79 protein-coding genes, 2 tRNA genes and 1 pseudogene (1 of these 82 cut by a window edge) are annotated in these 97126 nt (G+C 71.5%); 34 read left to right on the top strand and 48 right to left on the bottom strand.

Going from position 1 to position 97126, the window contains the following annotated elements; translation table 11 throughout:
* The 11 genes and pseudogenes from ACFYOB_RS18450 to ACFYOB_RS18400 all read right to left on the bottom strand — a co-directional run.
* Window positions 1-836 (bottom strand): annotated as a pseudogene (locus tag ACFYOB_RS18450) (hypothetical protein); the annotation flags it as partial.
* Window positions 837-932: 96 nt separating this feature from the next.
* Window positions 933-2858: a TIGR03960 family B12-binding radical SAM protein gene (locus tag ACFYOB_RS18445; protein WP_388560894.1), complete on the bottom strand. Its 1926-nt coding sequence runs from the start codon at window positions 2856-2858 to the stop codon at window positions 933-935.
* Window positions 2859-2931: 73 nt separating this feature from the next.
* Window positions 2932-4455 carry a CHAD domain-containing protein gene (locus ACFYOB_RS18440; RefSeq protein ID WP_388560893.1) on the bottom strand — a complete coding sequence of 508 codons (1524 nt, stop codon included), beginning with the start codon at window positions 4453-4455 and terminating at the stop codon, window positions 2932-2934.
* A 49-nt stretch (window positions 4456-4504) separates the two neighbouring features.
* Complete coding sequence (gene rodA, locus ACFYOB_RS18435; RefSeq protein WP_388560892.1) at window positions 4505-5704, bottom strand: rod shape-determining protein RodA; 1200 nt, start codon at window positions 5702-5704, stop codon at window positions 4505-4507.
* Between the two features lie 14 nt (window positions 5705-5718).
* A complete protein-coding gene (gene mrdA, locus ACFYOB_RS18430; RefSeq protein WP_388560891.1) occupies window positions 5719-7890 on the bottom strand; it encodes a penicillin-binding protein 2 in 2172 nt (723 codons plus the stop codon).
* A gap of 13 nt (window positions 7891-7903) precedes the next feature.
* Window positions 7904-8611, bottom strand: coding sequence for a rod shape-determining protein MreD (gene mreD / locus ACFYOB_RS18425; RefSeq protein ID WP_388560890.1), 708 nt, complete (start codon window positions 8609-8611; stop codon window positions 7904-7906).
* A 13-nt stretch (window positions 8612-8624) separates the two neighbouring features.
* Entirely contained in the window at window positions 8625-9572 is a 948-nt protein-coding gene (gene mreC, locus ACFYOB_RS18420) for a rod shape-determining protein MreC (protein WP_388560889.1), read from the bottom strand.
* 135 nt (window positions 9573-9707) lie between these two features.
* Complete coding sequence (locus tag ACFYOB_RS18415; protein ID WP_008738981.1) at window positions 9708-10727, bottom strand: rod shape-determining protein; 1020 nt, start codon at window positions 10725-10727, stop codon at window positions 9708-9710.
* Window positions 10728-11046: 319 nt separating this feature from the next.
* Entirely contained in the window at window positions 11047-11457 is a 411-nt protein-coding gene (ndk, locus tag ACFYOB_RS18410; protein ID WP_388560888.1) for a nucleoside-diphosphate kinase, read from the bottom strand.
* A 64-nt stretch (window positions 11458-11521) separates the two neighbouring features.
* Window positions 11522-11890 (bottom strand): DUF4233 domain-containing protein, encoded by a 369-nt coding sequence (locus ACFYOB_RS18405; protein ID WP_388560887.1) that lies wholly within the window; start codon window positions 11888-11890, stop codon window positions 11522-11524.
* A gap of 2 nt (window positions 11891-11892) precedes the next feature.
* Window positions 11893-13425 (bottom strand): bifunctional folylpolyglutamate synthase/dihydrofolate synthase, encoded by a 1533-nt coding sequence (locus ACFYOB_RS18400; RefSeq protein WP_388560886.1) that lies wholly within the window; start codon window positions 13423-13425, stop codon window positions 11893-11895.
* 118 nt (window positions 13426-13543) lie between these two features.
* Here ACFYOB_RS18400 and ACFYOB_RS18395 point away from each other — a divergent pair, with 118 nt between their 5' ends.
* Window positions 13544-14542 (top strand): rod shape-determining protein, encoded by a 999-nt coding sequence (locus tag ACFYOB_RS18395; protein WP_388560885.1) that lies wholly within the window; start codon window positions 13544-13546, stop codon window positions 14540-14542.
* Between the two features lie 13 nt (window positions 14543-14555).
* Here the strand turns inward: ACFYOB_RS18395 and ACFYOB_RS18390 are convergent, their stop codons facing one another.
* A complete protein-coding gene (locus ACFYOB_RS18390; RefSeq protein WP_388560884.1) occupies window positions 14556-15704 on the bottom strand; it encodes a sensor histidine kinase in 1149 nt (382 codons plus the stop codon).
* A gap of 181 nt (window positions 15705-15885) precedes the next feature.
* Window positions 15886-18507 carry a valine--tRNA ligase gene (locus tag ACFYOB_RS18385; RefSeq protein ID WP_388560883.1) on the bottom strand — a complete coding sequence of 874 codons (2622 nt, stop codon included), beginning with the start codon at window positions 18505-18507 and terminating at the stop codon, window positions 15886-15888.
* Between the two features lie 98 nt (window positions 18508-18605).
* On the opposite strand from ACFYOB_RS18385, the gene ACFYOB_RS18380 reads away from it, so the two are divergent.
* Window positions 18606-19280, top strand: coding sequence for a hypothetical protein (locus ACFYOB_RS18380; protein WP_388560882.1), 675 nt, complete (start codon window positions 18606-18608; stop codon window positions 19278-19280).
* Between the two features lie 106 nt (window positions 19281-19386).
* A complete protein-coding gene (locus ACFYOB_RS18375) occupies window positions 19387-20304 on the top strand; it encodes a hypothetical protein (protein WP_388560881.1) in 918 nt (305 codons plus the stop codon).
* Between the two features lie 61 nt (window positions 20305-20365).
* Here the strand turns inward: ACFYOB_RS18375 and ACFYOB_RS18370 are convergent, their stop codons facing one another.
* The 6 genes from ACFYOB_RS18370 to ACFYOB_RS18345 all read right to left on the bottom strand — a co-directional run bounded on the left by ACFYOB_RS18370 (window position 20366) and on the right by ACFYOB_RS18345 (window position 25535).
* Entirely contained in the window at window positions 20366-20635 is a 270-nt protein-coding gene (locus tag ACFYOB_RS18370; protein WP_388560880.1) for a hypothetical protein, read from the bottom strand.
* 173 nt (window positions 20636-20808) lie between these two features.
* Window positions 20809-22095 carry an ATP-dependent Clp protease ATP-binding subunit ClpX gene (gene clpX / locus ACFYOB_RS18365; RefSeq protein WP_365172109.1) on the bottom strand — a complete coding sequence of 429 codons (1287 nt, stop codon included), beginning with the start codon at window positions 22093-22095 and terminating at the stop codon, window positions 20809-20811.
* A 153-nt stretch (window positions 22096-22248) separates the two neighbouring features.
* Entirely contained in the window at window positions 22249-22920 is a 672-nt protein-coding gene (locus tag ACFYOB_RS18360) for an ATP-dependent Clp protease proteolytic subunit (protein WP_388560879.1), read from the bottom strand.
* Between the two features lie 67 nt (window positions 22921-22987).
* The gene (locus ACFYOB_RS18355; protein WP_388560878.1) at window positions 22988-23605 is read right to left on the bottom strand and encodes an ATP-dependent Clp protease proteolytic subunit; all 618 of its coding nucleotides are present in this window, start codon (window positions 23603-23605) and stop codon (window positions 22988-22990) included.
* A 276-nt stretch (window positions 23606-23881) separates the two neighbouring features.
* Window positions 23882-25270 carry a trigger factor gene (gene tig / locus ACFYOB_RS18350; RefSeq protein ID WP_388560877.1) on the bottom strand — a complete coding sequence of 463 codons (1389 nt, stop codon included), beginning with the start codon at window positions 25268-25270 and terminating at the stop codon, window positions 23882-23884.
* A 188-nt stretch (window positions 25271-25458) separates the two neighbouring features.
* Window positions 25459-25535, bottom strand: a tRNA-Pro gene (locus ACFYOB_RS18345).
* 168 nt (window positions 25536-25703) lie between these two features.
* Between ACFYOB_RS18345 and ACFYOB_RS18340 the strand changes: the two genes are divergently transcribed.
* Window positions 25704-25774, top strand: a tRNA-Gly gene (locus tag ACFYOB_RS18340).
* A 107-nt stretch (window positions 25775-25881) separates the two neighbouring features.
* On the opposite strand, the gene ACFYOB_RS18335 is transcribed toward ACFYOB_RS18340, so the two are convergent.
* Window positions 25882-25986 (bottom strand): integrase, encoded by a 105-nt coding sequence (locus tag ACFYOB_RS18335; protein ID WP_388560876.1) that lies wholly within the window; start codon window positions 25984-25986, stop codon window positions 25882-25884.
* A gap of 386 nt (window positions 25987-26372) precedes the next feature.
* Window positions 26373-26672, bottom strand: coding sequence for a hypothetical protein (locus tag ACFYOB_RS18330; RefSeq protein ID WP_388560875.1), 300 nt, complete (start codon window positions 26670-26672; stop codon window positions 26373-26375).
* An 869-nt stretch (window positions 26673-27541) separates the two neighbouring features.
* On the opposite strand from ACFYOB_RS18330, the gene ACFYOB_RS18325 reads away from it, so the two are divergent.
* A complete protein-coding gene (locus ACFYOB_RS18325; protein ID WP_388560997.1) occupies window positions 27542-28042 on the top strand; it encodes a DUF4231 domain-containing protein in 501 nt (166 codons plus the stop codon).
* On the opposite strand, the gene ACFYOB_RS18320 is transcribed toward ACFYOB_RS18325, so the two are convergent.
* The 5 genes from ACFYOB_RS18320 to ACFYOB_RS18300 all read right to left on the bottom strand — a co-directional run bounded on the left by ACFYOB_RS18320 (window position 28039) and on the right by ACFYOB_RS18300 (window position 32524).
* Window positions 28039-28233, bottom strand: coding sequence for a hypothetical protein (locus ACFYOB_RS18320; protein WP_150519620.1), 195 nt, complete (start codon window positions 28231-28233; stop codon window positions 28039-28041). The two genes, ACFYOB_RS18325 and ACFYOB_RS18320, sit on opposite strands and share 4 nt — an antisense overlap.
* A 176-nt stretch (window positions 28234-28409) precedes the next feature.
* Window positions 28410-28865, bottom strand: a complete 456-nt coding sequence (locus ACFYOB_RS18315) for an HD domain-containing protein (protein WP_388560874.1) — start codon at window positions 28863-28865, stop codon at window positions 28410-28412.
* Window positions 28862-30250 (bottom strand): pyridoxal phosphate-dependent decarboxylase family protein, encoded by a 1389-nt coding sequence (locus ACFYOB_RS18310; RefSeq protein WP_388560873.1) that lies wholly within the window; start codon window positions 30248-30250, stop codon window positions 28862-28864. The genes ACFYOB_RS18315 and ACFYOB_RS18310 overlap by 4 nt, the downstream gene beginning before the upstream one ends.
* Window positions 30251-30442: 192 nt before the next feature.
* The gene (locus ACFYOB_RS18305; RefSeq protein WP_388560872.1) at window positions 30443-31267 is read right to left on the bottom strand and encodes an ABC transporter ATP-binding protein; all 825 of its coding nucleotides are present in this window, start codon (window positions 31265-31267) and stop codon (window positions 30443-30445) included.
* 114 nt (window positions 31268-31381) lie between these two features.
* Entirely contained in the window at window positions 31382-32524 is a 1143-nt protein-coding gene (locus ACFYOB_RS18300) for a PP2C family protein-serine/threonine phosphatase (RefSeq protein ID WP_388560871.1), read from the bottom strand.
* A 117-nt stretch (window positions 32525-32641) separates the two neighbouring features.
* On the opposite strand from ACFYOB_RS18300, the gene ACFYOB_RS18295 reads away from it, so the two are divergent.
* A complete protein-coding gene (locus tag ACFYOB_RS18295) occupies window positions 32642-33877 on the top strand; it encodes a GNAT family N-acetyltransferase (protein ID WP_388560870.1) in 1236 nt (411 codons plus the stop codon).
* Here the strand turns inward: ACFYOB_RS18295 and ACFYOB_RS18290 are convergent.
* Complete coding sequence (locus ACFYOB_RS18290; RefSeq protein ID WP_388560869.1) at window positions 33874-34680, bottom strand: Fpg/Nei family DNA glycosylase; 807 nt, start codon at window positions 34678-34680, stop codon at window positions 33874-33876. The two genes, ACFYOB_RS18295 and ACFYOB_RS18290, sit on opposite strands and share 4 nt — an antisense overlap.
* A 67-nt stretch (window positions 34681-34747) precedes the next feature.
* Entirely contained in the window at window positions 34748-35233 is a 486-nt protein-coding gene (locus ACFYOB_RS18285; RefSeq protein WP_328925736.1) for a ribose-5-phosphate isomerase, read from the bottom strand.
* A 246-nt stretch (window positions 35234-35479) separates the two neighbouring features.
* Here ACFYOB_RS18285 and ACFYOB_RS18280 point away from each other — a divergent pair, with 246 nt between their 5' ends.
* A complete protein-coding gene (locus ACFYOB_RS18280) occupies window positions 35480-36916 on the top strand; it encodes an amino acid permease (protein ID WP_388560868.1) in 1437 nt (478 codons plus the stop codon).
* An 89-nt stretch (window positions 36917-37005) separates the two neighbouring features.
* Here the strand turns inward: ACFYOB_RS18280 and ACFYOB_RS18275 are convergent, their stop codons facing one another.
* On the bottom strand, window positions 37006-37590 hold the full coding sequence (locus ACFYOB_RS18275) for a biotin transporter BioY (RefSeq protein ID WP_388560867.1): 585 nt from the start codon (window positions 37588-37590) through the stop codon (window positions 37006-37008).
* A gap of 284 nt (window positions 37591-37874) precedes the next feature.
* On the opposite strand from ACFYOB_RS18275, the gene ACFYOB_RS18270 reads away from it, so the two are divergent.
* Window positions 37875-39272 (top strand): amino acid permease, encoded by a 1398-nt coding sequence (locus ACFYOB_RS18270; RefSeq protein WP_388560866.1) that lies wholly within the window; start codon window positions 37875-37877, stop codon window positions 39270-39272.
* A 69-nt stretch (window positions 39273-39341) separates the two neighbouring features.
* Here the strand turns inward: ACFYOB_RS18270 and ACFYOB_RS18265 are convergent, their stop codons facing one another.
* The gene (locus tag ACFYOB_RS18265; RefSeq protein WP_388560865.1) at window positions 39342-40124 is read right to left on the bottom strand and encodes an SDR family NAD(P)-dependent oxidoreductase; all 783 of its coding nucleotides are present in this window, start codon (window positions 40122-40124) and stop codon (window positions 39342-39344) included.
* 171 nt (window positions 40125-40295) lie between these two features.
* Here ACFYOB_RS18265 and ACFYOB_RS18260 point away from each other — a divergent pair, with 171 nt between their 5' ends.
* Entirely contained in the window at window positions 40296-41702 is a 1407-nt protein-coding gene (locus ACFYOB_RS18260; RefSeq protein WP_388560864.1) for an amino acid permease, read from the top strand.
* Window positions 41703-41862: 160 nt separating this feature from the next.
* Window positions 41863-42519, top strand: coding sequence for a superoxide dismutase (locus tag ACFYOB_RS18255; RefSeq protein ID WP_388560863.1), 657 nt, complete (start codon window positions 41863-41865; stop codon window positions 42517-42519).
* A 123-nt stretch (window positions 42520-42642) separates the two neighbouring features.
* On the opposite strand, the gene ACFYOB_RS18250 is transcribed toward ACFYOB_RS18255, so the two are convergent.
* The gene (locus ACFYOB_RS18250) at window positions 42643-43290 is read right to left on the bottom strand and encodes a DsbA family protein (protein WP_388560862.1); all 648 of its coding nucleotides are present in this window, start codon (window positions 43288-43290) and stop codon (window positions 42643-42645) included.
* 140 nt (window positions 43291-43430) lie between these two features.
* On the opposite strand from ACFYOB_RS18250, the gene pepN (ACFYOB_RS18245) reads away from it, so the two are divergent.
* Window positions 43431-45989 (top strand): aminopeptidase N, encoded by a 2559-nt coding sequence (pepN, locus tag ACFYOB_RS18245; RefSeq protein WP_388560861.1) that lies wholly within the window; start codon window positions 43431-43433, stop codon window positions 45987-45989.
* Window positions 45990-46164: 175 nt separating this feature from the next.
* Window positions 46165-47124 (top strand): hypothetical protein, encoded by a 960-nt coding sequence (locus ACFYOB_RS18240; RefSeq protein ID WP_388560860.1) that lies wholly within the window; start codon window positions 46165-46167, stop codon window positions 47122-47124.
* On the opposite strand, the gene ACFYOB_RS18235 is transcribed toward ACFYOB_RS18240, so the two are convergent.
* Window positions 47100-48008 carry a pyridoxamine 5'-phosphate oxidase family protein gene (locus tag ACFYOB_RS18235; protein ID WP_388560859.1) on the bottom strand — a complete coding sequence of 303 codons (909 nt, stop codon included), beginning with the start codon at window positions 48006-48008 and terminating at the stop codon, window positions 47100-47102. The two genes, ACFYOB_RS18240 and ACFYOB_RS18235, sit on opposite strands and share 25 nt — an antisense overlap.
* Window positions 48008-48466: a VOC family protein gene (locus tag ACFYOB_RS18230; RefSeq protein ID WP_388560858.1), complete on the bottom strand. Its 459-nt coding sequence runs from the start codon at window positions 48464-48466 to the stop codon at window positions 48008-48010. The genes ACFYOB_RS18235 and ACFYOB_RS18230 overlap by 1 nt, the downstream gene beginning before the upstream one ends.
* Before the next feature lie 134 nt (window positions 48467-48600).
* On the opposite strand from ACFYOB_RS18230, the gene ACFYOB_RS18225 reads away from it, so the two are divergent.
* The 3 genes from ACFYOB_RS18225 (at window position 48601) to ACFYOB_RS18215 (ending at window position 54032) form a co-directional block, all read left to right on the top strand.
* Entirely contained in the window at window positions 48601-49158 is a 558-nt protein-coding gene (locus tag ACFYOB_RS18225) for a CGNR zinc finger domain-containing protein (protein WP_388560857.1), read from the top strand.
* Between the two features lie 273 nt (window positions 49159-49431).
* A complete protein-coding gene (locus tag ACFYOB_RS18220) occupies window positions 49432-52755 on the top strand; it encodes a S8 family serine peptidase (protein ID WP_388560856.1) in 3324 nt (1107 codons plus the stop codon).
* 248 nt (window positions 52756-53003) lie between these two features.
* Complete coding sequence (locus ACFYOB_RS18215; protein WP_388560855.1) at window positions 53004-54032, top strand: aspartate-semialdehyde dehydrogenase; 1029 nt, start codon at window positions 53004-53006, stop codon at window positions 54030-54032.
* A 58-nt stretch (window positions 54033-54090) separates the two neighbouring features.
* Here the strand turns inward: ACFYOB_RS18215 and ACFYOB_RS18210 are convergent, their stop codons facing one another.
* On the bottom strand, window positions 54091-54591 hold the full coding sequence (locus ACFYOB_RS18210) for a DUF1203 domain-containing protein (RefSeq protein WP_388560854.1): 501 nt from the start codon (window positions 54589-54591) through the stop codon (window positions 54091-54093).
* A gap of 138 nt (window positions 54592-54729) precedes the next feature.
* Here ACFYOB_RS18210 and pepN (ACFYOB_RS18205) point away from each other — a divergent pair, with 138 nt between their 5' ends.
* Entirely contained in the window at window positions 54730-57309 is a 2580-nt protein-coding gene (pepN, locus tag ACFYOB_RS18205) for an aminopeptidase N (protein WP_388560853.1), read from the top strand.
* A 217-nt stretch (window positions 57310-57526) separates the two neighbouring features.
* Here the strand turns inward: pepN (ACFYOB_RS18205) and ACFYOB_RS18200 are convergent, their stop codons facing one another.
* The 4 genes from ACFYOB_RS18200 to ACFYOB_RS18185 are packed head-to-tail and all read right to left on the bottom strand — an operon-like array spanning window position 57527 to window position 61673.
* Window positions 57527-58429, bottom strand: coding sequence for a LysR family transcriptional regulator (locus ACFYOB_RS18200; protein WP_388560852.1), 903 nt, complete (start codon window positions 58427-58429; stop codon window positions 57527-57529).
* A gap of 10 nt (window positions 58430-58439) precedes the next feature.
* On the bottom strand, window positions 58440-59357 hold the full coding sequence (locus ACFYOB_RS18195; protein WP_388560851.1) for a DMT family transporter: 918 nt from the start codon (window positions 59355-59357) through the stop codon (window positions 58440-58442).
* Window positions 59358-59407: 50 nt separating this feature from the next.
* The gene (locus ACFYOB_RS18190; RefSeq protein ID WP_388560996.1) at window positions 59408-60355 is read right to left on the bottom strand and encodes an EamA family transporter; all 948 of its coding nucleotides are present in this window, start codon (window positions 60353-60355) and stop codon (window positions 59408-59410) included.
* A 46-nt stretch (window positions 60356-60401) separates the two neighbouring features.
* Window positions 60402-61673 (bottom strand): MFS transporter, encoded by a 1272-nt coding sequence (locus ACFYOB_RS18185; protein WP_388560850.1) that lies wholly within the window; start codon window positions 61671-61673, stop codon window positions 60402-60404.
* Between the two features lie 106 nt (window positions 61674-61779).
* Between ACFYOB_RS18185 and ACFYOB_RS18180 the strand changes: the two genes are divergently transcribed.
* Window positions 61780-62280, top strand: a complete 501-nt coding sequence (locus ACFYOB_RS18180) for a MarR family winged helix-turn-helix transcriptional regulator (protein ID WP_388560849.1) — start codon at window positions 61780-61782, stop codon at window positions 62278-62280.
* Between the two features lie 105 nt (window positions 62281-62385).
* Here the strand turns inward: ACFYOB_RS18180 and ACFYOB_RS18175 are convergent, their stop codons facing one another.
* Window positions 62386-62622 (bottom strand): hypothetical protein, encoded by a 237-nt coding sequence (locus tag ACFYOB_RS18175; protein WP_388560848.1) that lies wholly within the window; start codon window positions 62620-62622, stop codon window positions 62386-62388.
* 118 nt (window positions 62623-62740) lie between these two features.
* Window positions 62741-64771, bottom strand: a complete 2031-nt coding sequence (locus tag ACFYOB_RS18170) for a 4-alpha-glucanotransferase (protein ID WP_388560847.1) — start codon at window positions 64769-64771, stop codon at window positions 62741-62743.
* A gap of 262 nt (window positions 64772-65033) precedes the next feature.
* Between ACFYOB_RS18170 and ACFYOB_RS18165 the strand changes: the two genes are divergently transcribed.
* Window positions 65034-68030 carry a beta-N-acetylglucosaminidase domain-containing protein gene (locus ACFYOB_RS18165; protein WP_388560846.1) on the top strand — a complete coding sequence of 999 codons (2997 nt, stop codon included), beginning with the start codon at window positions 65034-65036 and terminating at the stop codon, window positions 68028-68030.
* 57 nt (window positions 68031-68087) lie between these two features.
* On the opposite strand, the gene ACFYOB_RS18160 is transcribed toward ACFYOB_RS18165, so the two are convergent.
* The gene (locus ACFYOB_RS18160; protein ID WP_388560845.1) at window positions 68088-68624 is read right to left on the bottom strand and encodes an HNH endonuclease; all 537 of its coding nucleotides are present in this window, start codon (window positions 68622-68624) and stop codon (window positions 68088-68090) included.
* Between the two features lie 298 nt (window positions 68625-68922).
* Between ACFYOB_RS18160 and ACFYOB_RS18155 the strand changes: the two genes are divergently transcribed.
* From ACFYOB_RS18155 to ACFYOB_RS18090, 14 genes are all read left to right on the top strand, one after another.
* Window positions 68923-70002, top strand: coding sequence for a mechanosensitive ion channel family protein (locus tag ACFYOB_RS18155; RefSeq protein ID WP_388560844.1), 1080 nt, complete (start codon window positions 68923-68925; stop codon window positions 70000-70002).
* A gap of 134 nt (window positions 70003-70136) precedes the next feature.
* On the top strand, window positions 70137-71354 hold the full coding sequence (locus ACFYOB_RS18150) for an ROK family protein (protein WP_388560843.1): 1218 nt from the start codon (window positions 70137-70139) through the stop codon (window positions 71352-71354).
* An 86-nt stretch (window positions 71355-71440) separates the two neighbouring features.
* Window positions 71441-72775 (top strand): ABC transporter substrate-binding protein, encoded by a 1335-nt coding sequence (locus tag ACFYOB_RS18145; protein WP_388560842.1) that lies wholly within the window; start codon window positions 71441-71443, stop codon window positions 72773-72775.
* 5 nt (window positions 72776-72780) lie between these two features.
* On the top strand, window positions 72781-73731 hold the full coding sequence (locus ACFYOB_RS18140; protein ID WP_388560841.1) for a carbohydrate ABC transporter permease: 951 nt from the start codon (window positions 72781-72783) through the stop codon (window positions 73729-73731).
* Entirely contained in the window at window positions 73728-74567 is an 840-nt protein-coding gene (locus ACFYOB_RS18135; protein ID WP_388560840.1) for a carbohydrate ABC transporter permease, read from the top strand. The genes ACFYOB_RS18140 and ACFYOB_RS18135 overlap by 4 nt, the downstream gene beginning before the upstream one ends.
* Window positions 74568-74572: 5 nt before the next feature.
* Entirely contained in the window at window positions 74573-75838 is a 1266-nt protein-coding gene (locus tag ACFYOB_RS18130; RefSeq protein WP_388560839.1) for a 6-phospho-beta-glucosidase, read from the top strand.
* Window positions 75829-76827, top strand: a complete 999-nt coding sequence (locus ACFYOB_RS18125; RefSeq protein WP_388560838.1) for an N-acetylglucosamine kinase — start codon at window positions 75829-75831, stop codon at window positions 76825-76827. The genes ACFYOB_RS18130 and ACFYOB_RS18125 overlap by 10 nt, the downstream gene beginning before the upstream one ends.
* Before the next feature lie 196 nt (window positions 76828-77023).
* Window positions 77024-78427: a hypothetical protein gene (locus ACFYOB_RS18120; protein ID WP_388560837.1), complete on the top strand. Its 1404-nt coding sequence runs from the start codon at window positions 77024-77026 to the stop codon at window positions 78425-78427.
* A 152-nt stretch (window positions 78428-78579) separates the two neighbouring features.
* Window positions 78580-79533, top strand: a complete 954-nt coding sequence (locus ACFYOB_RS18115) for a glutamate ABC transporter substrate-binding protein (RefSeq protein WP_388560995.1) — start codon at window positions 78580-78582, stop codon at window positions 79531-79533.
* A gap of 104 nt (window positions 79534-79637) precedes the next feature.
* Window positions 79638-80885 carry a hypothetical protein gene (locus ACFYOB_RS18110; RefSeq protein WP_388560994.1) on the top strand — a complete coding sequence of 416 codons (1248 nt, stop codon included), beginning with the start codon at window positions 79638-79640 and terminating at the stop codon, window positions 80883-80885.
* 5 nt (window positions 80886-80890) lie between these two features.
* Window positions 80891-83701 (top strand): tetratricopeptide repeat protein, encoded by a 2811-nt coding sequence (locus ACFYOB_RS18105; RefSeq protein ID WP_388560993.1) that lies wholly within the window; start codon window positions 80891-80893, stop codon window positions 83699-83701.
* 3 nt (window positions 83702-83704) lie between these two features.
* Window positions 83705-85279 carry a protein phosphatase 2C domain-containing protein gene (locus ACFYOB_RS18100; RefSeq protein ID WP_388560836.1) on the top strand — a complete coding sequence of 525 codons (1575 nt, stop codon included), beginning with the start codon at window positions 83705-83707 and terminating at the stop codon, window positions 85277-85279.
* A 45-nt stretch (window positions 85280-85324) separates the two neighbouring features.
* On the top strand, window positions 85325-86650 hold the full coding sequence (locus ACFYOB_RS18095) for a VWA domain-containing protein (protein WP_388560835.1): 1326 nt from the start codon (window positions 85325-85327) through the stop codon (window positions 86648-86650).
* 47 nt (window positions 86651-86697) lie between these two features.
* The gene (locus ACFYOB_RS18090; protein ID WP_388560992.1) at window positions 86698-87753 is read left to right on the top strand and encodes an FHA domain-containing protein; all 1056 of its coding nucleotides are present in this window, start codon (window positions 86698-86700) and stop codon (window positions 87751-87753) included.
* A gap of 15 nt (window positions 87754-87768) precedes the next feature.
* Here ACFYOB_RS18090 and ACFYOB_RS18085 read toward each other — a convergent pair whose 3' ends face one another.
* Complete coding sequence (locus ACFYOB_RS18085) at window positions 87769-88758, bottom strand: methyltransferase domain-containing protein (RefSeq protein WP_388560834.1); 990 nt, start codon at window positions 88756-88758, stop codon at window positions 87769-87771.
* A 117-nt stretch (window positions 88759-88875) separates the two neighbouring features.
* Between ACFYOB_RS18085 and ACFYOB_RS18080 the strand changes: the two genes are divergently transcribed.
* Complete coding sequence (locus ACFYOB_RS18080; protein ID WP_362391801.1) at window positions 88876-89280, top strand: globin; 405 nt, start codon at window positions 88876-88878, stop codon at window positions 89278-89280.
* A gap of 44 nt (window positions 89281-89324) precedes the next feature.
* Here ACFYOB_RS18080 and ACFYOB_RS18075 read toward each other — a convergent pair whose 3' ends face one another.
* From ACFYOB_RS18075 to ACFYOB_RS18060, 4 genes are all read right to left on the bottom strand, one after another.
* Window positions 89325-90053 (bottom strand): hypothetical protein, encoded by a 729-nt coding sequence (locus ACFYOB_RS18075; protein WP_388560833.1) that lies wholly within the window; start codon window positions 90051-90053, stop codon window positions 89325-89327.
* Window positions 90050-90505: an acyl-CoA thioesterase gene (locus tag ACFYOB_RS18070; protein ID WP_388560832.1), complete on the bottom strand. Its 456-nt coding sequence runs from the start codon at window positions 90503-90505 to the stop codon at window positions 90050-90052. Before ACFYOB_RS18070 ends, ACFYOB_RS18075 begins: the two co-directional genes overlap by 4 nt.
* 10 nt (window positions 90506-90515) lie before the next feature.
* Window positions 90516-92180: an energy-dependent translational throttle protein EttA gene (ettA, locus tag ACFYOB_RS18065; RefSeq protein ID WP_388560831.1), complete on the bottom strand. Its 1665-nt coding sequence runs from the start codon at window positions 92178-92180 to the stop codon at window positions 90516-90518.
* A 332-nt stretch (window positions 92181-92512) separates the two neighbouring features.
* On the bottom strand, window positions 92513-93802 hold the full coding sequence (locus ACFYOB_RS18060) for an ATP-binding protein (RefSeq protein ID WP_388560830.1): 1290 nt from the start codon (window positions 93800-93802) through the stop codon (window positions 92513-92515).
* Between the two features lie 256 nt (window positions 93803-94058).
* Here ACFYOB_RS18060 and ACFYOB_RS18055 point away from each other — a divergent pair, with 256 nt between their 5' ends.
* The gene (locus ACFYOB_RS18055) at window positions 94059-94592 is read left to right on the top strand and encodes a hypothetical protein (RefSeq protein WP_388560829.1); all 534 of its coding nucleotides are present in this window, start codon (window positions 94059-94061) and stop codon (window positions 94590-94592) included.
* A 4-nt stretch (window positions 94593-94596) separates the two neighbouring features.
* Here the strand turns inward: ACFYOB_RS18055 and ACFYOB_RS18050 are convergent, their stop codons facing one another.
* Complete coding sequence (locus ACFYOB_RS18050; protein WP_388560828.1) at window positions 94597-96072, bottom strand: bifunctional phosphatase PAP2/diacylglycerol kinase family protein; 1476 nt, start codon at window positions 96070-96072, stop codon at window positions 94597-94599.
* Between the two features lie 33 nt (window positions 96073-96105).
* A protein-coding gene (locus ACFYOB_RS18045; RefSeq protein WP_388560827.1) for a thioester domain-containing protein crosses the window boundary here: on the bottom strand, window positions 96106-97126 show its 3' portion. The gene runs 131 nt beyond the window's last position; only the last 1021 of its 1152 coding nucleotides appear in the window; its start codon lies off the right edge, out of view; its stop codon occupies window positions 96106-96108.

Genomic DNA, 97126 nt, shown 5'->3' with positions numbered 1-97126 from the left:
CGGCCCCGGGCCGGGGGCAGCAGCAGGTACCGGTACACGGCGGTGAGCGTCCAGGCGACCGCGCCACCGGCCGGCCGCAGCAGGTACCGGTACAGCGCGGCGGCACCCGGGACGACCACGTACCGCCACAGCGCCACCCACGGCCACACGAACAGGGCCTTCGCCAGCCAACCCAGCGCGGCCCCCGTGCCGCGGGCCAGCAGGACCAGGCCGTGGCCGGCCGGGACCAGGACGTACCGGTACAGCCCGCGGGCCAGCCAGGCGACGCCCCGGGCCGGGGGCAGCAGCAGGTACCGGTACACGGCGGTGAGCGTCCAGGCGACCGCGCCACCGGCCGGCCGCAGCAGGTACCGGTACAGCGCCGCGGCACCCGGGACGACCACGTACCGCCACAGCGCCACCCACGGCCACACGAACAGGGCCTTCGCCAGCCAGCCCAGCGCCTGCCCCAGGGGGACGAGGGCCCAGCGCCACAGGGCGGCGCCGACGGGTGCGAGGACGTACCGCCACAGCGCGGCCCACGGCCAGTAGAAGACGGCGAGGGCCAGCCACTTCAGGACCGTTCCCGTACCGCGGGCCAGCCAGGCCAGTGCGCGCCCGAGCGGGGTCAGGACGTACCGGCCCAGCCGGGTGAACAGCCAGGCCACCGCGTCCGCGGCCGGGCGCAGGGCGCGGCGGTGCACGCCGCGCGCCGCGAGGACCAGCAGGTCCCAGGCCATCCGCAGCGGGAGCACGATCACCACGGCCAGGATCCGCACCGGAATCCGGACGAGCGCGAAGACGCACCCCTCGCCGCCGGGTTCCGGCTCGTGCCGGCCGTGTTTCTCCAGGTCCATACCTACGACGACGCAGCGGAGGCCCGAGCCGTTGCACAGGAAATGCCCCCCACCGTTCCCGGTGAGGGGCATCTCGCGGGCTGCGTCAGCCCGAGGTCACTTCACGACCGACAGCGGCAGCAGCTTCTTGCCGGTCGGGCCGATCTGGATCTCGGTCTGCATCTGCGGGCACACGCCGCAGTCGAAGCACGGGGTCCAGCGGCAGTCGTCGACCTCGGTCTCGTCGAGGGCGTCCTGCCAGTCCTCCCAGAGCCAGTCCTTGTCGAGACCGGAGTCGAGGTGGTCCCAGGGCAGTACCTCCTCGTACGTGCGCTCACGGGTCGTGTACCAGGCCACGTCCACGCCGTACGCGGGAAGCGTCTTCTCCGCCGCTTCCATCCAGCGGTCGTACGAGAAGTGCTCGCGCCAGCCGTCGAACCGGCCGCCGGATTCGTACACGGCGCGGATGACGTCGCCGATGCGGCGGTCACCGCGCGAGAGGAGGCCCTCGACGATGCCCGGCTTGCCGTCGTGGTAGCGGAAGCCGATGGAGCGGCCGTACTTCTTGTCACCGCGGATCTTGTCGCGCAGCTTGCCCAGGCGCGCGTCCGTCTCCTCGGCCGACAGCTGCGGCGCCCACTGGAACGGGGTGTGCGGCTTCGGCACGAAACCGCCGATGGACACCGTGCAGCGGATGTCGTTCTGGCCGGAGACCTCGCGCCCCTTGGCGATGACGTTGACCGCCATGTCGCCGATCTGGAGCACGTCCTCGTCGGTCTCGGTCGGCAGGCCGCACATGAAGTACAGCTTCACCTGGCGCCAGCCGTTGCCGTACGCGGTGGCGACGGTGCGGATCAGGTCCTCTTCCGAGACCATCTTGTTGATGACCTTGCGCATGCGCTCGGACCCGCCCTCGGGGGCGAAGGTCAGACCGGAGCGGCGGCCGTTGCGGGTGAGCTCGTTGGCCAGGTCCACGTTGAACGCGTCCACACGGGTCGACGGCAGGGACAGGCCCACCTTGTCGTCCGTGTAGCGGTCGGCGAGGCCCTTGGCGATGTCCGCGATCTCGGTGTGGTCCGCGGAGGACAGCGACAGGAGGCCGACCTCCTCGAAGCCCGTGGCCTTCAGGCCGCGCTCCACCATTTCGCCGATGCCGGTGATGCTTCGCTCCCGCACGGGGCGCGTGATCATGCCGGCCTGGCAGAAACGGCAGCCGCGGGTGCAGCCGCGGAAGATCTCCACAGACATCCGCTCGTGGACGGTCTCGGCGAGCGGGACCAGCGGCTGCTTGGGGTAGGGCCACTCGTCGAGGTCCATGACGGTGTGCTTGGACACGCGCCACGGCACGCCGGAGCGGTTGGGCACCACACGGCCGATGCGGCCGTCCGGCAGGTACTCGACGTCGTAGAAACCGGGGACGTAGACGTTGCCGGTCTTGGCGAGACGGAGGAGGACTTCCTCGCGTCCGCCCGGCCGGCCCTCCGCCTTCCACGTGCGGATGATCTCGGTCATGTCGAGGACGGCCTGCTCGCCGTCGCCGATGACCGCGCAGTCGATGAACTCCGCGATCGGCTCGGGGTTGAAGGCCGCGTGGCCGCCCGCGAGGACGATCGGGTGGTCGACCGTGCGGTTCCTGGCCTCAAGCGGGATGCCCGCGAGGTCGAGCGCCGTGAGCATGTTCGTGTAGCCCAGCTCCGTGGAGAAGGACAGGCCGAACACGTCGAAGGCCGAGACCGGGCGGTGGCTGTCCACGGTGAACTGCGGCACGTTGTGCTCGCGCATCAGTTCTTCGAGGTCGGGCCACACGCTGTAGGTGCGCTCGGCGAGCACGCCCTCGCGCTCGTTGAGCACCTCGTAGAGGATCATGACGCCCTGGTTGGGCAGCCCGACTTCGTACGCGTCCGGGTACATCAGCGCCCAGCGGACGTCGCAGCTCTCCCACGGCTTCACCGTGGAGTTGAGCTCACCACCGACGTACTGGATGGGCTTCTGCACGTGCGGAAGCAGGGCCTCAAGCTGAGGGAAGACCGACTCGGTCATCACGCGACTTTCGTGAAGCGGGCAAGGGGGCAGCTCTCAAGCGTACCCCCAGGCTCAGGCGTCCCCACCCACATGATCATTCAAGTGCGGCCCTGAGCTTCGGCTCGGAGGCCTTCGCCCAGATGTCCGGAAGCTCCTGTTCGCGCCGTGTGGCCAGGGCCTCCTCGTGGGCGTAGAGCACGCCCCAGGTGAAGGCGGACTCCCCCGCGCCCGCCGCCTGCACGGCGAGGCCGTGCAGGGCGTCGCGGGCGACCACGCTGTCCTGGTGGTCACCGAGCAGGGACTGGACCTTCTTCACCGCTTTGGCCAGGCGTTTCGCCGGTTTTCCGAGCGCGGGCGTGGCCGCTTCCCCCCCGTACCGGGCGCGCTTGGCGGCCTTGCGGGCCTCGTGCAGGGCCAGGTCGCGCTCGTGGCCCTCGGCGAGGGCGAGCGCCGTGTCCACCCGGCCGGCGAGGCGCTCGAAGTCGCGCAGTACGGCCTTCGGCAGGACGCGCTCCGCCCGCCCGCGGGCGGCCTTGCGCAGCGGGGGCGCGTCCAGCAGGGCGTCGAGGGAGTCCAGCAGGGTGAGGTAGCGCGCACTGTCGAGCGCGGCCAGGGCCCGGCGGCGCGATCCGGAGCGGCGGGTGGCGTTCCACGTCCGCAGCCGGCCGCGGACCGGGCCGAGCAGCAGGGTGCGCGGCAGCTCGTCGAGGCGGGTCTGGATCCGCTCCTGCAGGACCTCCTGGTCGCGGTCGACGCCGAGTTCGGCGGCGAGCCAGCGCAGCTCCTCGCCGATCGGATCGGTGACGGTGCGGTCCAGCACCTTGCGGTACGTCTTGAAGGCACTGCGCAGGCGGCGGCAGGCGACCCGCATCTGGTGGACGGAGTCCGGGAGGTTCCGCCGCACGGCCGGGTCCTGGGCGATCAGGGCGTCGCGCTGTTCCCGCAGGTACGCCAGGACGTGCGCGCCCGCCGTACCGTCGGAGCCGTCGTCCCCGAGCCGGGGCGGCGGCGCCGTGCCGGTCTCGGCGAGCGCCCGGGCGAGCTTCGAGGGGGCGTCGCAGACCCTCAGCCCGGCCTTGCGGAACGTCTTCTCGACCGCGTCGAGCAGCCCGGGGTCGACCCCGTCGGCGAGCTCCACCTCGACCTCGGTCCAGTCGGCGGTGGCCTCGCCCCGCTCGGCCCGCACCGTGTCGGTGCTCAGTTCCGCGAGCAGGGCTCCGTCGGCGTCCAGGAGATGGCTGACCCGGCGCGAGGAGAGGAGCCTGACCTGCGGCTCCAGGGCGGCGCCGCGCACCCGGGAGCGGAGCAGGGCGGCCAGCGGGCGCGGGACGGTGTCGTCGCCGAGCGGGGCTCCGATCTCGTCGCGTACTCCCGGGGAGACGGGCAGTTTGAGGTGCCAGCCGGCGTCGGCCCCGCCCGTTCTGCGCCGCAGGGTGAGACCGTCGGCCGCGAGCCGCTGGTCGGAGGTGTCGTAGTAGACGGCGTCGAGGTCGACGGTGCCCTGGTCGGAGACGGCCGCGATCGCGGCCGTGCCCGTCAGGTCCGGCACCCCGCGCCGGGCCGACTTCGACTGAGAGAACTCGAATTTCCGCTCGATCTCGCGCTTCGTGTCCGCCATAGACCGAACTTAGTCCTGAACGGAACACGGCGGCAGGGTGAACGGAGCATCAGGCCGACAACGGCCGCTGCACCTTGATCGACTGCAGTAGTCCGACCGCGATCCACACCGCGAACATCGACGATCCTCCGTACGACACGAACGGCAGCGGAAGGCCGGCCACCGGCATGATCCCGAGGTTCATCCCGATGTTCTCGAAGGACTGGAAGGCGAACCACGCGATGATCCCGGCGCACACGATCGTCCCGTAGAGCTCGGTGGTCTCCCGGGCGATCATGCAGGCCCGCCACAGGATGATGCCGAGCAGCAGCAGGATCAGCCCGGCCCCGACGAAGCCGAGCTCCTCCCCCGCCACGGTGAAGACGAAGTCCGTCTGCTGCTCCGGCACGAACTGGCCGGTGGTCTGCGAGCCCTTGAAGAGGCCGGAGCCGGTCAGGCCGCCGGAGCCGATCGCGATGCGCGCCTGGTTGGTGTTGTAGCCGACGCCCGCGGGGTCGAGCTCGGGGTTGGCGAAGGCCGCGAAGCGGTTGATCTGGTACTCGTCCAGGACGCCGAGCTGCCATATCAGGACGGCCCCGCCCACGCCCGAGCCGATGAGGCCCAGCACCCAGCGGTTGGAGGCGCCCGAGCCCAGCAGCACGCCGAGCACGATGACGACCATGACCATGACGGATCCGAGGTCGGGCATGAGCATGACGATGCCCATCGGGGCGGCGGCCAGGCAGAGCGCCTTGACGACCGTGCGGTGGTCCGGGTGGGTGAGGTCGCCCGCGTCGACCCTGGTGGCCAGCAGGATCGCCATGACCAGGATGATCGTGATCTTCACGAACTCGGAGGGCTGGAGGGAGAATCCGCCACCGATCACGATCCACGCGTGGGCACCGTTGATGGTGGCGCCGAGCGGGGTGAGCACGGCCAGGATGAGCACGAGCGAGAGCCCGTAGAGGATCGGCACCGCTCCGCGCAGGGTGCGGTGGCCGAGCCAGACGGTGCCGATCATCAGCACCAGGCCGATGCCGGTGTTCAGGGCGTGCCGGGCCAGGAAGTAGTACGGGTCGCCCTGGTTCAGCTGGGTCCTGTTACGGGTCGCCGACCACACCAGCAGGGAGCCGATGAAGGACAGGGCGATCGCGGAAAGGAGTATCGGCCAGTCGAGCCGGCGCACCACCGAGTCGCGGGCGGTGAGTTTGGCCATCGCCCCGCGCTCGGGCGCGTACCGGGAGACGGAGAACTTGTTGGCGGTCTGCATGTCGGTTTCGGTCCTCAGTCCTGCCGCGCGGGGGGCGGCCCGGCGAGCACGGGCGGCGCCGGCTCCTCCGGGGACGGCGGCACGTACGGCCGGATCTCGGGGGAGTCGATGGAGCCGTCGGGGCGGATCTTGGGCAGTTTCACCTCGGGCTGGAGCAGCAGGGCCTTCTTCAGGTCCTGCTTGCCCTCCATGTCGAGGCCGTAGATGGCGTTGTAGAGGTTGCGGACGGCCGGGCCGCAGGCCCCGGAGCCGGTGCCGCCCTGGGAGATCGTCATGACGATCGCGAAGTCGTCGGTGTACGTCGCCAGCCACGAAGTGGTCTGCTTGCCGTACACCTGGGCGGTGCCGGTCTTGGCCCGCATCGGGATCTTGTCCAGCGGCCAGCCCCCGAACCGCCAGGCGGCGGTGCCGCCTGGCTCGACGACCATGCGCAGGCCCCTGTCGAGGTTGCCGATGGTCTCGGCGTCGACCGGCAGCCTGCCGTGGGGCTTGGGCTTGATCATATCGATGCGCTTACCGTCGGGGCTGATCACGGCCTTGCCGACCGTGGGGTTGTAGAGGGTGCCGCCGTTGCTGATGGCGGAGTAGGCGGTGGCCATCTGGATGGGGGTGACGAGGACGTCGCCCTGGCCGATGGCGAAGTTGATGCTGTCGAACGCCTTCAGCTGGTTGCCTTCGAGGCAGCTCTCGTAGGCGATCTGCTCGACGTAGGTGCCGCCCTTCTTGCCCTGCTTGCACCAGGAGTCCTTGTTGGCCGCCCAGAAGTTCTTCTTCCACCGGCGGTCGGGGATGCGGCCGGTCACCTCGTTCGGCAGGTCGATCCCGGTCTCGGAGCCGAGTCCGAATTCACGGGCGGTCCGGTAGAACCAGTCGTGGGCGTCCTTCTTGGGCTTGAGGCCGCCGTCGCGCTGCCACTCCTTGTGTCCGAGGGCGTAGAAGACGGTGTTGCAGGAGAACTTGAGGGCCTCGGCGAGGGTGATGGGACCGTGCCCCTTGGACTCGAAGTTCGCGAAGCTCCGGCCGCCCATGTTGTAGGAGGCGCTGCAGTTGTACTTGTCGTCGAAGGCGTAGCCGGCCCGGACGGCCGCGCTCGCCGAGACCACCTTGAAGATGGAGCCCGCGGGTGCCTGGCCCTGGATGGCCCGGTTGAGCAGCGGGTAGTTGGAGTTCTTGCTGGTGAGGTTGGCGTAGTCCTTGCCGGAGATGCCGCCGACCCAGGCGTTGGGGTCGTAGTCGGGCTGGGAGGCCATCGCGACGACGCGGCCGGTCTTGGTCTCCATGACGACGACGGCGCCCGAGTCGGCCTCGTACTTGCGGCCGGTGATGTTGTCGGTCTCCTGACGGACGGTCTTCATCGCCTGCTGGAGCTCGTACTCGGCGACGGACTGGACCCGTGCGTCGATGCTGGTGATGAGCGTGGATCCGGGCACGCCCGGGTCGGCCTCGGTCTGGTGCATGACCCGGCCGAGGTTGTCGACCTCGTACGAGGTGACTGCCGCCTTGCCGCGCAACTGCTTGTCATAGGTGCGTTCGATTCCGGAGCGGCCGACCTGGTCGGAGCGCAGATGCGGCGAGTCGGTGTCCTTGGCCTTCTGGATCTCCTCGTCGGTGACCGGCGAGAGGTAGCCGAGCACCTGTGAGGTACGGGCCCCGGCGGGTGCCGGGTAGCGGCGGACGGCGGTGGGCTCCGCGGTGATGCCGGGGAATTCCTCGGGGCGTTCGCGCAGCTGCAGCGCCTGCTGCGTCGTGGCTTCGAGGGTGATGGGAATCGGCTGGTACGGGGAGCCGTTCCAGCAGGGCTTCGGGGTCTGGGAGTCGCAGAGCCGGACCTTTTCCATGACCTCCTTGGCGGTCATGTCCAGGACGTCGGCCAGGCGCGTCATGACGCCCTTGCCCCGGTCCTTCATCTTCATCAGCGCCGTGCGGCTGGCGGAGACGACCAGGCGGGTCTCGTTGTCGGCGAGCGGGACGCCCCGGGCGTCGAGGACCGACCCGCGCACAGCGGGCCGGACGACCCGCTGTACGTGGTTGCTCTTCGCCTCGTGGTAGTACTCATCACCGTTGCGGATCTGGAGGTACCACAGGCGCCCGCCGAGCGTGACCAGCATCGACAGGACGAGTACCTGGATGATGACGAGCCGGATCTGCACCCGGGAGGTGCGGCCGGTCTCCGGAACGTTGGTCACGCCTGCTCCTCCCTCACAGCTTCTTGACGCTCTTCACACCCTTGAACGGCTTGACGCCCTTTATGCGGACGGCCTTGTTGGCCCGGGACCGGGCGGTCTTCAGACGCAGGCCTCCGCGCTGGCTGCCGATGCGCAGGCCGGTACCGCCGGCCAGCCAGCCGGAGGAGACGTCGGCGGCCTTGCCTGCGGGGCCGCCGCCGGCCTCGACGGCCATCGGGTCGTTCTCGGCACGCCGGGCCAGCGCCATGATGAACGGCACGGTGAACGGCGCGAGCAGCAGGTCGTAGAGGGTGGCGGTGAACAGCAGCCCGGTCAGGCCCACGTGGCGGGCGGCCGTGTCGCCGACGAGGGCGCCCACGCTCGCGTAGAGCAGGGTGGAGCCGATCGCGGCGGCGACGACGGTGAGCATCGGGCCCCAGGCGGAGCGGAACCGCCCGTTGTCGGGGCGGACCAGGCCGGCCGCGTAGCCGATGACGCACAGGACGAGTGCGTACCGTCCGGCGGCGTGGTCGGCGGGCGGTGCCAGGTCGGCGAGGAGGCCGGCGGAGAAGCCGATGAGGGCGCCGCTGACGTGCCCGTACACGAGTGCGAGGGCGACGACGGTGAGCAGCACCAGGTCGGGCACCGCGCCGGGCAGTTGGAGCCGGCCGAGGACGGTGACCTGGATGACGAGCGCGACCACGACGAGGGTGGCCGAGAGCAGGATCCGGTTGAAGCGCATGGTCGGTCTGCTCCTAGTCGTCGGCCGGCTTGCCGGGCACACTGGCGGACCCTGACGGCGTGACCGTGACGGTGACCGTGGGGGCGGGCTTGGGGGCCTCGGGCTTGGGCGGCAGTACGGCGTCGCGCGGGTCCTCGCGCGGCGGCATCACGACGACGCCGACGATGTCCAGGCGCGAGAAGCCGACGAACGGGCGTACCCAGACCGTGCGGGTCAAATCGCCGCGCGAGGGATCGACCTTGACGACCTCGCCGATCGGAACGCCGGGCACGAAGGGCTTGTTGCCGCGCGAGCCGAAGGTGACCAGGCGGTCCCCGGGGCTGACCTTGGCCTTGCCGTTGAGCATCTGGACGGACAGGGCGCGGTCGCCCTGGCCGGTGGCGAAGCCGAGTTCGCCGGTCTTCTCCAGGCGGGTCCCGACGGTGAAGTCCGGGTCGTTGGCGAGGACGACGGTGGCGGTGTCCGGGCCGACGGTGCTGACCCGGCCGACGAGTCCGTCGCCGTTCAGGACGGTCATGTCGCGCTCGATGCCGTCCTTGCTGCCGGCGTCGATGGTGACGGTCCAGGAGAAGCCCTGGGCCGCTCCTATGGCGATGACCTCGGCGCCCTTGATGCCGTACTGTCCGGCGCCGGCCCGCTTGAGCATCTCGTCGAGCTCGTGGATGCGGCTGCGGGTCTGGTCGTCACTGCCCAGTTTGGCCTTCAGGGCCGCGTTCTGCTTCTCCAGCACGGCGATGCGGTTGTGGCGCTCGCCGGAGTCCCGTACCGCCCCTATGGCGTGCGCGACCGGGTCGACGGCGGTTGCCACGCCCTTCTCGACCGGCCCGAAGACCGCTGCCGCGGCCTGCCGGGCACCGTCGACCGGCGACTCCTCGCCTGCCCTGATGTCCACCGTGATCAATGCGAACGCGATGGCGATCAGAAGCACCAGGAGCAGCCGGCTTTCTCGTGTGTCCCTCACGTGCGGCGGCCGTGCCTTCCTCGTCGGAATGTTGTTTTGCCTGTATATCAACGATCCGCCGCACGGGCTCGGTAGCACCCGTACGGCGGATCCTTGTGTGTTCCGCATGGTCCCTCCGGCTCGGAGGGGTGTGTGTCAGCGACGGGGCTGGGCGTCCAGGACCTGCTGCAGTGCCTCGAACTCCTCGACGCACTTGCCCGATCCGAGGGCGACGGAGTCGAGCGGGTCCTCGGCGATGTGGATGGGCATGCCCGTCTCACGGCGCAGCCGCTCGTCGAGGCCGCGCAGCAGGGCGCCGCCGCCGGTCAGGACGATGCCGCGGTCCATGATGTCGCCGGAGAGTTCCGGCGGGCACTTGTCGAGGGTGGTCTTGACGGCGTCGACGATGGCGTTGACGGGCTCCTCGATCGCCTTGCGGACCTCGGCGGCCGAGATGACGACCGTCTTGGGCAGGCCGGAGACCAGGTCTCGGCCACGGATCTCGGTGTGCTCGTCCTTGTCGAGGTCGTACGCCGACCCGATGGTGATCTTGATCTGCTCGGCGGTGCGCTCGCCGAGGAGGAGCGAGTACTCCTTCTTGATGTGCTGGATGATCGCGTTGTCCAGCTCGTCACCGGCCACCCGGATGGACTGTGCCGTGACGATTCCGCCGAGGGAGATGACGGCGACCTCGGTGGTGCCGCCGCCGATGTCCACGACCATGTTTCCGGTGGCCTCGTGGACGGGCAGGCCCGAGCCGATGGCGGCGGCCATGGGCTCTTCGATGATGTGCACCTGGCGGGCGCCGGCCTGCGTGGACGCCTCGATCACGGCGCGGCGCTCGACTCCGGTGATGCCGGAGGGAACACAGACCACGACACGCGGGCGGGCCAGGTAACGGCGCTTGTGGATCTTGAGGATGAAGTACCGGAGCATACGCTCGGTGATCTCGAAGTCGGCGATGACGCCGTCCTTGAGGGGCCGTACGGCGACGATGTTGCCGGGCGTGCGCCCGATCATCTTCTTCGCCTCGGAGCCGACCGCCAGAATGCCACCGGTGTTCGTGTTGATGGCGACCACGGACGGCTCGTTCAGGACGATCCCCCGGCCCCTCACGTACACCAGCGTGTTGGCGGTCCCGAGGTCGATCGCCATGTCACGGCCGATGAACGACATGTTGTTCCCCTTGTTCCCCATGAGGAGCGTCTGGCCTTCCAGTTGATAGCGGCTGCTGTCAGGTCGGCGAGGTGGGTGTGTGGGTGGAGGCCCCATCGTAGTGCCGGGAGTACGGACACCGCGCGACGGGACTCCGGCAATCCCGCCGGAATGGATACCCGCCCCCTCAGTGGTGACGACGTGTACTGCCCAGGCGTTCCCGGTATCGCCCGGAAATACCGCAGGGCGACCGAAATTACTTCGGTCGCCCCAGGTCATGAGCGCTATTCGGCTGATGTCGCGTCAGGAAGTGTGATCGCGGAGTTATCGAAACGCGGGGTCAGAGCGCCGGGAAGAACAGCTTCAGCTCACGCTCGGCGGACTCCTCGGAGTCCGAGGCGTGGATCAGGTTCTCCCGGACGATGGTGCCGAAGTCCCCCCGGATGGAGCCGGGCGCCGCGGCGATCGGGTCGGTCGGTCCCGCCAGCTGGCGGACGCCCTCGATCGCGCGTTCCCCTTCGACGACCAGGGCGACGATCGGGCCGCTGGCCATGAAGCCCATGAGGGGCTCGTAGAACGGCTTGCCCTTGTGCTCGCCGTAGTGCGCCTCCAGGGTCTCCTGGTCCAGCGTGCGCATCTCCAGCGCGGGGATGGTCCAGCCGGCCTTCCGCTCGATGCGGCCGATGATCTCGCCCACCAGACCGCGGCGGACGGCGTCGGGCTTCAGCAGGACGAGGGTGCGCTGGGTCATGTTGCGGCTCCTTGCGGCATACGGGTGCGGTAGGACGAATCTACAGGGCCATCAAGGTGACCCGTCACGCAGCGTCAGGCGCCCCGGGGGCCGCTGCGGCCTCCTGGGTGGCCGCCCAGCGGGCCTTGACCGCGTCGATCTTGCGGCCGTAGTGCACCGAGCACCACCACAGGGCGGCGAAGACCGCACCGAGGAAGAACATCGTCGGGACGACGAACCCGCTCGCGATCAGGCCGATCTGCAGGGCCCAGCCCAGCTGTACCGCCCCGGGACGCGAGAGCATCCCGCACAGCAGCACCGACAGCAGCATGCTGACCCCGCACACCGTCCAGACCGCCGTCTGGGTCAGGTCCGGGTCCTTCATGGCCACCAGGCCCGCGAAGCCGATCACGAAGAACTCGCCGATCAGCGTGCTCGCACACAGCGTGCGCATCCTCAGCCCCTCTTCAGCAGCAGGCGGGCCTCGCCCACCGTGATCACGGAACCGGTCACCAGGACCCCGGCCCCTCCGTACTCGGCCTCTTCCTCCGCCAGGGTGATCGCCGCCTCCAGGGCGTCGTCCAGCCGCGGCTCGACCTGCACCCGGTCCACGCCGAAGACCTCGACCGCGACGGCCGCCAGCTCGTCGGCGCCCATGGAGCGGTGGCTGGAGTTCTCGGTCACCACCACCTCGGCGAAGATCGGCTCGAAGGCCTCCAGCACCCCCCGGACGTCCTTGCCCTCGCTCGCGGCCACGACGCCGATCAGCCGGCTGAAGCCGAACGACTCGGTGACCGCCGCCGCGGTGACCGCCGCGCCCGCCGGGTTGTGCGCCGCGTCCAGGACCACCGTCGGGCTGCGCCGCACGACCTCCATGCGGCCCGGCGAGGTCACCGAGGCGAAGGCCTTCCGTACGGTGTCCGGGTCCAGCACGCGTGCGTGCTCCTGGCCGATCCCGAAGAAGGCCTCGACCGCGGCCAGCGCCACCGCCGCGTTGTGCGCCATGTGCGCGCCGTACAGCGGCAGGAAGATGCCGTCGTACTCGCCGCCCACACCGCGCAGCGTCAGCTGCTGCCCGCCGACCGCGACCTCGCGCGAGACCACGCCGAACTCCATGCCCTCGCGGGCGACGGTCGCGTCGACCTCGACGGCCTTCTTCAGCAGCGCCTGCGCCGCGTCCACCGGCTGCTGCGCCAGGATCACGGTGGCGCCCTGCTTGATGACGCCGCCCTTCTCCAGGGCGATCTCGCCGGGCGTGGAGCCGAGCCGGTCGGTGTGGTCCAGGCTGATGGGGGTGATCACGGCGACCGAGGCGTCGATGACGTTGGTCGCGTCCCAGGTGCCGCCCATGCCGACCTCGATCACGGCCGCGTCGACGGGAGCGTCCGCGAACGCCGCGTACGCCATCCCGGTGAGCACCTCGAAGAACGACAGCCGGTACTCCTGCGAGGCGTCGACCATCTCCACGTACGGCTTGACGTCCTGGTACGTCTCGACGAACCGCTCGGCGGTGATCGGCGCCCCGTCGAGGCTGATCCGCTCGGTGACCGACTGCACGTGCGGGCTGGTGTAGCGGCCGGTGCGCAGCTCGAAGGCGTTCAGCAGGGCCTCGATCATGCGGGCCGTGCTGGTCTTGCCGTTCGTGCCGGTGACGTGGATGGAGGGGTACGCGCGCTGCGGCTCGCCCAGGACGTCCATCAGTGCGGCGATCCGCGACACGGACGGCTCCAGCTTGGTCTCGCCCCAGCGGGTGGCGAGCTCCTGCTCCACCTCCTGCAGCGCCTTGGCGACCTCCGGGTCGGCGGGCAGGGCGGGCACCGGGTCGCCCTGGGGCGGTCCGGCCTGGGCGCGCAGGGTGCGGCTGCCGGCCTCGATCACCGCCAGGTCGGGGTCGCGGTCGGACTCCTCCGCGATGATCTGGTCGAATTCGTCGGATCCATCGAAGGGGCTGTCGTGACTCTCGGGGCTCTCGGGCTGCTGCTCACTCACGGAGACCAGTCTACGGACGAGGACCTGCGGGACTTTCGGCCCGGGCGTTTCGGGACGTTCGGCGGGTGGGGCGACCAGATCGTTATGCAAGCCTTGCGGGCAGGAGATTGGGGAACAAATGCCGCAGGCCAGCACCAACACGACAGCTTCCAGCCGCGACATAGGGATGGACCTGGGCACCGCCAACACCCTCGTCTACGCACGGGGCCACGGAATCGTCCTCAATGAGCCGTCCGTGGTCGCCGTGAAGGCGGGCACGACCACCGCACTTGCCGTCGGGACGGAGGCCAAGGAGACCATCGGCCGCACCCCCGGATCCATCACCGCGATCCGCCCCCTCAAGGACGGCGTGATCTGCGACTACGAGGCCGCCGAGGAGATGATCCGGCACTTCGTGCGCAAGGCCGTCCCCGGCCGGCGCCCCCGCACCCGGATGGTGGTCTGCGTACCGTCCGGCGTCACCCCGGTCGAGCGGCGGGCCATCGTCCACGCCTCCACCCGCGCCGGGGCGAAGACCGTTCACCTGATCGAGGAACCGATGGCCGCGACCATCGGCGGCGGCACCTCGGAGGTCGCCGTCATCTCGCTGGGAGGCATCGTCACGTCCCGGTCGCTGCGCGTCGGCGGGGACCGGCTCGACGCGGCGATCATGGACTACGTCCGCAAGGAGCACTCCCTGCTCATCGGCGAGCGCACCGCCGAGAACGTCAAGGTGGCCATCGGATCCGCCTGGCCGGTCCCGGACCGGCCGGAGCTGGAGACGCTCACCTTCACCGTGCGCGGCCGCGAAAAGGTCGGCGGCATGCCCAAGACGCTCTCCCTGGCCGCGGCGGAGGTCCGGGCCGCACTCGACGAGCCCGTCGAAGCGATCATCGCCGCCGTGCGCACCGCCCTGGAGGAGTGCCCGCCGGAACTGTCCGGCGACGTGATGGAGCACGGCATCGTCCTGACCGGCGGCGGCGCGCTGCTGCCCGGCCTCGACCTGCGGATGACCTCGGCGACCGGCATCCCGGTCTTCGTGGCCGACAACCCGCTGGACTGCGTGGCCCTGGGCTCGGGCCGCTGCGTCGAGGACCTGGACACGCTGGGCGGCCTGCCGGCCCCGGCGAAGGCCTAGCCTGCGCCCCGGCCTAGCCGCGGGGCAGGGTCGCGACGACCTCGTACGAGTCCTCCGTGCGCGTCGCCGTCAGCTCTCCACCCAGGCTCCGCACGCGCTCGGACATGCTCGCCGTGCCCGAGCCCGCCGAGACCGGGGCCCGGCCCGCGCTCCGGGCGGCCAGGGTGTTGCTGACGGCGATCCGCAGACGCGGGCCGTCCGCCGTGACCGACACGTCGATGGTCTCGCCGTGCGCGTGCTTGGCGGCGTTCGTCAGGCACTCCTGCACCACCCGGTAGACCGCCGCCTGCCGCAGAGGCGACAGCGCGTGCACGTCCGGATCCAGGGCCAGCCGTACCGGCGAACCGGCCCGCCCGCTCTCCTCCGCCAGCGCCGGCAGCCCCTCCACCCCCGGGGTCGAGGCCCGCTCCCCCCGCTGCACGATGATCTCGTTGAGCACCAGGTGGGCCCGGCGCGCGGTGTCGGCCAGCTCCTCGAAGTCCGGTCCGTACGAGGTCTCGCGTGCCCGCGTCGACAGCACCTCGGAGCGCACCGTGAGCAAGGTCAGCTCCCGCCCGACGAAGTCGTGCACGTCGCGGGCGACGGAGGTGCGCTCCTGCTGGACCGCCTGGAGCACGGCCGATTCGGCCCGCCGGGCGGTGAGCTCCGACACCAGGTCGTGCCGGTAGGCGGCGATGCCCACGGCGGCCGCGAGCACCCCGATGGGCACGACCAGGCCGAGGAAGGAGCTCAGGCTCTCCACCCTGGGCTCGGGCCAGCCCGGCACGCTGAACACCAGCAGCGCGAAGGCCAGGTACCCGAGCGTGGCGAGGATCCCGGCCCGGCGGCCGCGGTATCGGCCGACCGAGTAGAGGGCGAACTGGATCAGGGTGAGCTCGTGCAGCCAGCCGATGAACAGCAGAGCGGCGAGGTACGAGACCCAGGGCGCCCGGCGCCGCACCAGCAGGGTCGAACAGCCGGCGGCGAGCACGACCGCGGCGAGCGGCCCGTTGAGCGAGTTGTCGGCGGCGGCGAGGCCGGGAAGGTCCAGCGCCATCAGGGCGAGGCAGCTGAGGGCGGTGAGCACGTCCAGCGCCCGCGGTGAGCCGGCCCAGCCCTCGGGGAGCCGGCGGCCGTGGGCCGCGGCCCGGTGGAGCGCCGAGGCGACGGGCTTGACGTGCATGCCGTCCATCATCCGTGCTCAGCGCCACGGATCGGCTCCCGCCCGGACCGGATATCGAGTGATTTAGGGCACTTCGGACAAGCCGGAAGTCCCTGTGACACCGCCCCCTGCGCGGGGAAGGCATACGGGGAAGGCCCCCACATCGACCGACGGTGTGGGGGCCTTCACTCGCTTGCGGCGACTAGCCGGCCGGCAGCGCGTCGAGTTGGGCACGGAGCCGCGCGATGTCGGCCTCGGCCTTGGCGAGACGGCCCTTGATCTTGTCCACGACGTTGTCGGGGGCCTTGGCGATGAACGCCTCGTTCCCGAGCTTCGCCTCGGCCTGCTGCTTCTCCTTCTCGGCTGCGCCGAGGTCCTTGGAGAGGCGCTTGCGCTCGGCGGCCACGTCGATGCTGCCCGACAGGTCGAGCGCGACCGTCGCGCCGGCCACCGGGAGGGTGGCGGTGGCGCTGAAGCCCTCGCCCTCCGGCTGGAGGCGCAGGAGCTGGCGGATGGCGCCCTCGTGCGCGGCCAGCGCCGTACCGGTCAGGTCCAGACGGGCCGGGACCTTCTGGCCGTCCTGCAGGCCCTGCTCCTTGCGGAACCGGCGGACCTCGGTGACGACGGCCTTGACGAGGTCGATCTCGGCCTCGGCCGCCTCGTCGCGGAAGCCGCTGTCGCTCGGCCAGTCGGCGATCACCAGGGATTCGCGGCCGGTCAGCGTGGTCCACAGCGTCTCGGTGACGAACGGGACCACCGGGTGCAGCAGCCGCAGCATGACGTCGAGGACCTCGCCGAGGACCCGGCCGGAGACCTGGGCCTGCTCGCCGCCCGCGAAGAAGGTCGTCTTCGAGAGCTCGACGTACCAGCTGAAGACCTCGTCCCACGCGAAGTGGTACAGCGAGTCCGACAGCTTCGAGAACTGGTAGTCCTCGTAGAACGCGTCGACCTCGGCCACGGTCTTGTTGAGCTGGGACAGGATCCAGCGGTCGGTGGCCGACAGCTGCTCGACCGGGGGCAGCTCGCCCTCGATCGTCGCGCCGTTCATCAGCGCGAAGCGGGTGGCGTTCCAGATCTTGTTGGCGAAGTTGCGGGAGGCCTGGACCCAGTCCTCGCCGATCGGGACGTCGACGCCCGGGTTGGCGCCGCGGGCCAGGGTGAAGCGGACCGCGTCCGAACCGTAGGCGTCCATCCAGTCCAGCGGGTTGACCGCGTTGCCGAAGGACTTCGACATCTTCTTGCCGAACTGGTCGCGGACCATGCCGTGCAGGGCGATGGTGTGGAACGGCGGGGTGCCGTCCATCGCGTACAGGCCGAACATCATCATCCGGGCGACCCAGAAGAAGAGGATGTCGTAGCCGGTGACCAGGACGGAGTTCGGGTAGAACTTCGCCAGGCTGTCGGTCTGCTGCGGCCAGCCCATGGTGGAGAACGGCCACAGGCCGGAGGAGAACCAGGTGTCCAGGACGTCCGTGTCCTGGGTCCAGCCCTCGCCGCTCGGCGGCTGCTCGTCGGGACCGACGCAGACGACCTCGCCGTTCGGGCCGTACCAGACCGGGATGCGGTGACCCCACCACAGCTGGCGCGAGATGCACCAGTCGTGCAGGTTGTCGACCCAGTCGAAGTACCGCTTCTCCATCTCCTGCGGGTGGATCTTGACCTTGCCGTCGCGGACCGCGTCACCGGCGGCCTTCGCCAGCGGGCCGACCTTGACCCACCACTGCATGGACAGGCGCGGCTCGATGGTGGTCTTGCAGCGCGAGCAGTGGCCGACGGAGTGGGTGTACGGACGCTTCTCCGCGACGATCCGGCCGTCGGCGCGCAGCGCGGCGACGATGGCGGAGCGGGCCTCCAGCCGGTCCAGACCCTGGAAGGGGCCGTGGGCCGTGATGACGGCGTGCTCGTCCAGGACCGTGAGGTTCGGCAGGTTGTGGCGCTGGCCGATCTCGAAGTCGTTCGGGTCGTGCGCCGGGGTCACCTTGACGGCGCCCGTGCCGAACGCGGGGTCGACGTGCTCGTCGGCGACGACCGGGATCCGGCGGCCGGTCAGCGGCAGTTCGATCTCGGTGCCGACGAGGTGCTTGTAGCGCTCGTCCTCCGGGTGGACGGCGACGGCGGTGTCACCGAGCATCGTCTCGGCGCGGGTGGTCGCGACGACGATGGACGCGTCGCCCTCGCCGTAGCGGATCGAGACGAGCTCGCCCTCGTCGTCCTGGTACTCGACCTCGATGTCGGAAATCGCGGTGAGGCAGCGCGGACACCAGTTGATGATGCGCTCGGCGCGGTAGATCAGCTCGTCGTCGTAGAGCTTCTTGAAGATCGTCTGGACGGCCTGCGAGAGGCCCTCGTCCATGGTGAAGCGCTCGCGCGACCAGTCGACGCCGTCGCCGAGGCGGCGCATCTGGCCGGAGATCTGACCACCGGACTCGGCCTTCCACTGCCAGACCCGCTCGACGAAGGCCTCACGGCCCAAGTCGTGGCGGGACTTGCCCTCCTTGGCGAGCTCACGCTCGACGACGTTCTGGGTGGCGATGCCCGCGTGGTCCATGCCGGGCTGCCACAGCGTCTCGAAGCCCTGCATGCGCTTACGGCGGGTCAGGGCGTCGATCAGCGTGTGCTCGAAGGCGTGGCCCAGGTGGAGCGAGCCCGTGACGTTCGGCGGCGGGATGACGACGGTGTACGGCGGCTTCTCACTCTTCGCGTCGGCCTCGAAATACCCACGCTCTACCCAGCGCTCGTAGAGCTTCCCCTCTACCTCGGCCGGCGCGTACTGGGTCGGCAGTTCGGAGTTGGGGCTGCTGGGTGTCTGCGTGTTCTCGGTCACGAGCCAAAGGATAAGGGCGGCCCCACCTCCGTTACGAATCGATACCGCAGAGCGGCCGCCCGTTGACCTTGACCGTGGCGGACCCGTCTCATGCGGGCATGAACGAGATCACCCGGCAGGCCGTCCCGGCGTACCCCGGACAGCCCGCCCAACCCGCGCCGCCCGCGCCGCCCGCGCCGCCGAAGAGCAAGCGCGCCCTCAAGACCGTCGGGACGGTGCTGGGCGTCGCCGCGGGCGTCGTCATCGGCAAGCTCGCCGTGGCCGCGCTGGTCGGCGGGACCGACGGCCCCGCGGACGCCGGCCGCTACAAGCTCGTGCCGCCGGCCACCTTCCAGAGCCTGAGCCTGCAGGACTCCGGACCGCGGGTCGACGCGATCAAGCAGGGCCAGAACCAGTCGGGCCCCGCGAAGCCGGGCACGACGAGGGTGGCCGTCGTGTACGCCGACCAGGCGGGCACCGCGCAGTTGGTGGTCAGCGGCGCGGCCGGCAGCTTCCGCGACGAGGACCCGGGTGCCGAACTCACCACCGCCCTGAAGGGGATGGGCCTCAAGGAGGCGGAGATCACGACGCACGACGCCGGGAACCCGGCGGGCGGCGCGATGCGCTGCGGCACGGTCGTGATAGCCGAAGGATCGATGCCGATGTGCATGTGGGCAGACCACAGCTCCCTGGTGACGGTCACCGTCCCCATCGAGAACAAGCCGGTGACCATCGACGCGCTCGCGGCGCGGGCCCGTGAGCTGCGGGCCGTGATGGAGGTCTCCGGGTCGTAGTAGTTCCGTAACGCCTGGGACCCCGGAGCCCGGACGCGAACGATCTTCCGAGAGGATGTGAGCTACATAAGAGATTCCTAAAGAAGTTCCTGAGGGGGACACAGAGATGAGCTACAACCAGCCAGGGCCTTACGGGCAGCAGCCGCAGCAGCCCGGACCGTACGGGCAGCAGACCCCGCCGCCGGGCCCGTACGGCCAGCCCGCGCCCCAGCCGGGCTACGGCTACCCGCAGCAGCCGCCGGGCGTCCCCCCGCAGGGCTACCCCCAGCAGCCGCCGACGCCGGCCTACGGCTACCCGCAGCAGCAGGCTCCGTACGGCGGGCAGCCCCCGAAGAAGTCCAAGGCGGGCGTGATCATCGCGGTGGTCGTCGCGGTCGCGGTCATCGCGGGCGCCGGCTGGTACTTCACCCAGGGCGGCGGCGCGGGATCGGTGGCCGCCGACACCAAGGGCTACAAGCTGGCCTACCCCGCTGCGGTCGACAGCTACCAGAAGGCGCCTGACGCCGCCGGCGCCCCCGCGGGTGACGCCCCGGTCACCGGTGAGGGGAAGACCAAGGCCGAGGCGCTCGGCGTGCAGAACGGGCACAACGCGACCGCCAAGTACCAGATGGGTACGGACAAGAAGGGGAAGCAGCTCGCGGCCAACGGCCTCTGGGGCGAGATAGCCGACCCTGCGAAGGCGGTCGACGCCTATTACGCCGGCATCAGCCAGAACAACAAGGAGACCGAGAAGCTCGGCTTCAAGTACGAACTGGTCGGCACGCCGAAGGAGTTCACCCCGGCTGGCTTCAAGGGCGCCGTGATGAAGTGCGCCAACATCAAGATGATCAACACCAAGCCGACCACGGGCAAGGAGCCCAAGGACATCGAGGTCCCCTCCTGCGCTTGGGGCGACCACTCGACCCTGGTCGGCGTCAACGCCGTCGACCCCGCAACGTTCCTGCTCGGCGGGAGCAGCGGCACCCTCGACGAGGTGGCCGCGCTGACGGCGAAGCTCTACAACACCTCGCGCACCAAGGCCTGATCGCGCCGGCGGCCGACGTGAGCACTGGCTTCCGTGCACGCCGGCCGCTGCGGGTTCGGCCTTACGCGCTGTTGCACGCCCCGGCCGCGTCCGCTTCCCTCACGCCAGCAGCGGTCAGACCCCAGTAACACTGGCCCCAGCGTCCGGGGTTTCCCGGGTTGCTACCGGTCTCACAGGCCGACTCCACCTTCGGGCCGACCTGATAGCCCCTGTCGAACAGGTAAAGCTGGCAAGCACCCTGATCAGCCGACGCAGGTGAAGCCATCACAATCGGCAGCGCGGTGGCGGCGAGTGCCACCGCCAGGGCTCCCGCGGCACGCTTCAGCTTCACGTCTCGTTCCCTTCAACTGGCAAGCGATGTCGAGACAAAGTTGATCAAGGAAGCGGGCCACCGCGCCACACCAATCGAACTTTTGGCCGATTGGTGGTCAAGGTAGTCCGAAAGCGGAGAGGGGCGCCCCGGATACGTCCGGGGCGCCCCTTCTGCGTGCTGTCTTGCGGCGGCTACGCCGACTTCTCGTGCGGGCCCTGGTCCTTCGGGACGATCCGCGGGACCAGCGTCGGGTTGACGTTGGAGCGGACGACCTCGGCGGTGATGACCACGCGGGCCACGTCCTTGCGGGACGGGACCTCGTACATCACCGACATCAGGACCTCCTCCATGATGGCGCGCAGGCCGCGCGCGCCCGTCTGACGGAGGATCGCCTGGTCCGCGATGGCTTCGAGGGCCTCGCGCTCGAAGTCCAGCTCGACACCGTCGAGTTCGAACAACCGCTGGTACTGCTTCACCAGGGCGTTGCGCGGCTCGATGAGGATCTGGAGCAGGGCCTCGCGGTCCAGGTTGTGCACGGAGGTCAGGACGGGAAGGCGGCCGATGAACTCGGGGATCATCCCGAACTTCACCAGGTCCTCCGGCATGACCTCCTGGAACTGGTCGCTGGCCTCGATCTCGCGCTTCGAGCGGATCGTCGCCCCGAAGCCGATGCCCTTGGCGCCCGCACGCGACTCGATGATCTTCTCCAGGCCGGCGAAGGCGCCGCCCACGATGAAGAGCACGTTCGTCGTGTCGATCTGGATGAACTCCTGGTGCGGGTGCTTGCGGCCGCCCTGCGGCGGCACCGAGGCGGTCGTGCCTTCCAGGATCTTCAGGAGGGCCTGCTGCACGCCCTCGCCACTCACGTCGCGCGTGATCGACGGGTTCTCGCTCTTGCGGGCGACCTTGTCGATCTCGTCGATGTAGATGATCCCGGTCTCGGCCTTCTTGACGTCGTAGTCGGCCGCCTGGATCAGCTTGAGCAGGATGTTCTCGACGTCCTCGCCGACGTACCCGGCCTCCGTCAGCGCCGTCGCGTCGGCGATGGCGAACGGGACGTTGAGCATGCGCGCGAGCGTCTGGGCCAGCAGCGTCTTGCCGGAGCCCGTGGGGCCCAGCAGCAGGATGTTGGACTTCGCGAGCTCGATCGCGTCGTCCCGGCCCTGCGCGCCGCCGTTCTCGCCGGCCTGAACGCGCTTGTAGTGGTTGTACACCGCTACCGAGAGCGCCTTCTTCGCCGGCTCCTGGCCGACGACGTAGCTCTCCAGGAACTCGTAGATCTCACGAGGCTTGGGGAGTTCCTCCCACCGGACCTCGGAGGTCTCCGCGAGCTCCTCCTCGATGATCTCGTTGCAGAGGTCGATGCACTCGTCGCAGATGTACACACCGGGTCCTGCGATGAGCTTCTTCACCTGCTTCTGGCTCTTTCCGCAGAACGAGCACTTGAGCAGGTCGCCGCCGTCACCGATGCGTGCCACGAGGTGCTTCCCCTTCGCCTGGGAGACGCCTGGTTCAGCGCTCCTGGTGCCTCATATCCGACGGTACCTTGCCGGGGGCCCCGTACGGGGCCCCCTTGACGTGGTTCACATCGCCGAATGTGACGACGTGCCCACGCCAATTGGCGGCAAGGATCAGTGCGAGCTCTTACGGGTGGAGATGATCTGGTCGATCAGTCCGTACGCGAGAGCGTCCTCCGCAGTGAGGATCTTGTCGCGCTCGATGTCGTCGCGGATCTTCTCGATCGGCGTCGTCGAGTGCTTGGCCAGCATGGTCTCCAGCTGGTCGCGCATGCGCAGGATCTCGTTGGCCGCGATCTCCAGGTCGGAGAGCTGCTCACGGCCGGTGCCGCCGGAGGGCTGGTGGATCAGCACACGGGCGTTCGGCAGTGCCATGCGCTTGCCGGGGGTACCGGCGGCCAGCAGGACGGCGGCGGCGGAGGCCGCCTGGCCCATGCAGACCGTCTGGATGTCCGGCTTCACGAACTGCATCGTGTCGTAGATCGCCGTCAGCGCGGTGAAGGAGCCACCGGGGCTGTTGATGTAGATCGAGATGTCGCGGTCCGGGTCCATCGACTCCAGGCACAGCAGCTGCGCCATGACGTCGTTGGCCGAGGCGTCGTCGATCTGCACGCCGAGGAAGATCACGCGCTCCTCGAAGAGCTTCGCGTACGGGTCGTACTCGCGCACGCCCTGCGAGGTGCGCTCGACGAAGCGCGGGATGACGTAGCGGTTGTCCACCGACGCGCCGGTGTAGAGGCCGCTCGCGGGAGAGAGGTTGTTCATGTGCATCTGGGTGTTCACCATCCTGGTGGCGTTCTGCGGGCTGAGGCTTGCCTGTGCGGGCGGGCGTACGCGAGGTCGCGCGCCGGGATCAGGCCCCGGTGCCGCCGCCGCCCGGCACGTTGGACGCGGCCGAGATGATCTCGTCGATGAGGCCGTACTCCTTGGCCTCCTCGGAGGTGAACCAGCGGTCGCGGTCGCCGTCGCGAATGATCGTCTCGACGGACTGGCCCGAGTGGAACGCGGTGATCTCGGCCATGCGCTGCTTGGTGCGCAGCAGGTACTGGGCCTGGATCTTGATGTCGGACGCGGTGCCACCGATGCCGGCGGAACCCTGGTGCATCAGGATGTCGGTGTTCGGCAGGGCGAAGCGCTTGCCCTTGGCGCCACCGGTGAGCAGGAACTGGCCCATGGAGGCGGCCATGCCCATACCGATGGTGACGACGTCGTTCGGGATGTACTGCATGGTGTCGTAGACCGCCATGCCCGCCGTCACGGAGCCACCCGGGCTGTTGATGTACAGGTAGATGTCCTTCTCCGGCTCGGCGGCCAGGAGGAGGAGCTGCGCGGTGATCTTGTTGGCGATGTCGTCGTCGACCTGCTGGCCGAGGAAGATGATGCGCTCGCCGAGCAGCCGGTTGTAGACATGGTCGCCGAGGCCGCCACCGATGGACGGCTCACCCGCGGCGTAAGGCATCAGATTCGTCACGTATCCACCTGCTCGTCTCCGACGGCCATGTGCCGTCTCAGCGTCTCGTTCTGGGGCGCGGTCCGGCCGGTGCGGACAAGTCCGCCGGCATCCGGGTACTCACGTGCCCTCGTATTCATGGACCCTAACGCGCAGGTCGGACAACGCCATCCCGCTTCCCGAACTGTTCGCTCGGAGCGCAAGGTCCCAGGGCCTTCCGGGGCCTGTGCCGAAGGGCCCGGACGCGGCTGCGTCCGGGCCCTTCGGGGCACTGCTCAGTGGGCTTCGCCCGGGGTGTTACTTGGCCTCTTCGGCCTTGTCCTCGGCGTCACCCTCGACGGCGGCCTCGACCGTCTCGACGGCCTGCTCCTCGTCCTCGTCGGAGAGGTCGACGACCTCACCGTTGGTGTCGACGACCTTGGAGGCCTCGACGACGACCGCGAGGGCCTTGCCGCGGGCGACCTCGCCGACCAGCATCGGGACCTGGCCACCCTCGACGACGGCCTGGGCGAACTGGTCCGGGGACATACCGGAGGAAGCGGCGCGGCGCATGAGGTGCTCGGTGAGCTCCTCCTGGTTGACGCCCAGCTTCTCCTTGTTGACCAGCGCGTCGAGGACGAACTGGGTCTTGATGCCCTTGATGGCCTGCTCGGAGGTCTCGGCGTCGAACTCCTCGACCGTCTTGCCCTGGAACTCCAGGTACTTCTCGATGGTCAGACCCATCTGGCCGAGCTGGTGGTGCTCCAGGTTGTGCTTGCGGGTCTGGACCTCGTCCGCGAGGAGCTTCTCGGGGATCGGCACCTCGACGAGCTCCAGCAGCTTCTCCAGGACGCGCTCCTGGGCCTGCGTGGCCTGGTCGTACTGCTTCATGTTCTCGAGGCGCTTGCGGCTGTCCGCCTTGAGGTCCTCAAGGGTGTCGAACTCGCTCGCCATCTGCGCGAACTCGTCGTCCAGCTCGGGAAGCTCACGGGCGGAGACCTTGGTGACCTTGACGGTGACCTCGGCGTCCTTGCCCTCGGCGGAGCCGCCCTTCAGCTGAGAGGTGAAGGTGGCCTCGCCACCGGCCTCCAGGCCCTTGACGGCCTCGTCGATGCCTTCGAGCAGCTCGCCCGAGCCGATGGTGTAGGACACGTCGGAAGCGACGCCGTCCTCCAGCACCTCACCGTCGACCTTGGCCTCCAGGTCGATCGTGACGACGTCGCCGTCCTCGGCGGCGCGCTCGACGTCCTTGGTGGACGCGAAGCGGCCGCGCAGCTGCTCGACCGACTTCTCGATCTCCTCGTCGGAGACCTCGATGGCGTCGACCTCGACCTCGATGCCGGAGTAGTCCGGGATCTCGATCTCGGGGCGGACGTCGACCTCGGCGGTGAAGGCCAGCAGCTCGCCGTCCTTCAGCTCCGTGATGTCGACCTCGGGCTGGCCCAGCGGGTTCAGGTCGGCCTCGTTGACCGCCTCGGTGTAGAACTTCGGGAGGGCGTCGTTGACGGCCTCCTCCAGCACCGCACCGCGGCCGAAGCGCTGGTCGATGACGCGGGCCGGGATCTTGCCCTTGCGGAAGCCCTTCACCGTGACCTGCTGGTTGATCTTCTTGTACGCCGCGTCGAGGCTGTCCTTGAGCTCCTCGAAGGGCACCTCAACAGTGAGCCGAACCCGAGTCGGGTTCAGGGTCTCCACGGCGCTCTTCACGGTTCGGTCTCCTTGTGGCTGACTGCTGGGGGTTCTGCCGTCGCGCTGCGATTCAGCGGTTCAGCGGACTTCGGCCCGGTACATCAGACACACGGGCACGCAGCTTGCATAGTAACCGCAAGCGGCAATCAGCCCACAACGCGATCTTGTGGAGATCCCCTCTACGGACTCGGAGGGGACGGTGCTGGTGGTCGGGGTGGCCGGATTCGAACCGACGACCTTCCGCTCCCAAAGCGGACGCGCTACCAAGCTGCGCCACACCCCGTCGGTGCGACACGTAGGGTACATGCCCGGAGACCCTCTGATGCGCTGGGTTTCCCGACCGGTTTCCGGCAGGTCCTCGCCGCGGGCGTGAATGTGGTGTGCGTTCCTGCGGCTCGACCCGCTAGGATGCTGTCCGTGCCGCGGTCCCCGGACCTGCGGCGCGCGCGTTGCGGGCGTAGCTCAATGGTAGAGCCCTAGTCTTCCAAACTAGCTACGCGGGTTCGATTCCCGTCGCCCGCTCTGAACGACGAAGGGCCAGGTCAGAGGATGTTTCCTCGACCTGGCCCTCAGTCATTCCCGGACCGTCCGATCAGATCCCCGTGCCCCCGGCCGTGCCCCTTCCCCCTCTACGTGCCCTGTACGAACTTGCTGAGCGCGTCGGCGATCAACCGGTCCCGGTCGTCGCTGGCGTGCTGGTAGATCAACGCGGCGCGGGCGGTGCTGTGACCCATCCGCGCCGTCAACTCCCGCGTTCTCGCGCCGGTTGAGGCGGCAAGAGCGTTCCCCAGAGTGTTCCCCGTGTGCCGAAGATCATCGAAATACAGCCCCTTGATCCCGGCCTTCCTGCACCCGGCATGCCACAGCCGGTGGAAGTGGTTCCGCCGAGGAGTCGCCCCCTTGGCCCCGACGAACACCCGCCCATTGGCGCCGGTCCTCCGCGCAGGTCTCCAGGTGCTCCCGGATCCCCTGGACGATCACACCGGGGATGCAGACGGCCATCTTCCCTGCCGCACTCTTGAGCGCCTTGATCTCCCGCTGCCCGTTCCCCAGCTCGGCGACGGCCGCCGGACCCGCACGCTCCCGAGGTCCAGGTCGATGTCCCGCCGATGCAACCCGATCACTCACCCCAGCCCAGCCCGAGCAGGCCGGCCATGAGCACGAGCACCCGATACCGCGCCAGGACGGCCCCGGCCAGGGCGTAGACCTCCTGCACGGTGACGGTCGGCCGCTCGGGCGTGTGGACCGTACCGGCTCCCTTGATCTGGCAGGGGCTCCGCCTGATCATCTGGTCGGACAGCGCCGTCCCCAGAACGGCCCGGAGCAGGGCGTACGCCTTGGCCACGGTGGTCGGCCCGGTCCCGCCGGCCAGCTTGTCGGCCCGCCAGCGCCGAACGAGGGGTGCCGAAATCTCCGCCACGTTGACGACCCCAGCCGAACGCGCCGAGCCACCAAGAGCCGAGCACCGGGATCCCAAGGTCCGACCCCACCAGCCGCTCAAGGACGTGCCTCCGGCGGGGGCGCTCAGGCTCCGGGATGACCGGGGCCGGCCGTGCGGCTGCGGGCCGGTTTGTGGTGGGGGGCTGCCATCCCGTCTGCCGTCGACCCAGACCTGCCCCGCTATCACTCCGTGTGAGTCGACGGCAGACGGCGTGACAGCGAGGGCACAAATGAACGGGGACGATCAGGGGCGGTCGCGCCGGGCCCTGAGGAGCCGATCCATGCGTCCGACCGTCTCGCGTTGGGTGTCCTGCACGACGTTCGCGTAGGCGTTCATGGTGACGGCGATCTGAGAGTGCCCGAGGATCTCACAGGGCCGTACGAGTGTCTGGGGAGCCAAAAGCATGTGTCAACACGCAGAGTCGCGGCTCAGGATGGGGGCATCAAGAGCCGCGCGTGGGTTGCCAACCGGCGGTTTGCTCAGCTCCCGCGCGATACGGGGCCAAGGGAGTAGCTATGGGTGAGCCGGATCTGTCGGAGTACGCAGCGATGTGGACCACCGAGAGGGATCAGTGGGCCCCTGACGTGCCCGATGGGGCGGCGACGAGCGGGGACTGGCGGGGAGCCGAGGCGCTTCCCGCTGGTTCGGCCTGGTCAGCGCGTTGCCAGGTTAGGCCCGGAGCGCGTACGCGATCTTCCGGACTGGCTATGCGGGTTCGATTCCCGTCGGCCGCTTCATGGCGTCAGGGTCGGGTCGGAGGGTGCTCGCCGATCTGGCCCTGAGGTGTTTTCAGGGCTTTGCGGGGTTTTCGATTGACGTCGGGCGCGTTCGCCGGTGTACTCCCACGCATGCCGGATGCGGAAGCGACCCAGCGGTACCTTGAGGCGAGGCTGTCCCAGTATCAGAAGTGGTACGACCGGAAAGCCGTCAGGATGAAGGCCATGCATCTCAGGATGCGGACGGTTTCCGTGGTCGGCGGCGCGCTGGTCCCCGTGCTCGTGAACATCGACCTGCCGTTCGCCAGGATCACCGCCACGGTGCTCAGCCTGGTCGTCGTCGGCTCCGTGTCGCTGGAGAGCGTGTACCGGTACCGCGAGATGTGGAAGAACTACAGGTCGACCGAGCAACTCCTCAGCCACGAGCGGGTCTACTTCGAGACCGGGGTGGGGCCGTACGCCGGCCTCTCCGACACCGAGTCGTTCACGAGGCTTGTCTCACGGGTGGAGAAGGCCATCGCCAACGAGAACTCTGCCACCTTGAACGTCATGACCCTGGGCGGTCAGGTGAACGCCGACCTCCAGGCCCAGTACGTCATCCCCGAAGCCCGGCAGGAACGCCGGAACCTCTAGAGCTTGATGTTCGCGATCATCGTCGCGAGGGAGTTGAGGAAACGGTTCACGTCGTCGGCGATCGAGCTGGACGCCAGGAAGAAGCCGAAGAGGGCCGCGACGATGGCGGGTCCTGCCTTGATGTGGTTGCCGCGGATCAGCACCACCAGGATGACCGCCAACAGAACCACCACTGACAGCGAAATGGCCACTACTGATCACACCTTCGGTCGTCCCCTGGTCGGCCCGGGGCGCACGGCCACGCACACCCCCACATGGACCATCCTCCCACCAACGGGCCCCGCCTATCCGCCCCGTGACGAATCACCATCGTTCCGTTTCCGCCAACCACACGTGCACAAGGCATATTTCGGGCACGGGGGGGGCGTCACGGGGCGGTGAGTCCGAGCAAGGAGCGGACATGGGCGTACTTCGCGGCCAGCCGCTCGCGCGTGGGACCGTCCAGTACGGAGAGCCGAACCGGATCGGCGTTGTGCGCGAGGTCGGCCTCCTTGACCAGGAGAGCGCCAGGGGTGGCGAGGATCCGGGCCGTGTACTGCTCCACCGGTTCGCCGGGGCGTTTGGTGACGGCGAGCACGATGTCCTTCACGGACTGCGGGAGGGCGGCGGAATCCAGCCAGGTGAGGCTGAGGGCGTCGTCCTCGATCGCGTCGTGGAGCCAGGCCGCCGCCTGCTGCTCGGGGCTGCCGCCGCGCACGCGGACTCCCTCGGCCACGGCCGCGAGGTGCTCCGCGTACGGCCGGCCGGCCTTGTCGGTCTGTCCCTCGTGCGCGGTGCGGGCGAGGGCCTCGACCTCGATGAGGGTCAGGGGGCTGCTCGTCATGCGATCTCCCTTGCCGCTGTCCGGAGGGCCTGCGCGACCCGGTGCACATCCGCCTGCGTGGTACGCCAGTTGGAGAACGCGGCGCGCAGGGCAGGGGTTCCCCGGTAGACGGTCGGAGTGACGAAGACCTCGTCGGCCACGGCCTCGCGCAGGGCGGCGAGCCGGGCCGGGGTGGGGTCGGCTGCCAGGGTGAAGCAGACGACGTTGAGCCGGACCGGGGCGAGCAGGGTGAAGGCGGCGTCCTCCGAGAGGCGCTCCCCCAGGGCGCGGGCGCAGGCGATGTCCCGCTCGACGATCTCCCGGTGGCCACGGCGGCCGTACGCGCGGAGCGTGAACCAGGCGGCGAGGGCGCGCAGCCGGTGGGAGTTCTCCGGGGTGAGGTGGACCAGGTCGGGGTGGTCGCCGAGGGGGCCGAGGTAGGCGGCGGCGTTCTGGAACACCCGGGCCTGGAGGTCCTGTCTGCGGGTGAACTGGACGGCGCTGTCGTAGGGGACGTTGAGCCACTTGTGCAGGTCGATGCAGAGGGAGTCGGAGGCGTCGAGGCCGTCCGCGAGGTGGGCGTGGTCCGGGGAGAGGGCGGCGAAGGCGCCGAAAGCGGCGTCGGTGTGCAGCCAGAAGTCGTGGCGCTCGCGCAGGGCCGCGACGGCCCGCAGGTCGTCGAAGTCGACCGTGTTGACGGTGCCCACGTTGGCGACGACCACGGCCGGGCCGGGCGTGTCGGCCAGGGCCCGCTCCAGCGCGGCCGGGTCAACGGCCTCGCGGCCGGGCAGGGTCGGGACCTTGACGAGGGAACCCCGGCCGAGGCCGAGGACCGACAGGGCCTTGGCGATGGAGGAGTGCGGGGCGCCGGAGAGTACGCGGACGGGGCCGAGGGCGGCGACGCCGTCCTCGGCCGGGGCGACGCCGAGGCGTTCGCCGAGCCATTCGCGGGCGATGGCGAGGCCGGTGGTGTTGGACATCGTGGCGCCGCTGACGAAGGTGCCGGTGTGGGCGTCGGAGAGGTGGAAGAGCTCGCGGAGCCAGCCGACGGTCTCGCGTTCGAGGTCCTGGCCCGCGCCGTCGAGGGCCGAGTTGGAGTTCTGGTCGTAGGCGGCGGTCAGCCAGTCCCCGGCGAGGGCGGCGGGGGTGGCTCCGCCGGTGACGAAGCCGAGGTAGCGGGGGCCGGCGGAGGCCGACAGCCGGGGCTCCCAGCGGTCCTGGAAGGCGGCGAGGGCCGCTTGCGTGCCGGAGCCGTGCTCCGGGAGGGGCTCGGCGCCGTCCGGCTTTCCGGCGGGCGGTACGACGGGACGCGCGTCCAGGGCGGACAGCGCGTCGGCGGCGGCGCGACGGGTGAGGTCGAGGAGGTCGGGGAGCCGTGCGAGGTCGGCGGCGAGCATGCGGTCCATGGGGGCACGTTAGGCGCAGTCGGGGTGGCGGGGGCGGGCCAATCCGGGGTGAGTGGCCCGCCCCTGCCCTGACCGGCCGCCCAGACCGGCCGCCCTGACCGGCCCCCGCCCGCACCGCCCGCCGTCCTCGCCGCCCGCCGCCCTCACCGCCTGCGCCGGCCGGCGCGCACCCCGGCCCGGCCGCGTCCCGCGTCAGGCAGCAGCCGCTCCGGCGCGTGCCGGAGCCGGGCGGGCGGTGAGCGCCGTCATCCGGGCGGCGATGGCGGCGGCGGAGCTGTGCGCCAGCCGGTCCGCGATCAGGCCGTCGGCGAGGAAGAGGACCTGGTCGGCGTGGGCTGCGGCGACCGGGTCGTGGGTGACCATCACGACGGTGGCGCGCAAGGAGTCGACGGCGGTCCGGAGCAGTCCGAGGACCTCGGCCGCGGTGGTGGTGTCGAGGGCGCCGGTGGGTTCGTCGGCGAAGACCACGTCGGGGCGGGTGACGAGGGCGCGGGCGATGGCGACGCGCTGCTGCTGGCCGCCGGAGAGCTCGGCGGGGCGGCGGCGGCCCTTGCCCTCCAGCCCGACGCGGGTGAGCAGGTCGGCAGCCCGGTCCCGGTCGGGGCCGGTGGAGCGGCCCGTGGCGAGCCTCGTCGGGAGCAGCACGTTCTGTTCGACGGTGAGGGAGGGCAGCAGGTTGAAGGCCTGGAAGACGAAGCCGAGGCGGCTGCGGCGCAGTTCGGTGAGCTCGTTCTCGTCCATGCCGGTGATCTCGGTACCGCCGAGGCGGACGGAGCCCTCGCTGGGCACGTCGAGTCCGGCGGCGCACTGGAGGAAGGTGGACTTGCCGGAGCCGGAGGGGCCCATCACGGCGGTGAAGCTGCCGCGCGGCAGGCTCAGGTCGATCCCGCGCAGCGCGTGCACGGCGCCGGCCCCGTGCCCGTACTGGCGCCGTACGCCGCGCAGCTCCACGGCGGCCGAGGTGCCGGGGCCCTCCGCCGTCTCGTCGTGCCGCCGCTTGGTTCGCCGGATCCCCATGGTGTGCAGCCTTCCCGTGACGTCGCCGTTCGTGGTGCCGACGCTACGGATCACGGCGGGCCGGCGGCCATGACGGCGCCCGGCGGAACGGGGGTGGGGCAAACCCCACCCCGGTCAGGGGGAGCGGCGGATCAGCAGCAGCGCGCGGTCGTCGTTGACGTCCTTGGCGACCTTTTCGATCAGGTGCCAGGCGGCGCCCTCCCAGCCGGCGGCGACGTAGCGGTCGGCTTCGCCGGTGAGGCGGTCGATGCCCTCGCTGATGTCGCGGTCGGCCGTCTCGACCAGGCCGTCGGTGAAGAGCATCAGGACGTCGCCCCGGCGAAGGTTCCCGCGGGCGGGGGTGAATTCGGCGCCGTCGTAGACGCCGAGCAGCGGGCCCTCGCCGGTCTTCTCCTGCCAGCGGCCGGTGCCCGCGGAGAGCTGGAGGGCGGGGAGGTGGCCGGCGGAGAGGAGTTCGTAGTCGCCGGTCAACAGGTCCAGGACGAGGTGGATGGAGGTGGCGAAGCCCTCGTCCCAGTCCTGGCGGAGCAGGTAGCCGTTGGCAGCGGGCAGGAAGCCGTGCGGCGGCAGCGCGCCGAGCAGGCCGCCGAAGGCGCCGGACAGCAGCAGGGCCCGGGAACCCGCCTCCATCCCTTTGCCGGAGACGTCGGTCAGGACGATCTCCAGGGTCCGGCCGCCGTTCGTGCGGGCCGCGACGACGAAGTCACCGGAGAAGGACTGGCCGCCTGCCGGGCGCAGGGCCATCTCGCGGTGCCAGCCGCGGGGCAGGGCGGGCAGCTTGCTCTGGACGCGGATCCGCTCGCGCAGGTCGAAGAGCATGGTGCCGCCGCGCCGCCAGGGCACGCCGACACGGCTGCGGAACTGGGCGATGACCAGCCCGAAGAAGCCGCAGGCCGCGACGACGAGGACGGTGCCGGGGGTGACCCGCGCCGGGCCCTGGGTGTAGGGGCCGAGCACCAGGGCCTCGACGATCAGCGCGGCCGCGGAGGCGGCGTACAGCGCGAGGAGGCTGGCGGGGCGCAGCAGCAGGCCGCCGGCCACGATCGGCAGGACGAGCGCCGAGGGCGAGAACCAGACGGGCAGCATCAGGGTGCCGCAGGCGATGGCAGGGACGGTGGCCAGCAGGCCGGCGAAGGCGAGCCAGTCCGAGGCGTCGCCGCGGAAGTAGTCGACGGCTGATTTGCGCAGGGCGGTGCGCGCCCGGCGCGACAGCATGCGCATCCGGGCCATGAGAGATTCCACGCGTGCTCCGGCCATTGCATCGGGACCCTATCCATCCCGGCTGTGGATGCGCAGGGGTACCCCTGGACCTGGGGTCCAAAGGCGCCCGAAAACAGGTCGACTGCAATGGAATGCCCTGATAGGGATGACCGTATGGCTCTTGAGATGCGCGTATTACAGGCCGATGAGTGGGATGTCTGGTACGACCAGCTGGAACTGGCGTTCGGCGGTGTGCCCGATTCCCCTCAGGAACGAAGGCTGTACAAGTCGTTGACGGAGACGGAACGTTCGCTCGGCGTCTGGGACGGCGCCACGTGCGTGGGCTCGGCCGGATCCTTCCGTTTCCGCCTCTCCGTGCCGGGCGGGGCGATCGTCCCGGCGGCCGGCGTGACGACGGTGGGCGTCTCCCCCACCCACCGGCGGCGCGGGGTGCTCAGCTCCCTGATGCGCCGGCAGCTGGACGACATCCGGGAGGGTGGCGAACCGCTCGCCGTGCTGACGGCCTCGGATCCGGCGATCTACGGGCGCTTCGGCTACGGCACGGCGACGTACGCCCTGGGCGTGGACATCGACACGACGCGGGTACGGCTCACCGTGCCGCCGGGGACGGACGAGGTGCGGCTGCGCCTGGTCGACCCGGAGCGCGCACTGGCCGACTGCGAGCGGGTCTACGCGGCGCTGGTGCCCCTGCGCCCCGGGATGCCGGCCCGGCAGCCGGGCTGGGAGCGGCTGCCGCTGCTGGACGGGCCCGCCCTGCGCGGGGGCGGGTCGGCGCTCAAGTGCGTGGTGGCGGAGCGGGAGGACGGCGAGGTGGTGGGGTACGCCCGCTACCGGGTCAAGCCCGACTGGGGCCACACCGGCTCGGACGGCAAGGTCGAGGTCACCGACGTCGATGCGCTGGACCCGGCGGCGTACGCGGCGCTGTGGCGCTACCTCTTCGGGATCGACCTGACGTGGACGGTACGGGCGAAGGCCCGGCCGCTGGACGACCCGCTGCTGCACCTGGTCAGCGACGTCCGGCGGTCGCAGCCGCGCTTGCGGGACTCGCTGCACGTACGGCTCGTCGACCTGCCGGCCGCACTGGAGGCGCGGACGTACGGGGCCCCGGCGGACGTGGTCCTGGACGTCGAGGACGCGTTCTGCCCGTGGAACGGGGGCCGGTGGCGGCTGACCGCCGACGGGAAGGGCGCCGCCTCCTGCACGCGGACCGAGGAGCCGGCGGAGCTGGCGCTGTCGGTCCGGGAGCTGGGTTCGGCGTACCTCGGCGGGATCACCCTCACCTCGCTGGCGGCCGCGGGCCTCGTGCGCGAGCTGCGCGGGGGCGCCCTGGCCGAGGCCTCGCGGGCCTTCGCGGGGGACGTGGCCCCCTGGCTCCCGCACGGCTTCTAGCGGGACTGGCAGCCCGGGCACCAGAAGAGGTTGCGGGCGGCGAGACCGGCGGTGCGGATCTCGCCCCCGCAGATGTGGCAGGGCATGTTCGCCCGCCGGTAGACGTACACCTCGCCGCCGTGGTCGTCCACCCGCGGCGGGCGGCCCATGGCCTCGGGCAGGTGCTCGTCGCGGACGGTGTCGATCCGGTTGTTCCGTACGCCCTCGCGCATGAGCGCGGCGAGGTCCGTCCACATGGCGTCCCACTCGGCGCGGGTGAGGTCCTTGCCCAGGCGGTACGGGTCGATGCCGTGCCGGAAGAGGACCTCGGCGCGGTAGACGTTGCCGACGCCCGCGACGACCTTCTGGTCCATCAGCAGGGCCGCGATCGTGGTGCGGGAGCGGGAGATCCGCTTCCAGGCCCGGTCCGGGTCGTCGGCGGGCCGCAGCGGGTCGGGGCCGAGCCGGTCGTGTATCGCCTTCTTCTCGCCCTCGCCGATCAGCGCGCAGGCGGTGGGCCCGCGCAGGTCGGCGTAGTGCTCCTCGTTCAGCAGGCGCAGCCGGACCGTGTCTGTCGCGGGCGGCGCCGGGGCGGGGCCGAAGCCGAGCTTGCCGAACAGGCCGAGGTGGATGTGGATCCAGGCGTCGCCCAGCTCCAGGAAGAGGTGCTTGCCGTGCGCCTCCGCACTCTCCAGCTCGCGCCCGTCGAGCAGGGCCGCGCTCTCCTCGAAGCGGCCCTGCGGGCTGCTGACCCGGACCGGGCGGGCGGCGAACCGCTCGGTGTGGTCCTGGGCGAGGCGGTGGATCGTATGCCCCTCGGGCACGGCACTGCTCCTACGTCTGGAAACGGCCGTGCCGCCGGGGACTCCGGCGGCACGGCGAAGCGGAAGGTCAGCCCTGCGGGTGGTGGGCCGGGATGGGGGGCAGCTCGCCGGTCTGCTCGTAGGCGGAGAGCATCTCGATGCGGCGCGTGTGGCGCTCCTCGTCGGAGTACGGGGTCGCCAGGAAGGCCTCGATGAAGCTGACGGCCTCGTCCTGCGTGTGCATCCGGCCGCCGACGGAGATCACGTTGGCGTTGTTGTGCTCGCGGCCGAGCTTCGCGGTGTCCACGCTCCAGGCGAGGATGGCGCGGACGCCCTTGACCTTGTTCGCGGCGATCTGCTCGCCGTTGCCGGAGCCGCCGATCACGATGCCGAGGCTGTCGGCGTCCGCGGCGGTCTTCTCCGCGGCGCGGAGGCAGAACGGCGGGTAGTCGTCCACCGCGTCGTAGATGTGGGGCCCACAGTCGACGGGCTCGTGGCCGTTGTTCTTGAGCCAGTCCACCAGGTGGTTCTTGAGCTCAAAGCCGGCATGGTCGGATCCGAGGTACACGCGCATGGGACGAGTGTGGCACGAACGGGCCCGGCAGCCCGCAGGTGGGTGTTCCCCCGCCGAAGGCAGGGGGGAGTGTCGCGTAAGTCACTTCTAAAGCTCAAGTAAACCCAAAGAACGCAGATGGGACAGGGGGGACGAAGGTTCTGGACGTTCGTCCCTAGGCAACGATCCGGATTGGGGTCTTCCGCCCTGCGTTCATCTCAGGTTTGAATGCCGGGGCTCGCAACCCGAGAACCTAAGGATCCGTCCATGAGCTCCACGACGACCCTTCAGAAGGAAGGCAACCCCACCGGAAACAACGGTGACGGTCAGCCCTCCGACGGTCTGAAGGCCGGTCTCAAGAACCGCCACCTGTCCATGATCGCCATCGGCGGTGTCATCGGCGCCGGCCTCTTCGTCGGCTCCGGTGGCGGCATCGCCAAGGCCGGCCCCGCCATCCTGATCTCCTACGCGCTCGTCGGCGCGATGGTCGTCTTCGTGATGCGGATGCTGGGCGAGATGGCCGCCGCCAGCCCGAACTCGGGCTCCTTCTCCGCCTACGCCGACCGCGCGCTCGGCCGCTGGGCCGGCTTCTCCATCGGCTGGCTGTACTGGTTCTTCTGGGTCGTCGTCCTGGCCGTGGAGGCCACCGCCGGCGCCTCGATCCTGGAAGGCTGGATCCCGGCCGTCCCGCAGTGGGCCTGGGCCCTGATCGTGATGGCGGTCCTGACCGCCACCAACCTCGGCTCCGTCGCCTCCTACGGCGAGTTCGAGTTCTGGTTCGCGGGCATCAAGGTCGTCGCCATCGGCGCCTTCGTGATCATCGGCATGCTGGCCGTCTTCGGCGTGCTGCCGGGCTCCGACAACCCGGGTGCGGGCTTCGCCCACCTGACCGACGCCGGCGGCTTCTTCCCCAACGGCTACGGCGCCGTCCTCACCGGTGTGCTGATGGTCGTCTTCTCCTTCATGGGCAGCGAGATCGTCACCCTGGCCGCCGGCGAGTCGGAGAACCCCCGCAAGGCGGTCACCCAGGCCACCAACTCCGTCATCTGGCGAATCGGCGTCTTCTACCTCGGCTCGATCTTCATCGTGCTGACGCTGCTCCCGTGGAACGACAAGTCGATCACCGAGAAGGGCTCGTACGTCGCCGCCCTCGACTCGATCGGCATCGCGCACGCCGGCACGATCATGGAGGTCATCGTCCTGACCGCCGTGCTGTCCTGCCTGAACTCGGGCCTCTACACCGCCTCCCGCATGGCCTTCTCGCTCGGTGAGCGCGGTGACGCCCCGAAGGCGTTCGCCAAGGTCAGCAAGAACGGTGTCCCGGTCGCCGCGATCCTGGGCTCCACGGTCTTCGGCTTCGTCGCCGTCTACTTCAACTACGCCTTCAAGGACACGGTCTTCAACTTCCTGCTGAACTCCTCGGGTGCCATCGCGCTCTTCGTCTGGCTGGTGATCTGCTTCACCCAGCTGAAGATGCGCGGGATCCTGGTCCGCGAGGCCCCGGAGAAGCTGACCGTGAAGATGTGGCTGTTCCCGTGGCTGACCTGGGCCACCGCCGCACTGATCATGTTCGTGATCGGCTACATGTTCGTGGACGACGCCAACCGCGAGGTGGTCACCCTGTCCACCCTGGTCGCCGGCCTCGTCGTGGCCGTCGGCGTGGTGCTGGACTTCCGCCGCAAGCGGGCCGCGCTGAAGGGCTGACCCCGGTCGCGTACGTACGCCGGAGCCCGGCCCGCCTCACAGGCGGGCCGGGCTCCGGCACGTTCCGGGGACTGCGCAGCCGGGAATGCTCAGCCGCGGCGGCCCGCCAGCTTCCAGGCGGCCGGCAGGGCGCCCATCGCCAGGGCGGCCTTGAGCGCGTCGCCGATCAGGAACGGGGTCAGGCCCGCCGCGACGGCGGCGCTCAGGGACATGCCGGTGGCGGCCATCAGGTACGGCACGCCCACCGCGTAGATCACCGCGGAGCCGAGCACCATCGTGCCCGCCGTACGGGCCACCGAGCGGTCGGCGCCGCGCTGCGCGAGGGCTCCGACGAGGGTGGCGGCGAGCAGCATGCCGAGCACGTAGCCGAAGGAGGCGCCGCCCGCCCCGGAGGTACCGGCCGCGAACCACGGCACGCCGGCCGCGCCGAGGAGGGCGTACAGCCCGAGCGAGAGGAAGCCGCGGCGGGCGCCGAACGCGGTGCCGACCAGCAGCGCCGCGAAGGTCTGGCCCGTGACCGGGACCGGGGAGCCGGGGACGGGCACGGCGATCTGCGCGGCGAGCCCGGTGAGTGCGGCTCCGCCGACGACGAGCGCGAGGTCGCGGACGCGGCTCGCGGGCAGCAGATCGGCGAGGACGGCGCCGGGCCGGAAGGAGACGGAAGCGGTGCTCATCGGGGGCTCCGGAAGATCGTGGTGACAGGACGATCACCGACGTTAGTCCGCGGGTCTGCGCCGCCCCACCGCCGCCCGGCACAAAGGCATACTCCCCGGTTTGGTGGAGACCGCACAAAGACCCCGCCCCACACCCTCGTCGACGTGATCCGCGTCACGGGGCAGATCCAACAGCACGTCCGTTTTGCACGGAAGGCCGCCGCTCAGTGAGACTGTAGGGTCCCGCCAATCCGGATGCGGAGTCCCTACCGCCGCTGGGCCGAACGAGAGTACGAGCACCCCTCATGCGCGACCGCCTGCCCGAAGCTCCTCCCCTGACGGGCGACCTGCCCGCGGAACCCCTCAGCCACAGCCTCAAGCAGCGCCACCTGACCATGCTGGGCCTCGGCGGCGTGATCGGCGCCGGGCTCTTCGTCGGCTCCGGCGCCGGCATCGGCATCGCCGGTCCGGCGATCATCTGCTCCTACCTGCTCGCGGGCGTGCTCGCGATGCTGGTGATGCGCGCGCTCGGCGAGATGTCGGCCGCGATGCCCGCCTCCGGCTCCTTCTCGGTCTACGCGGAGAAGGCCCTGGGCCGATGGGCCGGCTTCTCGGCGGGCTGGCTGTACTGGTTCCTGCTGGTCGTGGTGCTCGCAGTGGAAGCGACCGGCGCCGCGAAGATCGCGAACGGCTGGGTGCCCTCGGTCGACCAGTGGGTCTGGGTACTGATCTTCATGGTGGTCTTCACCGTGGCCAACCTGACCGCCGTGCGGAACTTCGGCGAGTTCGAGTTCTGGTTCGCCGCCCTCAAGGTCGGCGCGATCGTGCTGTTCCTGATCCTCGGCACCCTCGCGATCTTCGGCGTGCTCCCCGACACCGACCCGGTCGGCACGGCCAACCTCACCGGCCACGGCGGCTTCTTCCCGGCCGGCATCGCCGGGGTCGTCGCCGGCATGCTCGCGGTCATCTTCGCCTTCGGCGGCCTGGAGGTCGTCACCATCGCGGCCGCCGAGTCCGACGACCCGGCCCGCTCCGTGGCCCGCGCCGTGCGCAGCGCGGTGTGGCGCATCCTCTTCTTCTACGTCGGCTCGATGCTGGTCATCGTGACCCTGCTGCCGTGGGACTCGCTGAAGCCGGGGATGAGCCCGTACGTGGCCGTCCTCGACTCCATCGGCATCCCGGCGGCCGGCCAGATCATGAACATCGTGGTGTTCGTGGCGCTGCTGTCGGCGCTGAACGCGAACCTGTACGGGTCCTCGCGCATGGTGTTCTCGCTGGCCGAGCGCGGCGAGGCGCCGAGGGCGCTGCTGAAGGTCTCGGGCGGCGGGGTGCCGCTCCGCGCGGTGTTCGCCTCGGTGGCCTTCGGCTTCGTGTCCGTGGTGCTGAACCTGCTGTGGCCGGACACGATCTTCCTCTACATGCTCAACGCGGTCGGCGCGGTCCTGCTGTTCGTGTGGGCCCTGATCGCCGTCTCGCAGCTCAAGCTGCGCCGCGTGATCGAGCGGGACATGCCGGAGCGCCTGACGCTGCCGATGTGGCTGTTCCCGTACGCGACGTGGGCGGCGCTGCTGGGCATGGCGACGGTGCTGGTCCTGATGCTGTTCGACGACTCGGCCCGGCCGCAGCTGCTGTGGTCGTCGGGCGCCGCCGCCCTCGTCCTCGTGGTGGCGTGGGTGCGGGAGATCCGGGCCCGCAGGGGCTGAACCGGGCCCGGCCACGTGGCCGGTGACGGCCAGGACCCCCGCGCCGCGGCGCGGGGGTCCTGGCCGTTCTCAGGTGCGCAGGTAGGAAGCGCCGTTGACGTCGAGTACCGTGCCGGAGCTCCAGACCGCACCGGGGGAGGCCAGGTAGAGCACGGCGGAGGCGATCTCCTGCGGGTCCGCGACACGGCCGAAGGGGCTCTGCGCCCGGATGTCCGCGCCCTCGGGCCCCTCCAGCCGGCCGGCGACGCGCTCGGTGGCGACGAAACCGGGTGCCACGGAAGCGACGGCGATGCCGTGCGGGGCGAGGGAGACGGCGAGCGACTGGCCCAGGGCGTGCAGCGCGGCCTTGGTCGCGCCGTAGGCGGGGTGGTCGGGTTCGCCCCGGAAGGCGCCGCGCGAGCCGACGTTGACGATGCGTCCCTCGCGCCCCGCGTCGATCATGCGGCGGGCGACGCGGTGGGTCAGGTTGGCCGCGCCGAAGAGGTTCACCTCGGCGGTCCGCCGCCAGGCCTCCTGCCAGTCCTCGTAGGAGGTTTCGGGCAGCGGGTGGGCGAGCATCACGGCGGCGTTGTTGACCAGGACGTCCACGCCGCCGAGCGCCTCGTCCGCCCCGGCCGCCAGGGCCTCGACCCCGGCCGGGTCGGCGAGGTCCGCGGCGAGCAGTACGTGGCCCTCCCCCTCCAGCGAGGCGAGGGTCTCCTCCGCGTCCGCCCGCCGGGCGGAGCAGTGCACGGCGACCCGGTCGCCCTGCCGGGCGAAGGCGGCCGCGATCGCTCGGCCGATGCCGCGGGAGGCGCCGGTGACGAGTACGCCACGGCCGGTGTCGGGAAGTGCTGTCACGGTCCGGTCCATCGGCGGCCCCCTCGATCCGGTGTCTGCGGCGTCGCCGTGAGCGTACGGGCGTGATCACGAACCGTGAACCCCGAGTCCGGATATCGGACAGGAAACGTCCGGTGATCGGACGCTCGGCAGAGTGGGGCACCTCGTCACCTCTCCCCGCACACCGGACAGGCACTCCCCTCAATGAGCCACAGCACCAGCACCCTGACACCCCCGGAAACACCGCCGACGGACGCCGGATCACCCCTCGGCAACGGACTCAAGCAGCGCCACCTCTCGATGATCGCCCTCGGCGGTGTCATCGGCGCCGGGCTCTTCGTCGGCTCCGGCGCCGGCATCGCCGCGGCCGGTCCCTCGATCGCGCTCGCGTACGCGGTGTCCGGGCTGCTCGTGATGTTCGTGATGCGGATGCTCGGCGAGATGTCGGCCGCCAACCCCGCCTCCGGCTCCTTCTCCGTTCACGCGGAGCGGGCGATCGGCCCCTGGGCCGGATTCACCGTCGGCTGGATGTTCTGGACGCTGCTGTGCGTGGGGGTGGCCATCGAGGCCATCGGCGCGGCGAACATCATGACCGGCTGGTTCCCGGGCACCCCCTCCTGGATGTGGGTGCTGGTCTTCATGGCGGTCTTCTGCGGGTCCAACCTGGCCGCCGTCTCGAACTTCGGCGAGTTCGAGTTCTGGTTCTCCGCCCTCAAGATCGGGGCCATCGGGCTCTTCCTGGGCCTGGGCGTGCTGGCCGTCCTGGGCGTGCTGCCCGGTACCGGCTCCCCCGGCGCCGCGAACCTGCTGCACGACGGCGGCTTCCTCCCCAATGGGATGGACGGCCTGCTGGTCGGGCTGCTGGCCTCGGTCGTCGCGTACGGCGGGCTGGAGACGGTGACCATCGCGGCCGCCGAGTCCGAGGACCCCGTCAAGGGCGTGGCCAGGGCCGTGAAGACCACCATGTGGCGGATCGCGATCGTCTACGTCGGCTCCATGCTCGTGATCGTCACCCTGCTCCCGTGGAACGACCCGGCGGTCACCGCCGACGGCCCGTACGCGGCCACCCTGGACAACCTGGGCATCCCGGCGGCCGGCCAGATCATGAACGTGGTCATCCTGATCGCCCTGCTCTCCGCGATGAACGCCAATATCTACGGGTCCTCGCGCATGGCCTACTCACTCGTCTCCCGCGGCCAGGGGCCCAGGGCCCTTGGCAAGCTCACCGGCCGTGTGCCGCGCCGGGCGGTGCTCGCCTCCTGCGGCTTCGGCTTCGTCACCGTGCTGCTGTCCTACTGGTACCAGGACACCCTGTTCGCCTGGCTGCTGAACATGGTCGGCGGAGTCATCCTCGTCGTCTGGGGCTTCATCGCCGTCTCGCAGTTCGCGCTGCGCCGCCGGCTGGAGCGCGAGGCCCCCGGGAAGCTGGTCGTGCGGATGTGGGGCTTCCCGTACCTGACCTGGGTGGCGCTGGCCGGGGTGGCCGGGGTCCTGGTCCTGATGGCCCTGGGCGAGGACACGCGGGTCCAGGTGATCTTCACCGGCGGCCTCACCGTCGCCCTCGCGGTCACCGGATACGTGATGCAGCGCCGGGCCGCGGCTGCCCGCTGACACCCGCTCACCCAAAGGTCGGCCCCGTGCGTCCGCACGGGGCCGACCTGCGTTTCACGGAGGTAGCCCTTACGTGTGAGGTGGAATAGATACTGCTAGCGTGCAGTTGCGCATTGATTGCAATAAGCAGTTGGCACGCCGAGGGGACCGGATAACACGCATGGCCATCTACACGCTTCCTGAACTTCCGTACGACTACGCGGCGCTGGAGCCGGTGATCAACCCGCAGATCATCGAGCTGCACCACGACAAGCACCACGCGGCCTACGTCGCGGGCGCCAACACCACGCTGGAGCAGCTGGCGGAGGCGCGCGACAAGGAGAACTGGGGTGCGCTGAACGGCCTGGAGAAGAACCTGGCCTTCCACCTCTCCGGCCACATCCTGCACAGCATCTACTGGCACAACATGGCGAGCCCGAAGACCGGCGAGGGCGGCGGCATCCCCGACGAGAAGGACGGCCTGGGCGAGCTTCCGGCCGCGATCACCGAGTCCTTCGGCTCCTTCGCGAAGTTCAAGAAGCAGCTCACCTTCGCCTCTTCCGCGACGCAGGGCTCCGGCTGGGGCGTTCTCGCGTACGAGCCGGTCAGCGGCCGCCTGGTCGTCGAGCAGGTCTACGACCACCAGGGCAACGTGGGCGTCGCCAGCACGCCGATCCTGGTCTTCGACGCCTGGGAGCACGCCTTCTACCTGCAGTACAAGAACCAGAAGGTGGACTTCATCGAGGCGATGTGGAACGTCGTCAACTGGCAGGACGTGGCGAAGCGCTACGCCGACGCCAAGGCGAACACCCCGCTGCTGATACCCGCCAAGGGCTGATCGCGCCACCACAAGCCCGCCCGCCTCGTGATCGTCTTCTCAGCCTTCGCGTGCGGGCGTGTTGAACGGAAGACCCCCGTGAGGACGTGACTCACGGGGGTCTTCTGTGCGGACCGGCAGGGCCTACTCGAAGGACGGGCCCTTGGTGCGGGTGCGCTTGATCTCGTAGAAGCCCGGGGTGGAGGCGACGAGCAGGGTGCCGTCCCACAGCCGGGCGGCCGCCTCGCCGCGCGGGGTCGGGGTGACGACCGGGCCGAAGAACGCCACGTCGTCGCCGTCGGAGCCGGGCACGGATATCACCGGGGTGCCGACCTCCTGGCCGACCCGTTCGATGCCGTTGTTGTGGGAGGCGCGCAGCACCTCGTCGTACTCGTCGGAGTCGGCGTAGGCGAGCAGCTCGGCCGGCAGGCCGACCTCCTCCAGCGCGGCGGCGATGACCTCGCGGGTCGGGCCCAGGTCCTCGTTGTGGATGCGGGTGCCGAGCGCGGTGTACAGCTTGCCGGTGACCTCGTCGCCGTGCTTCTGCTGGGCCGCCGTCACCACGCGCACCGGGGCCCAGCCCTTGGGGCCGAGCAGTTCGCGGTAGGACTCGGGCAGCTCGTCGAGCTTGTTCTCGTTGAGGACGGCCAGGCTCATCACGTGCCAGCGGACCTCGACGTCGCGGACCTTCTCGACCTCCAGCATCCAGCGAGACGTCATCCAGGCCCAAGGGCAGAGCGGGTCGAACCAGAAGTCGACCGGGGTCCTCTCGCGCACCTGGGTGTCGGTCATGTCTCTCCTCAGTCCTGGGTCCTCAACCGGAAAAAAGGCGTCACCGGCGCGCCTTCTCCGTCGCCAACCGGTCAGGAGTCGCGCACATTCCCCATGGGAGGATTCTTCACAAGAACGCGATCACGCACGAAGGAGTGCAGGTGCCCGGAGAGAATCTGTCCCGCGACGAGGCCCGCGAGCGTGCCGGACTGCTGTCCGTCGACGGGTACGAGGTGGTCCTCGACGTCAGGTCCGCGGTGGACGAGGCCGAACCGGCCGAGGGCCCCCGGACCTTCCGCTCGGTGACCACCATCCGTTTCCGGGCCGAGGCGGCCGGCGGCTCCACGTTCGCGGACCTGATCGCCCCTTCGGTGAACTCCGTGACCCTCAACGGGCGCGCGCTGGACGTGGCCGCCGTGTTCGACGGGTCGCGGATCGCCCTGGACGGCCTGGCCGCCGAGAACGTCCTGGTGGTGGACGCGAACTGCGCCTACAGCCGGACCGGCGAGGGCATGCACCGCTTCGTGGACCCGGAGGACGGCGAGGTCTACCTCTACACCCAGTACGAGCCGGCGGACGCCCGGCGGGTGTACGCGAACTTCGAGCAGCCGGACCTGAAGGCGCCGTACCGCTTCGAGGTGGCCGCGCCCGAGGGCTGGCAGGTGTGGAGCAACGGCGCGGAGGAGTCCCGGGAGGGCGGCATCTGGCGGTTCGCCGAGACCCAGCCGATCTCGACGTACATCACGTGCGTGGTGGCGGGCCCGTACCACTACGTGACGGACACCTACACCCGCGGGGACCTGACCATCCCGCTCGGCGCGATGTGCCGCAAGGGTCTGGCCAGGCACTTCGACGCGGACGACGTCTTCCTGGTCACCAAGCAGGGCTTCGACCTCTTCCACGAGCTGTTCGACTACCCGTACCCCTTCGGCAAGTACGACCAGGCCTTCGTGCCGGAGTACAACCTGGGCGCGATGGAGAACCCGGGGATGGTGACCTTCCGGGAGGAGTACATCTTCCGCGGCAAGGTCACGCAGGCCTCGTACGAGCGGCGCGCGAACGTGATCCTGCACGAGATGGCGCACATGTGGTTCGGCGACCTCGTCACCATGAAGTGGTGGGACGACCTGTGGCTCAAGGAGTCCTTCGCGGACTTCATGGGCTCCTTCGGACTGGTCGAGGCGACCCGCTTCGACCAGGCGTGGGTCACCTTCGCCAACAGCCGCAAGGCGTGGGCCTACCGCGCCGACCAGCTGCCGTCCACGCACCCGATCACGGCCGACATCCGTGACCTGGAGGACGCGAAGCTGAACTTCGACGGGATCACGTACGCCAAGGGCGCGGCGGTCCTCAAGCAGCTGGTCGCCTACGTGGGCCGGGAGGCGTTCCTGGAGGGCGCGCGGCGCTACTTCAAGGCCAACGCCTACGGGAACACCACGCTGGACGACCTGCTGTCGGTGCTCGCGGAGGTCTCAGGGCGGGACATGGCCGAGTGGTCGCGGGCCTGGCTGCAGACGGCCGGGGTGAACGTGCTGACCCCGGTGGTGACCTGTGACGCGGGCGGGCGCGTGACCGAGCTCGCGGTGCTTCAGGAGGGCGAGGAGCTCCGGCCGCACCGGGTCGCCGTCGGCCTGTACCGGCTGGAGTCCGACGGCACCCTGGTCCGCTACGCGCGGGCCGGGACGGACGTGTCGGGCGTGCGGACCGTGGTCGCGGAGCTGACGGGCGAGGAGCGGCCCGACCTGGTCCTGGTCAACGACGAGGACCTCACGTACTGCAAGATCCGCTTCGACGAGACCTCGCTGGCCACGCTGCGGGCACACCTGGGCGACCTCACGGACCCCCTCGCCCGGGCGCTGAGCTGGTCGGCGCTGTGGAACCTGACGCGGGACGGGCTGATGCCCGCGCGTGACTTCGTCTCGCTGCTGCTCGCGCACGCGGGCCGGGAGACGGACGTCGGCGTGCTGCAGATGCTGCACGCGCAGGCGCTGAGCGCGGTCAAGCACTACGCGGCGCCGGACTGGCGCGAGCAGGGCGGCCGGGAGCTGGCGGCGGGCGCGCTGCACGAGCTGCGGCTGGCGGAGCCGGGGTCGGAGCACCAGCTGACGTGGGCCCGCTTCTTCGCCGCGAGCGCGGCGACGGAGGGCGACTTCCAGCTGCTGCTCGGGCTGCTGGACGGCTCGGCGCGGATCGACGGGCTGGAGGTGGACCAGGAACTGCGCTGGGACTTCCTGCTGCCGCTGACCGCGCACGGCGCGGTCGACGAGGGCGTACTCACCGCCGAACTGGCGCGGGACGACACGGCCTCGGGCAAGCGGCACGAGGTCCGGTGCCTGGCGGCGCGGCCGTCGGCGGCGGTGAAGGACCAGGCGTGGGCGGCGGTCGTCGAGTCGGACGCACTGTCGAACGCGCTGGTGGAGGCGACGATCGCGGGTATGCAGCAGTCCTCGCAGCGGGGTCTGCTGGAGGCCTACACGGAGCGCTACTTCGAGGTGATCGAGCGGGTGTGGGCGGACCGGTCGATCCAGATCGCCATGGATGTGGTGAAGGGGCTCTACCCCGCCCTCCAGGACTCCGAGTCCACCGTGGCGGCGACGGACGCCTGGCTGTCCTCCCACCCGGACGCGGCCCCCGCGCTGCGGCGTCTGGTGCTCGAGTCCCGGGACGACCTGGCCAGGGCGCTGGGCGGCCAGGCCTGCGACGCGGCGGCCGGCAACTAGCCCGCGGCGCCGTTGTCGGGGGCCTTGCCCCCGACAACGGCGGCACGCCGGGTCCGCCGATCGGCGGAGCCCATCGGCAGTCGAACGTCCGTACTTTAGCCCCGGCTTGTCCCGATTTGCCGACGAGCGTGTAACAGGGGTTAGCGGGGCCACGGCCTGAGGGAATCACCGCGTCATGAACCACAACGCACCCCTCCCCCTCACCCACCTCACCGGCAGCCGCCCCCGCGTGCTGACCCTGGCCCAGCTGCGCGAGCACGGCGTCACCGCATCCGATGCCGCCGGTCGGCCCTGGCAGCAGATCCTGCCCGGGGTGTTCCTGCTCCACGCGGGCCCCGCGACCAGCGAGGAGCGGCTGCACGCCGCACTGCTCTACGCGGGACGGCGCGGCGGCGAGGCCATGATCACCGGGCTGGCGGCGCTCGCACTGCACCGGTTCGCCTCCACGCCCCCGCTGCTCGCCCTCTCCCACATCGACGTGCTCGTGCCCGGCACCCGGCGGCTGCGCTCCACCGGGGACGTGCGCATCGTCCGCTCGCACGCCGCGCCGCGCCCCCAGGAGGTGACCGGACTGCCGGTGGCCCCCGTCGCGCGGGCCGTGGCCGACGCCGTCGCCCAGCTCTCCGACGCCGGCACCGTACGCCGCCTGCTCAGCGAGGCCGTGCGCGGCGGACACTGCGAACCGGCCGCCGTCGTACGGGAGCTGACGGTGGCCCGGCTGCTGAACCGCCCGCACGTCGTCGACGCCGTCGAGTCGCTCCTCGCGGAGGGGCGGGCCATGGCCGAGGACCGGCTCTACCACCTCGTACGGGGCTACGACCTGCCCGAGCCCGTGTGGAACGTGGACCTGCGGCTGCCCGGCGGCCCGCACCTGGGCGGGGTCGACGCGTACTGGCCCGAGCACTCCGTCGCCGTCGAGATCGACACCCGCGCCCCGCGTCAGGGCGAGGACGAGCAGTGGTCCGAGTGCGTACGCAAGCGGGAGACGCTGGAGCGGCTCGGGGTGACCGTCATCCACATCACCCCGCGCAAGCTCTGCGACTGGCCGGAGCAGCAGGCCGCGGTCGTCCGGACCGCCCTGACGGCGACCGGCGACCGCGAGCCCGCCGCCTATCTGGTGGTGCTCCCCCGGTGAGGCGGCAGCGGCGGATTGGCCGGGGAGTACTCCGGGGCGCTCCACCGCAGCCGCCCCGGGTGCACGCTCTCCACCACCGATTCCACGTGGAAGCGCACGCGCCGCTCCCCGTCGGCCCCGAACTCGGTCTGCGCCCGGCCGCTGAGCTGGAGCAGAGCGCCGCTCTCCCAGTCCGGGAAGAGCAGCCCGGCCCGCGGATCGGCCGTCAGGTTGCCCAGCGTCAGGAACATGGCGTTGCCCGCGTAGTCCGGCCAGGCCAGCTCCACCGGCGAGAGCACCTCCACGAAGCCCGGCAGCCCGCCCCGGTGACTGGCGTCGGCGCCGTCCGCCTCCGCCGTGGTGGCCACGAAGAAGGTGTCGGCCGCCCGGACCGCCCGCTGCTGGTCCGGGGTGAGCGTCCGCCCGCGCCGCACGACACCGGCCCCCTCGGCCACCAGGTCCAGCGGCTGCCTCTTCTGCAGGTACTTGGGGCAGTTGGCGAACACCTGCTCGGCCTGGACGGCGAAGCCGCGCGCGGTGACTTCGAGGGTCCCGTTCAGCCGCATCCGGCGCCGGGTGCGCGGGTCGAGCGCGATGGTGCCGACCCGGGTCCCGGCGGTGGCGAGCGCCTCCGCGAGCGGGTCGCCGGCCGGTAGTCCGCCGGCGACCGTGATCCGGTCCGGCCCGGTGGCCCGTACGAAACCCGGCGCCCCGGTGAGCAGCGAGGCCCACATCCGCCCCGCACCGTCGGCGGCGCCGACGACCAGGTGGGGCTGGAGCCCCAGGAAGGCCGCGGCGACGTCCCGGATGCCGCTGCCGATCGAGCGGCCGACGTGCTCGGCGAGGTCCCGTACGCCGACCTTTTCCTGCACGGCCAGCGAGCCCCAGTGGTATGCCCCGCCCATTAGAAGAATCCGCAGGTCGGAGCCCCCGAGGTGGGAGCTTCAGCGCCCTCGGCGCCGGTCGGTACGGAGATCTCCAGGCGAGTGCCGTCCGGGTCGTGGAAGAAGATGCCGCCGGAGGCCGCCCCCTCTCTGTGGGCGACGACCCCCTCGTACGCGAACTCCACGCCCAGCGACCGCAGCCGCTCCTCGTACTGCCGTACCTCCTCGATGGCGCCGGCCGAGAGTGCCAGGTGGTGCAGGCCGGCCGAGGCCGGGGCGAACGCGCCGTGGGCCTGCTGCCACAGGGTGAGGACGAGCTCGCCGTCCTGGCCGAGGAAGGCGAAGCGGCGCTCCTCCTCCTTGCCCTCCCCCAGCACCTGGAAGCCGAGGGCGTCCCGGTAGAAGGCGAGCGAGCGGTCCAGATCGGTGACGTTCAGACCCACGTGGCCGGTGCGGAGCTTGCTGATGACGGACGTCATGGCGGTCCCTTCCCCAAGGCTGTTCTCAACCGGATGGTTCTAACCTTCTAAATTGAGATTAAGGGTTAGCCAGACGGGCGTCAACCGGCCACGTACCCTTGAGGGGTTAGCAGGAGCGTGAGAGGGGCGGAGAGATGGCGGCGGATCCACGACCCCTGACCGGAGAGCCGGTCGCCCTCGACCTGCTGAACACCCGCTGGGTCGCGGACGGCGAACTCCAGGACCTCTTCGCGGGCGCCACCGGCCTCACCCGGGTCGAAGGGCTCGCCGTCTGGCTGGAGAGCACCGGCCTGGCCGACCGCTTCCGCGCGGACGCGGCGACCCTCGTCCACCTGCTGACCGCGCGCGCGGCGCTGGCCCGCGCGGTGGCGGACCCGGCCGACGCCGGCGCGCGCGCCCTGGTCGACGCGGTACTGGAGCACGGCCGGATCCGGGCCACCCTGACCGCCGAAGGACCGGGCGAGCGGACCGAGTTCGACGATCCGACCTGGGGTCCGGCCTGGACGGCCGCCCGGAACTATCTGGAGCTGCTGGGCCACGCGCCCGACCGGATCCACAAGTGCGCATCCGAATCGTGCGTCCTGCACTTCCACGACACCTCACGCAACGGCACCCGGCGCTGGTGCTCGATGGCCGCCTGCGGAAACCGGGCCAAAGCCTCCCGCCACTACGCGCGCACGCGCGAGCGCTGAAACCCCGGAAGTTGTCACACTCGACCCCTGGTCGAGCCCTGGTCCAGTCCTGACATGCAGTCGGGAAGTCGACAAATACACTCATCAGCCCCCTGGGTTCATCCAGTTCTGCCCCGGTACGGCCGCGCTGGCGGAAAACCCGCACTGGCGAGAGTCCGCCATGACAGGTCTCGGTCAATGACAAGCCTCCCCAAAGAGCTGTCGCGTGAGGAAAGCTGACCGGTCATCCGGCACCGAAATCCGGACCGTTTCTTTCACTTACCAGGGATGCTGATGACCCTCGAATCCCCCAGCTCCATACCCGGGGCCAGACGCGCGGCGCGCGTCGCGGCTGCGGCCGGCCTGGTCGCCGCTCTCGCGGCCACCGGCGCCGCGCCCGTCTTCGCCGCCTCGGGCGCCGACAAGCCCGGCACCAACCCGGCCGTGAAGTCCGCCGATCAGAAGATCGGTTCGGCCGACGCAGAGCTGCTCCAGGAGGCGAAGGCCAAGGGTGACGCGACCGTCACCGTCATGGTCGCGACCGCCCCCGGCCAGACCAAGCAGGTCGCCGACCAGCTCGACGCCGTCCAGGGCGCCTCGGTGGGCCGGACGTACGACAAGCTCGGCTACGTGCGCGCCACCCTGCCCACCGGCAAGGCGGAGGCCGCGCTGAAGGCGGCGGCCAAGCTGTCCTCGGTGCACGGCATCGACCTGCGGCACGAGATCCAGCTGCCGGACCCGCGCCCCGACACCCACGGCGAGTCGGGCACGGTCAAGAAGACCGCCGCCGAGACGTACGCGGCGCCGGACAAGAACACCCCGGCGAAGAACCCGTACAACCCGTCCTTCGAGACGGGCGCGGTCGACTTCGTCGCGAAGAACCCGCAGGCCGACGGCCGCGGCGTGACCATCGGCATCCTGGACTCGGGCGTCGACGTCAGCCACCCGGCCCTCCAGAAGACCAGCACCGGCGAGCGCAAGATCGTCGACTGGGTGACCGCGACCGACCCGATCGCCGACGGCGACGCCACCTGGCGCGCCCAGATCACCCCGGTCACGTCCACCGGCGGCACCTTCACCGCGGGCGGCCAGAGCTGGAAGGCCCCGGAGGGCAGCTTCCAGTGGAGCCGCTTCAGCGAGTCGATCACCGCCAACGGTGACATGAAGGGCGACGTCAACCGGGACGGGGACACCACCGACCGGTTCGGCATGCTCTACGACGTCGCCGCCGGCACCGTCCGCGTCGACACCGACCAGGACGGCGACTTCACGAACAACGAGCCGATGAAGCCGTACAAGGACGGCTACCAGATCGGCTACTTCGGCACGGACAACCCGGCGACCGACGTCGCCGAGCGCATCCCGTTCGTGATCGAGATCCGCAAGGACGTCCCGATGGACCCGCTGGGCGGTGACTGGGTCGGCAAGAAGGCCGACTTCGTCAACGTCGGCATCATCGAGTCCGAGCACGGCACGCATGTCGCCGGCATCACCGCCGCCAACAGCCTGTTCGGCGGCAAGATGAACGGCGAGGCGCCCGGCGCGAAGATCGTCTCCTCGCGCGCCTGCACCTGGTCCGGCGGCTGCACCAACATCGCGCTGACCGAGGGCATGATCGACCTCGTCGTCAACCGCGGCGTCGACATCATCAACATGTCGATCGGCGGCCTCCCGGCGCTGAACGACGGCAACAACGCGCGCTCCGAGCTCTACACGAACCTCATCGACACCTACGGTGTCCAGCTCGTCATCTCGGCGGGCAACGAGGGCCCCGGTGTCAACACCATCGGCGACCCCGGCCTCGCGGACAAGGTCATCTCCGTGGGTGCCGCCGTCTCCAAGGAGACCTGGGCCGCCAACTACGGCTCCGGCGTGACCAAGAAGTACAACATGTTCCCCTTCTCCTCGCGCGGTCCGCGTGAGGACGGCGGGTTCACCCCGACCATCACCGCCCCCGGCGCCTCGATCAACACGATCCAGACCTGGCTGCCCGGCGCCCCGGTGAAGGAGGCCGGCTACAACCTGCCGACCGGTTACGGCATGCTCCAGGGCACCTCGATGTCCTCGCCGCAGGCGGCGGGCGCCAGCGCCCTGCTGATCTCGGCCGCCAAGCAGCAGAAGATCGCGCTGACCCCGGCGTCCCTGCGCACCGCGCTCACCAGCAGCGCGAAGAAGATCGAGGACGTCCCGGCGCACGCCCAGGGCTCGGGCCTCATCGACGTCATGGGCGCGTGGGAGTCCATCCAGCGCGGCGCGAAGGCCAACGAGTTCACGGTCAAGGCGCCGGTCGACACCGCGATCGACCAGTTCCTGAAGACCCCGGGCTTCGGCACCGGCGTGTACGACCGCGAGGGCGGCCTCAAGGTCGGCCAGAAGAAGGTCTACAACGTCGTCGTCACCCGCACCACGGGCGTCAAGTACGGCACCCGGCACAACCTGAGCTGGCGCAACAACGACGGCACCTTCAAGGTCATCGGCGGCTACGACTACGTCACCCTGCCGCTGAACAAGCCCGTCACCATCAAGGTCGAGGCCAATCCCAAGTCGGGCGGCGTCCACAGCGGCATCCTGCAGCTGGACGACGAGACCACCGAGGGCGTCGACAAGCAGATCCTGACGACCGTCGTCGCGGCCACCCCGCTGGCGACCCCGTCGTTCGCCATGTCGGACACCTCGTCCGTGCAGCGCAACAGCCACAAGTCGTACTTCGTGACCGTCCCGGCGGGCGCGAAGACCCTTGAGGTCGCCCTCGGCGGTCTCGCGGCGGGCAGCCAGACGCGCTTCATCTCGATCCACCCGTACGGCGTGGGCGTCGAGGACAGCGCGACGACCCAGTGCTACCCGAACTACGACAACCCGGCGAACAAGTGCCGCCCCGACCTGCGCTCGTACGCCGACCCGCAGCCGGGCGTCTGGGAGATCGAGGTCGAGTCGCGCCGTACGTCGCCGCTGCTCGACAACCCGTTCAAGCTGGACGTCTCCGTGCTCGGCGCGGCCTTCAACCCCGAGGTCGCCGAGCTGTCCGAGGTCAAGGTGGGCACCCCGGCGCCGGTCCAGTGGGCCATCAAGAACGAGGCCTCGGCCATCTCCGGCGGCAAGCTCCAGGGCGGCCAGCTGGGCTCCGCGAAGGTCGCCGTGCCGACCATCGCGAACGGTGAGACCCAGACCAGCGAGGTCACGATCGGCGCAGGCGTCTCCCGCCTCGACATCTCGATCGGCAAGGTCTCCGACACCGCCGCCGACCTCGACCTCGAGGTCTACAAGGACGGCGTCAAGGTCGGCTCCTCCGCCGACGGCGACTCCGAGGAGGCCGTGAGCCTGGCCGACCCGGCCGCGGGCACCTACACCATCAAGGTGATCGGCTACGCGATCCCGTCCGGCTCCACCACGTACGACTACCGCGACGTGTACTTCTCGGACGCCCTGGGCAACGTCCAGGTCGACGAGGGCGCCGCGGTGAACCTCGCCAACGGCGCCACCGCGACCGTCTCGGCGAACGTTCTGGTCAACGGCGCGGCCCCCGAGGGCCGGCGGCTCTTCGGCCAGGTCCACCTGCTCAACGCCCGCGGCACCGCCGCCGGCACGGGCTACGTGAAGATCGAGAAGGTCAACCCGTAACACGGAGTGACCGCGTGCAGGAGGGGCCGGTGCTCGCGACGAGCACCGGCCCCTTCGCGCTGCCAACCTGCTCTGACCTGGCGAAACGGGCCTGCGCGGGTCGTGGGACACTCCCGCCACGGAGTCGTCGCGGTGGTTCACATTCCGGACGCCGTCCGTTCCTCGGACAATGGATTGGACAAGGCTCGTGGGGTCGAACGCATGATGGCTCCACGCGCGCCCGCGTCGTACGTACCAAAGGAGTCACCGTGAGGGTCGGAATCGTCGGAGCCACCGGACAGGTCGGCGGAGTCATGCGCGGCATCCTCGCCGAGCGGAAGTTCCCGGTGGACGAGCTGCGGCTGTTCGCCTCGGCCCGTTCCGCGGGCTCCACCCTCGAATGGGAGGGCCAGGAGATCACCATCGAGGACGCGTCCACGGCCGACTACTCCGGCCTGGACATCGTGCTCTTCTCCGCGGGCGGCGCCACCTCCAGGGCCCTCGCCGAGAAGGTCGCCTCGCAGGGCGCCGTCGTGATCGACAACTCCTCCGCCTGGCGCGGCCACCCCGAGGTCCCCCTCGTCGTCTCCGAGGTCAACCCGCACGCGGCTCGCAACCGCCCCAAGGGCATCATCGCGAACCCGAACTGCACGACCATGGCCGCGATGCCGGTGCTGCGCCCGCTCCACGAAGAGGCCGGCCTGTCCGCGATGATCGCGACCACCTACCAGGCCGTGTCGGGCTCGGGCCTGGCCGGTGTCGCCGAGCTCAAGGGCCAGGCCTGCGCGGTCTCCGAGGCCGCCGACCAGCTGACCTTCGACGGCGGCGCGGTGGACTTCCCGGAGCCGGCCGTCTACAAGCGGCCCATCGCCTTCAACGTCGTCCCGCTCGCGGGCTCGATCGTGGACGACGGGTCCTTCGAGACCGACGAGGAGCAGAAGCTCCGCAACGAGTCCCGCAAGATCCTGGAGATCCCGGAGCTCAAGGTGTCGGGCACCTGCGTGCGCGTGCCGGTCTTCTCCGGCCACTCCCTCCAGATCAACGCCCGATTCGACCGCCCGATCAGCGTCGAGCGCGCCTACGAGCTGCTGAAGGACGCTCCGGGCGTCGAGCTGTCGGAGATCCCGACCCCGCTCCAGGCCGCCGGCAAGGACGCCTCGTACGTGGGCCGCATCCGCGCCGACGAGACGGTCGACAACGGCCTCGCGCTGTTCCTCTCGAACGACAACCTGCGCAAGGGCGCGGCCCTGAACGCGATCCAGATCGCCGAGCTCGTCGCCGAGGAGCTCCGCGGCTGATCCCGGTCGTAGGGCTGGGGGGCGGCACCGGGCCTCCGGGGGCCGCCCCCCAGCCGTGTCAGGGCCTGCGCACCTCGAAGAGGAAGCAGCCGTACTCGGCGGCCCGCACGTGTACGAGGGCCACCTCGGGATCGGCGAACGCCTCGTCGAGGGCGCGGCCGATGACGCCGTCCGGCTCCTCGCCGAGCTCCAGCACCCGGCCCCCGAGGATGTGGCCGCGGGCGCTGTACCGCCGGGCGGTGCGCCGCACGCCCGGCTGGGCGAAGGGGTACGCTCCGCTGCCCGCCGGCCCGCCGCAGTCCTCCGCGTGGATGAAGACGGGCCCCTGCTCGTCGTACGCGCCCGGGTCCGCGCCGGTCGCGGCGGCCCAGCGCCGCAGTGGTGCGTACGAGACGAGCGCGATCCGCTCACCGGCCGCGCTCGGCCGCAGGCAGCACCTCAGCGGCGCGCCGCCCTCCTCGTCGGTGTACGGGACGCGGCCGCGCCCCGCGTCGTCACGTGCCCGCAGCTCCGCGAGCGCCGCCGCCCCGATGGGCCTTGCCTGATGTCCGATGCTCATGCCCACCAGCGTCCACGCGGGCGGCGGCCGTGTCCGGCAGGTTTCCGACCTCGCGTTCGCCCGTGGATTACTCCGCCGCGGTGGCCCGGGCCTCGTGGAAAGATGGCGGACACCGTCACCATCGAAGGAGATGAACGCGTGCCAGGCACGAATCTCACCCGTGAAGAGGCTCAGCAGCGGGCGAAGCTGCTGACCGTCGACTCCTACGAGATCGAACTCGATCTCAGCGGCGCGCAGGAGGGCGGCACGTACCCGTCCGTGACCACCGTGCGCTTCCAGTCGGCCGAGGCCGGGGCCGAGACTTTCATCGACCTGGTCGCCCCGGCCGTGCACGAGGTCGTCCTGAACGGCAAGGCGCTGGACGTCGCCGCCGTCTTCCGGGACTCCCGCATCGCGCTGGCGGGTCTCGCCGCCGGGGCGAACGAGCTCCGGGTCGTCGCGGACTGCGCGTACACCAACACCGGCGAGGGCCTGCACCGGTTCGTCGACCCGGTCGACCAGCAGGCCTACCTGTACACCCAGTTCGAGGTGCCGGACGCGCGGCGGGTCTTCGCCAGCTTCGAGCAGCCCGACCTGAAGGCGACGTTCCAGTTCACCGTGACGGCCCCCGAGGGCTGGACGGTCATCTCGAACTCGCCGACGCCCGAGCCCAAGGACCGGGTGTGGGCCTTCGAGCCGACCCCGCGCATCTCCTCGTACATCACCGCGCTGATCGTCGGCCCGTACCACGCCGTGCACAGCTCCTACGAGGGCCGGGACGGGCAGTCCGTGCCGCTCGGCATCTACTGCCGCCCCTCGCTCGCCGAGTTCCTCGACGCGGACGAGATCTTCGACGTGACGCGGCAGGGCTTCGACTGGTTCCAGGAGAAGTTCGCGTACGACTACCCGTTCGCCAAGTACGACCAGCTCTTCGTGCCGGAGTTCAACGCGGGCGCCATGGAGAACGCGGGCGCGGTCACCATCCGCGACCAGTACGTCTTCCGCTCGAAGGTGACGGACGCGTCGTACGAGCTGCGCGCGGAGACCATCCTGCACGAGCTCGCCCACATGTGGTTCGGCGACCTCGTGACCATGGAGTGGTGGAACGACCTGTGGCTGAACGAGTCGTTCGCCACCTACACCTCGATCGCCTGCCAGGCCTACGCGGAGGGCTCGAAGTGGCCGCACGCGTGGACCACCTTCGCCAACTCCATGAAGACCTGGGCGTACCGGCAGGACCAGCTGCCGTCCACCCACCCGATCATGGCGGACATCCGTGACCTGGACGACGTCCTGGTCAACTTCGACGGCATCACGTACGCCAAGGGCGCCTCGGTGCTCAAGCAGCTCGTCGCCTACGTCGGCATGGAGGCCTTCTTCAAGGGCGTGCAGGCGTACTTCAAGGCGCACGCGTTCGGGAACACGCGCCTGTCCGACCTGCTCGGCGCCCTGGAGGAGACCTCGGGCCGCGACCTGACCGCCTGGTCGCAGGCGTGGCTGGAGACCGCCGGCATCAACATCCTGCGGCCGGAGATCACCACCGACGCCGCCGGTGTCATCACCTCCTTCGCCGTCCTCCAGGAGGCCCCGGCCCTCCCGGCGGGTGCCAAGGGCGAGCCGGTCCTGCGCCCGCACCGGATCGCGATCGGCCTGTACGAGCTCCAGGACGGCCGCCTCGTGCGCACCGACCGGATCGAGCTGGACATCGACGGCGCGCTGACGGCGGTGCCGGAGCTCGTGGGCCGCACCCGGCCGGCCGTCGTGCTGCTCAACGACGACGACCTGTCGTACGCGAAGGTCCGTCTGGACGAGGCCTCCCTCGCCAACGTCACCGCGCACCTCGGCGACTTCACCGAGTCCCTGCCGCGCGCGCTGTGCTGGGCGTCGGCCTGGGACATGACGCGGGACGGCGAGCTCGCCACCCGCGACTACCTGGCGCTGGTCCTCTCGGGCATCGCCAAGGAGTCCGACATCGGCGTCGTCCAGTCGCTGCACCGTCAGGTGAAGCTTGCCATCGACGTGTACGCCGACCCGGCGTGGCGCGAAGGGGGCCTGGCGATCTGGACCGAGGCCACGCTGGAGCACCTGCGCGCGGCCGTGCCGGGCAGCGACCACCAGCTGGCGTGGGCGCGTGCCTTCGCGGCCACGGCCCGCACCGAGGGTCAGCTGACCTACCTGTCGGCGCTGCTGGACGGCGCGGCCGAGATCGAGGGCCTGGTCGTCGACACCGAGCTGCGCTGGGCGTTCCTGGAGCGCCTCGCCGCGACCGGTGTCGCCGGTGAGGCGGCCATCGCGGCCGAGGTGGAGCGGGACTCCACTGCGGCGGGCGAGCGCCATGCGGCGACCGCCCGGGCCGCGCGCCCGACGGCGGAGGCCAAGGCCGCGGCGTGGGCCTCGGTGGTGGAGTCCGCCGACCTGCCGAACGCGGTGCAGGAGGCCGTGATCGCCGGCTTCGTCCAGACCGACCAGCGCGAGCTGCTGGCCCCGTACGCCGAGAAGTACTTCGCGGCGGTCAAGGAGGTCTGGGAGACCCGCAGCCACGAGATCGCCCAGCAGATCGCGGTGGGCCTGTACCCGTCCCTGCTGGTCTCCCAGGAGACCCTGGACGCCACGGACGCCTGGCTGGCCTCGGCCGAACCGAACGCGGCCCTGCGCCGCCTGGTCTCGGAGTCCCGCGCGGGCATCGAGCGTGCGCTGAAGGCCCAGGCTGCCGACGCCGCCGCTGCCGCTCGGGCCTGAGGCCTCCCGGGCTCTGCCCGGCCCCCCGCCGGAGGGACTGCCCCTCCGGCAGGGGGCCGCACCCGCGGGAGCGAGGCCGTCCACCGGGTGCGGCGCCACTTCCGGGGACCACCCCCGCGCCCCAAACGCCGGCGGGGCTGAAACGGGGCTCCGCGCCGGCCGGCCCTGCCAGGCACGACCCGGCCTCGCTCCGCGCAGCGGTTCCGTCCCCGCCCGGCTACCCCCTGGCGGCGGCCGCGGCTCGCAGGGCCGTCAGGGCGTGGGCGACGGCCGGGGCGGATTCGGAGCCGCGCCGGACCGCCGCGATCACGTGCCGGGTCGGGCGGTCGCCGGCAAGCACCCGTACCACTGCCCCCGAGGCGCGGCTCGACACCATGCGGGGGACCAGCGCCACGCCCATCCCCGCCTCGACCATGGCCAGGATCGCGGTCCAGCCGGCCGCCGAGTGCGCCTGCTCCGGGACGAAGCCCGCGGCCTCGCAGGCACCCCTGGCGATCTCCGACCAGGGGTCGCTGCCCCCGTAGATCCAGGGGTCGCCGGACAGGTCCGCCAGCCGCAGCTCCGGCGCGGCCGCCAGCGGATGGCCGGGCGGGAGAGCCACGTCCAGCGGGTCCTCCAGGAGCGTCACCCGGGTGAACCGGGGATCCCGCGCGGTCGGCGCGTGGGCGGCAAGCGACAGCGCCACGTCCACGGCTCCGGCCGACAGCAGCTCGTACGACTCCGCCGCCTCGGTCTCCCGCACCCGGATCTCCACCCCGGGGTGCGACCGCCGCAGCGCCGCCACCGCCGGAACGACGAGCGCGGGCACGGCGGTGGAGAAGGCGCCGACCCGCACCTCCCCCGCGTCCCCGGCGAGATAGCCGGCCAGTTCCGCGTCGGCCCGCTCCAGCTGCGCGAACACGGCCTCCACGTGCCGCAGTACGAGATGCGCTGCGTCGGTGAGACGGACCCGGCGGCCCTGCGCCTCCAGCAGCACCACCCCCAGCTGGCGGGCGAGGTTCGTCAGCTGCTGCGAAACGGCCGAGGGCGTCATGTGCAGCGCCTCGGCCGTCGCGGTCACGGTCCCCTGTTCGGCGAGGGTCCGCAGGATCCGCAGCTTCTTGATGTCCCACTCGGTCATGGGCCCGAACCTACCGCCGGGCACCCAGGCCCACCCCGCCGAGGATCAGCGCCATGCAGAGCAGCTGCGCCGGTCCGGTCGCCTCGCCGAGGAGCAGGAAGCCGAGGATCGCCACGCAGACCGGCTGGAGGTAGTAGACGACTCCGGCGCGGGCCGCTCCGATGATCGAGATGGCCTTGTTCCAGGCGAAGAAGGCGACCGCCGAGGAGAACACGCCGACGTACAGGAGGGGTCCGACCGTTCCGGCACTGAGCTCGAAACCGCCCTGGACGGAGAGGGAGACGGCGTAGGCCGGTGCCAGCATCAGCGCGCCGAGCACGAAGGTGGTGATCAGGAAGGCCAGGCCGCCCAGTTCGGCGGGCTTGCGCTTGAGCAGTGCGCTGTAGGTGGCGAAGGAGAGGGCGGCGGCGAACATCCACAGGTCGCCGGCGCCGAAGTCGAATCCGAGGGAGCCGTCGCCGACCAGCAGCAGCACGCCGAGGGCGGCGAGCAGCAGGCCGAAGGTGCGCCGGGCGCCGAGCCGTTCGCCGCCCAGGCGGGCGTAGAGCGCCATGACGACCGGCGAAGCGGCCATGATCATGCCCATGTTGGAGGCGGAGGTGGTCAGGCCGGCCTGGTGCACGAGGGTGTTGTAGAGGGCGACGCCGAACAGGGCGGCGAGGGCGATGAAGCCGAGGTGCTTGACGATCAGAGCCCGCTGCTGCCAGGCCTGACGGGCGGCGAAGGGGGCGACCGCGAAGGTGGCGATGATCCAGCGCCAGAAGACCGCCTGGACGGGCGGAACGCTGTCGGCCATCCCCCGGGTGGCGACGAAGCTGCCGGACCAGACGACCGTCGCGAGCAGGGCGAGGAGCACGCCGAGTCCGGCGGCCCCCTTCTTCCCCGGCGCTGTCGGCTTGCCTTGCGAAACGGCGCGGACACGGTCCATGACGGCCACTGCGTGTCTCCCCCTCGGGTCGTTGTCTGTTGTCGAGGGGACTACCGTCGCACCCGCTCATCACCCAGGTCCATCGAAATGTTTCGATTGATCTGTTCAGTAGAACTGAACGGTTGCGCCTTCTCGGCCGTACCGGCGGCAGCGAGCTGACCGGCGACGGTGGCTCCGAAGGCGATCGCCATGCCCACCAGCTGTACGGGGGTCAGTGCCTGCCCGAGGGCGGCCCAGCCGATGACGGCGGCGGTGAGCGGGGAGAGCGGCGACAGCAGGGTGACCGAGGTGGCGGTGAGCTGCCCGATGCCGCGGAACCAGAGCCAGTACGCGATACCGGTGTTGATCAGCATCATGTAGCCGTAGCCGAGGAAGGCCTTGCCGTCGAGCGCGGGCGGCGCCCCCTCGACGAGTGCGGCGACCGGGATGATGACCAGACCGCCCATGACGAGCTGCCAGCCTGCCACGGCCAGCGGGCCCACGCCCTCGGGGCGGCCCCAGCGCTTGGCCATGACCGTGCCCGCACCCATGGAGGCGGAGGAGATCACGCCGGCGACGATGCCGACGAGGTCGAGCCTGGCCTCGGCGGTGAGGACGACCATGCTCACGCCGAACGCCCCCGCGACGGCGGCGAGTACGGTGCGCAGCCTCGCCCGTTCCCCGAGGACGAGGGCGGCGAGTCCTATGACGAACAGCGGGCCGACGGAGCCGAGCACGGCCGCGACCCCGCCGGGCAGGCGGTAGGCGGAGAGGAACAGCAGCGGGAAGAAGGCGCCGATGTTGAGGGTGCCGAGGACGGCGGACCTCCACCACCACCGTCCCTGGGGCAGGGTGCGGGCCAGGGCGGTCAGCAGCAGTCCGGCGGGCAGGGCCCGCATCACCCCGGTGAACAGGGGCCGGTCGGGCGGGAGCAGCTCGGTGGCAACGAAGTAGGTGGAGCCCCAGGAGACGGGGGCGAGGGCGGTCAGGGCGACGGTGGCGAAACGCTTCACGGCGATGGCTCCTCGATCGGGTGAGGAAGAGGGGAAGGAGGGGGGCTGCGGTTCAGGCGGCGGCGTGCGCCGGCGTGCGCGGGGCGGCGGCCGGCGGCCGCGCGTACACGGCCTCGGCGGGAAGGTGCCGCTCCAGCCGGAGCAGCGCGAGGGCGGCGCCGAGCGCGGTGACGGTCAGGACGGCCCAGGGCAGGCGGCCGTCGACCGAGAGCAGAGCGGTGAAGAGGGAGGGGGCCAGGGCGCCGGCCAGCGAGTAGGACAGCTGATAAGTGGCCAGGTAGCGGCCGCGGACGGCTTCGGGTGCCGCGGAGACCGACAGGGCGCCCCCGGAAGGGCTGTGCACCAGTTCACCGACGGTGTAGACGACGACGATGACCAGCAGGGCGACGAGTGTGGCACCCTGCCCGGGGCGGAGCGTCCCGAGCACGATCTGCCCGACGAAGGCGGCGGCGAAGAGCAGTGCGCCGAGGGCCGCGGAGCGGGTGCGGCGGGCGCCGGAGCGGCGGACCCGGCCCGCGATCAGGACGCCGACACCCGCGCACAGGACGGTGTTGACGGTGAACGCGGCTCCGGTGAGGGAGTCGGGGGCCGACAGCCAGGTGGAGAGGTAGAGCGGGAAGAGCACGGAGAGGGCGGAGTACCCCAGCGCGGTGAGGAAATTGGCGGCGGTGAGCCCGAGGAAGGGCCGGTCCCGCAGGACCATCCGGTACCCGGCGGGCGCCGGCCCCGTGGAGCCGGCCGCGGCCGCGCGGACCGGGCGGACCCGGCTGACGAGCAGTCCGGCGAGGGCGAAGGCGAGCGAGTTGGCCCAGGCGGTGTACGTGAATCCGCCGGTGCCCCACAGGGCCAGCACCCCGGACACGAGCAGGGCGCCCGCGCCCATCCCGGCGTTCTGCAGGGCCCGGGTGGAAGCCTGGAGCCGGTCGCGGGCGACGCCGTGCGCGACCTCCCCGATCAGGGACTGCTGGACGACGCCGAAGGACCGGTCGGCGAGGGCGGTGACGAGGGCGACCGCGGCGAAGGCGGGCAAGGAGCCCGCGAGGGGGTAGAGGGCGAAGCCGAGCGCCCGTACCCCGTAGAGCACCAGGTTGACGCTCTTGGCGCCGAACCGGTCGACGGCCGTGCCGGCGAGCGGCATGAAGGCCAGCCCGGCCACCCCGGTGACGGTCATGACCAGGCCGACCAGGGTGAAGGAGAGCCCCGTCACGTGATGGAAGAAGACCAGAGAGAACGGGACGTACATGCCGATCCCGACCGAGCTGATCCCGATGCCGAGGAGCAGGGACCGCTCCCCCGCCACCCGTACCTCGCCGACTGCCTTCATGGTGTCCCCCCGTCAGAATCGCTTGCTTGGAAGTAGCTTAGCCCTAAGCTACTTTTCGTCAAGCTACTTTCTTGCGAACGACCGATCGGAGCCGGATACTCCAGCCATGAAGGACGAGAAGGACGAGAAGGACGCCGTCGACGCGATCATCGGGCAGTGGGCCGTGGTACGCCCCGACCTGGAAACGACCCCCATGGCCGTCTTCGGCCGCATCTACCGGATCGCCAAGGCCATGGGCGACGCGATGGAGGAGGCCTACGGCCGCTACGGCGTCTCGCGCGGGGAGTTCGACGTCGTCGGTACGCTGCGCCGCTCCGGGGCGCCGTACACGCTCTCGCCCCGCCAGCTGTCGGCCACGCTCATGCTCACCACGGGCGGCATGACCGGGCGTCTGGACAAGCTGGAGAAGGCGGGGCTGCTCTGCCGCAAGCCCGATCCCCACGACCGGCGCGGGCTCCAGGTCACGATCACCGACCGGGGTCTCGCGCTCATCGACGAGGCCGTCTCCGCCGGCCTGGAGGTACAGCGCGCCGCACTCACCGGCCTCAGCGACGAGGAGGTCGAGGTGCTCACCGGCCTGCTCCGCAAGCTGATGGCCGGGGTCTGAGGACACGACAAGGCGCCGAGGGTCGCCACACGGCCGAACGTGTCGGTCGTGCGGACCCCCGGCGCCCGGAAGTCATGCGGTGCCGGCCCGCTGGGCCGGACCGGGTCAGCCTTGCTGCTGCTTGTGCGACTTGTCGAGGACCATCACGAGGCCCGCGATGACCAGGAAGAGCACGATCGGCAGGGCCACGTACAGGCCGAGCGTCGCGCCAATGCTCAGGCCCGTGCCCGGGTCGTCGCCGTCGTCACGGGTCAGCGCCAGGGCGGGAGACGTCATCAGCAGCATCATCAGCGTCGTTCCGGCCGTGACGGCGCCGGCGCGCAGAGCGTTCTTCTTGTCCACGGTGCAAACGTAGCGAACACCCGAACGGGCCGCGCGCCCGGGGGTGCCGTACGGGGTCACCCGTCCTCGCGCCCCACTTCCCCGCCCCATTTCCCGCCCCTCCTCCCCGCCGTCCTCGTCACCCCTCCTCGGCGAGCCCCTTCCGTACCGCTCTCAGCAGGGCGTTCGCCCGCGGCGAGGCGGTCAGCTCCTCCAGGCTCAGCGGACGCCCCGCGGCATCGGCTACCGGGAGCCGCCAATTGGGGTACTGGTCCCAGGTGCCCGGCAGGTTCTGCGGGCGCCGGTCGCCCACCGCGTCCGGCAGCCAGACGCCGACCAGCCGCGCGGGCGTGCGCAGCAGGAAGGCGTACAGGGCCCGTACGGCGGCCTCCTCGCCCTTGGTGTCCAGGCCGAGGTGGTCCAGTACGGCCAGCCACTCGGCGGTGTCGGCGGCGTCCTCGGCCCGTTCCGGCCCGACCGGGCGGGTCAGCAGCCCGAGCCGGTCGCGCAGTTCCACGTGGCTGCCGGCGAGCTTGGCGGCCGTGGGCGGGAGATCGTGGGTGGTGACCGTGGCCAGGCAGTCGGCCCGCCAGTCCCGCGGGGCGAGGGGGTTGCCGTCACCGGCCCAGTCCCGCTCGAACCAGAGCACCGAGGTCCCGAGCACCCCGCGCCGGGCCAGCGCCCGGCGCACCCGCGGCTCCACCGTGCCCAGGTCCTCGCCGATGACCAGGGCCCCGGCGCGATGGGCCTCCAGCACCAGGATCGCCAGCATGGCCTCGCCGTCGTAGCCGACGTAGGTGCCCTCGGCGGGGGTGCTCCCCTCCGGGATCCACCAGAGCCGGAACAGGCCCATGACGTGGTCGATCCGCAGGGCGCCCGCGTACCGGAACACCCCGCGCAGCAGGGCCCGGAAGGGTGCGAAACCGGTGGCCGCCAGCCGGTCCGGGCGCCACGGCGGCAGCCCCCAGTCCTGGCCGCGCGCGTTGAAGGCGTCCGGCGGGGCCCCGACGGAGATGTCACGGGCGTGGAAGGGGCCGGTACGGGCGTCCGAGCCGTCGGGATGCACCCCGACGGCCAGGTCGTGCACGATGCCGACGGCCATGCCGGCCTCCCGGGCGGCCTGCTGGGCGGCGGCGAGCTGGGTGTCGGTCAGCCAGACCAGCCAGCGGTGGAAGTCGAGCCGCTGACCGGGGTCCTCGCCGGCCGCCGCCGCGCACCATGCGGCGTGCTTGTCCAGCGGCGGGCCCTGCCCGGCGCGGAACTCGCCGTAGGCGGCTTCCCGTTCGGGCGTGCGCGGGACGGCGTACAGCAGCTCCAGGGCGGCCCGCTTGAGCGCCCAGACGGCGTCCCGGTCGATCAGCGCGCCTTTCTCCAGCACCTCGCGGCGCAGCTCACCGCCCCGGGCGGCGAGTTCGGCGAGGGCCCCGCGGTCGGGGCAGCGGGCGTACTCGGGCACGTCCTCGACGCGCAGGTGGACCGGGTCGGGGAAGCGGCGGGAGGAGGGCCGGTAGGGGGACGGGTCGGTCGGGGTGCCGGTCACGGCCGCGTGCAGCGGGTTGACCTGGATGAAACCGGCGCCGTGGGTGCGTCCGGCCCACCGCGCGAGGTCGGCGAGGTCGCCCAGGTCGCCCATGCCCCAGGAGCGCTCCGAGAGGAGGGAGTAGAGCTGGACGAGCAGCCCGTGGGCGCGCTCGGGCGCGGCGGGAGCCCGGTCCGGGGCCGCGATCAGGGTGGCTTCGGCGGTGCGGCCGTCGGGCAGGGTTGCCGTGATGCGGTGGACGCCCAGGGGCAGCCCGTCGGGCAGCGGCTCCCCGGGGCGGGTCAGCCATTCGGCGGCCGCGTGCGACGCATCGTCCGGTACGTCCCGCGCCTCGTCCGCCGCCTCCTGCGGCTCCAGGCGGATCCTGGTACCGGGCGGCAGGTCGGCCAGCGCGGACGGCGGCGGTTCGCCCGCCCAGCACACCAGCACGGACGGGAGCAGCCGGGTCTCGGCCTCCCGCTGCGCGTCGGCGAGGTGCCGGCGGACGTCCTCGGGGGTGTCGGTGGCCATGCCGAGCAGCCCCAGCACGGTGGCGACCGTGGCCCGCGGGACCTGGACGGTGACGTCCGCGCCGGGCTGGTAGGCGGTGGCGATGCCGTGCAGGGCCGCGAGCCGGGCCAGGTCGTCCATCTACGGGCACTCCTTCGTGCGTGATGGTGGGTCAGAAGGTTGTACAGCTGCGGCGTTCACCGCTCCTAGCCGAGTGGGCGCTCTGCAGCCCCGTTCACCCAAACGAGATACCCGACGGCCGACCGGCCATCCCTCGCCGCCGGGCTCCGCCCGCTGTGGCCGAATCCACAAATTGACTCCTCGGATTGACACATGAGCCGCACGGGTGGTGGGCTCGGGCTCATTCGTACGGGTGGGGGACGTCTCGCGACGAGGAGACTCTGTGCAGCTCAGTGGCAGCAAGCGGGCGACGGCTGCCGTCGCGGTGCTCGGCACACTGCTGGGCGGGGCCGTGGCGTCCTCGCCTCCGGGGGCCCTTTCGGCGCCGTCCGTACCGTCCGCACAGGGCGGCTCCGGCGGAGCGGCCAAGGAGGCGGCTGCCGCATCCGCCCCCGGGCCCCTCCTCGATCCGGGAGCCGACACCCCGCGCACCGCGGCCGAGGGCCCGGCCGTGTGGCCGCGGCCTCAGTCGATGGCCGCCGACCCGGCTCGCGAGGTGCCGCTGGGTGCGGAGGCCGTGCTGGTGGCCCCGTCCGACGCCGATCCGCACGCGGTCCAGGTGGTCCGGGACGCCCTGCGCGCGGCGGGCGTGCGGACCTTGCACGAGCGGGCCCCCGGGGCGCCGCTGCCCGAGCGGGGCACCGTCGTACGACTCCAGGGCCCGGACGCGCAGGAGGCGCTGCGGGCGCTGGGCGCGGCCGAAGCCCGCGATCTGCCGGAGGGGGGCTACCGGCTGGCGGTGGGCCGGCCCGGCGGCCGGGACACGGTCGCACTGGCCGGCGTAGGGGAGGACGGGCTGTTCCACGCGGCGCAGACGCTGCGTCAGCTGCTCGCGGCGGGCGGCGGGAAGGCGCCCGGCGTGCTGGTACGGGATTGGCCCACGGCGCCCGTGCGCGGGATCGCCGAGGCGTTCTACGGGCAGCCCTGGACGCAGGAGCAACGGCTGGCGCAGCTGGACTTCATGGGCCGCACCAAGCAGAACCGGCTGCTGCTCGCGCCCGGTGACGACGTGTACCGGACGACGGCCTGGCGCCAGGAGTACCCCGCGGAGCAGCAGGAGGAGTTCCGGGCGCTGGCCGAACGGGCCCGCGCCAACCGGGTCGTCCTGGGCTGGGCGGTGACGCCGGGCCAGTCGATGTGCCTGTCCTCCGTGGGCGACCGGGCGGCGCTCGCGCGCAAGCTGGACGCGATGTGGGAGCTGGGCTTCCGGGCCTTCCAGGTGCAGTTCCAGGACATCAGCTACACCGAGTGGGGCTGCAAGGCGGACCGGGAGCGGTTCGGGAAGGGCCCCGCCGCGGCCGCGAAGGCTCACGCGCAGGTCGCGGCCGAGCTGGCGGCGCACCTGGCCGCGCGGCATCCGGGGGCGGCGCCGCTGTCGCTGCTGCCGACGGAGTTCTACCAGGAGGGCGCCACCGCCTACCGGACCGCCCTGTCCGGTGCGTTGGACCCTCGGGTGGAGGTGGCCTGGACGGGCGTGGGCGTGGTGCCGCGCACGATCACCGGCAGGGAGCTGGCCGGGGCGCGCTCGGCGCTGGGCCACCCGCTGGTCACCATGGACAACTACCCGGTGAACGACTGGGATCCGGGCCGGATCTTCCTGGGGCCGTACGCGGGACGCGATCCGGCGGTCGCGGGCGGCTCGGCGGCGCTGCTGACCAACGCGATGCCGCAGGGCACGCTGTCGCGCATCCCGGTCTTCACGGCGGCGGACTTCGCCTGGAATCCGCGCGGCTACCGGCCCGGGGAGTCCTGGGCCGCGGCGGTGCGCGAGCTGTCCGGCCCCGACCCGCGCACGCGCGAGGCGGTCGCGGCGCTGGCCGGGAACACGGCTTCGTCGGGTCTGAAGATGGAGGAGTCCGCGTACCTGAAACCGCTCGTCGAACAGTTCTGGAAGGCGCGCGCCGCGGGCGACCCGGCGGCCGGGACCGAACTGCGCAAGGCGTTCACGGTCCTTCGCGAGGCTCCCGGCCGGCTGCCGGCCCTCTCGGACGAGGCGGGGCCCTGGCTGGAGCGGCTGTCGCGCTACGGAGCGGCGGGCGAGCTGGCGGTCGACGTCCTGCGGGCCCAGGCCCGCGGCGACGGCGCGGCCGCCTGGCAGGCGACCCAGGCGCTGGCGCGTGCCCGGCAGGCACTGGCCGAGACGGGCCCGGCCACGGTGGACAAGGCCGTCCTGGAGCCGTTCCTGGCGAAGGCGACGGCCGAGGCGGACGCGTGGACCGGGGCCGGCCGCCAGACGGGCGAGGTGACGAAGGACGCGGGCGCCTGGACGGTACGGCTGGACGGGCAGCGCCCGGTGGCGGCGGTGACGGTGACGACCGACCCGTTCCCGGCCGGGGTCCGGGGCGCGGTGGTGGAGGCCCACGTACCGGGCGAGGGCTGGCGCAAGGTCGGCGACGCCGCGGCGTCGGGCTGGACCCAGGTGGACACGGCGGGGCTGCGCGCCGACGCGGTACGGCTGTCCTGGGCGGGGACCGCGCCCACCGTGCACCGGGTGGTCCCCTGGCTCGGGGACGGCCCGCGGGCCGGCTTCGAGCTGAAGGACGGGGGCGCGGTCGACGCCGAGATCGGCGGAGCCGCGCGGCCGCTCTCGGCGGAGCTGTCCGCGCTGGGACCGGGCGAGGTCCGCGGACCGCTGTCCGCGCGGCCGCCGCAGGGCATCGAGGTCCGGCTGCCGCAGAGCGCCGTGGCGCCGCGCGGCGGGCGGGTGACGATCCCGTTCGAGGTCGCGGTCGCGCGGGACGTGCCCCCCGGCACCTACCAGGTCCCGGTGGTCTTCGACGGGGAGTCACGCACGTTGACGGTACGGGCGGTGCTCCGCACCGGCGGGCCGGACCTGCTGCGCACGGCGCGGGCGAGTTCTTCGGCGAACGAGACGCCCGCCTTCCCGGCCTCGGCGGCCGTGGACGGCTCCCCGGCCACACGCTGGTCCTCGCCGCCGGTGGACGGCGCGTGGTGGCAGGCGGAGCTCCCGGCCCCGGCCCGGATCGGCCGCCTGGACCTCCACTGGCAGGAGGCCCATCCCTCGTCCTACCGGGTGGAGACCTCGACGGACGGTCGGACCTGGCGGCCGGCCGCCACCGTGACGGCGTCGGCGGGTGGCCGTGAATCCCTGCGCCTGGACGCCCCCGGGACCCGCTTCCTGCGCGTCACGTGCGACACCCGCGCCACGCGCTACGGCTGCTCTCTCTGGTCGGTGGAGGCCTACGCGGTCACCCCGTAGCCCTGCGGGCCCGGCGTCCTGGGGCTCGGCCCCAGGACGCGGGTTCAGGACGCGGGGTCAGGACACCGCGACGCCGATGCGGTCCAGGGCGTCCTCGGCCCCGTACGGCTGGAGGTACGGCATCCACCGCGGATCCCGGTGCCCCGTTCCGATGATGCGCCAGGCCAGGCCCGACGGAGGCGCCGGCTGGTGGCGCAGGCGCCAGCCGAGTTCCAGCAGGTGCCGGTCGGCCTTGACGTGGTTGCAGCGGCGGCACGCGGCGACGACGTTGTCCCACGCGTGCTGGCCGCCCCGGCTGCGGGGGATGACGTGGTCGACGCTGGTGGCGACGGCGCCGCAGTACATGCAGCGGCCGCCGTCCCGGGCGAACAGGGCGCGCCGGGTGAGCGGAACGGGCCCCCGGTAGGGGACCCGCACGAAGCGCTTGAGCCGGACCACGCTGGGCGCGGGGACGGCTCTGGTCGCGCTGTGCAGATAGGCGCCGGATTCCTCCAGGGAGACTGCTTTGTTCTCCAGGACGAGGACGAGCGCGCGGCGGAGCGGTACGACGCCGAGGGGCTCGTACGACGCATTGAGGACCAGGACGTGCGGCACGGACTGCCTCCTTGTACGCCGGCGGCGCGTGGCTCGCGCCGGGACGATCTGCTCTCCAGTCTCTCCTTACGGCTGGTCGAAGCGCCACCACGAGCCCGTAACGGGTCCGAGGTGTTTTCGACCACACCCACGTCATCCCCACGTGAGTCTGGTCTCTCCCTCGAACACCGACCCCCTAACCAAATACGGCGACGGGAATGCCCCGTTAGTGTGGTTGGTCTGCCCGCACTCTCCGGATCCCGTCCGGGGGTACACCCCGAGTCCCGCGGGCGGACCGCTACACCTGGAGGTTCCCGCCGTGCCCTGGCCTGCCGCCCTGCTGCCCCTGGCAGCAGACACCCCGGACGCGACCACGACGCTCAAGGAGACGCACGAGAGCGTCACCGAGGCCGCGAGCTTCATCGAGGAGAACTGGGCCACCTGGCTGAGCATCGGACTGCGCATCCTCCTGATCGTCGTGATAGCGGCGGCGCTGCGTTCGGTGGTCCGCAAGGCGCTGACCAAGCTCATAAACCGGATGAACACCAGCGCCGAGGCGGTCGAGGGCACCGCGCTCGGCGGGCTGCTGGTCAACGCCGAGCGGCGCCGCCAGCGTTCGGAGGCGATCGGTTCGGTACTGCGTTCGGTCGCCTCGTTCCTGATCCTCGGCACGGCCGCGCTGATGGTGCTGGCCGCGCTGAAGATCGATCTGGCCCCGCTGCTGGCGAGTGCCGGTGTGGCCGGTGTGGCGATCGGTTTCGGTGCCCGGAACCTGGTGACGGACTTCCTGTCCGGCGTGTTCATGATCATGGAGGACCAGTACGGCGTCGGCGACAAGATCGACGCGGGCGTGGCCTCGGGCGAGGTCATAGAGGTCGGCCTGCGCGTGACCAAGCTGCGGGGGGACAACGGCGAGATCTGGTACGTGCGCAACGGCGAGATCAAGCGGATCGGCAACCTCAGCCAGGGCTGGGCGACCGCGGGCGTCGACGTCCACGTCAAGCCGACGGAGAGCCTGACCCGGATCCGCGAGGTGGTCCAGGAGGTCGCCGACACCCTGGCGAAGGAGTCCCCTTGGGACGAGCGCCTGTGGGGTCCGGTGGAGGTGCTGGGCCTGGACGAGGTGCTGCTCGCCTCGATGACGGTGAAGGTGTCGGCGAAGACGATGCCCGGCAAGCAGTTCGCGGTGGAGCGGGAGCTGCGCTGGCGGATCAAGGAAGCCTTCGACGCGGCGGGCATCCGGATCATCGGCGGTCCGCCGGCCGCGGAGGAGGACGAGGAGGCGGCGGACCCCGCGACCGCCGTCGCCGCGCCGTCCGCCCTGGCGAACCCGGCTTCCCCGCAGTCGCTGGCCACCGCCCCGATCCCGCCGCAGACCGGCCCGCGGATCACCAAGTAACCCCGAAGGCGCTCCCCGCTGCCCCGCAGGCCATTCATCGGAATGTCAGCCTGCGGGGCAGCGGCATTGACACGGCCCGAACAGCAATAGGAAACTTACTTAACAGTTGACCTCGGTGAGGGAGAGAGCGCACCATGCCCGCCGCCACGCCCGGAACTCCCAGCCTCTTGCGCGCCATGAACGACCGGGCCGCGCTGGAGCTGCTGCTGACGCACGGCCCGCTGTCCCGGACCAGGATCGGGCACCTGACCGGGCTCTCCAAGCCCACCGCCTCCCAGCTCCTGGCCCGCCTGGAGGCCGCCGGGCTCGTCGTGGCCACCGGCACCGACGGCGGCCGCCCCGGCCCCAGCGCCCAGCTCTACGCCGTCAACCCCCGGGCCGCGTACGTCGGCGGGCTCGACGTCACACCGGGCCGCGTACTGGCGGCCGTCGCCGACCTCACCGGCACGGTGACCGGCACGCACGAGGTCCCGTACACCGAGGGCAAGGACGCCGTCGAACAGGTCGTCGAAGCCCTCGGCGGAGCCGTCAAGGCCGCCGGACTGCACCTGTCCGACCTGCACCGGGCGGTCATCGCCACCCCGGGCGCCTTCGACCCGCAGACCGGCCGGCTGCGCTACGCCAGCCACCTCCCCGGCTGGCACTCCCCCACCCTCCTCGGCGAGCTGGCGGCGGCCCTGCCGATGCCGGTCGAGTACGAGAACGACGTCAACCTCGCCGCCGTCGCCGAGCAGCGCCTCGGCGCGGCGCGCGGCCACGAGGACTTCGTCCTGCTCTGGAACGAGGAGGGCCTCGGCGCCGCCCTGGTGCTCGGCGGCCGGCTGCACCGCGGCTGGACCGGCGGCGCCGGCGAGGTGGGCTTCCTGCCCGTGCCGGGCCACCCCCTGGTCCGGCAGGTCACGCGGGCCAACACCGGCGGCTACCAGGAGCTGGCCGGCGCACAGGTGGTACCCGGGCTCGCCGCGGAACTGGGAGTCGAGGCCCCGCCGCTCCCCGCCTCCGAGGGCTCGCACAGCGCGGAGGTGGCCGCAGCCGTCGCACTGCTCGGGCAGGCCGCGGCCACGCCCGAGGGGGCGCACCTGCGCTTCCTCCAGGCGTACGCCACCCTGCTCGCCACCGGTCTCGCCTCGCTCGTCGCCGTGCTGGACCCGGAGATCGTGGTGCTGTCCGGGGCGGTGATCGCCGCCGGCGGCGACCCGCTGCGCGGCCTGCTGGAGGCCGAGCTCGCCGAACTGGCGCCGTCCCGGCCCCGCCTGGTCTCCGGCGAGGTGCCGAAGGGGCCGGTGCTGCGCGGTGCGCTGGAGAACGCGCTGGCCGCCACCCGCGACGAGGTGTTCGACACCTCCCGCTGAACCGTCCCTCCCGCAACACCCCCCACAGGCCCACACCCTCACTGGCACCCCACAGGAAGTTCCTCCCTCAGAGAGCGAGCCCCGCCATGCCCAGAACCGGACGCCTGACCACCACCGCGACCGTCCTCGCCGCGATATCCGTCCTCGCCACCGCCTGTACGGGCCAGAGCGGCACCGAGGCCGCCGACGACCCGGCCAAGGACGTCACCCTCAACTTCTGGCACGGCTGGTCCGCGCCGAGCGAGACCAAGGCGATCGAGGAGAACATCGCCCGGTTCGAGAAGGCGCACCCGAACATCAAGGTCCAGGTCACGGGCAACATGACCGACGACAAGATCAACCAGGCGCTGCGCGCGGGCGGGGACAAGGCCCCCGACGCGGTCGCCTCCTTCACCACCGACAGCGTCGGCAAGTTCTGCAACTCCCGCGCCTTCGCCGACCTGAACCCCTTCCTCAAGAAGTCCGGCGTGGACAAGGCGAAGGTCTTCCCCAAGTCCCTGCTGGAGTACACCCAGTTCAACGGCAACCAGTGCACGCTGCCGCTGCTGCACGACGCGTACGGCCTCGTCTACAACAAGACCGCCTTCGCGGCCGCCGGCATCACCGAGCCCCCGAGGACGTGGAGCCAGTTCACCGAGGTCGCGCAGAAGCTGACCAAACCCAAGGGAGACTCGTACGAGCAGGTCGGCCTGATGCCCACCTTCCACGGCTACGAGACGACCCCCATGCGGCTGGCCGCCCAGTGGAGCCCCTCCTACTTCGGCGCCGACGGCAAGTCCAACCTGGCCAAGGACCCGGCCTTCGCGAAGATGCTGACCGCGCAGAAGGACCTGGTCGGCAAACTCGGCGGCTACGAGAAGCTGGAGAGGTTCCGCAACACCTTCGGTGACGAGTGGAGCGCCGAACACCCCTTCCACACCGGCCAGGTGGCCATGCAGATCGACGGCGAATGGCGGGCCTCGATGGCGAAGGAGGCCGGCGTCCCCTTCGAGATCGGCACAGCGCCGCTGCCCGTCCCCGACGACCAGGCCGCCGACTACGGCAAGGGCTACCTCTCCGGCACGATCATGGGCATCGCCGCGGGCAGCAAGAAGCAGAACGCCGCCTGGGAGCTGGTGAAGTACATGACCACCGACACCGAGGCGGTGGTGGCCTTCGCCAACGCCATCCACAACGTCCCGTCCACCCTGGCGGCCCTGGAGTCCCCGAACCTCCAGGTGTCCCCGGAGTTCAAGACCTTCCTCGACATAGCCCGGCACCCGAAGTCCAGCACCACCCCGGCCCAGGCCGACGGCGGCACCTACCAGCTGACCTTCCAGGACCTCGCCTACGGGGTCGAGAAGGGCGACGTCACCGACATCCCGGCCGGTCTCGCCGAGACCGACCAGCAGATCGACACGGACATCGCGAAGGCCAAGTAGCCCCGATGCCCTCCACGACCACCCACACCCTGCGGACGAAGCACCGGCGGTCCGCCCTGCGGACCGCGGCCTTCATGTCCCCCTGGCTGATCGGCTTCGCGGTCTTCTTCGCCTACCCGCTGCTGTCCACCCTGTACTTCTCCTTCACCAGGTACGACGGCTTCCGGCCGCCCGTCTTCAACGGCCTGGACAACTGGGGATACGTCTTCACGGACTACCCGCTGTTCTGGCCGGCGATGCGCAACACCCTGTGGCTCGTCGTGGTGATGGTCTCCTGCCGGGTCGTCTTCGGACTCGGCACCGGCCTGCTCATCACGAAGATCAAGACGGGCGCAGGGATCTTCCGGACCCTCTTCTACCTGCCCTACCTGGCCCCGCCGGTCGCCGCGACCCTGGCCTTCGTCTTCCTGCTCAACCCCGGCACCGGCCCCGTCAACAGCCTGCTGGACGCGGCCGGGCTGCCCACTCCCGGCTGGTTCACCGACGCCGACTGGTCCAAGCCCGCGCTGACCGCCCTCGCGCTGTGGGGGGTGGGCGACCTGATGGTCATCTTCATGGCCGCGCTGCTCGACGTACCGAAGGAGCAGTACGAGGCCGCCGAGCTGGACGGGGCCGGGGCCTGGGCCCGGTTCCGGCACATCACCCTGCCGAACATCTCGCCGATCATCCTGTTCGCGGTGGTCACCGGGGTCATCCAGGCCATGCAGTACTACACCCAGCCGCTGGTGGCGGGGAAGGTGGCCGCCGGGGTGATCGGCGGCTCGGGCCAGCAGTTCGAGCCCGGCTACCCCGACAAGTCGACCCTGACCCTGCCCCAGCTCGTCTACAACCTCGGCTTCCAGCGCTTCGACTACGGCACCGCGTGCGTCGTCGCACTGGTCCTGTTCTCCCTCTCCATGGCCTTCACCGCACTCCTGATGCGCCGCCGTGGCGGACTGATCGGAGCGGGTTCATGAGCACGCGCGTCAACAGGCCCGTACTGCACTGGATCGCCGTCCACTCCCTGGGGGTGGCGGCCGCCCTGTTCTTCGTCCTCCCCTTCGTGTTCCTGCTGCTCACCTCCCTGATGGGCGACCGGCAGGCGCTGACCAGCGACCTGTGGCCGGACACCTGGGAGTGGGACAACTACGCCCAGGTGTGGAACACGCCGGGCTTCCTGACCTGGTGGCGCAACACCCTTCTGTACGCCGGGCTCGGCACCCTGTTGACCGTGGTCTCCTCCGTGCCCGTCGCGTACGCGCTCGCCAAGTTCCGCTTCCGCGGGCAGCGGCTCTGTCTGCTGCTGGTGATCGCGATGATGATGCTGCCGCCACAGGTCGTGGTCATCCCGATGTACCTCTTCTGGGCCAAGCAGCTCGACCTGTCGGGCACCCTGTGGCCGCTGATCGTCCCGATGGCGTTCGGCGACGCCTTCACCATCTTCCTTCTCCGCCAGTTCCTGCTGACCATCCCCGGCGAATACCTGGACGCGGCACGTGTCGACGGCTGCGGCGAGGTGCGCACCCTGCTGCGGGTCGTGCTGCCGATGGCGAAGCCCGCGATAGCCGCGGCCGCGCTGTTCCAGTTCTTCTGCGCCTGGAACGACTACTTCGGCCCGCAGATCTACGCCTCCGACAACCCGGCTGCCTGGACCCTCAGTTACGGACTGGAGTCCTTCAAGGGGGCGCACCACACCAACTGGAACCTGACCATGGCCGCGACGGTGCTGGTCATGGCGCCCGTGATCGTCCTCTTCTTCCTCGCCCAGAAGGCGTTCGTCGAGGGAGTCACCCTGACCGGAGTGAAAGGCTAACGACGATGAAACTCGCAGTGGTGGGTGGCGGTTCCACCTACACCCCCGAGCTGATCGACGGCTTCGCGCGGCTGCGCGACACCCTGCCGATCGAGGAACTGGTGCTGATCGACCCCGCCGCCGAGCGGCTGGAGCTGATCGGCGGCCTGGCCCGCCGGATCTTCGCCCGGCAGGGGCACCCCGGACTGATCACCACAACCTCCGACCTCGACGCGGGCGTCGACGGCGCCGACGCCGTCCTGCTCCAGCTGCGCATCGGCGGGCAGGCCGCCCGGCTCCAGGACGAGACCTGGCCGCTGGAGTGCGGCTGCGTCGGGCAGGAGACCACCGGCGCGGGCGGGCTCGCCAAGGCGCTGCGCACCGTCCCGGTGGTCCTCGGCATCGCCGAGCGGGTCCGGCGGGCCAACCCCGATGCCTGGATCATCGACTTCACCAACCCGGTCGGCATCGTCACCCGGGCACTGCTCCGGGCCGGCCACAAGGCGGTCGGCCTGTGCAACGTCGCCATCGGCTTCCAGCGGAAGTTCGCGGCCCTGCTGGACCTGGCACCGGCCGACATCCACCTGGACCACGTGGGGCTCAACCACCTCACCTGGGAGCTGGGCGTGCGCAGGGGCGGCCCGGGCGGCGAGGACCTGCTGCCCCGGCTGCTCGCCGAGCACGGCGACGCCGTCGCCGCCGACCTCCGCCTGCCGCGCGCCGTGCTGGACCGGCTGGGCGTCGTACCGTCGTACTACCTGCGGTACTTCTACGCGCACGACGAGGTCGTACGCGAGCTCGCGACCAAGCCCTCGCGGGCCGCCGAGGTCGCCGCGATGGAGCGGGAGCTGCTCGCCCTGTACGGGGACCCCGCGCTCGACGAGAAGCCGGCGCTGCTGGCCAAGCGGGGCGGCGCCTTCTACTCCGAGGCGGCCGTGGACCTGGCGGCCTCGTTGCTGGGCGACGGCGCACCGGCCGTCCAGGTGGTCAACACGCTCAACAACGGGACGCTGCCGTTCCTGCCGGACGACGCGGTCGTCGAGGTACAGGCACGGGTCGGCGGCTCCGGTCCGGTGCCACTGGCCGTGCCGCGGCCGGACCCGCTGTACGCCGGCCTGATCTCGCACGTGACGGCGTACGAGGACCTCGCGCTGGACGCGGCGCTGCGCGGCGGCCGTGACCGGGTCTTCCGGGCACTGCTGGCACACCCGCTGGTCGGCCAGTTCGACCGTGCCGAGGGGCTGACGGACCGGCTCCTCGCGCACAACAAGGAGCACCTCGCATGGGCGTGACCCTCCCGGCCCTGCCTTCCGTACTGGCGATCGACGCGGGCAACAGCAAGACGGACGTGGCGCTCCTCGGTCCGGACGGCTCGGTGCTGTGCTCCGGGCAGGCCGGGGGCTTCCAGCCGTTCCGGACGGGTGTGCCCGCGGCCGTCGACGTGCTGGCCGAGGCGATGGCGGCTGCCGGGCTGCGGTTCGACGCGGATGGCGGACCGGGCGCCCTGCACGTGTCGGCGTGTCTGGCCAACGCCGACTTCCCGGTGGAGGAACGGGAGCTGGAGCGCGAGATCCGGAGCCGGAACTGGGGGCGCGCGACGGCGGTGCACAACGACACCTTCGCGCTGCTGCGCGCCGGGCTGCCCGCGGACGCCGAGCCGTGCGGGGTCGCCGTGGTGTGCGGGGCGGGCATCAACTGCGTCGGGATGACCCCTGACGGGCGGACGGCGCGCTTCCCCGCGGTCGGCCGGATCTCCGGCGACTGGGGCGGCGGAGGCGGACTGGCCGAGGAGGCCCTGTGGTTCGCGGCCCGCGCCGAGGACGGGCGGGGCGAGGCGACGGAGCTGGCCCGGGCGCTGCCCGCGCACTTCGGCCTGGACACGGTGTACGCGCTGATCGAGGAGGTGCACCTGGGCCGCATCCCGGGCGCGCGACGGCACGAGCTGACCCCGTTGCTGTTCGCGGTGGCGGCCGCCGGGGACCCGGTGGCGCTGTCGCTGGTGCACCGGCAGGCGGACGAGATCGTGGTCATGGCCACGGTGGCGCTGGGCCGCCTGGGCCTGCTGGAGCGGGAGGTGCCGGTGGTGCTGGGCGGCGGTGTGCTGGCCGCCCGGCACCCGCAGCTGGACGAGCGCATCGCGGAGGGTCTCGCCGCGCGGGCCCCGCGCGCGAGGATGTCCGTCGTGACGGCCCCTCCGGTACTGGGCGCCGGACTGCTAGGGCTGGACGCGCTCGGGGCCCCGTCGTCCGCCCACGGCAAACTCCGTGCCCATTTCGGGTGAACCTGCCCCAGGGGGCGTCCTGTCTGGAACCGTGGCGGTCGTACGGACGTATTGACGGTGAAGGGGTGGCGGGGGCGGATCACCCGGGATCCAGCACCGGGTGCTGTGGCCCGCCGTCGCTACGTCCATACTGCTGCGGAGCAAGGACAGGACGAGGACGAGCAGGGACAGGACCGAGGGGGAGGTCACGGTGGCCATGACATCACGCGCGCCCGCGCCGGGGGGCGGTCTCGCCGTGCCGCCCGCCGGGCCGCAGGCGATGCCGCCGGGTGCCCCACCGGGGCGGAGTACCGCCTGGGCCGAGGGCGTGGAGCGGCTGCGCGCCGCAGCGACGACCGAGCCCGGCCGGCTGCGGATCATCGGTGCCGCACTGGCCGCCCTGGTCCTGCTGTTCGGCGCGGTCGCGGTCGGGGAGATCTCCGGCCGGTCCGCCGCCGCCGACGACGTCGTGGGCCGCAGCCAGCCGCTGAGCGCGGACGCGGCGAGCATCTACCGGTCCCTCGCGGACGCCGACACCGCCTCCTCCAGCGGGTTCCTGCTGGGCGCCACGGACGAGCGCGAGGTCCGCCAGCGGTACGAGAAGGACATAGCCAACGCCTCCAGACTGCTGGTGAGCGCGGCCGCCAACACCGGGGGCAGCGATGACGCGCGCGCCCAGATCACCCTGCTGAGCGAGCAGCTGCCGCGGTACACCGGCCTGGTCGAACAGGCCCGCGCCGCCAACCGGCAGGGCCTGCCGCTGGGCGGGGCCTACCTCCGGTACGCGAACGAGCAGATGACCACCCAGCTGCTGCCGGCCGCGGAGCGGCTGTACGAGGCCGAGACGGGCCGGCTCTACCGGGACTACGACGACGCCCGGTCCTGGCCGCTGGCCTCGCTCGCCGCGGGCCTGGTCGCGCTCGGCGCCCTGGCGTGGGCGCAGCGGCGCGACTACCGGCGTACGAACAGGGTCTTCAACCACGGTCTGCTGGCGGCGACGGCCGCGTCCGTGGTGGTGCTGCTGTGGCTGGCCGTGGGGCACACCGTGGCGCGCTCCTCGCTGAGTGAGGCCCGCGCGCAGGGGCAGGAGTCCCTGAAGGTGCTCAACGACGCGCGGATCGCCTCCCTCCAGGCTCGGGCGGGCGAGAATCTGACCCTGATCGCGCGGGGCGCCGTCCTGGCCGAGGACAAGAAGTCCGACAAGTACGACGTGGACTTCACGACCAACATGAAGGCGCTGGACGCCGGGCTCGCGACCGCGCTGCGGCTGGCCGACGACGAGGCCGGCCGGGCGCCGGTGACCCGTGCCGCGGACGGCGTGAAGCAGTGGAAGCAGCGGCACACGGCGGCCCGGGAGGCGGACTTGAAGGGGGACTACGAGGCCGCACTGCCCCAGGTCGTCGGCGACAAGGACCACAAGGACAGCAGCGGGGCCGCCTTCGACGTCGTGGACGCCTCGCTGGAGCAGGCGGTGGCCCACGAGCAGCAGGAGTTCACCGGGGCGGCCCGGGACGGGCTCGGCGCTCTGGGCGGCCTGCTGACCGGCACGGCGGTCCTCGTGGTCGTCGGCGCGGCGGCGGCGCTGCTCGGCATCGGGCGCAGGCTTTCGGAGTACAGGTGAGAGCGATGCGGATACGAGCGATGCGAGCCTGCGACGGTCACGGGAACGCCGGGAGCGCCGGGAGCGCCGGGAGCGAGGTGTCCGGGGTGTCCCGGGCGTCCGGAGTGCGGCGGCTGGCGGGCCGGCTGCGCGGCTGGGGCGGGGTGACCGCGATGGCCGCCGCCTGCGCCGTGACGGCGGGGGCCGTGCTGCTGCCGCTGGCCCGGGCGACTCCGGACGCCGGACGCCCGCCGGCGCTCCGCGAGCCCGCCTCGATGGCGGTGGCTCCGGCCGCGCCCTGGGTGCTCACCGACACCTGCCCGGACCCGGAGGCCAGCCTGCGCCCGTCCGGTCTGGACGGCGCGGCGATCGCCCGGATCAAGGCGGCCGGCAAGCTCGTCGCGGGCGTGGACCAGAACAGCTTCCGCTGGGGCTACCGCAACCAGGCCAAGGAGGGCGGCGGCCTCGACGGCTTCGACATCGACCTCGTGAAGGCCATCGCGCAGGACATCCTGGGCGACCCGAACGCGGTCATCTACCGGGCCATCCCCACCAGTCAGCGCGTTCCGGCGCTCCAGGAGGGGCGCGTCGACGTCGTCGTGCGGACCATGACCATCAACTGCAAGCGGCTGGAGGACGTCGCCTTCTCGACGGCCTACTTCGAGGCCGGGCAGCAGGTGCTGGCCTCCAAGGGTTCGCCCATCACCGGGTACGACACCTCCCTGAAGGACAAACGGATCTGCTTCGCCTCCGGTTCCACGGCTGAGGCGGCGCTGAAGGCGCAGTCGTACGGCTCGGTGCCGGTCACCGTGCCCAACCAGCTGGACTGCCTGGTCCGCCTCCAGCTGGGCGAGGTGGACGGCATCATCACGGACAACGCCCTCGCGGCCGGCCAGGCCGCGCAGGACCCCTCGGTGCAGCTGGTCGGCTCGCCGTTCACCCGTGAGTTCTACGGTGTGGCGATGAACAAGGACGCCTCCGACCTGGTACGCCGGGTCAACAAGGTGCTGGAGGGATACCGTGCGGGCGGCAATGACAGCCCGTGGATGAGGTCGTACCTCAAGCACCTGGCGCCCGTGCTGCCCGGCGTCACCGGACCGCCCGCGCCCAAGTACCGGGACGGCTGAGGCCGGTGGCGGTGAGAGGACCGGACACCGGGCAGGACACCGGGCAGGGCACGGAGGCGGAAGCGGAAGCGGAGGCACAGTCGGTGGAGGCGTGGTCGGCAGTGATGGACCGGGACGGCGTCGACCGCGCGCTGGCCCGGCTGGGAGCGGAGCACGAGGCCGTCGAGACCTCCCTGCTCGCCCTCCAGGACCACGCGGGGCGCCGGCTGCTGGAAGGCGCCGGGCTGAGCGGGATCACCAAGGAGCGGTGGGCGGCCGCCGACGCGGACATCACCCGGCTGTGGCGGTACTTCGACGCGTACAGCGGAGCCCTGAGCGCCGCCCGGGAGGTCCGGGAGCGGCGCCGCTGGCCGAACCGCGAGGACCTGGTCGAGCTGACCGAACGGTTGCGCGGGCCCGGCGTGCTGATCGCGGGCGCCGCCGCGGAGGGCGTCGCGCTGGCGGAGCGGCTCTCGCTCGCCGAGCTGGTGGCCCGGATGAACGAGCTGTACGCGAGCTCGCTGGACGTGGTGGTCGCGGCCGACGCGGTGTGGTCGGCGCTGCCCGCGCGGATCGACCTGCTCGCCGCCGAGCTGCACCGCACCCGCTCCCTGGCCCACTCGGTGGGGGTGCGCCCGGGTGAACACCCCTCGGGCGACGATCTGGAGGCCATCACCGCCGAGCTGGCGGAGCTGCGGGCGCAGGTGATCGCCGACCCGCTGGCGTTCTGGGTGCCTGCGGCGGGCAGCTCCGCGCCCGGCGGCGGCCGGCCCGACACGGGGCGCTACGACCGCGCCGCGCTCGCGCTGGAGGACGTACGCCGGGAGGTCGAGGCCGTGCTGGACGTCCGGCAGGACGCCGAGCAGCGGCTGATCAGCCTGCGGGACGTACTCTCGCGGGCCGACCGGACGCTCGCCGAGGCACGGACCGCGCGCGGCGAGGTGCTGGCGAAGATCGCCGCGACGGAGGTGCCCGCGGTGAGCGGCCCGCCGACGGCGCTGCAGGAGCAGCTCGCGGCGGCGGCCGAGCACCGGCGCCAGTCCCGCTGGCACCGGCTCTCTCCGCTGCTGGAATCGCTGGAGGAGCGGGCCGAGGAGGAACTCCGCAGGGCCCGTGAATCGTTGACAGCGGTGACGGCGCCCCTGGCGGTACGGGCCGAACTGCGCGGGCGGCTCGACGCGTACAAGGCGAAGGTGGCCCGGCACGGGCTGGCGGAGGACCCGCTGCTGATGGAGCGGTACGACACGGCCCGGCGGATGCTGTGGAGCGCGCCCTGTGACCTGCGGGTCGCCGAACAGGCCGTTCTGCGCTACCAGCAGTCGGCGGCAGAGGCGTTGCAGGGCACGGGGGCTCCCGGAAAGGAGGGCGCATGAGCCTGATCGGAACGGCGTGCGTTCGCCCCGGCTGCCCGGGGACGTACGAGGACATGGGTGGCGGCGAGCTGTACTGCGACACCTGCGGGCTGGCGCCCGTCGGCTCCGTCGCCGCGGGTGCGGAGGAGCTGGTGTCGCCGCCGACGGGGATGACGAGCGCGGCGCGCGGCTCTCTGGGGTCCGCCGGGTCCCGGGGGTCGTTCGGTTCACACGGGTCTCAGGGATCTCACGGGTCTCAGGGCTCGCACGGTTCGGCGCGGTCCTCGGCCTCGGCGCGCTCGTCGCGTTCGTCGGGGTCCCGCCGCTCGGTGTCGGGGCGGCTCTCGCGCTCGCTGTCCGGCAGCGCCTCCACCCGGTCGGTGTCGGTGCGCAGTTCGGGCTCGGCGCCGTCGTCCTCGGGGCGCGGGCGGCTCGGGGCCGGGCTGGTCAACGTTCCGGAGGTGCCACGTCCGGATCCTTCGGCCGCGGTCCTGGAGAACCCGGAGGTGCCGGAGCGCAAGCGGTTCTGCTCGCGCTCGGACTGCGGCGCCCCGGTGGGACGGGCCCGGGGCGAGCGGCCGGGCCGTACGGAGGGGTTCTGCACCAAGTGCGGGCACCCGTACTCCTTCGTGCCCAAGCTCCGCGCGGGCGATGTGGTGCACGGTCAGTACGAGGTGGCCGGCTGCCTCGCGCACGGCGGGCTCGGCTGGGTGTACCTCGCGGTGGACCGGGCGGTCTCGGACCGGTGGGTGGTGCTCAAGGGCCTGCTGGACACCGGGGACCAGGACGCGATGGAGGCCGCGATCTCCGAGCGGCGCTTCCTCGCGGAGATCGAGCACTCCAACATCGTGCGGATCTACAACTTCGTGGAGCACCTGGACCAGCGGACCGGTTCGCTGGACGGGTACATCGTCATGGAGTACGTGGGCGGCAAATCGCTGAAGGAGATCGCCAACGAGCGGCGCCGGCCGGACGGCCGGCGTGATCCGCTGCCGGTGGAGCAGGCGTGCGCGTACGGCATCGAGGCCCTGGAGGCACTCGGCCACCTGCACAGCAGAAACCTTCTGTACTGCGACTTCAAGGTCGACAACGCGATCCAGCAGCAGGACCAGCTGAAGCTGATCGACATGGGCGCGGTGCGCCGGATGGACGACGAACAGTCGGCCATCTACGGCACGGTGGGCTACCAGGCCCCGGAGGTCGCGGAGCTGGGTCCCTCGGTCGCCTCCGACCTGTACACGGTGGCGCGCACGCTGGCCGTCCTGACCTTCGACTTCCAGGGCTACACCAACGTGTTCGTGGATTCGCTCCCGGACCCCGAGCACATCGAGGTGTTCGCCCGGTACGAGTCCTTCTACCGGCTGCTCGTACGGGCCACCGACCCGGATCCGGGTCGGCGGTTCTCGTCCGCGCAGGAGATGGCGGACCAGTTGACGGGCGTGCTGCGGGAGGTGGTCGCCCTCCAGACGGGCCGGCCGCGGCCGCAGTTGTCCACGCTCTTCGGCCCGGAGCTGCGCGTTCCGGACACCCGGCTGTTCACCGACGCGCCGGGGGCCGCGGTCTCCCGGCTGGGCGAGCGGGTCGTCGTCTCCCGGCGGAGCAGGCTGTTCGGCGCCGGCCGCGCCCCGGCCGTCGCCCTGGCCGCGGCGGCCCCCGTCGCCGGACCGCCGGCCGGCGCTGCCCCGCTCGCGGCCGTCGGCGCTCCCGGCCCGTGGCCTCAGCCTCCCCTCGGCGGGACCCCGCCCGGCACGGCGTCCGTGCCCTCGCTGGGGACCACGGCCACGCACGTGACGGGTGCGCCGGTGCCCGCACCGCGGTCGGCGCCCGTGAGACCGGGGGCACCGCCGAATCCGCCCGGCCCGGCCGGGGCCCCTGGGGCCGCACCCGTACCCGTGTCCCCGCCGCCCGCGGGAGCGGCGACGCTCGACGCCCGTGCCACCGCGCTGGCGCTGCCCGTACCGCTCGTGGACGCGGCCGACCCCAATGCCGGCTTCCTCGCCGGCCTGCTGGCCACCGCGCCCGGCGACCTCCTGGGCGCGCTCGGCTCGGCGCCCGCCGATTCGGCCGAGCTGCGACTGCGGGAGCTGCGTGCCCGGCTGGAGCTGGGCGAACTGGCCGCCGCCGGCCGCGCCCTGGCCGAGCTGGAGGCACGGCATCCGGACGACTGGCGGGTGGTGTGGGCCCGCGGGACCGCCTCGCTGGCCACCGGGGAGGACGAGATCGCGGCCCTGTCCTTCGACGCGATCTACGACGCCTTCCCGGGCGAGCCCGCACCGAAGCTGGCCCTCGGGCTGTGCGCGGAGGTCCTGGGCCAGCTGGACAACGCCGCCGAGTACTACCGCCTCGTCTGGATCACCGACCCCGGATTCGTGAGCGCGGCCTTCGGGCTGGCCCGGGTCCAGCTGGCCGCCGGTGACCGGGCCGGAGCCGTGCGCACCCTGGAGTCCGTACCGGAGGCCTCCATCCACTACACCGCCGCGCGGGTGGCGGCCGTACGCGCACGTCTGCGCGACCGGTCCCCGCAGGAGCCCCTGCTTGCGGATCTGACAGCCGCTGCCGACCAGGTGGAGGCGCTGCGGCGGTTCGGGCTGGACCCGGAGCGCCACGAGCGGCTCACGACGGAAGTTCTGGGCTCGGCCCTCGACTGGGTACTGTCGGGTAGCCGGGGTTCCGACCCCGGAAGGACCTCGCTGCTCGGCAGTCAACTGGACGAACGGGGCCTGCGCTTCGGACTGGAGCGCTCGTACCGCGTACTCGCACGGCTGGCGCAGCGGGGCGAGGAGAGGATCGAACTGGTGGAGCGGGCAAACCGTTTCCGTCCCCGGACGTGGGTGTGATTGATGTCGATGCATCGGCTGTCGGGCTGCCCCAGCTGCGCGGAACCGCTGGAGGAGGGTGACCGTTTCTGCGGAGTCTGCGGCTACGCCGTCACCGCACCTCCCCCGGCTGCGTCCGCGGACCATCCGACGATCCCCCTGCCGACGGCGCCACCGGTCGCCGCCGCCGGACCCGGGCCCGCCGCCGGACCCGCCCCCGGGCCCGCCCCGGGGTGGGGCAGCGTGGCCGCGGCCGCGCCGACCCTGGTCGACGGCCCGGCCGAATGGACCACGCCCGCGCCGGAGCCGGATCCGCACCCGGCCGTGCCCGCGGTGCCCGCCGCCGCGCCGGCCGGCCGGTACGACCTGCCCGGCGGCCCCGGCACGCCACCCGAGGGGACGCCGTGGGGGGCGGGCGAAGGCCCGCACCACACCGGCACACCGCCGGAGGGCAACCCGGTTCCCCGCGAGCGCTCGGCCGAGCACGCGCACGGCGCCGCGCCGGAGGGGCCGCATGCCCGGTACGACACACCCGGCGGGGCCGGCACGCCCCCGGAGGAGGGCCCGCGGGGCACCGCGGCCGAGCACGAAGCCCCGTACGGCACCCCGCCGGGACAGGCGGACGGGGGCAAGACCTGCGTCGCCTGCCGCTCGGGTTACGTGGACACCGACGGGTACTGCGAGCACTGCGGGCACGCCCAGCCCCGGGAGCGGGACCACCTCGAAGAGGAGCTCGGGAGCGTCGCCGCCGTCAGCGACCGCGGGCTGCGCCACCACCGCAACGAGGACTCGTTCGCGGTCGCCGCCACCGCCCTGCCCGACGGATCCGCCGCCACCGTGGCCATCGTCTGCGACGGCGTCTCCTCCGCGAGCCGTCCCGACGATGCATCAGCGGCCGCGGCCGCAGCCGCCAACGAGGCCCTCCTCGACGCGCTCCCGCGAGGCGCCCATCCCCAGGAGGCCATGCACGACGCGATCCTGGCCGCGGCCGCCGCGGTCAACGCGCTGGCACCCCAGACCCCCGGCGCGCAGAACGCTCCCGCCTGCACCCTGGTCGGCGCCGTCGTCAGCGGCGGCCTGCTGACCATCGGCTGGGTGGGCGACAGCCGCGCGTACTGGGTCCCCGACGACCGCGCCGCGCTGCCCCGCCGGCTCACCGAGGACGACTCCTGGGCCGCCCAGATGGTCGCGGCCGGGCTGATGGGCGAGGCCGAGGCCTACGCCGACGTCCGCGCCCACGCCATCACCGGCTGGCTCGGGGCCGACGCGTACGACCTCGAACCGCACACCGCCATCTTCAAGCCGGACCACCCCGGCGTGGTCGTCGTCTGCACCGACGGCCTGTGGAACTACGCGGAGTCCGCCCGGGAGATGGCCCAGGTGCTGCCCGCGGACGCCGCCGTCCGGCCCCTGCACAGCGCGCAGGTCCTGGTGGGACACGCCCTCGACGGCGGCGGACACGACAACGTCACCGTGGCCGTGGTGCCGTTCGCCGCCGCGCCCGACGCGCCCGCCGCGGAGAGCGGACCGGAACCGGGCGCGGAACCGGAACCTGGCCCGCAGAGACAAGCGGAACCGGAAGTGCGCCCTCAGGCCTGACCCGCCTGCCCGAGCCAGCCGAGCCAGCCCCTAGGAGTCCCACCGATGGCGAACTTCGCCAAGCCCAGCGCCCCGCGCTTCAGCGTGGAGGTGTACCAGAACGAGTTCCTCCCGCAGGGCGGGCGGGACGTCCACGCCATCGTCACGGTCACCTCCACCGGCGGTGCCACCGCCACCCGCGCGACGGCCGCCCAGGGCACGGCGGCCGTCGTGATCATGGTCGACTGCTCGGGCTCCATGGAGTACCCGCCGGAGAAGATGCGCGGCGCCCGCGAGGCCACGGCCGCGGCCGTCGACACCCTGCGCGACGGCACCTCCTTCGCCGTGATCGCCGGTACGCACGTGGCCAAGGAGGTCTACCCGGGCCAGGGCCGCCTCGCCGTCGCCGACCCGGTCACCCGCGCCCAGGCCAAGGAGGCACTGCGGGCCTTGAGCTCCGGTGGCGGCACCGCCATCGGCACCTGGCTGCGCCTCGCCGACGGACTGCTGCGCCAGGCGCCCGCCGCCATACGGCACGGCATCCTGCTCACCGACGGCCGCAACGAGCACGAGGACCCGGCCGTGCTGCGCGCCACCCTCGACGCGTGCGCGGGCCGCTTCACCTGCGACGCCCGCGGGGTGGGCACCGACTGGGAGGTCAAGGAGGTCACCGGCATCGCGAGCGCGCTGCTCGGCTCCGCCGACATCGTGGCCGATCCGGCCCACCTCGCCGAGGACTTCACGCGCATGATGGAGAACGTCATGGGCAAGGAGGTCGCGGACGTCGCGCTGCGCCTGTGGACCCCGGTCGGGGCGGAGATCCAGTACGTCAAGCAGGTGGCGCCGGCCGTCCATGACCTGACCGACCGCCGCACCGGGGCGGGCCCGCGCGCCGGCGACTACCCGACCGGCTCCTGGGGCGACGAGTCCCGCGACTACCACGTGTGCGTCCGCGTCCCGAGTGCGTCCGTGGGCCAGGAGATGCTCGCCGCCCGCGCCACGCTCGTCCTGCCGGGCGCGGCGGGTGAGAGCCCGCTCGTCCTCGCGCAGGGGCTGGTGCGCGCGGTCTGGACGGACGACCTGGCCGCCTCCACCGCGATCAACCCGCAGGTGGCCCACTACACGGGGCAGGCGGAGCTCGCGCAGGCCATCCAGCAGGGACTGGAAGCCCGCAAACTGGGCGATGTGGACGGGGCCACGGCCAAACTCGGGCGCGCCGTGCAGCTGGCCAGTGCCTCCGGAAACGCCGACACCGCGAAACTCCTCGCGAAGGTGGTGGATGTCGTGGATGCCGCGGCGGGTACTGTGCGCCTGAAAGCGAAGGTTGCGGACGCCGACGAGATGACCCTCGAAACGCGTTCGACGCAGACCGTCCGAGTGAAGAAGACCTGAGAAGACCTGACGCGATGACGCAGGGAGAAGAAGGGGGAAGCGCCGCCATGCCGACCTGCCCGAACGGGCACCAGTCCGCCTCCGACGACTGGTGCGAAGTCTGCGGCCACCGCATGGCTGCCCCGGAGGGTCCCCCTCCGGCTCCCTCCTACGGCTACGGCTTCCCCCCGACCGCCGGTGAGCCGACCGCCCAGGCGGAGCTCTGCCCGCAGTGCCGGACCCCGCGCGAGGCCATGGCCCCGTTCTGCGAGGAGTGCCGGTACAACTTCCTGACGCGTACGGCGACTTCGTACGCCCCTCTCACCGCGGACCCGGGGCCCCAGGGGACCGGCGCCACGCCGCCGTCCGCGCCCCAGGCCACGCCTCCCCCGTCCGCGCCGCCGTCCACGCCTCCGCCGCCCGTGCCGACGCCCGGGGCGTACTCCCAGGACCACTTCGAGTACCAGGGCTCGCGGCCGTCCCGGGTCAACCGGCCGGCCGAACCGCTCCAGCGCGAGGACGACTGGCTGCTGCCGCCTCCCGCACACGAGCCGCAGCAGGAGTACCAGCAGCCCGCGCAGCCCCAGTACCAGCAGCAGCCCCCGGCGCCGCCGCAGCAGCGCGAATACCAGCAGGAATACCAGCAGCACCAGCCCCCTCAGCCGCAGCAGTACCAGCAGCAGCCTCCGCCACAGCAGCAGTCCTACGCGCCCCAGGGCGGCTCCTGGACCGCGACGATCGGCCCCGACCGCTCGTACTTCATGGCGATGATGCAGCGCAGCGGCCCCGAGGCGGCGGCGCTCAACCTGCCCGCGTACTCCCCGGAGCAGCACCTGCCGCTCTCCGGCGGCCAGATCACCATCGGCCGCCGTCGTGCCTCCACGGGCGAGTCCCCCGACATCGACCTGTCGGTGCCCCCGGAGGACCCGGGCGTCTCCCACCAGCACGCGGTCCTCGTCCAGCAGCCCGACCTCAGCTGGGCGGTGGTGGACCAGAACTCCACCAACGGCACCACCATCAACGGCGGCGAGGAGCCGATCCAGCCCTACGTCCCGGTCCCGCTCACCGACGGCGACCGCGTCCACGTGGGTGCCTGGACCACGATCACCATCCGCCGGGGCTGATTGCGCCGGGCTGTTTCACCTCTCCCCCAGGGGCCACGAGTAGGGCCCCTGGGGATCGTCGAGCCACGACCACTGGCCCTCGGCGGTGACCGTGACCCCGAAGCGCTCCCGGGCCGGGCGGTCCTCGCGCCGCCACAGGTCCAGGGCCTCCCGGGGATGCAGGGCGCCCGCGGTCAGCACGAGCATGAACTGGAAGCGCTCGTTCTCCACCAGCTCGTACGGGAGCCCGTACGGCACCCCGGCGGCCGGCTGCGGCGCCGCCGTGGCGCCGCGCAGCGGGACGAAGTACGCCGGGTTGTGCAGGAAACGGCCCTCGGCGAAGTCGGCGTCCCTGACCGTGAGCGCGATCAGCCCGGTCGACAGCGGGGCCAGGATCCGCGCCCCGGGCCGGCACTGGGCCAGCCAGGCGTGCGGGATGAGCGGCAGCGTGCAGGTCACCATGATCCGGTCGAACGGGGCCCGGGCGGGAGCGCCGCGCGCCCCGTCGCCCGTGACCACCACCGGGTGGTAGCCGAGCTCGGCCAGGTGGGCACGCGCGGACTCGGTGATCTCCTCGTCGAGGTCCACGGTGGTGACGAGGTCATCGCCGAGGCGGTGGCACAGCAGGGCGGCGTTGTAGCCGGTGCCCGCGCCGATCTCCAGCACGTTGTCGCCGTCGCGCACGTCCAGCGCCCGCAGCATCTTCGCCATCAGTGAGGGCTGGCTGCTGGAGGAGACCAGCTCGCCGTCGCGCAGCCGGGTCGCGAGCGGGGTGTCCTCGTAGACCCCGCGCAGCCAGCGGGCCCGGCGTTCGGGGTCGGGGTCCTCGGCCCAGAGCCTTTCGTGGCCGGCGCCGCGGCCGGTCCAGAAGTAGGGGACGAAGACGTGCCGGGGCACGGCGGCGAACGCCGCCCGCCAGGCCGGGTCGTCCAGCACCCCGGCCGCCGTCAGCTCGCGCACCTGTGCGGCGTGCGCGGTTTCGCGCAGGTCCCGTACGCGGGTGGTGCGTGAGGTGTGTGCGCCCATGACTCAACTGTCCTGCGGGCCGCCCTCGGGTGCGACCTCGCGGAGTCCGCACGGATGCGGTGCGGGGGGGGTCCTAGGACCCCGGTCCTCCGTCCGGGCGTCTGAGACGATGGTCGGGTGAACGAGATTCCGCGGGGCACGCTTCAGGAGCAGACCTTTTACGAGCAGGTGGGCGGCGAGGAGACCTTCCGCCGCCTCGTCCGGCGCTTCTACCAGGGGGTCGCGGAGGACCCGCTGCTGCGCCCGATGTACCCGGAGGAGGACCTGGGCCCGGCCGAGGAGCGGTTCACCCTGTTCCTGATGCAGTACTGGGGCGGCCCGACCACCTACAGCGAGCACCGCGGCCACCCCCGCCTGCGGATGCGGCACGCCCCGTTCCAGGTGGACGCGGCGGCGCACGACGCCTGGCTGAGCCACATGCGGGTCGCGGTGGACGAGCTGGGCCTGGCGCCGGAGCACGAGGCCCAGCTGTGGAAGTACCTCACGTACGCCGCCGCGTCGATGATCAACACGGCGGGTTAGCCGGCCCTGGATTCAGCCCGAGGTCAGGCCGGGTCAGCCCGCGCTCAGCGCGAGGGCCGGACCGGGCGGACCTGGAGGGCGCCCAGGCCGCCGCCCAGGCCGGGGCTGCGCATGGCGACGGAGCCGTACGGGGTACGCAGCCGCAGCCAGCTCCCGGCGGCGAGCAGGGCCACCGGGTCGGGGGCGGTCGCCGTACGCGGGGTGGCGGCGGGCACGGTGGACCGTACCGGCCGCAGGAAGCCCAGGGACTGCGCGGCGTGCACGGCGCGCAGCGGGAGCTCGGTGTCGCCCAGCGTCCGGGACCAGATCTCGCGGCCGATGCGGTCGCGCTCGGACCGGGTCCGGTGCTGTTCGGGCAGGGCCTCGTCGCGGGCGCGGAACTCGGCGACGGCGCCCGCCACGGCCGCCCCCATCTCCTCGGGCCCGGGCAGCCCGGGCAGCTGCCGCCAGCCGCCGCGCGGCGGGAGCACCCCGGTCCACGGCGGGCCGGTGACCGGCCGCGGCACCGTGGCCGCGGCCGAGGCCTCGTCCACGGATTCCAGGAGCTCACCGGCGGAGACCGTCAGGTCGAGCGGCATCTCGACGGGCGCGGCGAGCCGTACCGTGCGGATGGCCAGGACCTCGAAGGACGGCGGCCGTCCGAACACGGCGAGCGCGCCGCCGCCGCCCTGAAGGCGGACGGCGGCGGCGCGGTCGTAGTGCACCAGCCGGCCCAGGAAGGCGGCGAGGTCAGCCGCCTCCCCGGAGTCGGCGAAGTGCAGCCGTTGGTTCATGCCGCGAGGCGTCCTTCCGAGCCGACGGGCTCGTCGAGGTACTTCTCGAGGAAGTGCTTCTCCTCGGCCGTGATCCGGCGCGGCCGGCCCTCAGCGAGGTTGTAGGGCACGACCACGGTCGAGGCGCGCACGTAGACCTTCTCGGGCGCGTCCTCGGTCGCCTCGTCCTTGACCTCGTAGCCGATGGTCAGGGACGCGGCGCCAATACGGGTCACCCAGGACTCGATGAGCACCGGCTCGTGCCGGTGCACGAGGGGCAGCTTGTAGTCGATCTCGTGGCGAGCCACGACGGACCCGCCGGTGAAGGACTCGCTGCCCTCCCCCGGCGCCAGCCGGAACATGAAGTCGATCCTCGCCTCCTCCAGGTAGCGGAGGAAGACCACGTTGTTCACGTGTCCGAAGGAGTCCATGTCCGACCAGCGCAGGGGGCACCGGTAGTGGTGTCTGGCCATGGTGCGGACCTCAGCCTCGGGTGAGCTTCTTGTAGGTGGCACGGTGCGGACGGGTCGCGTCCGCACCGAGACGCTCGACCTTGTTCTTCTCGTACGACTCGAAGTTGCCCTCGAACCAGTACCACTTGGACTCGCCCTCGTACGCCAGGATGTGCGTGGCGACCCGGTCGAGGAACCAGCGGTCGTGGGAGATGACCACGGCCGCGCCGGGGAACTCCAGCAGCGCGTTCTCGAGCGAGGACAGGGTCTCGACGTCGAGGTCGTTGGTGGGCTCGTCGAGGAGCAGCAGGTTGCCGCCCTCCTTGAGCGTCAGCGCCAGGTTGAGGCGGTTGCGCTCACCACCGGACAGGACGCCGGCCGGCTTCTGCTGGTCCGGGCCCTTGAAGCCGAAGGCGCTGACGTACGCGCGGGACGGCATCTCGACCTGGCCGACGTTGATGTAGTCCAGCTCGTCCGACACGACCGCCCAGAGGGTCTTCTTGGGGTCGATGTTGGCGCGGCTCTGGTCGACGTACGAGATCTTGACGGTCTCGCCGATCTTGACGGAGCCGGAGTCCGGCGCCTCCAGGCCCTGGATCATCTTGAAGAGCGTGGTCTTGCCGGCGCCGTTCGGGCCGATGATGCCCACGATGCCGTTGCGCGGCAGCGTGAAGGACAGGTCGTCGATGAGGACCTTGTCGCCGAACGCCTTGGAGAGGTTGTTGACCTCGACCACGATCGAGCCCAGACGCGGGCCCGGCGGGATCTGGATCTCCTCGAAGTCCAGCTTCCGCATCTTGTCCGCCTCGGCCGCCATCTCCTCGTAACGGGCGAGACGGGCCTTGGACTTGGTCTGGCGGCCCTTGGCGTTGGAGCGGACCCACTCCAGCTCTTCCTTGAGGCGCTTCTGGCGCTTCTCGTCCTTGCGGCCCTCGACCTTGAGGCGGGTGGCCTTCTTCTCCAGGTAGGTGGAGTAGTTGCCCTCGTAGGGGTGGGCACGGCCGCGGTCGAGTTCGAGGATCCACTCGGCGACGTTGTTCAGGAAGTAGCGGTCGTGGGTCACGGCCACGACGGCGCCCTTGTACTGCGAGAGGTGCTGCTCCAGCCAGTTCACCGACTCGGCGTCGAGGTGGTTGGTGGGCTCGTCGAGGAGGAGCAGGTCCGGGGCCTCGATCAGCAGCTTGCAGAGCGCCACGCGGCGCTTCTCGCCACCGGAGAGGTTGACGACGGGCCAGTCGCCGGGCGGGCAGCCCAGGGCGTCCATGGCCTGCTCCAGCTGGGCGTCGAGGTCCCAGGCGTTGGCGTGGTCCAGGACTTCCTGGAGCTTGCCCATCTCGTCCATGAGCGCGTCGGTGTAGTCGGTCGCCATCTCCTCGGCGACCTCGTTGAAGCGCTTGAGCTTGCTCATGATCTCGGCGGCGCCGTCCTGGACGTTCTCCAGGACGGTCTTCGACTCGTCGAGCTTGGGCTCCTGCATGAGGATGCCGACGGTGAAGCCGGGCGACAGGAAGGCGTCGCCGTTGGACGGCTGCTCCAGGCCCGCCATGATCTTCAGAACGGTGGACTTACCGGCACCGTTCGGGCCGACCACACCGATCTTCGCACCGGGCAGGAAGTTCAAGGAGACGTCATCAAGGATCACCTTGTCGCCGTGCGCCTTGCGCGTCTTGCGCATGGTGTAGATGTACTCAGCCAAGAGAAACCGTCCGGCAGATCGATGGGTGGGCAGATACACCCCATCTTGCCAGCCGTCCACCCCTCGGGGGAAACGCGTATGGTCACGGCCCCTGAGCTGGGGCGCGGCCGGGGGGCGCGTCTCACGCTCTGGTCACCGCCGGTCGACGCCTTTCGACGCCTTTCGACGCCTTTCGACGCCGGAGAGGCTCGGACGGTCCACGGTCGGCCCCGGGCGGAGCGGCGCAGGCCTGCTGTCGCTTGTCATGTCCGCCCCGGCTCAGCCTGGCGTGTCCTCTCTCGTCGCTGGATCGGCCTCGGGCAGCGCGGCCGGCCGCCGAGCCAGCATGTCGCTCAGCTACGTGGGATCTGGTAACCCGATCTCGAAAACCGGGCAAGCCATCCGTTCGGTGCGACAAGAGCCGAATCCATTCCGGTATCACCGGGCGACATCTCGATCAGATTTTGATGCTCAAGCTCCGCGGCGCATCGTTTCATTTCGTCGGGACCGGAGAAGCCGAAGAGCTCGTAGTCGCCAAAATCGCAGGAGCCTTCGTTGCCGACCATGTCGTCAAGAAGCTTCCAACCGTGCGGAGAGATGTTGGGGTTGTTCGCATATTCATCCGAAAGGAGCGTCATCCAGGACTGCATCAGCGCAACATGCTCCATTTCCCCCGCGCCGATGACCCCTTCGTCGTGCAGCCAGAAGCTGAAGTCCTCACACTTTTGAAGAGTGTTCCTCAGATTGCATTTCAGAATCTCGTAGAGATATTGAAACCCTATAGGACCGACCGGCGGAGCTCCTCCTGTCGAAAACTCGTCGATGCGAGCCTCAAGCGCCCCGATCGCATCACCCATGGACAGAGGTTCGACCTCAAGGGGGTGGCACAGGCGACCCTGGAGTCGCGGTGACGCCGCTGCGGTGCGCACTACGCCTCGCGCTCCGCATATCACCCACCTCAAGCCCGGCTCGGCGAGAATCGTGTCGCGAATCTCTTCGAGCGCCTGTCGCGCCGAGGCCGAGCTGACGAGAAGCTCCAGGTTATCCAATACGCAGACGAAGTATCCGCACCCTGGGGGGTCGAAGCACTCAGCCATCCAAGAACGCACCATATTGGCCAGGCCGGATTCCGCGAATGCGGTTGAAGCATTCAATGATTCACTTCTGCCTGCCGACACACCGACGCCCGCAACGGAAACACCGGCGGAGATGTTCTTAATGATGGGAGAGTTCATCCATTTGTTGATGTCTGCCACCTTAGGCGTGTCATAGCCCCAGGCCTGCAATGCTTCCCGGTATCTTATGAAAGCTTCCGCGACCGCGCGGTAAACCGCGGCCTCAAGCAGCTTGACGCCATCCTGGGTGGTGATCTGAAACGATTTCTCGATGGGGAGCAGGATCGGGCTCCGAGCCTTATCGCTATTCCTCTTCATGCGATAATTGGCGATGGTGATGAGGCTGGTCTTGCCGACCCCGGCCTCGCCTTCGATCGTCACATGGCTCGACGATGAGGCGAGTCGGTTGATCAGGCGCTGAATATGCTTCTCCCGCCCCACCAGCAGCCTCTCTCCGATCGCCGTCGGAGGAAGAGATTTAGTGTCATAGGGGCTCTGGTTGAAGCCCAGATCGGTCCAAATTGTCATGACGCACCATTGAGACGTCGAAGCTCGATACCGGGCCGGTGTCGCGTTCAGACACTGATGTCAGCGCGGTCCGCGGCCCCATCGGCCACCAGCGGTGAGGCCCTGCAACCAGCCTACGAGCCGCCTCAACGCGCGGCATCCGGGCGGAGCGTCTCCAGGAACGAGCAGCATCCACAACTTGTCCGGACGGTACGGGGACTTCTCGTGGAGGCGCCCCGCAGTGGCCGGGCGGCCGGGGGGCTCCATGGGGCACACGATGCCGGCACTGACGGTGGCACAGGTCGGCGTCACGGGCACACTGCTCGCACCGGTACTGTCACAGCGCGTGCTCGCGCGCATCCAGGCGCAGCAGTTCGAGCGGCAGGAGCGGCTGGCCGACGCCCAGTGGCGGCGCGAGCGGCTCGTCACCGAACGGGACACCCGGCGCGCGTGCTACGTGACCGCCAATTCCGGATACCGCCGCTACCGGCTCGAGCTCATGAACTTCCTGTGGCTCATCCACAAGGGAGAGGTCACCCCCCAGGGGCGGACGGACCTGGAGGAGGCGCGGGGCGCCATGCACGTCTCGTTCTCGGAGGCGCAGATGATCGCGTCCGACGCGGTGCTGGTGGAGCTGGACGCGATGGCGCAGGCGCTGGCGAGCTCGTACAGCCGGATCCTGCAGTTGGAGGAGGGCGACCCGCATCCCGAGGGGACCTTCGAGGAGCTGCTGGCGGGCCTGCCGGCCCTCGGGGAGCGCTGGAAGGAGATGCGCGCCGCGATGCGGGCCGACCTCGGGGTGGACGCGTAGGCCCTCACGTCCGCGGCCGGTAGACGGTGAGGGCGTCGGGGAGCTCGTCGAGGAACAGGGCCGTCGGTGCCTCGGCGTACTCGCCGTCGTAGGCGAGGGGGGTGCCCGCCGGGATGTCCCCGATCCGCAGGCTGCGCAGCCGGGTCGCGGTGTGGACCGGGGAACGGGTCAGCGGGCCCGCGAAGGCGGCGGCCAGCAGGCGGGGGCCGGGACGGCCGCCGCCGTAGACGAGCCGGACGTCGAGCAGGCCCTCGCCGAGGCTGTCGCGGCGGCGGGGGGTGGGGCCGGTCCCGTGGTAGGTGCCGTTGCCCGCGAAGAGCAGCCAAACGCTCCGGGGCCGACCGGCCAGCCGAAGCCGCACGGGCCGCTCGGCGCGCAGCACCTGCCAGGCCGCCAGCAGCGCGGCGGCGGCTCCGCCGATGCGCGGGCCCCAGCGCAGCCGGTGGCGCAGCAGCTCCGGGTAGGCGCCGATGCTGAAGTTGTTCAGGAAATAGCCCGACCGGCCCTCCGGTCCGGGGGTGAAGCGGCCCACGCCGATACGGACGGCGTGGCCCGAGGCCAGGGCGCGGCAGGTGTCCTCGGGTCCGCTGAGGCCCAGGTCCATGGCGAAGTGGTTGAGAGTGCCGCCGGGGAACACCGCCAGCGGCAGCCCGGCACGCAGGGCGGTGGTGGCGGCCGCATTGACGGTGCCGTCGCCGCCGCAGACGCCGAGGACGGTGGCGCGGGAGGCCGCCTCTTCCAGCCGGGCGGTCAGGTCCGGTCCCTCGCACTCGATCACCTCGGCCTTGGGGAGCCGGGTGCGCACTACGTCGAGCCCGGCGGTCGAAGCCGTCCCCGATCCGGTGTTGACCACCAGGGTGAGCCCCTCCCCGTCGGGCAGCGCGGGGACGCCGGCGGCGGTCCGCTCGTCGCCCGGCACGATCCTGGCCTCCTTGGCGTCCCTCGCGAGCCGGTCCACGACGAAGCCCGCCGCCACGCCCAGCGCGGCCCCGGCGAGCACGTCGGAGGGGTAGTGCACCCCGGTGTACACCCGGGAGAAGGCCACGGACGCGGCCACCGGCGCCAGCACGGCGCCCCAGCCCGGGGACTCCAGCGCCAGCCCGGCGGTGAAGGCGAAGGCCGACGCCGAGTGCCCGGACGGGAAGGAGGTGGTCTGCGGCTGCGTTGCCAGCTGCCGCACCGCTGGGACGCCGTCCAGCAGCGGCCGCGGGCGCCGTACGGACCACTTGGCGACGGTGTTGATGGTCGCGGACGCCAGCGCCAGCGAGGCGGCCCCGCGCACGGCGGCCTTACGGGCACGGGCCGATCCGAATACGGCGAGCGCGGCGGCGGCCCCGCCCCACAGCACCCCGTGGTTCGCGGCCCGCCCCAGCCGCGGCAGCACCCGGTCCGCCCCGGGCCAGTGCCGCCGGGCCACCATGTCGAACAGCTGGCGGTCCCACCGTACGACCGCACCCTGCCAGGTCACCTCTTGATCCATTGTCTGCCCCTACCCCGAGGCGTGGATCCGAAATCAGGCCTGGCCGTCCTCCCCCTCATCCAGTGGCCGCTTGCGGAGCAGGAGGACCACCAGGCCGCCCAGGACCACCAGGCCCACCGCCAGGGAGGCGATGACCGGGGTGGCCGCCGAGCTGCCGCTGGTGGCCAGCCGCTCCTCGTCCGGGGAGTCCGGCGTGGTCTGGGTGGCGGCGGACAGGATGCCCTGCTGCCCGGCGGGCGTGACCGCGTTCCCGCCGGCCGTGGCGGCCGTCCCGACGACCGGGGGCTCCGGCCAGACCGCCGTGGCCGTGGCGGCGGCCGCGGACTCGCTGGAGCCCGCCACGACCAGCGCCTGGGCGGGCACCCCGCTGGTGAACACCCGCCCGACCGGCACCTTGGTCGCGCCCTGGACGGTGACCGAGGCCGTCCCGTCGGGGGTGCCCGCGGGCACCTCGAAGTACAGCCGACTGCCGTTGACGGCGGACTCCACGGGCCGCCCCTCGGCGTCCACCACCCGCACCCCCATCGCGACGGCCGCCGCGTCGGGGACGACCGACACGCTCCGCGCCCCGGTCCGCACGGTCACCGGGCCGAGCCGGGTGCCGACCGCCCCGGACACGCCGCCCGGGTCCAGCCCCAGCGAGGCGGGCGGCTCCGGCAGCTGTCCGGCCTGCCGCTGCAGATAGTCGGCAAGCTTCTCCGCCGCCGGGTCCGCGGCCTCCACCTGCACCCCGTCCGCCAGCCGCCAGATCGCCACCTGGGTCCCGGCCGCCGCGCTCTCCGCGGTGAGCGCCCCGGCCCCGGCCACCTTGGCGAGCCCGGCCAGATCGTTCAGCTGCGGGTAGGAGTGCTCCAGGACCCAGCGGATCCGGCCCGCCTCCCTGTTCCCGGCCAGCGGGCTGCCGGCCCAGCCGCTCTCGGTGTACCGGGCCTGGGGCTGCGCGTTGCCCGCGACGCCGACCCCGTACGTCTGGAGCATCCCGCCGCCGTCGACCCGCATCTCGTAGAGGCCGGCCGGGATCTGCCGGACGGATCCGTCCCCGGAGCGCAGGACC

The sequence above is a fragment of the Streptomyces sp. NPDC006463 genome (assembly GCF_042870715.1).
GTDB lineage: Bacteria > Actinomycetota > Actinomycetes > Streptomycetales > Streptomycetaceae > Streptomyces.
Note: the sequence above shows the minus strand (reverse complement) of the source record. Positions and strands in the feature narration are given on the sequence as shown.

What these genes read in the sequence shown, in the direction of transcription:
- ACFYOB_RS18235 (WP_388560859.1), bottom strand. Translation starts at nt 48,008, where the DNA reads ATGGGCGGGGCATACCACTGGGGCTCGCTGGCCGTGCAGGAAAAGGTC.
- ACFYOB_RS18095 (WP_388560835.1), top strand. Translation starts at nt 85,325, where the DNA reads ATGGCGAACTTCGCCAAGCCCAGCGCCCCGCGCTTCAGCGTGGAGGTG.
- ACFYOB_RS18225 (WP_388560857.1), top strand. Translation starts at nt 48,601, where the DNA reads ATGGCGGCGGATCCACGACCCCTGACCGGAGAGCCGGTCGCCCTCGAC.
- ACFYOB_RS18240 (WP_388560860.1), top strand. Translation starts at nt 46,165, where the DNA reads ATGAACCACAACGCACCCCTCCCCCTCACCCACCTCACCGGCAGCCGC.
- ACFYOB_RS18260 (WP_388560864.1), top strand. Translation starts at nt 40,296, where the DNA reads ATGAGCCACAGCACCAGCACCCTGACACCCCCGGAAACACCGCCGACG.
- ACFYOB_RS18305 (WP_388560872.1), bottom strand. Translation starts at nt 31,267, where the DNA reads ATGGGGATCCGGCGAACCAAGCGGCGGCACGACGAGACGGCGGAGGGC.
- ACFYOB_RS18310 (WP_388560873.1), bottom strand. Translation starts at nt 30,250, where the DNA reads ATGGACCGCATGCTCGCCGCCGACCTCGCACGGCTCCCCGACCTCCTC.
- ACFYOB_RS18275 (WP_388560867.1), bottom strand. Translation starts at nt 37,590, where the DNA reads ATGAGCACCGCTTCCGTCTCCTTCCGGCCCGGCGCCGTCCTCGCCGAT.
- ACFYOB_RS18415 (WP_008738981.1), bottom strand. Translation starts at nt 10,727, where the DNA reads ATGTCGTTCATCGGCCGTGACATGGCGATCGACCTCGGGACCGCCAAC.
- mreD (WP_388560890.1), bottom strand. Translation starts at nt 8,611, where the DNA reads ATGCGCTTCAACCGGATCCTGCTCTCGGCCACCCTCGTCGTGGTCGCG.
- ACFYOB_RS18280 (WP_388560868.1), top strand. Translation starts at nt 35,480, where the DNA reads ATGAGCTCCACGACGACCCTTCAGAAGGAAGGCAACCCCACCGGAAAC.
- ACFYOB_RS18210 (WP_388560854.1), bottom strand. Translation starts at nt 54,591, where the DNA reads ATGAGCATCGGACATCAGGCAAGGCCCATCGGGGCGGCGGCGCTCGCG.
- ACFYOB_RS18315 (WP_388560874.1), bottom strand. Translation starts at nt 28,865, where the DNA reads ATGACGAGCAGCCCCCTGACCCTCATCGAGGTCGAGGCCCTCGCCCGC.
- ACFYOB_RS18295 (WP_388560870.1), top strand. Translation starts at nt 32,642, where the DNA reads ATGGCTCTTGAGATGCGCGTATTACAGGCCGATGAGTGGGATGTCTGG.
- ndk (WP_388560888.1), bottom strand. Translation starts at nt 11,457, where the DNA reads ATGACCCAGCGCACCCTCGTCCTGCTGAAGCCCGACGCCGTCCGCCGC.
- ACFYOB_RS18440 (WP_388560893.1), bottom strand. Translation starts at nt 4,455, where the DNA reads ATGGCGGACACGAAGCGCGAGATCGAGCGGAAATTCGAGTTCTCTCAG.
- ACFYOB_RS18395 (WP_388560885.1), top strand. Translation starts at nt 13,544, where the DNA reads ATGCCGCAGGCCAGCACCAACACGACAGCTTCCAGCCGCGACATAGGG.
- ACFYOB_RS18325 (WP_388560997.1), top strand. Translation starts at nt 27,542, where the DNA reads ATGCCGGATGCGGAAGCGACCCAGCGGTACCTTGAGGCGAGGCTGTCC.
- ACFYOB_RS18100 (WP_388560836.1), top strand. Translation starts at nt 83,705, where the DNA reads ATGTCGATGCATCGGCTGTCGGGCTGCCCCAGCTGCGCGGAACCGCTG.
- ACFYOB_RS18060 (WP_388560830.1), bottom strand. Translation starts at nt 93,802, where the DNA reads ATGACAATTTGGACCGATCTGGGCTTCAACCAGAGCCCCTATGACACT.
- ACFYOB_RS18055 (WP_388560829.1), top strand. Translation starts at nt 94,059, where the DNA reads ATGCCGGCACTGACGGTGGCACAGGTCGGCGTCACGGGCACACTGCTC.
- ACFYOB_RS18405 (WP_388560887.1), bottom strand. Translation starts at nt 11,890, where the DNA reads ATGCGCACGCTGTGTGCGAGCACGCTGATCGGCGAGTTCTTCGTGATC.
- ACFYOB_RS18130 (WP_388560839.1), top strand. Translation starts at nt 74,573, where the DNA reads ATGAAACTCGCAGTGGTGGGTGGCGGTTCCACCTACACCCCCGAGCTG.
- ACFYOB_RS18050 (WP_388560828.1), bottom strand. Translation starts at nt 96,072, where the DNA reads ATGGATCAAGAGGTGACCTGGCAGGGTGCGGTCGTACGGTGGGACCGC.
- ACFYOB_RS18195 (WP_388560851.1), bottom strand. Translation starts at nt 59,357, where the DNA reads ATGGACCGTGTCCGCGCCGTTTCGCAAGGCAAGCCGACAGCGCCGGGG.
- ACFYOB_RS18180 (WP_388560849.1), top strand. Translation starts at nt 61,780, where the DNA reads ATGAAGGACGAGAAGGACGAGAAGGACGCCGTCGACGCGATCATCGGG.
- ACFYOB_RS18390 (WP_388560884.1), bottom strand. Translation starts at nt 15,704, where the DNA reads ATGCACGTCAAGCCCGTCGCCTCGGCGCTCCACCGGGCCGCGGCCCAC.
- ACFYOB_RS18375 (WP_388560881.1), top strand. Translation starts at nt 19,387, where the DNA reads ATGAGCTACAACCAGCCAGGGCCTTACGGGCAGCAGCCGCAGCAGCCC.
- rodA (WP_388560892.1), bottom strand. Translation starts at nt 5,704, where the DNA reads ATGCAGACCGCCAACAAGTTCTCCGTCTCCCGGTACGCGCCCGAGCGC.
- ACFYOB_RS18255 (WP_388560863.1), top strand. Translation starts at nt 41,863, where the DNA reads ATGGCCATCTACACGCTTCCTGAACTTCCGTACGACTACGCGGCGCTG.
- ACFYOB_RS18075 (WP_388560833.1), bottom strand. Translation starts at nt 90,053, where the DNA reads ATGAACCAACGGCTGCACTTCGCCGACTCCGGGGAGGCGGCTGACCTC.
- ACFYOB_RS18285 (WP_328925736.1), bottom strand. Translation starts at nt 35,233, where the DNA reads ATGCGCGTGTACCTCGGATCCGACCATGCCGGCTTTGAGCTCAAGAAC.
- ACFYOB_RS18085 (WP_388560834.1), bottom strand. Translation starts at nt 88,758, where the DNA reads ATGGGCGCACACACCTCACGCACCACCCGCGTACGGGACCTGCGCGAA.
- ACFYOB_RS18360 (WP_388560879.1), bottom strand. Translation starts at nt 22,920, where the DNA reads ATGGTGAACACCCAGATGCACATGAACAACCTCTCTCCCGCGAGCGGC.
- ACFYOB_RS18270 (WP_388560866.1), top strand. Translation starts at nt 37,875, where the DNA reads ATGCGCGACCGCCTGCCCGAAGCTCCTCCCCTGACGGGCGACCTGCCC.
- ACFYOB_RS18200 (WP_388560852.1), bottom strand. Translation starts at nt 58,429, where the DNA reads ATGACCGAGTGGGACATCAAGAAGCTGCGGATCCTGCGGACCCTCGCC.
- ACFYOB_RS18230 (WP_388560858.1), bottom strand. Translation starts at nt 48,466, where the DNA reads ATGACGTCCGTCATCAGCAAGCTCCGCACCGGCCACGTGGGTCTGAAC.
- ACFYOB_RS18170 (WP_388560847.1), bottom strand. Translation starts at nt 64,771, where the DNA reads ATGGACGACCTGGCCCGGCTCGCGGCCCTGCACGGCATCGCCACCGCC.
- ACFYOB_RS18140 (WP_388560841.1), top strand. Translation starts at nt 72,781, where the DNA reads ATGCCCTCCACGACCACCCACACCCTGCGGACGAAGCACCGGCGGTCC.
- ACFYOB_RS18125 (WP_388560838.1), top strand. Translation starts at nt 75,829, where the DNA reads ATGGGCGTGACCCTCCCGGCCCTGCCTTCCGTACTGGCGATCGACGCG.
- ACFYOB_RS18090 (WP_388560992.1), top strand. Translation starts at nt 86,698, where the DNA reads ATGCCGACCTGCCCGAACGGGCACCAGTCCGCCTCCGACGACTGGTGC.
- ACFYOB_RS18380 (WP_388560882.1), top strand. Translation starts at nt 18,606, where the DNA reads ATGAACGAGATCACCCGGCAGGCCGTCCCGGCGTACCCCGGACAGCCC.
- ACFYOB_RS18185 (WP_388560850.1), bottom strand. Translation starts at nt 61,673, where the DNA reads ATGAAGGCAGTCGGCGAGGTACGGGTGGCGGGGGAGCGGTCCCTGCTC.
- ACFYOB_RS18070 (WP_388560832.1), bottom strand. Translation starts at nt 90,505, where the DNA reads ATGGCCAGACACCACTACCGGTGCCCCCTGCGCTGGTCGGACATGGAC.
- ACFYOB_RS18115 (WP_388560995.1), top strand. Translation starts at nt 78,580, where the DNA reads ATGGCCGCCGCCTGCGCCGTGACGGCGGGGGCCGTGCTGCTGCCGCTG.
- ACFYOB_RS18335 (WP_388560876.1), bottom strand. Translation starts at nt 25,986, where the DNA reads ATGGGTCACAGCACCGCCCGCGCCGCGTTGATCTACCAGCACGCCAGC.
- ACFYOB_RS18145 (WP_388560842.1), top strand. Translation starts at nt 71,441, where the DNA reads ATGCCCAGAACCGGACGCCTGACCACCACCGCGACCGTCCTCGCCGCG.
- ACFYOB_RS18110 (WP_388560994.1), top strand. Translation starts at nt 79,638, where the DNA reads ATGGACCGGGACGGCGTCGACCGCGCGCTGGCCCGGCTGGGAGCGGAG.
- ACFYOB_RS18250 (WP_388560862.1), bottom strand. Translation starts at nt 43,290, where the DNA reads ATGACCGACACCCAGGTGCGCGAGAGGACCCCGGTCGACTTCTGGTTC.
- ACFYOB_RS18220 (WP_388560856.1), top strand. Translation starts at nt 49,432, where the DNA reads ATGACCCTCGAATCCCCCAGCTCCATACCCGGGGCCAGACGCGCGGCG.
- ACFYOB_RS18120 (WP_388560837.1), top strand. Translation starts at nt 77,024, where the DNA reads ATGACATCACGCGCGCCCGCGCCGGGGGGCGGTCTCGCCGTGCCGCCC.
- ACFYOB_RS18135 (WP_388560840.1), top strand. Translation starts at nt 73,728, where the DNA reads ATGAGCACGCGCGTCAACAGGCCCGTACTGCACTGGATCGCCGTCCAC.
- ACFYOB_RS18265 (WP_388560865.1), bottom strand. Translation starts at nt 40,124, where the DNA reads ATGGACCGGACCGTGACAGCACTTCCCGACACCGGCCGTGGCGTACTC.
- ACFYOB_RS18300 (WP_388560871.1), bottom strand. Translation starts at nt 32,524, where the DNA reads ATGGCCGGAGCACGCGTGGAATCTCTCATGGCCCGGATGCGCATGCTG.
- ACFYOB_RS18150 (WP_388560843.1), top strand. Translation starts at nt 70,137, where the DNA reads ATGCCCGCCGCCACGCCCGGAACTCCCAGCCTCTTGCGCGCCATGAAC.